Source organism: Deinococcus ficus (assembly GCF_003444775.1).
Classification (GTDB): domain Bacteria; phylum Deinococcota; class Deinococci; order Deinococcales; family Deinococcaceae; genus Deinococcus; species Deinococcus ficus.
Map to the genome: position 1 here is coordinate 800789 of NZ_CP021081.1, position 111130 is coordinate 911918.

The 111130-nt window shown below is 70.8% G+C and carries 113 protein-coding genes, 5 tRNA genes and 1 other RNA gene (2 of these 119 cut by a window edge); 82 read left to right on the forward strand and 37 right to left on the reverse strand.

Going from position 1 to position 111130, the window contains the following annotated elements:
* The 3 genes in view from DFI_RS04005 to DFI_RS04015 are tightly spaced (at most 57 nt apart) and all read left to right on the forward strand, a layout consistent with a single transcriptional unit that may run on beyond the window.
* Window positions 1–101, forward strand: partial view of a DUF1999 domain-containing protein gene (locus DFI_RS04005; RefSeq protein ID WP_051307460.1) — the end only. The gene continues 433 nt to the left of window position 1, outside the view; the window shows 101 of its 534 coding nt (coding positions 434–534); its start codon lies beyond the left edge, outside the window; it ends in the stop codon at window positions 99–101.
* A gap of 57 nt (window positions 102–158) precedes the next feature.
* On the forward strand, window positions 159–371 hold the full coding sequence (locus tag DFI_RS04010; RefSeq protein WP_022799962.1) for a heavy-metal-associated domain-containing protein: 213 nt from the start codon (window positions 159–161) through the stop codon (window positions 369–371).
* 8 nt (window positions 372–379) lie between these two features.
* Window positions 380–706 (forward strand): DUF503 domain-containing protein, encoded by a 327-nt coding sequence (locus tag DFI_RS04015; RefSeq protein WP_027462038.1) that lies wholly within the window; start codon window positions 380–382, stop codon window positions 704–706.
* 66 nt (window positions 707–772) lie between these two features.
* On the opposite strand, the gene lepB is transcribed toward DFI_RS04015, so the two are convergent.
* Together lepB and DFI_RS04025 are read right to left on the reverse strand one after the other, a co-directional pair.
* The gene (lepB, locus tag DFI_RS04020) at window positions 773–1567 is read right to left on the reverse strand and encodes a signal peptidase I (protein WP_043776947.1); all 795 of its coding nucleotides are present in this window, start codon (window positions 1565–1567) and stop codon (window positions 773–775) included.
* A 63-nt stretch (window positions 1568–1630) separates the two neighbouring features.
* A complete protein-coding gene (locus DFI_RS04025) occupies window positions 1631–2425 on the reverse strand; it encodes a patatin-like phospholipase family protein (RefSeq protein ID WP_043776949.1) in 795 nt (264 codons plus the stop codon).
* A gap of 106 nt (window positions 2426–2531) precedes the next feature.
* Here DFI_RS04025 and DFI_RS04030 point away from each other — a divergent pair, with 106 nt between their 5' ends.
* Both DFI_RS04030 and dnaJ read left to right on the forward strand, forming a co-directional pair.
* Window positions 2532–3284 carry a serine/threonine-protein kinase gene (locus DFI_RS04030; protein ID WP_022799958.1) on the forward strand — a complete coding sequence of 251 codons (753 nt, stop codon included), beginning with the start codon at window positions 2532–2534 and terminating at the stop codon, window positions 3282–3284.
* A 100-nt stretch (window positions 3285–3384) separates the two neighbouring features.
* Window positions 3385–4500 (forward strand): molecular chaperone DnaJ, encoded by a 1116-nt coding sequence (gene dnaJ, locus DFI_RS04035; RefSeq protein WP_027462040.1) that lies wholly within the window; start codon window positions 3385–3387, stop codon window positions 4498–4500.
* Between the two features lie 78 nt (window positions 4501–4578).
* Here dnaJ and DFI_RS04040 read toward each other — a convergent pair whose 3' ends face one another.
* Window positions 4579–6036 carry a phytoene desaturase family protein gene (locus tag DFI_RS04040; protein WP_027462041.1) on the reverse strand — a complete coding sequence of 486 codons (1458 nt, stop codon included), beginning with the start codon at window positions 6034–6036 and terminating at the stop codon, window positions 4579–4581.
* Between the two features lie 213 nt (window positions 6037–6249).
* On the opposite strand from DFI_RS04040, the gene DFI_RS04045 reads away from it, so the two are divergent.
* Complete coding sequence (locus DFI_RS04045) at window positions 6250–7248, forward strand: ribose-phosphate diphosphokinase (protein WP_022799955.1); 999 nt, start codon at window positions 6250–6252, stop codon at window positions 7246–7248.
* Between the two features lie 57 nt (window positions 7249–7305).
* Here the strand turns inward: DFI_RS04045 and DFI_RS04050 are convergent, their stop codons facing one another.
* The 6 genes from DFI_RS04050 to lon form a co-directional block, all read right to left on the reverse strand.
* Window positions 7306–8391, reverse strand: a complete 1086-nt coding sequence (locus DFI_RS04050) for a bifunctional 3-deoxy-7-phosphoheptulonate synthase/chorismate mutase (protein ID WP_027462043.1) — start codon at window positions 8389–8391, stop codon at window positions 7306–7308.
* An 84-nt stretch (window positions 8392–8475) separates the two neighbouring features.
* The gene (locus tag DFI_RS04055; RefSeq protein WP_420810876.1) at window positions 8476–8895 is read right to left on the reverse strand and encodes a globin domain-containing protein; all 420 of its coding nucleotides are present in this window, start codon (window positions 8893–8895) and stop codon (window positions 8476–8478) included.
* 43 nt (window positions 8896–8938) lie between these two features.
* Entirely contained in the window at window positions 8939–9439 is a 501-nt protein-coding gene (locus DFI_RS04060) for a hypothetical protein (RefSeq protein ID WP_043776951.1), read from the reverse strand.
* Between the two features lie 288 nt (window positions 9440–9727).
* Window positions 9728–9802, reverse strand: a tRNA-Asn gene (locus DFI_RS04065).
* A gap of 106 nt (window positions 9803–9908) precedes the next feature.
* Complete coding sequence (locus DFI_RS04070) at window positions 9909–10436, reverse strand: YqgE/AlgH family protein (RefSeq protein ID WP_027462045.1); 528 nt, start codon at window positions 10434–10436, stop codon at window positions 9909–9911.
* 148 nt (window positions 10437–10584) lie between these two features.
* Window positions 10585–13050 (reverse strand): endopeptidase La, encoded by a 2466-nt coding sequence (gene lon / locus DFI_RS04075; protein ID WP_027462046.1) that lies wholly within the window; start codon window positions 13048–13050, stop codon window positions 10585–10587.
* Between the two features lie 469 nt (window positions 13051–13519).
* On the opposite strand from lon, the gene DFI_RS04080 reads away from it, so the two are divergent.
* The 8 genes from DFI_RS04080 (at window position 13520) to DFI_RS04110 (ending at window position 18238) form a co-directional block, all read left to right on the forward strand.
* Window positions 13520–14320, forward strand: coding sequence for an AfsR/SARP family transcriptional regulator (locus DFI_RS04080; RefSeq protein WP_027462047.1), 801 nt, complete (start codon window positions 13520–13522; stop codon window positions 14318–14320).
* A 146-nt stretch (window positions 14321–14466) separates the two neighbouring features.
* The gene (locus DFI_RS04085; protein ID WP_118375825.1) at window positions 14467–14883 is read left to right on the forward strand and encodes a CBS domain-containing protein; all 417 of its coding nucleotides are present in this window, start codon (window positions 14467–14469) and stop codon (window positions 14881–14883) included.
* A gap of 78 nt (window positions 14884–14961) precedes the next feature.
* Window positions 14962–15132: a hypothetical protein gene (locus DFI_RS20100; protein WP_022799947.1), complete on the forward strand. Its 171-nt coding sequence runs from the start codon at window positions 14962–14964 to the stop codon at window positions 15130–15132.
* Window positions 15132–15710 (forward strand): cytochrome c oxidase subunit II, encoded by a 579-nt coding sequence (locus tag DFI_RS04090; protein ID WP_051307461.1) that lies wholly within the window; start codon window positions 15132–15134, stop codon window positions 15708–15710. Before DFI_RS20100 ends, DFI_RS04090 begins: the two co-directional genes overlap by 1 nt.
* A 3-nt stretch (window positions 15711–15713) precedes the next feature.
* Window positions 15714–17513, forward strand: a complete 1800-nt coding sequence (locus DFI_RS04095) for a b(o/a)3-type cytochrome-c oxidase subunit 1 (protein ID WP_022799945.1) — start codon at window positions 15714–15716, stop codon at window positions 17511–17513.
* A gap of 4 nt (window positions 17514–17517) precedes the next feature.
* Window positions 17518–17937: a c-type cytochrome gene (locus DFI_RS04100; protein WP_022799944.1), complete on the forward strand. Its 420-nt coding sequence runs from the start codon at window positions 17518–17520 to the stop codon at window positions 17935–17937.
* A 98-nt stretch (window positions 17938–18035) separates the two neighbouring features.
* A tRNA-His gene (locus DFI_RS04105) sits at window positions 18036–18112 on the forward strand.
* Window positions 18113–18152: 40 nt separating this feature from the next.
* A tRNA-Leu gene (locus DFI_RS04110) sits at window positions 18153–18238 on the forward strand.
* Window positions 18239–18411: 173 nt separating this feature from the next.
* On the opposite strand, the gene DFI_RS04115 is transcribed toward DFI_RS04110, so the two are convergent.
* Window positions 18412–19332 (reverse strand): ferritin-like domain-containing protein, encoded by a 921-nt coding sequence (locus DFI_RS04115; RefSeq protein ID WP_027462050.1) that lies wholly within the window; start codon window positions 19330–19332, stop codon window positions 18412–18414.
* Window positions 19333–19904: 572 nt separating this feature from the next.
* On the opposite strand from DFI_RS04115, the gene tig reads away from it, so the two are divergent.
* The 10 genes from tig to ppk1 all read left to right on the forward strand — a co-directional run bounded on the left by tig (window position 19905) and on the right by ppk1 (window position 30521).
* A complete protein-coding gene (gene tig / locus DFI_RS04120; RefSeq protein WP_027462051.1) occupies window positions 19905–21272 on the forward strand; it encodes a trigger factor in 1368 nt (455 codons plus the stop codon).
* 146 nt (window positions 21273–21418) lie between these two features.
* Complete coding sequence (locus DFI_RS04125; RefSeq protein WP_027462052.1) at window positions 21419–22435, forward strand: beta-ketoacyl-ACP synthase III; 1017 nt, start codon at window positions 21419–21421, stop codon at window positions 22433–22435.
* A 53-nt stretch (window positions 22436–22488) separates the two neighbouring features.
* Window positions 22489–23502 (forward strand): ketoacyl-ACP synthase III, encoded by a 1014-nt coding sequence (locus tag DFI_RS04130; RefSeq protein WP_027462053.1) that lies wholly within the window; start codon window positions 22489–22491, stop codon window positions 23500–23502.
* On the forward strand, window positions 23499–24407 hold the full coding sequence (gene fabD / locus DFI_RS04135; protein ID WP_027462054.1) for an ACP S-malonyltransferase: 909 nt from the start codon (window positions 23499–23501) through the stop codon (window positions 24405–24407). Before DFI_RS04130 ends, fabD begins: the two co-directional genes overlap by 4 nt.
* A complete protein-coding gene (locus DFI_RS04140; RefSeq protein ID WP_027462055.1) occupies window positions 24404–24958 on the forward strand; it encodes a DinB family protein in 555 nt (184 codons plus the stop codon). The genes fabD and DFI_RS04140 overlap by 4 nt, the downstream gene beginning before the upstream one ends.
* A complete protein-coding gene (gene fabG, locus DFI_RS04145) occupies window positions 24955–25713 on the forward strand; it encodes a 3-oxoacyl-[acyl-carrier-protein] reductase (protein ID WP_027462056.1) in 759 nt (252 codons plus the stop codon). The genes DFI_RS04140 and fabG overlap by 4 nt, the downstream gene beginning before the upstream one ends.
* 115 nt (window positions 25714–25828) lie before the next feature.
* A complete protein-coding gene (gene acpP / locus DFI_RS04150) occupies window positions 25829–26059 on the forward strand; it encodes an acyl carrier protein (RefSeq protein WP_022799936.1) in 231 nt (76 codons plus the stop codon).
* A 101-nt stretch (window positions 26060–26160) separates the two neighbouring features.
* Window positions 26161–27405, forward strand: a complete 1245-nt coding sequence (gene fabF, locus DFI_RS04155; RefSeq protein WP_027462057.1) for a beta-ketoacyl-ACP synthase II — start codon at window positions 26161–26163, stop codon at window positions 27403–27405.
* 87 nt (window positions 27406–27492) lie between these two features.
* Window positions 27493–28191 carry a YqjF family protein gene (locus DFI_RS04160; protein WP_043776953.1) on the forward strand — a complete coding sequence of 233 codons (699 nt, stop codon included), beginning with the start codon at window positions 27493–27495 and terminating at the stop codon, window positions 28189–28191.
* 116 nt (window positions 28192–28307) lie between these two features.
* A complete protein-coding gene (gene ppk1 / locus DFI_RS04165) occupies window positions 28308–30521 on the forward strand; it encodes a polyphosphate kinase 1 (protein ID WP_244940310.1) in 2214 nt (737 codons plus the stop codon).
* A gap of 10 nt (window positions 30522–30531) precedes the next feature.
* Here ppk1 and DFI_RS04170 read toward each other — a convergent pair whose 3' ends face one another.
* On the reverse strand, window positions 30532–31005 hold the full coding sequence (locus tag DFI_RS04170) for a DinB family protein (protein ID WP_027462058.1): 474 nt from the start codon (window positions 31003–31005) through the stop codon (window positions 30532–30534).
* A gap of 76 nt (window positions 31006–31081) precedes the next feature.
* Window positions 31082–32824, reverse strand: coding sequence for a 30S ribosomal protein S1 (locus DFI_RS04175; protein ID WP_027462059.1), 1743 nt, complete (start codon window positions 32822–32824; stop codon window positions 31082–31084).
* Between the two features lie 295 nt (window positions 32825–33119).
* Between DFI_RS04175 and DFI_RS04180 the strand changes: the two genes are divergently transcribed.
* Window positions 33120–33193: transfer RNA gene (locus DFI_RS04180), tRNA-Gln, on the forward strand.
* 113 nt (window positions 33194–33306) lie between these two features.
* On the opposite strand, the gene DFI_RS04185 is transcribed toward DFI_RS04180, so the two are convergent.
* Complete coding sequence (locus tag DFI_RS04185; protein WP_027462060.1) at window positions 33307–34308, reverse strand: ABC transporter substrate-binding protein; 1002 nt, start codon at window positions 34306–34308, stop codon at window positions 33307–33309.
* A 174-nt stretch (window positions 34309–34482) separates the two neighbouring features.
* Between DFI_RS04185 and DFI_RS04190 the strand changes: the two genes are divergently transcribed.
* The 5 genes from DFI_RS04190 to DFI_RS04210 all read left to right on the forward strand — a co-directional run bounded on the left by DFI_RS04190 (window position 34483) and on the right by DFI_RS04210 (window position 38745).
* A complete protein-coding gene (locus DFI_RS04190) occupies window positions 34483–35460 on the forward strand; it encodes an ABC transporter substrate-binding protein (RefSeq protein WP_027462061.1) in 978 nt (325 codons plus the stop codon).
* Window positions 35457–36284, forward strand: coding sequence for an ABC transporter permease (locus DFI_RS04195; RefSeq protein ID WP_022799928.1), 828 nt, complete (start codon window positions 35457–35459; stop codon window positions 36282–36284). The genes DFI_RS04190 and DFI_RS04195 overlap by 4 nt, the downstream gene beginning before the upstream one ends.
* Window positions 36281–37081 carry an ABC transporter ATP-binding protein gene (locus DFI_RS04200; protein WP_081425706.1) on the forward strand — a complete coding sequence of 267 codons (801 nt, stop codon included), beginning with the start codon at window positions 36281–36283 and terminating at the stop codon, window positions 37079–37081. The genes DFI_RS04195 and DFI_RS04200 overlap by 4 nt, the downstream gene beginning before the upstream one ends.
* Before the next feature lie 38 nt (window positions 37082–37119).
* Window positions 37120–38085 (forward strand): thioredoxin-disulfide reductase, encoded by a 966-nt coding sequence (gene trxB / locus DFI_RS04205; protein ID WP_027462062.1) that lies wholly within the window; start codon window positions 37120–37122, stop codon window positions 38083–38085.
* Between the two features lie 147 nt (window positions 38086–38232).
* Complete coding sequence (locus tag DFI_RS04210) at window positions 38233–38745, forward strand: HD domain-containing protein (RefSeq protein ID WP_051307462.1); 513 nt, start codon at window positions 38233–38235, stop codon at window positions 38743–38745.
* Between the two features lie 59 nt (window positions 38746–38804).
* Here DFI_RS04210 and DFI_RS04215 read toward each other — a convergent pair whose 3' ends face one another.
* Both DFI_RS04215 and DFI_RS04220 read right to left on the reverse strand, forming a co-directional pair.
* Complete coding sequence (locus DFI_RS04215) at window positions 38805–39281, reverse strand: FKBP-type peptidyl-prolyl cis-trans isomerase (RefSeq protein ID WP_022799924.1); 477 nt, start codon at window positions 39279–39281, stop codon at window positions 38805–38807.
* A 125-nt stretch (window positions 39282–39406) separates the two neighbouring features.
* Complete coding sequence (locus tag DFI_RS04220; RefSeq protein WP_027462064.1) at window positions 39407–40261, reverse strand: CAP domain-containing protein; 855 nt, start codon at window positions 40259–40261, stop codon at window positions 39407–39409.
* Between the two features lie 133 nt (window positions 40262–40394).
* Between DFI_RS04220 and DFI_RS04225 the strand changes: the two genes are divergently transcribed.
* Window positions 40395–41588, forward strand: coding sequence for a molybdopterin molybdotransferase MoeA (locus DFI_RS04225; RefSeq protein ID WP_027462065.1), 1194 nt, complete (start codon window positions 40395–40397; stop codon window positions 41586–41588).
* On the opposite strand, the gene DFI_RS04230 is transcribed toward DFI_RS04225, so the two are convergent.
* Entirely contained in the window at window positions 41506–42381 is an 876-nt protein-coding gene (locus DFI_RS04230; RefSeq protein ID WP_081425707.1) for a DUF817 domain-containing protein, read from the reverse strand. The two genes, DFI_RS04225 and DFI_RS04230, sit on opposite strands and share 83 nt — an antisense overlap.
* 94 nt (window positions 42382–42475) lie before the next feature.
* Here DFI_RS04230 and DFI_RS04235 point away from each other — a divergent pair, with 94 nt between their 5' ends.
* Window positions 42476–42670, forward strand: a complete 195-nt coding sequence (locus DFI_RS04235; RefSeq protein ID WP_027462066.1) for a DUF2256 domain-containing protein — start codon at window positions 42476–42478, stop codon at window positions 42668–42670.
* Window positions 42667–43560 carry a UV DNA damage repair endonuclease UvsE gene (uvsE, locus tag DFI_RS04240; protein WP_027462067.1) on the forward strand — a complete coding sequence of 298 codons (894 nt, stop codon included), beginning with the start codon at window positions 42667–42669 and terminating at the stop codon, window positions 43558–43560. Before DFI_RS04235 ends, uvsE begins: the two co-directional genes overlap by 4 nt.
* Before the next feature lie 3 nt (window positions 43561–43563).
* On the opposite strand, the gene DFI_RS04245 is transcribed toward uvsE, so the two are convergent.
* Complete coding sequence (locus tag DFI_RS04245; protein WP_027462068.1) at window positions 43564–44517, reverse strand: aldo/keto reductase; 954 nt, start codon at window positions 44515–44517, stop codon at window positions 43564–43566.
* 59 nt (window positions 44518–44576) lie between these two features.
* On the opposite strand from DFI_RS04245, the gene lysA reads away from it, so the two are divergent.
* Complete coding sequence (gene lysA / locus DFI_RS04250) at window positions 44577–45719, forward strand: diaminopimelate decarboxylase (RefSeq protein ID WP_027462069.1); 1143 nt, start codon at window positions 44577–44579, stop codon at window positions 45717–45719.
* Window positions 45720–45776: 57 nt separating this feature from the next.
* Window positions 45777–46571 (forward strand): hypothetical protein, encoded by a 795-nt coding sequence (locus DFI_RS04255; protein ID WP_027462070.1) that lies wholly within the window; start codon window positions 45777–45779, stop codon window positions 46569–46571.
* A gap of 63 nt (window positions 46572–46634) precedes the next feature.
* Here DFI_RS04255 and DFI_RS04260 read toward each other — a convergent pair whose 3' ends face one another.
* Window positions 46635–48326: a ribonuclease J gene (locus tag DFI_RS04260; RefSeq protein WP_051307463.1), complete on the reverse strand. Its 1692-nt coding sequence runs from the start codon at window positions 48324–48326 to the stop codon at window positions 46635–46637.
* 391 nt (window positions 48327–48717) lie between these two features.
* Between DFI_RS04260 and DFI_RS04265 the strand changes: the two genes are divergently transcribed.
* The 3 genes from DFI_RS04265 to DFI_RS04275 all read left to right on the forward strand — a co-directional run bounded on the left by DFI_RS04265 (window position 48718) and on the right by DFI_RS04275 (window position 52202).
* Window positions 48718–49383 (forward strand): response regulator transcription factor, encoded by a 666-nt coding sequence (locus DFI_RS04265; RefSeq protein ID WP_022799914.1) that lies wholly within the window; start codon window positions 48718–48720, stop codon window positions 49381–49383.
* A gap of 75 nt (window positions 49384–49458) precedes the next feature.
* The gene (locus DFI_RS04270) at window positions 49459–51756 is read left to right on the forward strand and encodes a PAS domain S-box protein (protein WP_051307464.1); all 2298 of its coding nucleotides are present in this window, start codon (window positions 49459–49461) and stop codon (window positions 51754–51756) included.
* A complete protein-coding gene (locus DFI_RS04275; protein ID WP_027462072.1) occupies window positions 51753–52202 on the forward strand; it encodes a response regulator in 450 nt (149 codons plus the stop codon). The genes DFI_RS04270 and DFI_RS04275 overlap by 4 nt, the downstream gene beginning before the upstream one ends.
* 60 nt (window positions 52203–52262) lie before the next feature.
* On the opposite strand, the gene DFI_RS04280 is transcribed toward DFI_RS04275, so the two are convergent.
* The 6 genes from DFI_RS04280 to DFI_RS04305 all read right to left on the reverse strand — a co-directional run bounded on the left by DFI_RS04280 (window position 52263) and on the right by DFI_RS04305 (window position 56111).
* Window positions 52263–52718: a WGxxGxxG-CTERM domain-containing protein gene (locus DFI_RS04280; RefSeq protein WP_027462073.1), complete on the reverse strand. Its 456-nt coding sequence runs from the start codon at window positions 52716–52718 to the stop codon at window positions 52263–52265.
* Between the two features lie 186 nt (window positions 52719–52904).
* Complete coding sequence (locus tag DFI_RS04285; protein WP_027462074.1) at window positions 52905–53456, reverse strand: HD domain-containing protein; 552 nt, start codon at window positions 53454–53456, stop codon at window positions 52905–52907.
* Window positions 53457–53567: 111 nt separating this feature from the next.
* Window positions 53568–54134 (reverse strand): HNH endonuclease, encoded by a 567-nt coding sequence (locus tag DFI_RS04290; RefSeq protein ID WP_022799910.1) that lies wholly within the window; start codon window positions 54132–54134, stop codon window positions 53568–53570.
* 100 nt (window positions 54135–54234) lie between these two features.
* Window positions 54235–54861 carry a MarC family protein gene (locus DFI_RS04295; protein ID WP_043777076.1) on the reverse strand — a complete coding sequence of 209 codons (627 nt, stop codon included), beginning with the start codon at window positions 54859–54861 and terminating at the stop codon, window positions 54235–54237.
* Window positions 54862–54949: 88 nt separating this feature from the next.
* Complete coding sequence (locus DFI_RS04300) at window positions 54950–55663, reverse strand: hypothetical protein (RefSeq protein WP_244940311.1); 714 nt, start codon at window positions 55661–55663, stop codon at window positions 54950–54952.
* A 49-nt stretch (window positions 55664–55712) separates the two neighbouring features.
* Window positions 55713–56111 carry a Fur family transcriptional regulator gene (locus DFI_RS04305; RefSeq protein WP_027462076.1) on the reverse strand — a complete coding sequence of 133 codons (399 nt, stop codon included), beginning with the start codon at window positions 56109–56111 and terminating at the stop codon, window positions 55713–55715.
* Between the two features lie 91 nt (window positions 56112–56202).
* On the opposite strand from DFI_RS04305, the gene DFI_RS04310 reads away from it, so the two are divergent.
* The 9 genes from DFI_RS04310 to DFI_RS04350 all read left to right on the forward strand — a co-directional run bounded on the left by DFI_RS04310 (window position 56203) and on the right by DFI_RS04350 (window position 64496).
* Window positions 56203–57138: a biotin--[acetyl-CoA-carboxylase] ligase gene (locus tag DFI_RS04310; RefSeq protein ID WP_027462077.1), complete on the forward strand. Its 936-nt coding sequence runs from the start codon at window positions 56203–56205 to the stop codon at window positions 57136–57138.
* A 230-nt stretch (window positions 57139–57368) separates the two neighbouring features.
* Window positions 57369–58709, forward strand: a complete 1341-nt coding sequence (locus DFI_RS04315) for a LysM peptidoglycan-binding domain-containing protein (protein WP_027462078.1) — start codon at window positions 57369–57371, stop codon at window positions 58707–58709.
* A gap of 67 nt (window positions 58710–58776) precedes the next feature.
* On the forward strand, window positions 58777–59064 hold the full coding sequence (locus DFI_RS04320; RefSeq protein ID WP_022799904.1) for a ribosome-binding factor A: 288 nt from the start codon (window positions 58777–58779) through the stop codon (window positions 59062–59064).
* Window positions 59061–59495, forward strand: a complete 435-nt coding sequence (locus tag DFI_RS04325) for an acyl-CoA thioesterase (protein ID WP_043776955.1) — start codon at window positions 59061–59063, stop codon at window positions 59493–59495. The genes DFI_RS04320 and DFI_RS04325 overlap by 4 nt, the downstream gene beginning before the upstream one ends.
* A complete protein-coding gene (locus tag DFI_RS04330) occupies window positions 59492–59968 on the forward strand; it encodes an NUDIX hydrolase (RefSeq protein WP_022799902.1) in 477 nt (158 codons plus the stop codon). The genes DFI_RS04325 and DFI_RS04330 overlap by 4 nt, the downstream gene beginning before the upstream one ends.
* A gap of 145 nt (window positions 59969–60113) precedes the next feature.
* Window positions 60114–60869, forward strand: a complete 756-nt coding sequence (locus DFI_RS04335) for a BON domain-containing protein (protein WP_027462079.1) — start codon at window positions 60114–60116, stop codon at window positions 60867–60869.
* A gap of 122 nt (window positions 60870–60991) precedes the next feature.
* Complete coding sequence (locus DFI_RS04340; protein ID WP_043776957.1) at window positions 60992–62749, forward strand: sensor histidine kinase; 1758 nt, start codon at window positions 60992–60994, stop codon at window positions 62747–62749.
* On the forward strand, window positions 62746–63807 hold the full coding sequence (locus DFI_RS04345) for a DUF4097 family beta strand repeat-containing protein (RefSeq protein ID WP_244940312.1): 1062 nt from the start codon (window positions 62746–62748) through the stop codon (window positions 63805–63807). Before DFI_RS04340 ends, DFI_RS04345 begins: the two co-directional genes overlap by 4 nt.
* Window positions 63804–64496: a response regulator gene (locus DFI_RS04350; RefSeq protein ID WP_027462080.1), complete on the forward strand. Its 693-nt coding sequence runs from the start codon at window positions 63804–63806 to the stop codon at window positions 64494–64496. The genes DFI_RS04345 and DFI_RS04350 overlap by 4 nt, the downstream gene beginning before the upstream one ends.
* Window positions 64497–64578: 82 nt before the next feature.
* On the opposite strand, the gene DFI_RS04355 is transcribed toward DFI_RS04350, so the two are convergent.
* The 3 genes from DFI_RS04355 to DFI_RS04365 all read right to left on the reverse strand — a co-directional run bounded on the left by DFI_RS04355 (window position 64579) and on the right by DFI_RS04365 (window position 67691).
* Window positions 64579–66078, reverse strand: coding sequence for a tripartite tricarboxylate transporter permease (locus DFI_RS04355; RefSeq protein ID WP_027462081.1), 1500 nt, complete (start codon window positions 66076–66078; stop codon window positions 64579–64581).
* Window positions 66078–66602, reverse strand: coding sequence for a tripartite tricarboxylate transporter TctB family protein (locus DFI_RS04360; RefSeq protein WP_027462082.1), 525 nt, complete (start codon window positions 66600–66602; stop codon window positions 66078–66080). Before DFI_RS04360 ends, DFI_RS04355 begins: the two co-directional genes overlap by 1 nt.
* 135 nt (window positions 66603–66737) lie before the next feature.
* Window positions 66738–67691 carry a Bug family tripartite tricarboxylate transporter substrate binding protein gene (locus tag DFI_RS04365; protein ID WP_022799895.1) on the reverse strand — a complete coding sequence of 318 codons (954 nt, stop codon included), beginning with the start codon at window positions 67689–67691 and terminating at the stop codon, window positions 66738–66740.
* A gap of 277 nt (window positions 67692–67968) precedes the next feature.
* Between DFI_RS04365 and DFI_RS04370 the strand changes: the two genes are divergently transcribed.
* Together DFI_RS04370 and DFI_RS04375 are read left to right on the forward strand one after the other, a co-directional pair.
* Entirely contained in the window at window positions 67969–69621 is a 1653-nt protein-coding gene (locus DFI_RS04370; protein ID WP_027462083.1) for an ATP-binding protein, read from the forward strand.
* Window positions 69618–70325: a response regulator gene (locus tag DFI_RS04375; protein WP_244940313.1), complete on the forward strand. Its 708-nt coding sequence runs from the start codon at window positions 69618–69620 to the stop codon at window positions 70323–70325. Before DFI_RS04370 ends, DFI_RS04375 begins: the two co-directional genes overlap by 4 nt.
* A 56-nt stretch (window positions 70326–70381) precedes the next feature.
* Here the strand turns inward: DFI_RS04375 and DFI_RS04380 are convergent, their stop codons facing one another.
* Together DFI_RS04380 and DFI_RS04385 are read right to left on the reverse strand one after the other, a co-directional pair.
* Window positions 70382–71926: a glycoside hydrolase family 13 protein gene (locus tag DFI_RS04380; protein ID WP_051307466.1), complete on the reverse strand. Its 1545-nt coding sequence runs from the start codon at window positions 71924–71926 to the stop codon at window positions 70382–70384.
* A gap of 57 nt (window positions 71927–71983) precedes the next feature.
* Complete coding sequence (locus DFI_RS04385) at window positions 71984–73297, reverse strand: HD domain-containing protein (RefSeq protein ID WP_027462085.1); 1314 nt, start codon at window positions 73295–73297, stop codon at window positions 71984–71986.
* 110 nt (window positions 73298–73407) lie between these two features.
* On the opposite strand from DFI_RS04385, the gene DFI_RS04390 reads away from it, so the two are divergent.
* Window positions 73408–73482, forward strand: a tRNA-Ala gene (locus DFI_RS04390).
* Between the two features lie 13 nt (window positions 73483–73495).
* Here DFI_RS04390 and DFI_RS04395 read toward each other — a convergent pair.
* The gene (locus DFI_RS04395) at window positions 73496–73924 is read right to left on the reverse strand and encodes a GNAT family N-acetyltransferase (RefSeq protein ID WP_051307467.1); all 429 of its coding nucleotides are present in this window, start codon (window positions 73922–73924) and stop codon (window positions 73496–73498) included.
* Between the two features lie 217 nt (window positions 73925–74141).
* On the opposite strand from DFI_RS04395, the gene DFI_RS04400 reads away from it, so the two are divergent.
* The 5 genes from DFI_RS04400 (at window position 74142) to DFI_RS20105 (ending at window position 78139) form a co-directional block, all read left to right on the forward strand.
* Window positions 74142–74570 (forward strand): response regulator transcription factor, encoded by a 429-nt coding sequence (locus DFI_RS04400; protein ID WP_051307468.1) that lies wholly within the window; start codon window positions 74142–74144, stop codon window positions 74568–74570.
* Between the two features lie 10 nt (window positions 74571–74580).
* The gene (locus tag DFI_RS04405; RefSeq protein WP_027462086.1) at window positions 74581–75840 is read left to right on the forward strand and encodes a HEAT repeat domain-containing protein; all 1260 of its coding nucleotides are present in this window, start codon (window positions 74581–74583) and stop codon (window positions 75838–75840) included.
* On the forward strand, window positions 75837–77279 hold the full coding sequence (locus tag DFI_RS04410; RefSeq protein WP_051307469.1) for a glycosyltransferase family 2 protein: 1443 nt from the start codon (window positions 75837–75839) through the stop codon (window positions 77277–77279). Before DFI_RS04405 ends, DFI_RS04410 begins: the two co-directional genes overlap by 4 nt.
* Window positions 77280–77542: 263 nt before the next feature.
* Window positions 77543–77851, forward strand: coding sequence for a hypothetical protein (locus DFI_RS04415; protein WP_118375830.1), 309 nt, complete (start codon window positions 77543–77545; stop codon window positions 77849–77851).
* A 99-nt stretch (window positions 77852–77950) separates the two neighbouring features.
* Window positions 77951–78139 (forward strand): hypothetical protein, encoded by a 189-nt coding sequence (locus tag DFI_RS20105; protein WP_155864500.1) that lies wholly within the window; start codon window positions 77951–77953, stop codon window positions 78137–78139.
* Window positions 78140–78394: 255 nt separating this feature from the next.
* Here the strand turns inward: DFI_RS20105 and DFI_RS04420 are convergent, their stop codons facing one another.
* Both DFI_RS04420 and DFI_RS04425 read right to left on the reverse strand, forming a co-directional pair.
* Window positions 78395–79111, reverse strand: coding sequence for a DUF4142 domain-containing protein (locus tag DFI_RS04420; RefSeq protein WP_051307470.1), 717 nt, complete (start codon window positions 79109–79111; stop codon window positions 78395–78397).
* Window positions 79112–79155: 44 nt separating this feature from the next.
* The gene (locus DFI_RS04425; RefSeq protein ID WP_027462088.1) at window positions 79156–80046 is read right to left on the reverse strand and encodes a manganese catalase family protein; all 891 of its coding nucleotides are present in this window, start codon (window positions 80044–80046) and stop codon (window positions 79156–79158) included.
* Window positions 80047–80316: 270 nt separating this feature from the next.
* On the opposite strand from DFI_RS04425, the gene DFI_RS04430 reads away from it, so the two are divergent.
* The 7 genes from DFI_RS04430 to DFI_RS04460 all read left to right on the forward strand — a co-directional run bounded on the left by DFI_RS04430 (window position 80317) and on the right by DFI_RS04460 (window position 89647).
* A complete protein-coding gene (locus DFI_RS04430; protein WP_027462089.1) occupies window positions 80317–82869 on the forward strand; it encodes a U32 family peptidase in 2553 nt (850 codons plus the stop codon).
* A gap of 174 nt (window positions 82870–83043) precedes the next feature.
* Window positions 83044–83616 carry a DUF402 domain-containing protein gene (locus DFI_RS04435; protein WP_027462090.1) on the forward strand — a complete coding sequence of 191 codons (573 nt, stop codon included), beginning with the start codon at window positions 83044–83046 and terminating at the stop codon, window positions 83614–83616.
* Window positions 83617–83674: 58 nt separating this feature from the next.
* Window positions 83675–84457 carry a hypothetical protein gene (locus DFI_RS20555; RefSeq protein WP_081425708.1) on the forward strand — a complete coding sequence of 261 codons (783 nt, stop codon included), beginning with the start codon at window positions 83675–83677 and terminating at the stop codon, window positions 84455–84457.
* Between the two features lie 10 nt (window positions 84458–84467).
* Window positions 84468–85244 carry an ABC transporter ATP-binding protein gene (locus DFI_RS04445; protein ID WP_027462091.1) on the forward strand — a complete coding sequence of 259 codons (777 nt, stop codon included), beginning with the start codon at window positions 84468–84470 and terminating at the stop codon, window positions 85242–85244.
* A complete protein-coding gene (locus tag DFI_RS04450; protein WP_027462092.1) occupies window positions 85241–86911 on the forward strand; it encodes a putative ABC transporter permease subunit in 1671 nt (556 codons plus the stop codon). Before DFI_RS04445 ends, DFI_RS04450 begins: the two co-directional genes overlap by 4 nt.
* A 117-nt stretch (window positions 86912–87028) precedes the next feature.
* A complete protein-coding gene (locus tag DFI_RS04455) occupies window positions 87029–88669 on the forward strand; it encodes a C1 family peptidase (RefSeq protein WP_027462093.1) in 1641 nt (546 codons plus the stop codon).
* A 129-nt stretch (window positions 88670–88798) separates the two neighbouring features.
* Entirely contained in the window at window positions 88799–89647 is an 849-nt protein-coding gene (locus tag DFI_RS04460) for a hypothetical protein (RefSeq protein WP_027462094.1), read from the forward strand.
* Between the two features lie 64 nt (window positions 89648–89711).
* Here DFI_RS04460 and DFI_RS04465 read toward each other — a convergent pair whose 3' ends face one another.
* Entirely contained in the window at window positions 89712–90929 is a 1218-nt protein-coding gene (locus DFI_RS04465; RefSeq protein WP_027462095.1) for a saccharopine dehydrogenase family protein, read from the reverse strand.
* Between the two features lie 67 nt (window positions 90930–90996).
* On the opposite strand from DFI_RS04465, the gene DFI_RS04470 reads away from it, so the two are divergent.
* The 8 genes from DFI_RS04470 (at window position 90997) to DFI_RS04505 (ending at window position 99884) form a co-directional block, all read left to right on the forward strand.
* Window positions 90997–91335 (forward strand): hypothetical protein, encoded by a 339-nt coding sequence (locus DFI_RS04470; protein WP_027462096.1) that lies wholly within the window; start codon window positions 90997–90999, stop codon window positions 91333–91335.
* Window positions 91336–91475: 140 nt separating this feature from the next.
* Complete coding sequence (locus DFI_RS04475) at window positions 91476–93632, forward strand: catalase (RefSeq protein WP_027462097.1); 2157 nt, start codon at window positions 91476–91478, stop codon at window positions 93630–93632.
* A 91-nt stretch (window positions 93633–93723) separates the two neighbouring features.
* Window positions 93724–94608: a glycerophosphodiester phosphodiesterase family protein gene (locus DFI_RS04480; protein ID WP_043776963.1), complete on the forward strand. Its 885-nt coding sequence runs from the start codon at window positions 93724–93726 to the stop codon at window positions 94606–94608.
* Window positions 94605–95219, forward strand: coding sequence for a DUF1572 family protein (locus DFI_RS04485; protein ID WP_051307471.1), 615 nt, complete (start codon window positions 94605–94607; stop codon window positions 95217–95219). The genes DFI_RS04480 and DFI_RS04485 overlap by 4 nt, the downstream gene beginning before the upstream one ends.
* A 9-nt stretch (window positions 95220–95228) precedes the next feature.
* Complete coding sequence (locus DFI_RS04490; RefSeq protein WP_027462099.1) at window positions 95229–95960, forward strand: SDR family oxidoreductase; 732 nt, start codon at window positions 95229–95231, stop codon at window positions 95958–95960.
* Between the two features lie 200 nt (window positions 95961–96160).
* On the forward strand, window positions 96161–97483 hold the full coding sequence (gene aroA / locus DFI_RS04495; RefSeq protein WP_027462100.1) for a 3-phosphoshikimate 1-carboxyvinyltransferase: 1323 nt from the start codon (window positions 96161–96163) through the stop codon (window positions 97481–97483).
* Window positions 97484–97551: 68 nt separating this feature from the next.
* Complete coding sequence (locus tag DFI_RS04500; protein WP_027462101.1) at window positions 97552–98634, forward strand: PQQ-dependent sugar dehydrogenase; 1083 nt, start codon at window positions 97552–97554, stop codon at window positions 98632–98634.
* Between the two features lie 89 nt (window positions 98635–98723).
* Window positions 98724–99884 (forward strand): acyl-CoA dehydrogenase family protein, encoded by a 1161-nt coding sequence (locus DFI_RS04505; protein WP_027462102.1) that lies wholly within the window; start codon window positions 98724–98726, stop codon window positions 99882–99884.
* Window positions 99885–99896: 12 nt separating this feature from the next.
* On the opposite strand, the gene DFI_RS04510 is transcribed toward DFI_RS04505, so the two are convergent.
* Complete coding sequence (locus DFI_RS04510) at window positions 99897–100424, reverse strand: LEA type 2 family protein (RefSeq protein WP_022799868.1); 528 nt, start codon at window positions 100422–100424, stop codon at window positions 99897–99899.
* 72 nt (window positions 100425–100496) lie between these two features.
* Between DFI_RS04510 and DFI_RS04515 the strand changes: the two genes are divergently transcribed.
* Window positions 100497–101528: a hypothetical protein gene (locus DFI_RS04515; RefSeq protein WP_051307472.1), complete on the forward strand. Its 1032-nt coding sequence runs from the start codon at window positions 100497–100499 to the stop codon at window positions 101526–101528.
* A 98-nt stretch (window positions 101529–101626) separates the two neighbouring features.
* On the forward strand, window positions 101627–102280 hold the full coding sequence (locus DFI_RS04520) for an outer membrane lipoprotein carrier protein LolA (protein WP_027462104.1): 654 nt from the start codon (window positions 101627–101629) through the stop codon (window positions 102278–102280).
* Window positions 102281–102335: 55 nt separating this feature from the next.
* On the opposite strand, the gene DFI_RS04525 is transcribed toward DFI_RS04520, so the two are convergent.
* Complete coding sequence (locus tag DFI_RS04525; protein ID WP_027462105.1) at window positions 102336–102533, reverse strand: hypothetical protein; 198 nt, start codon at window positions 102531–102533, stop codon at window positions 102336–102338.
* Window positions 102534–102609: 76 nt separating this feature from the next.
* Complete coding sequence (truB, locus tag DFI_RS04530) at window positions 102610–103557, reverse strand: tRNA pseudouridine(55) synthase TruB (RefSeq protein WP_027462106.1); 948 nt, start codon at window positions 103555–103557, stop codon at window positions 102610–102612.
* Between the two features lie 127 nt (window positions 103558–103684).
* On the opposite strand from truB, the gene DFI_RS04535 reads away from it, so the two are divergent.
* From DFI_RS04535 to rnpB, 4 genes are all read left to right on the forward strand, one after another.
* Window positions 103685–104281, forward strand: a complete 597-nt coding sequence (locus tag DFI_RS04535) for a TetR/AcrR family transcriptional regulator (RefSeq protein ID WP_027462107.1) — start codon at window positions 103685–103687, stop codon at window positions 104279–104281.
* Window positions 104282–104337: 56 nt separating this feature from the next.
* A complete protein-coding gene (locus DFI_RS04540; RefSeq protein WP_027462108.1) occupies window positions 104338–104709 on the forward strand; it encodes a hypothetical protein in 372 nt (123 codons plus the stop codon).
* Entirely contained in the window at window positions 104706–105461 is a 756-nt protein-coding gene (locus tag DFI_RS04545; protein WP_027462109.1) for a pseudouridine synthase, read from the forward strand. Before DFI_RS04540 ends, DFI_RS04545 begins: the two co-directional genes overlap by 4 nt.
* A 29-nt stretch (window positions 105462–105490) precedes the next feature.
* An RNA gene (gene rnpB / locus DFI_RS04550) (RNase P RNA component class A) lies at window positions 105491–105915 on the forward strand.
* A 60-nt stretch (window positions 105916–105975) separates the two neighbouring features.
* On the opposite strand, the gene DFI_RS04555 is transcribed toward rnpB, so the two are convergent.
* The gene (locus DFI_RS04555) at window positions 105976–106335 is read right to left on the reverse strand and encodes a DUF423 domain-containing protein (protein WP_022799860.1); all 360 of its coding nucleotides are present in this window, start codon (window positions 106333–106335) and stop codon (window positions 105976–105978) included.
* A gap of 371 nt (window positions 106336–106706) precedes the next feature.
* Here DFI_RS04555 and mraZ point away from each other — a divergent pair, with 371 nt between their 5' ends.
* The 6 genes from mraZ to DFI_RS04585 form a co-directional block, all read left to right on the forward strand.
* On the forward strand, window positions 106707–107138 hold the full coding sequence (gene mraZ / locus DFI_RS04560) for a division/cell wall cluster transcriptional repressor MraZ (protein ID WP_022799859.1): 432 nt from the start codon (window positions 106707–106709) through the stop codon (window positions 107136–107138).
* Between the two features lie 5 nt (window positions 107139–107143).
* The gene (rsmH, locus tag DFI_RS04565; RefSeq protein ID WP_027462110.1) at window positions 107144–108043 is read left to right on the forward strand and encodes a 16S rRNA (cytosine(1402)-N(4))-methyltransferase RsmH; all 900 of its coding nucleotides are present in this window, start codon (window positions 107144–107146) and stop codon (window positions 108041–108043) included.
* Window positions 108040–108441 (forward strand): hypothetical protein, encoded by a 402-nt coding sequence (locus DFI_RS04570; RefSeq protein ID WP_244940314.1) that lies wholly within the window; start codon window positions 108040–108042, stop codon window positions 108439–108441. The genes rsmH and DFI_RS04570 overlap by 4 nt, the downstream gene beginning before the upstream one ends.
* 70 nt (window positions 108442–108511) lie before the next feature.
* Entirely contained in the window at window positions 108512–109861 is a 1350-nt protein-coding gene (locus tag DFI_RS04575) for a peptidoglycan D,D-transpeptidase FtsI family protein (RefSeq protein WP_022799856.1), read from the forward strand.
* Between the two features lie 477 nt (window positions 109862–110338).
* The gene (locus DFI_RS04580) at window positions 110339–110884 is read left to right on the forward strand and encodes an RlpA-like double-psi beta-barrel domain-containing protein (protein ID WP_022799855.1); all 546 of its coding nucleotides are present in this window, start codon (window positions 110339–110341) and stop codon (window positions 110882–110884) included.
* A 79-nt stretch (window positions 110885–110963) separates the two neighbouring features.
* Window positions 110964–111130 carry the 5' end (the start) of an ABC transporter permease gene (locus tag DFI_RS04585; protein ID WP_027462112.1) on the forward strand. Its footprint extends 1033 nt past the window's final position, so 167 of the gene's 1200 nt are visible here — the first part of the coding sequence; the start codon lies at window positions 110964–110966; the stop codon falls past the right edge of the window.

Consider the following 111130-nt stretch of genomic DNA (forward strand, 5'->3'; position numbering starts at 1 on the left):
TGCAGCACCTCGGCACCCGCAATGAGACGGCGCCCGGCGAGCAGCTCGGGCAGCGCCAGGTGCCCCGCCCCCCCGCCGACCCGGCGCCGGACCCGCAGTAAGGCCGGCCCGCCGGGGGTGTCAGGCTGCTGCAAGGGCGCGTCGCGCATAATGCACGCATGAGTACCCCCACCCGCGTCCTGCTGGGCGTCCGAGGCATGAACAAAGAAGCCGGCGAGAAGGTCGCCGCCGCCCTGATGGCCCTTCCCGGCGTCGCCCGGGCCACGCCCGATGTCGGCCAGATCGAAGTGCACTACGACCCCAGCGCCCAGACGGTCATGGACCTCGTGCGCGCCGTGCGCCGCCAGGGCTTCCTGGCCGGCATGCTCTAAGCCCGGCCGTGGCGCTGGGCTACGTGGGCGTCCTGACCATCCGGGTGGAGATGCCCTGGGTGGAGAACCTCAAGGAGAAACGCGCCCTGGTCCGCCCGGTCGTGGAACGCCTCAAGGTGCGCTTTCCCCTGACGGTCGCCCGGCTGGACGGCCTGGACGCACACGACTGGGAAGTGATCGGCGTGGCGACCATCAGCAACGATTACGGCTGGGTGCAGGACACGCTGCGCATGGCCGCGGACTACATCGCCAAGGAAGGGCCGTACCGCGTCACCGAGGAACACACCGAGATCCGCGTGCTCGGCGATGAGGACGACCCCGAAGACGAGCTGTAACACGTTTCACTGAACAGGAAACAGCGGCAGGCCCGGAATGGGGCCTGCCGCCGTTCTTGCCTCCGCTCAGGGCTTCGTGCTGTTCAGGGCGTCGAACTCGGCCGGGCGGGTCAGGAGCCGCCAGTTGAGTTTCGCCTCGCCCTCGGGCTTGGCGGCCTGCGCGAGGTTGCAGTTGTAGTTCATGGTGGTCTTGCGCATGATCGGCCACACCACGGCCGCCGCGCGCCCCGCCACGTCCCGCTGCGCGATGGGTCCCACGATGCGGGAGTCCTCGCTGCCGCCGGGGCTGCGGTTGTCACCCATCACGTAGTAGGACTTCGCGGGCACGGTGATCTCCTCCTGGTCGGGGACCACGTTCACCACCTGGCCCTCGATGCTGCTGCTGCTGGCGCGGTTGGCGACCTCGCTCTGCGTGTCCCAGCAGCCCTGCTGCCGCCAGTAGTCGGTGGTCCAGCGCGAGTCGAGCTTCACGCCGTTCACGGTGACCTCCCCGCCGGAGATGCTGACCCGGTCGCCGGGCAGCGCGATGATGCGTTTGATCAGGAACGGGCGGTACTCCCACAGCCCGAACGCGCTCTTGTTCAGGTTGCCGATCTTCTCGGCCGCCTCGCGGGGCGGTTTGAAGATCACGATGTCCCCGCGTTTGAAGTCGCCGATGCCGGCCTTGTGCAGCCACGTCTCGTACTTGGGCACCAGCACGCGCTCCCCGTGACGGAGGTTGGGCATCATGCTCACGCCGTCCACGCCCACCAGGGTCGCCAGGAACTGGGTGATCACCACGGCGAACACCACGGGCTCCAGGAACTCCTTCCAGATTTTCTGCCAGGGGGTGAGGGGAGGCTTCACTTGGGTCACGGTCATGCGGAGATGAGCATAGCCCATGCGCCGCGCCCGCTTCTCATCCGTTGGATGCAGGAGGCCCGCTCAGCCCAGCGCGGCCAGCAGAGCCGGCAGTTCCGCCAGCGCCGCTTCCCGCCCCGCCTGGATGGCCTCCTGCGCCCGCGCGAAGGACTGCAGGTCGATGCTGCCGAGTTGCGGGCGCAGCAGCACGTCCGGCCGGTACAGGCTCAGCCGCGCGTCGGTGAGCTGCGCCTGCATGATCTCCACCGCGCGGCGAAGGGCCTGCACGCTGCCCAGGTGCGCCTCGCGTTTCCACAGCAGCAGCCGGCGCTCCTGCAGTTCCAGCGGGCTGGCGGCGGTCACGTCCACGGCCAGCATGCGCCGCACGCCCAGGAACAGCGCGGCGTCCACCGGCACCTGGTTCAGCACGCCGCCGTCGGTGAGCAGCATGTCGCCCAGCGGCACGGGCTCCAGCGCGCCCGGGTAGGCGATGGTGGCGCGCACGGCCGCATGCAGGTCCCCGCGCGTGAGGTACACGCCGCGCCCGGAGAGCATGTCGGTCGCGGTGACCGCCAGGGGCAGGCTCAGGTCCTCGAAGGTGCGGGGCAGGTGGGCCTCCAGCCAGGAGTCCATCAGGGTCAGTCGCAGGCCGGTGCTGGGCCGCCAGTCGAACACCTTGCGCCAGGACACCCCGGTCGCCAGGCGTTCGAGTTCCTGCCCGCCGACGCCCGCGGCGATCAGTGCGCCGATCATGCCGCCCATGCTGGTGCCGGCCACGACCTGCGGCACCAGCCCGGCGTCTTCCAGCACCTGCCATACCCCGATGTGCGCCAGGCCGCGTGCGCCGCCGCCGCCCAGCACCAGTCCAAAACCCGTCATGCCCGAATTGTAGGGAGGCCCCCCCCTTCCTGCACCGGGTCCAGGAAAGGGGCGGGGAGGCCGCCGCACTAGCCGCCGCGGGCGCACCTGGGGTAGGGTGACCGGGATGCCAATCGCGGGACAGGTCGTAGGCGACGGACTCCGGCTGGTCCGGCCCATCGGACGCGGCTCGCGGAGCATGGTGTACTTCGCCGTGGACCGCACCGGGCAGCCCCGCGCCGTGAAGATCTTCCCCGCGCACCTCGCCGAGTTCGCCGTGCGCGAACTCCAGAATGCCAGCGACCTCGACCACCCCCGCCTGGCGCGCATCGTGGGCCGCACCGAGGTGGACGGCCACCCGGCCCTAATCGGCACCCTGGCCCGCGGCGAGGTGCTGTTCACCCGCTACGCCAGCCGCCCCGCCGCGCAGACCGAACGCCGCGCCTTCCTGCTCACCCTGGCGCACGTGCTGGACGGCCTGGGGTACCTGCACGAGCGCGGGCTGGTGCACCGCGACATCAAACCCGAGAACATCATCGTGGAGGCCGACGGCAGCGCGAAACTGGTGGATTTCGACCTGAGCGGCCCGGCCTTCGAGCGCTTCGACACCCCCACCCGCTTCGGCACCGCCGCCTTCCAGAGTCCGGAAGCGGCCCGCGGCGAACCCCTCGGGCCGGAAAGCGACCTGTACGGTATCGGCGTGCTGCTCGGCTGGGGGGTGCACGGGCAACTGCTGGACCTCCCCGAGGACTACCCCCGACAGGACGACCCCCTGGAACTGCTGCACATCCAGCTGACCCGCCGGGACCGCACCCGGCGGCCCAACGACGCGCACTGGGCGAAAGAGGAACTGCTGCGCCTCGCCGCGCTGCCCCACTGACCCCCACCCCACCTGTCAGCACACCATCTTTCTTGAGTGTGGTCGTGTTAACCTGTGAGGCGGAGGTCGGGCCCCCCGCGCCCGGCAGAACAAAGCACCCATGGACTACTACGAACTGCTGGGCGTCCCGCGCACCGCGAGCGCCGACGACATCAAGAGCGCCTACCGCAAACTCGCCCTGAAGTACCACCCGGACCGCAACAAGGAAGACGGCGCCGCGCAGAAGTTCGCGCAGATCAACGAGGCGTACGCCGTCCTCAGCGACGCCGAGAAACGCGCCCACTACGACCGCTTCGGCTCCGCGCCCGGCACCGGCATGCCCGGCGGCGACCCCTTCGGCGGCATGGGCGGCGCGGGCTTCGACCCCATGGACCTCTTCGAGCAGCTGTTCGGCGGCGCGGTCGCCGGACGCGGCCGGCGCGGCCCTGCCCGCGGCGACGACCTGGAAACCGAAGCGCACGTCACGCTGCTCCAGGCCCGCGCCGGCGAGGAGATCGAGGTCACCGTGGACCGCCTGCGCGAGTGCGACCACTGCCACGGCACCCGCAGCGAACCCGGCGGCAAACCCCCCAAGTCCTGCCCCACCTGCCACGGCGCCGGCGCGGTCCGCGGCCAGACCCGCACCATCTTCGGCGTGATGGAAACCCAGCAGCCCTGCCCCACCTGCCGCGGCGAGGGCCAGATCATCGAGGACCCCTGCACCGTCTGCCGCGGCCGCGGCCGCACCCTGAAATCCGAACCCGTGAAGGTCAAGCTGCCCAAGGGCATCGACGAGGGCTACCGCATCCGCGTGGCCGGCATGGGCAACGAGGGCCCCGGCGGGAACGGCGACCTGTACGTGCACATCGAGATGGAACGCCACCCGCAGCTGCGCCGCGAGCAGGAGCACCTGATCCACACCGCCAGGATCGGCTTCGCGAAGGCCGCGCTGGGCGGGCAGGTCACCGTGCCCACCCTGGACGGCCCGCAACAGGTGGAGGTCAAACCCGGCACGCAGCACGGCGAACTGCACCGCCTGGGCGGGCAGGGCATGCCGCGCCTGCAGGGCCGCGGCAGCGGCGACCTGATCGTGGAGTTCGAGGTGACCGTTCCCAAACCCAGCCAGCTTTCTCCGGAAGCGCGCGAGGCCCTGCACGCCTACGCCCGCGCGGTGGGCGACGAGGTGAGCGAGAAGCACGAGGGCCTGTTCGACAAGGTCGGCAAGCTCTTCCGCTGATCCCTTCACCTACTTGAACACGCCGCCCGGGGTTCCGGGGCGGCGCCATTCAATTGGCGCAGGGGAGAGGAGATTGGGTCACGGCACCTCGTGCACGTCGAACACGTCGCGCAGCGCCGCCCGCGCCGCGTGGTACCCGGCCATGCCGTGCACCCCCCCGCCCGGCGGGGTGCTGCTGCTGCACAGGTACACGCCCCGCACCGGCGTCCGGTAGGGCACGGCACTCAGGACCGGGCGCACCAGCAGGCCCCGCAGGTCGCCCCGCCCGCCGTTCACGTCCCCGCCGCGGAACACCGGGCTGAAGGCCTCCAGCGCAGGGGCGGTTGTCACGTGCCGCGCCCGCACCCGTTCCCCGAACCCCGGGGCGAAGCGCTCGATCTGCGCCTCCACCGCCGCCTGCACGCTGCCGGCATACCCGTTCGGGACGTGCGCGTACGCCCAGAAGGTGTGCCCGCCCGCCGGTGCGCGGGAAGGGTCGAACAGGCTGTGCTGCGCCGCCAGCACGTACGGCCGCGCGTGCGGGGCGCGACTCAGGTCAGCCTCGGCCGCGCGGATCTCGTCGGCCGTGCCGCCTAGGTGAAGCGTTCCGGCCTGCGCCACCCGTGCGTCCCGCCAGGGCACCGGCCCGGACAGCGCGTAATCGAATTTCTGGATGCCGGGCCCGTAGCGGTAGCGCTCCAGCGCCGCGCGGTACCCGGCTGGCGCCCGTTCTCCCAGCAGGCGCAGCAGCACGGCCGGGCTGCTGTCCACCAGCACCACCCGCGCGTCCGGCAGGTCCCGGGCGTCCCGGACCGTCACGCCGGTCAGGACCTCACCCCCCAGGTGCCGCAGGTACCCGGCCAGCGCGTCCGACAGGGCCTGCGCGCCCCCGCGCGGAAAGGGCCAGCCGACCGCGTGGGCCAGCAGGGCCAGCACCAGCGTCGGCGCGGCGGTGGCCGGGGCGGTCAGCGGCAGGGTGGTGTGCGCCGCCAGGCCCGCCCACAGTGCCCGGCCGGCCGGCGTGCGGAACAGCGTCTGCCCGGCCGCCCACGCGGACGGCAGGCCCCGCAGCCCGAACCGGGTCAGCGTCAGGGGCCGGGCCGGCACGCGCCCCAACGTCTGCGGCAGGGGCTGCAGCAGGTCGTCCAGCAGGCCCTCCCAGTCACTCAGCAGCGGAGCCATCAGCCGGCGGTAGGTGCGGCCGTCCCGGCCCAGGCCCTCCGCGGTGGCGTCCAGGCTGCGGTGCAGGGCCACGCTCCCGGCGCCCAGCGGATGCGCGGCCGGCACGGGGGGCTGCACCCACGACAGCCCGAAAGCGTGCAGCGGCCACTGCCGGAACGCGGGGCTGGCCGCCGCCAGCGGGTGAATCGCCGAGCCGACATCGTGAATGAAGCCCGGGAGGGTGAGTTCGGCGCTGCTGGCCCCGCCGCCCACCCGGTCGTGGGCTTCGAGGACCTGCACGCGCAGCCCGGCGCGGGCGAGCAGCACCGCGGCACTCAGGCCATTAGGTCCGGCGCCGATCACCACGGCGTCCAGCGCGGGCTTGGCGGCGGGCATGTCCGGCAGCATACCCGCGCCCGGACGCCCGGGGTGTCCGGTGTTCCTGACTCCGTTCCGGCCCTGTGCGTCCCGGCCGGGTGACAGCCTGCGGACAGGCCGGGTATGCTGCCCCCAGCCGAGGGCCACGGGGCACGACGTTTCACGTGCCGCCTGCCCTTGTTCCTGCCCGCCTGCCGCACCTCCGTCCGTTCCGTGCTTGAAGGAGCTTCCGTGACCGTTGCCCCCCACCGCCCCCCGCAGAACCTGCTGACCAGCAAACGCTCCCCTCTCCTGGTGTTCGCCGGTCAGAGCAACCGCCCGCTCGCGCAGGCGATCTGCGACAACCTCGGCATTCCGCTCGGCAAGAGCAAGACCGAGAAGTTCACGAACGACAACATCATCGTGCACTACGAGGAGTCCCTCCGTGAGGGCGACATTTTCATCGTGCAGTCCTTCAGCACGCCGGTCAGCGACGCGATCATGGAACTCATGCTGATGATCGACGCCGCCAAGTCCGCCAGCGCCGGGCGCGTCACCGCCGTGATTCCGTACTACAGCTACGCCCGCAGCGACAAGAAGGACAGCCCCCGCATCAGCATCGCCGGGCGCCTCGTCGCGGACCTGCTGCAGGAAGCCGGCGCGGACCGCATCCTGACCATGACCCTGCACGCCCCGCAGGTGCACGGCTTCTTCAAGGTCCCGGTGGACCACCTCTCGGCCGACATGGTGCTCTCACAGCACTTCAAGAAGTGCGTGCCGGACGCGCACGACGGCGTGGTCCTGGCCCCGGACGCGGGCAGCATCAAGCGCGCCAGCCAGATCGCCCGGCGCCTGGACTCCGGCCTCGCCATGATCGACAAGGAGCGCCTCTCGGACACCGAGGTCCGCCCCCGCGCCCTGATCGGGGACGTGGACGGCAAGACCGTGTTCATCGTGGACGACGAGATCAGCACCGCCGGCTCCCTGGTGGAGACCGTGAACATCGCCCGCAGCATGGGCGCCAAGGACGTGTACGTGGCCGTCACGCACGGCGTGTACACCGGGCCCGCCATCCAGCGCATCGCCGGCCTGGACGTCACGCAGGTCGCCAGCACCAACACCGTGCTCGTGCCCGACCAGAAGGTGGACGCGGCCAACGGCAAGCTGGCCGTGCTGGACGTCGCCCCGCTGTTCGCGGCCGCCATCAGCAACATCCACACCGGGGACAGCGTCAGCACCCTGTTCAGCTGAACACCAAGAAGCGGGCCGCCTGAGGAGTTCCCAGGCGGCCCGCTTCATGGCGTGATGTCAGGCGGGGGTGGGAACCTTCAGGCCCACGCCCTGCAAGAAGGCGTCGTACCCGGCGAAGTCCAGCTGCTGCTCGTTGTCGGACAGCGCCGTGGCGGGGCTGGGGTGCACCTCCACGTGAATCCCGTCGGCGCCCACCGCCAGGGCCGCCTTCGCCAGCGGGATCAGCAGGTCGCGGCGCCCGGCGGCGTGCGTGACGTCCACGATCACCGGCAGGTGGGTGAGCTGCTTGGCGAGCGCCACCGCGGAGAGGTCCAGGGTGTTGCGGGTCCACTTCTCGTACGTCCGGATGCCGCGCTCGCACAGGATGACCTCGCCGTTGCCCTCGGAGAGCACGTACTCGGCGGCGTACAGCCATTCCTCGATGGTGGCGCTCAGGCCGCGCTTGAGCAGCACGGGCAGCTGCGTGCGGCCCACCTCGCGCAGCAGCGCGAAGTTGTGCATGTTCCGCGCGCCGATCTGCAGGATGTCGGCGTACTCGGACACGACCTCCACGTCGCGGGTGTCCATGACCTCCGTGACGAACAGCATGCCGTTGTCCTTGGCGACCTGCTGCCCGATGATCAGGCCGTCCACGCCCATGCCCTGGAACCCGTACGGGCTGGTGCGGGGCTTGTACGCGCCGCCACGCAGGATCTTCACGCCCCGCTCCGCGAGGAAGCGCGCGGTCTGCTCCATCTGCTCGGGGCTCTCGATGCTGCACGGCCCGGCGATCACCACGGGCGGCTCGGTCCCGCCGATCCGCACGCCGTCGATGTCCAGCACCGTGTCGTCCTTCTTCACGTCGCGGGAGATCAGCAGGCTCTTCTTGTCGTTGCTTTCCTCCAGCGCCAGGCTGGCGCGGAAGATCTCCTTGAAGATGCTCTTCACGGTGGCGGCCGGGAACGGCCCGGGGTTCAGGGCCTCCAGGTCCTTGAGCTGCTGCTCCTCACGGGCGGGGTCGTAGTGGTTGGGGCGGCCCTCGGCGGTCTTGGCACGGCCAATCTGGGCCACCACGGACGCGCGTTTGGAAATCAGCGTCAGCAGGTCGCGGTTGATCTGATCGATTTCCGCGCGGAGGTCGTCAATGCTGCGGGGAGCGGTCATAGGGGGCAGTGTAGGAGTCGCCCGGCAACCCGGGCCGCCGCGAGGCTAGTCAATTGACAGGAGTTGTCTTGGTTGTGGGCCCGGTCAGGCGGGCGGCCCGCCGGCGGGCGTGTTCACCATGTGTACTGCCACGCGCGACAGCGCCGCCAGCAGCTCCTGCGCGTCCGCTTCCGTGATTTCCGGCGTGGCCTCCAGGGCGCCGCGCATGCACGCCAGCCACGCCCCGGCCCGGTCCGGCGTGATCGGGAACGGCAGGTGCCGCGCCCGCAGGCGCGGATGCCCGAACCGCTGCAGGTACAGCGGCGGCCCGCCCAGGAACCCGGTCAGGAACGCCAGCTGCTTCTCCGCAGTCAGGGTCAGGTCCGCGGGGAACAGCGGCGCGAGGCGCGGATCCTCGGCCACCCGCGCATAGAACCTCCCGACGAGTCGGGCCAGGGCGTCCTCCCCGATCCGGTCGTACAGGCTGGTGCCCGGCTCGCCGGGCGCGGAGGTCGGCAACGTCACGCGGGCAGTGTAGCGGCCAGCCCGGTGCGCGGGGCCCCCGGGGTTACAGGGGGCGCTGGGTCAGGCGGACGCAGTCGTCATCACTGGGGAACTCCAGTTTCACGCCCTTGATGACCTCCTGGTACTCGTTGTAGTTCGCGCGGCGCTCCTTGGTGTTCAGCACGAGGTCCTTGAGGTTTTTCACCAGGGCGTCCTTCGCGGCGTCCGTGCCGCGCAGTTCCTTGCGCAGGCAGTAGGTGGTGGTCATATGCAGGAACATGTGCTTCTGCGCCTCTTCCTTGCTGACCTTCTCGTTGGTGCTCATGATCTGCATGATGGCCGCGGCGCGGCGGGCGGCCTGGAGCTGCTCGGGGGTCTGCTTGAAGTTGTCCTGAATATGCACTTCGAGATCGCTGCGCAGGTTGGTGATCAGCACCAGCGAGCCGCCTCCCTCGGCATCCAGCGTCACGGTGCCTCCGGAGGAGTCCTCGGCCGCAGCGGTGGGCACCAGCGGGAGAACGCAGAGGGACGTGAGGAGGAGGGTCTTCAGGAAAGCCTTAGGCATAGCGGCCAGATCATAATCCTGAACTCATTCCAGTGTTCATACGACGCACACAGAGTATGTGAGGTTTTTCATACATCTGGCGCAGCTGTAGGCTTACTTCAGGAAAATGCGCTGCTGGAAAGGACAGTGCATTTTGCTTCAAACAAATGCGTGGGCACATGTGCCTCAAATGCTGTTCATGAAGACCGGACGGTGAGATTTGGATTCTCATTGAACAGCTTTTCTCTCCCATAGATTCACAAGAAGGAACAACGAAAAAGCCCCGCTCACAAGGAGGGGGCTTTCATTTGGCTGCGCAGGTTGGGGTCGAACCAACGACCGTCCGATTAACAGTCGGATGCTCTGCCACTGAGCTACTGCGCATCACCTGGGTGATGCTCCGCCGCAGGTCCGGGACGCTGTGGTGGCGGGCCGTTTCCGGCGCGAGAGGGATAGTAGCATGCCCCTCCCAGGCGCGCAAGCCCCGCAGTCAGGCCTGCGCGCCGCCCGGCATGATCGTGCCCGGCGTGACGCCCAGGCGCCGCAGCGCGTCGTCCCAGCGCTGCTCGTGCGGCACGTTCCACAGCAGTTCCGGCGTGTCCTGCTCCACCCACACCCACGTCCCGGTACGGGCTTCCTCTTCCAGCTGCCCGGCCGCCCAGCCGGAGTACCCGAGGACCAGCATGTATTCCTGACCGCCGGCCATCACGGCGGTCAGGACGTCCATGCTGCTGGACATGTACAGCCCGGGGACGAGCAGCACCTCGCCGGGCAGGCTGACCGGCTGCTGGTACAGGCACCAGCCGAGCGCCGGGTCCACCGGACCGCCCAGCCACGCAGGGCGGCTCTGCCCGGCGGCACCCTCGAGGAGGTCCTGCACGGTCTGGCGCATAGGGGCGTTCACGACCAAGCCCAGGGCGCCTTTGCGGTCGTGTTCCAGCAGGAGGATCACCGCACCGGCGAACACCTCGCCCTGGAGGTGCGGACTGGCTACGAGGAAGGTCAGTGGCCCGCTCATCACGTACAGCATAAAGCGGCCGTCTGAACCGCAGGTGGGGAGGCCGCGTTGGTCCGGGTGCAGTGTTGGCGCCACGCGCACGCTTGGGGGGAGGGCACAGGAAAATCCCCCACCGCGCGGTGGGAGACTGAGGAGTGAGTGGCGGGGCTCAGGCGCGCGCGTCTGCGCCGGTGCGGCGCGCACTCTTGCGTTTGGGTGCGCCGGAGGGGCCGGGCTCCGCCGCGCTGCCGTCCCGGGGCGTTTCCAGGGCCTTCAGGCCGCCCACCAGGGCGACGTCCAGCACCTGATCCACGGTCTCGCAGGGGTGGAAGCGCATGCTGCTGCGCAGGTGCAGCGGGATGTCCCGCAGGTCGGGTTCGTTGGCCTTGGGCATGATGATGTGCTTGATGCCGGCGCGGCGTGCGCCCAGGACCTTTTCCTTCAGCCCGCCGATGGGCAGGTAGCGGCCGGTGAGGGTCATCTCGCCGGTCATGGCGACGTCGTGCCGGGCGGGGATGCCGGCCAGGGCGCTGATCAGGCTGGTGGCCATGGCGCCGCCCGCGCTGGGGCCTTCCTTGGGGATCGCGCCGGCGGGCACGTGAATGTGGATCTCGCTGTTGTCGATGCGGTCCTTGTCGATGTGGAAGCGTTCGGCGTTGCTCTTGGCGTAGGTGAGGGCCGCGCGGGCCGATTCCTTCATCACGTCCCCGAGCTGCCCAGTGAGGACCAGGCCCTTGCCGGGCATGATGCTGGTTTCCACGAACAGGATGTCCCCGCCGACGGGCGTGTAGAACATGCCGGTCGAGACGCCGACCATGTCGTCCTTGTTCTCCGTTTCCGGGTTGTGGCGGGCCTGCCCGAGGTAACGGTCGAGTTCCTTGTCGGTGACCTTGACGCGCTTGACCTCGCCCACGGCGATGCGGCGGGCGACCTTGCGGGCCACGGTGCCGATCTCGCGTTCCAGGTTGCGCACGCCCGCCTCGCGGGTGTAGTGGCTGATCAGTTTCTCCAGCGCGGCGTCCGTGAAGCTGATCTGGTTGCTTTTCAGGCCGTTGGCGGTGAGCTGGCGGGGCAGCAGGTAGCGCTTGGCGATCTCGAGTTTCTCCTGCTCGATGTAGCTCGAGAAGTCGATGACTTCCATGCGGTCCATCAGGGCCGGGGGGATCTGCTCGGGGTAGTTGGCGGTGGCGATGAACATGACCTCGCTGAGGTCGAAGGGCACGCCGAGGTAGTGGTCGGTGAAGTGCATGTTCTGCGCGGGGTCCAGCACTTCCAGCAGCGCCGAGCTGGGGTCGCCCTGGTAACTGGTGCCGAGCTTGTCCACCTCGTCGAGGAGGATCACGGGGTTTTTCGTGCCGGCGCTGCGGATGCCCTGGATCAGGCGGCCCGGCATCGCGCCGATGTAGGTGCGGCGGTGGCCGCGGATGTCGCTCTCGTCACGGGCGCCGCCCAGGGCGATGCGCACGTACTTGCGGCCCAGCGACTTGGCGATGCTCTGCGCGATACTGGTCTTGCCGACGCCGGGAGGGCCGGTGAACACCAGGATGGGGCCCTTGTTGACGTCCTCGGCGCTGATCTCGCCGCGCGTGGCGCGTTCCTTGCGCAGGCGGCGCACGGCCAGGAATTCCAGCACGCGGTCCTTGACCTTCTCCAGGCCGTAGTGGTCGTCGTCCAGGACGGTCGCGGCGGCGTCCACGCTGAGCTGGTCCTCGCTGCGTTCGTTCCAGGGCAGCTCGGTGATCCAGGTAAGGTACGTGCGGATCACACTGGCTTCGGCCGAGTCGGGGTGCATGCGGGCGAGGCGGTTGACCTCGCGCTCGATGTCCTTTTTCACCTCGGGTTTCAGGTCCAGCGCCTCGATCTTGGCGCGGAAGGCCTCGGCCTCGTCGGCGTCCTCGTCGTCGCCGCCGCCGTGGAGTTCTTTCTGGATGACCTTCATCTGCTCGCGCAGGTAGTACTCGCGCTGGTTCTTGTCGATCTCTTCCTTGACCTGCGCGCGGATGCGGGCCTGCACGGCCTGCACTTCCTGTTCGGCGTCGAGCAGGGTCAGGAGTTTCTTGATGCGGTCGGTGACCTTCGGCAGTTCCAGCAGCGCCTGCTTGTCCTCGAGTTTGAAGTCGAGGTTGAAGGCGATGTGGTCGGCCATCTCGCCGGGTTCGTCCTTGCCCTGGATGGTCTGGACGGCCTCAGCGTTCACCTTGCCGTTGCCGGCGATCTGCTCGAACTTCTCTTTCAGTTCGCGGGCCAGGGCGCGCAGCTCCACGGCCTTGCCGTCCTCGCTGGGCAGCACCTCGATGTCGGCGGTGAGGTGGTTGCCGCGCACGTAGTTGCTGGCCTTGGCGCGGGCCACGGCCGACACGAGCATCTGCACGGTGCCGTCCGGGTTCTTGCGCACGCGTAGGACGTTACAGGCGGTGCCAACGGTGTAGAGGTCATCGCCTTTGGGGTCGTCCACATCCTTGTCCTTCTGGGACACGATCAGGATGACCTTCTCGCCGGCCATGGCGGCCTCGATGGCGTTGATGGAGATGGCGCGGCTGGCGTCGATGTGCTGCACCATCGTGGGGTAGATCACGCTGCCGCGGACCGGGCAGACGGGGACATTGCTGGGAAGGGTGGGGATTTCGGTGGGCATGCGGACTCCTTTCGCCCGGGTTCCGGAGCGGGTGGTGCTCGGAGGGTACGGCTCGGTGGTGAGGTGATGCCGTCTGTCACTCAGCTTTAAAAATCAAATCGCTTTGAGCGGAGACTTGAGCGTGACTATATCAAGTTTCTGGAGGTCCGGCAAGGGCCGCGCCTCCATGACCTGTCCAGCCTGCGCCCTGTGCATCACGCCGAAAGTCTACGCCCGGCGCCCTGACCGAACGCTTGCAGAACCTGACCTGACATTCACCGACTCACCCCGCCTTCACTGACCTTCCGCTCATGCACGCCCCCCAGCCCCCCTCGGCCGCCCCAGACCCTAAAGTCAACGTGAGCCCCACCACGAGCCCACCGGGGCCGGGTACATCTGACCACCCGGTCAGGATGCACACTGAAAGCCGACCACGCCCGGGCGCCCCACCCCAGACCCGCCCGCGGCCCGCGACAGGGGGAGACACGCCATGACCAGCCCACCCGACCCGCCCCACATCCTCCTGCGCTCCATGGGCCACGCCACCGTCGTCATCGACGGCGCCGCCGTCACCTGGCCCGCCCGCAGCGCCGAGGAACTCCTGTGGTTCCTGCACGCCCACCCCGCCGGCGTGTACCGCTACGACATCCTGAACCTCCTGTGGGGCCTGGAGGACACGCCCGCCGCCGCCAACCGCTTCCGCGTCGCCCTGCACCGCCTGCGCCACTGCCTGCGCCGCCCGGACGCCGTCCTGGAGCGCGGCGGCCGCTACCAGCTGCACCCAGACCTGCTCGCCGCCAGCGACACGCACTCCCTGCACCAGGCGCTGAGTTCCTCCCGGCTGGCCAGCACCGCCCGGGAACGCGAGGACCTCCTGCGCCGCGCCCTGGCCGCCGCTGACGGCGAGTACCTGCCGCAACTGCAGGGCGACTGGGTGGACCAGGCCCGCAGCCACCACCGCGCCGCCATCGTGGAGGCCGAACTGACCCTTGCGGCGCTGCACTGCGGCGCGCAGGAATGCACCCTGGCCGCGCAGGCCCTCGTCCGCGCCGCGCAGGAAGACCCCCTGATCGGCGAGCTGCACCACCAGCGCCTGATGGCCTGCCTCGCCACCACCCGCGACCGCTTCGCCGCGATCGAGCATTACCGCCGCTACCGCCACTTCCTGAGCCACGAGGTGGGGGACACGCCCATGCCCGACACCGTCACCCTGGCCGAGCGCATCAAGGCCGGCGAGCAGCCCTGCGCCGACGGTTTCCCCGACTTCATGGACCGCCAGGGCCGCCCCTGACCATGGGTCCCGGAGCCGTCCCGGCCGGACCTCCGGGCGCCTGAGCGCACCGCCGTAATGGCTTCGTAATACCCTTCTCGCACCCTCATCCAGTGCTTCCCACCCGGCCCCATCCAGACCCTGCCCCCACGACCAAGGAGGACGCCATGCTCGTTCAGGACCTGATGACCTCGCCCGCGCTGACCATTCCGCCCACCACCAGCCTGCCGGACGCCGCGCACCTGATGAAAAGCAAAGGCATCCGGCGCCTGCCCGTCGTGGACGGCGCGCACCTGGTGGGCATCGTCACCGACCGGGACGTGCGCGAGGCCATGCCCAGCAAGGCCAGCACCCTCAGCCCCTGGGAGGCCACCACCCACCTCGCGGCCATCAAAGTCGCGGACGTCATGCGCCGCAGCGTCCTGACCACCACCGCCGACGCCGACGCCAGAGACGCCGCCTACACCATGGTCAAGCACCGCGTCGGCGCGCTGCCCGTCGTGGACGCCGCCGGCACCGTGCAGGGCATCCTGTCCGTCACCGACGTCCTGCGCGACTACGCCCGCGTGCCCCAGACCACCTGACCCCCTGCCCCCTACCCGCCGGACACCCCGACGTGCCCGGCCGTCCCACCGCCTACCCCTCCCCATCCAAGGAGCCGCATGCAAGAACACACCCCGCCCCAGGCCCCCCCGGCCGCTCACCCCGCCCCGGACCACGCGCATGAGGGCGGCCCCACCCCGGTCGGCACGTTCGGCGTCATCGCCGTGCTGCTCCTGAGCATCAGCACCCTGTGGCTGCTCGTCCTGGGCATCCTGGAGGGCCGCGCCTGATGACCCGCCCCGACCCCCGCGCCGCCCGGCCCCTGCCGCCCCTGACGCACCACACCCTGCACAAGTACGAGAACATCTGGCTGGCCCTGGCCGTGGTCATGACCCTGCTGCTCTTCGTGGGCGTGCTCGCCAGCATGATCACCGGCACCTTCCCCAAGATCGCCGACCGGGGCGGCGTCAGCACCGAAGCCAGCACGCACAGCATGGGCATCAGCAGCACCGGCCGCGTGGACCCCACCAACCTGAACAACACCCCCTTCGCCACCCCCGGCCTCGTCAAGAACGCCGACGGCAGCCTCGACGCCTGGATCGTCGCCGGGAACTTCGTGTTCCAGCCCAACGTCCTGCGCGTCCCGGCCGGCGTGCCCGTCACCCTGCACGTCACCAGCAGCGACGTCGTGCACGGCTTCCAGGTCACCGGCACCAACCTCAACACGGAAATCCTCCCCGGGCATGTCGCCACCATGAAAGTCACGTTCCGCCACCCCGGCGAGCAGCACATCATCTGCAACGAGTACTGCGGACGCGGCCACCAGGACATGATCACCCGCTTCATCGTCGAGACGCCCAAGGAGTAAGCAGTGACGACCATCCCCACCCGCCCCGCCCCCACCCGCTATCCGCCCGAACTCGCCGGGCAGATCGAGGCGCACCCGCTGAGCCTCACCACGCCCGCCGGCGGCACCACCCTGGACACCGCGACCCTCGCCAGCCTGAAAAAGGTCACGCAGTACTACGTGGTCGTGGCGTTCCTGGCGCTGTTTATCGGTGTGATGATCGGGCCGCTGCAGGCCCTGAACTACGGCGGGGTGGACCTGTACACCACCATCGCCAAGATTCCGGTGCTCAACGCGATCCTCAGCACCTACTACCAGGGCCTGACCCTGCACGGCGTCCTGAACGCCCTGGTGTTCACGCAGTTCTTCATCAGCGGCTGGATGCTGTACCTGCCCCTGCGTGAACTGGGCGGCAAACCCAACATGAAATTCGCGTGGTTCACGTTCTGGATGATGACCGCCGGCCTGCTGATGGCCGCCGTGCCCCTCCTGTTCAACCGCGCCACCGTGCTGTACACCCTGTACCCCCCGATGCAGGGCGACGCGCTGTTCTACATCGGCGCGGCCATCATGGTCGCCGCCAGCCTGCTCGTCTTCGGTCAGGTCGTCGCCGTGTGGCTGGGCTGGAAGCGCGCCAACCCGGGCCGGGTCACGCCCATCGTGTCCTACATGAGCGTCGCCACCTGGATCATGTGGTTCGTCGCGTCCTTGGGCCTCGTCGTGGAAGTCGTCGCCCTGGTCATTCCCTGGAGCCTTGGCTGGCGCAGCGGCATCGATCCGCTGCTCTCCCGCACGCTGTTCTGGTGGACCGGGCACCCCATCGTGTACTTCTGGCTGCTGCCCGCCTACATCAGCTGGTACGCCTTCCTGCCCCGCCAGATGGGCGGCCGCATGGTCAGCGAACCCCTCACCCGTCTCGCCTTCGCCATGTTCGTCATCTTCAGCGTGCCCGTCGGCCTGCACCATCAGTACGCCGACCCGAACATCAACAACACCTGGAAGACCATCCACATGTTTCTGACCTTCCTGGTCGCCGTGCCCAGCCTCCTCACCGCATTCTCCGTCGGCGCCGCGCTGGAGGACTCCGCCCGCATGCGCGGCGGCAGCGGCCTGTTCGGCTGGATCCGCCGCCTCAACTGGGGCAACGCCAGCGCCACCGCGCAGGTCCTCGCCATGATCAGCTTCATCCCCGGCGGCGCCGGCGGCATCGTGAACGCCAGCCTGGCCTTCGCGCCCGTCGTGCACAACACCGCCTGGATTCCCGGGCACTTCCACATCACCGTCGGCACCGCCACCACCCTCAGCTTCATGGGCATCGCCTTCTGGCTCGTCCCGCACCTCACCGGCAAACGCCTCGTCGCGCCGAAACTGGCACTCACCAGCGTCTGGCTGTGGTTCTGGGGCATGATCCTCATGGCCGTCGGCATGCACTGGCAGGGCCTCGCCGGCGTGCCGCGCCGCGCCCTGGTCAGCGCCACCACCCAACCCCAGGTGTACGACGCCATGAACATCGCCCTGCCCAAATTCCTCACCGCCGCCAGCGGCATCGTGCTCCTCGCCGCCGGCCTGGCCTTCTTCTACGTGCTGTTCCGCACCCTGCTCTCCCCCCGCACCGAGGACGGCGAAGCCACCCCCATCCCCTACAGCGACGCGATCAGTACCGCCGGCACCGAACTCTCCCGCGCCAGCGGCCTCGTGCGCGGCACGGAAAGCCTGCTCGCCCTGGGCCTGCTCTCCCTGATCCTCACGCTGCTCGTCTACCTGCCCGTCATCGGCCCCATGATCTCCAACTACCAGATGGTCCCCGGCCAGAGGATCTGGTGAACGCATGAGCGACGACAAAGGATTCACCGCCAAGGAAGCCCTGGGCTTCGCCACCTTCGCCGCCGTCGGCCTCGTGCTCGGCATCGCCGCCTACCAGGCCGGAGGCCGCCTCAGCGGCGCGGGCAGCGGCGCCGTGGTCGCCTCCGCCGGCGCCGCCACCACCCCCGACGGGCAGGCCCTGTACGTCGGCAACTGCGCCGGCTGCCACGGCGGACAGGGCCAGGGCGCGGTCGGGCCGGCCATGAAACCCAGCGCCGCCTGGAGCGACGCCGAATTCAAGGAGGCCGTCCTGCACGGCCATGCGCCCGGCGGCCGGGAACTGAAAAACGTCATGCCGCGCTTCGGTACCATCGGCCTGGACGGCGCGCCCGCCACCGACGCGCAACTGCAGGCACTGCACAAGTACCTGGGCACCCTGCCCTGAGCACGCACCGCGGGGCAGGGTGCATTGACACCCCGCCCCGCACCCCCTAGGATATGTGGGCCTGCAAAGCGCCCCCAGGGGCAAGCGGCACGCGCGCGGTGGGTTTAGCTCAGTCGGTTAGAGCGCCGCTCTGTGGAAGCGGAGGTCGTGGGTTCAAATCCCATAATCCACCCCAACACCCCCCGGACCCCCGGGGGACTTTTCATTACCAGCGTGCGGGGATGGCGGAACTGGTAGACGCACCAGACTTAGGATCTGGTTCCCGTAGGGAGTGAGGGTTCAAGTCCCTTTCCTCGCACCAAAACGGTAAACGGCCCGCTGAGAAGCAGGCCGTTCTCGTTTTGCGCTCCGGCTGAGTTCTGGTGATCGCAGGCCGGACCCCTGTACTCAGCACTCCTGACACTCAGGCCTTGACCCGCACTTCGCACCGCCCATGACGTTCACCCCTCGAGCAGTGCGAAGCGGCAGAACGACTTACTTGATGGTGCCGTTCAGGCCGTTGGGGTAGAAGCCGCCCTTGCGGGCGTTCGGGGCGAGGTACACGATGTTCAGCACCTCGCGGGTGCTGCGGGGGTAGGCCACGCCGTTGGCGTCGGCGGGCGCTATGACCGCCATGCCCCTGGCGTCGGTGAGGCCCTGGTCTTTCATACCGCCCACTTTGCCGCGGAGGCTGCTGATGGCCTGCACGACCTGCCCCACGTACAGCCCGGCCGCTGCACTGACCTGCCGCTGCTGGAACAGCATGGAGCGGATGGCGCCGCCGTGGTACGCCTCCACGGCGAGGATGCCGGCGGCGGCCTGCAGGTAGGCGGGGTTGGTGATCAGGGTGGCCGCGCCGGCGTACGCGGTGACGCCCACGTCCTCGAAGATGAACGCGCCGTGCAGGAAGAAGAGGTCGTTGGCGTACGGGTTGAAGCCGCTGATCTTCCCGCCGGAGGCGGCCTGCCCGGCTGCGCGGAACGCGCCGTTCAGGTCGATCACGGGGCGCGGGGCGGCGGCCTTGCCGAGTGCGGCGTGCAGGAACTTCACGTGGCTGAGTTCATCCTCGGCGATGTCCTGGGCGAGGGCCTGGACGTTGCTGTCCTTGAACTGCATGCCGCGGCTCTGGTCCAGGCTGGCGGGCAGCAGGATGTCCGCGCCGCCACCGATCTTCCGCAGCTCGCCCACGCGGCCCACGGCCGCGAGATAGAAGGCCGCTTCCAGGTATTCGAGGTTCAGCGCGAAGTTCAGCACGTCGCCGTCGATGTTCCGGGCCGGCGCGGCGCTGGCCGTGCTGGACGTGGCCGAGAGGCCCAGGGCGGCGCCGAGGCCGAGTTTGCCGAGGAAGCCCATCGCCGCGCGGCGGTTGACGGCGTTGCTGATGTGGTCGGGGGTCGGCTGTGGGTCGTGGGTCATGGGCGGTCTCCAGGAATGAGGGCTCCCGTGCACGCCGGCGTGGCGTGCAGATCAGGGCGGGGACGGATGGGCTGGCCTCCGCTGTGTTCGGCGGGGGTCTTGGTCGACACCCGGATGTATGCGGACGGGTGCCGGATTGGATCACGCGAGCCAGGGAGATGAAGAGCACATGAACGCCGGACGTCGTGTGAGCCGCGCAAACCTGAGTGGGCTTGCCCGCTCCTATCGGAAAGACCGGGGTGACCTGACTCCCTGGCCGAAAGCCGCACGAAGGCCGTTGCCCACCCTTGTCATGACACGCGCCACCATAAAGCGAGGCCCACTGCTGGGGTGCGTTGCTGGCGGCCTTGCCGTCCCGCGCCTGTCCCTGACGTCATGCCAGGCGGTCCTGGCGGGGCACAACCGGGATACGGCGGGAAAAAGGCTGGTATGATGCCGGATGGCATGCCGCCCGCCCGCGCCCGACCCCTTCACCAGGGTCATCCGGGCGGACCCGGCAAGGCAACACACACACGCGGCCTGCTGCGACCCCAGGGCAACACTGGCGTGGCGGCAGGGACGGGAGAAGTCACATGGCAGAGCTGATCAGCAGAGAAGGCAACAAAGTCGAATTTAAAGTCGCGGTGCCCGCCGCCGAAGTGAACCGCGCCTACGATCAGGTATGGGCCGGTCTGAGCCGCGACGTGCGCGTCCCCGGCTTCCGCCCCGGCAAGGCCCCCAAGAAGGTCATCGAGGGCCGCGTCGGCAAGGGCTACGTGGAGCGCGAGGTCCGCGACCGCCTGCTGCAGGTGCACTACCCCCAGGCCGCCCGCGAGCTGAACCTCAGCCTCGTGGACGCCACCATCGACCCGGCCGAGGTCGTGAGCGGCCAGGACTTCACCTTCAACGTGACGGGCGAGACGTACCCCGAAGTGACCCTGGCGGACTGGAGCGGCCTGAAGCTGGAAGCCGCCGCGCCCGAGATCACCGACGACGTCCTGAACCGCACCCTGAGCGACCTGCAGGAGCGCAACGCCAGCTTCGAGAGCGCCGAACGCGCCATCGAGGCCGGCGACCAGGTGACCGTGGAGGAGCAGGGCGAGGACGGCGGCACGTACCCCATCTACCTGGACGTCGCCGAAGCGCACGTGCGTGACGCGCTGCTCGGCAAGAACGCCGGCGACACCGTGGAGATCAACGTTCCTGCCCACCAGCACGGCGACCACGAGCACCCCGCCCACACCGTCAGCGTGAAGATCCTGGACGTGAAGACCAAGAAGCTGCAGGACCTGGACGACGAGTTCGCCAAGAGCCTGAACTTCGACAGCCTGGACCGCCTGAAGGCCGACCTGAAGACCGAACTGGAGCGCCGCGCCGCGCAGGAGGGCGACAACGCCCGCCGCGAGGAGTTCGTCACGCACCTGACGGAGAACATGCAGGCCGACATCCCCGAGGCGCTGCTGGCCCGCCGCCGCGAACTGATGATGAACGAGATCCAGGACGACCTGGGCCGTCAGGGCGTGAAGTGGGCCGAGTACGAGTCCTTCATGCAGGAGCAGGGCAAGCTGGAGGAATTCATGGCGGACCTCGGCAAGAACGCCGAGACCCGCGTGAAGCGCGACCTGGCCCTGGAGCGTCTGGCGCAGGACCTGAAGGTCCAGCTGAGCGAGGCCGAGTTCAACCAGACCATGAACATGCTGGCGCAGTCCAACGGCATGACCCCGCAGCAGCTGAGCAAGCAGCTCGGGCCGGACGGCATCCAGTCCTACTACGCCAGCATGGTGCGTGAACGCGCCCTGCAGCTGGCGCTGGGTCAGCTGAGCGGCGAGAAGGCCGAGGGCGCCGAGGCTGGCGAAGCCGCCGAGGCCAAGCCTGCGAAGAAGTCCCGTGCCAAGAAGGCGCAGGACGCCGACGCCGAGACGGCCGAAACCGAAACCGCTGCTGCGGACGCCGAGGAGTAAAGTCTTTCCGTCTTCGGACGGTGAGCAGGGGAGGGGGTGGCCCGCACGGGCTGCCCCTTCTCCTTTTTTATTGGCCTCTTCCCGAAGTCTGAACTCAATTCATTGAACGACCGTTCAATGAATGCTAGGGTCGCCGCGTGACCGCCCTGCCCACCCCCACCGGCCCCCAGCCCGCCATCGGCATCACCGCCGTCGGCGCGTACGCCCCGGCCCAGGTGATCCCCAACGCGCACTACGCCGCCTACCTGGACACCACCGACGAGTGGATCGTGTCGCGCAGCGGCATCTGCGAGCGCCGGCACGCCACGGAAGGCGAGACCACCAGCCACCTGGGCGTGCAGGCCGTGCGCGACCTGATGGACCGGTATCCCGGCGCCTTGGACGGCGTGGACCTGGTGCTGTGCGCCACCAGCAGCCCGGACGCCATGTTCCCCAGCACCGCCGCCCTGATCGCCGGCCAGGTGGGCCTGAAGGGCGCGGCCGCCATGGACCTCAGCGTGGCGTGCAGCGGCTTCCTGTACGCCCTGAGCGTCGCGCAGGCCATGGTCGCGGCCGGCACCGCCCGCCGGGCCCTGGTGATCGGCGCGGAGGTGATGAGCCGCGTGGTGGACCAGCAGGACCGCAACACCGCCATCCTGTTCGGGGACGGCGCGGGCGCCGTGGTGGTCGGGCCGGTGCCGGCCGGGACCGGGTTCCAGTCCTTCGTGCTGGGCGCCGACAGTGCCGGCGGCCCCAGCCTGTTCCTGCGCGGGGTGTGCGGCGCCCTGCCGGACGGCACGCCGATGGGCCCCTACCTGGAACAGAACGGCCGGGAGGTGTTCAAGTTCGCCGTGCGCATCCTGGGCGACAGCGCCGAGGAGGCCATGCGCCGCGCCGGGGGCCGCGTACAGGACATCGACTGGCTTATCCCGCATCAGGCGAACGTACGGATCATCCAGGCGGCCTGTGAACGCTTCGGGCTGCCGCTGGAGCGCGCGGTGACGAACCTGGACCGGTACGGCAACACAAGTGCCGCGAGCATTCCGCTGGCGCTGGCCGAGGCGGTGCGGGACGGGCGGATCCAGCCGGGGCAGCAGCTGCTGCTGGCGGGCTTCGGCGGGGGGCTCAGCTGGGGGGCGGCGGCGTTGCGCTGGAGCGGCCCGGCGGCCGGCGCGGGCGCTTGAACCGCGTCCAGTATTGACTGAACGGCTGTTCAGGGAATGCTAGTTTGGACGCCGTGAAGAACATCGGTATCACCGCCCTGGGCATGTACGTGCCGGAGCGAGTCGTTCGCAACGAGGACTTCGAGGGCCGCATGGGCATCGAACCCGGCTGGATCGAGGCCCGCACCGGCATGCGCGAACGCCGCTTCTCCGCCCCGCAGGAATTCGCCAGCGACCTGGGCGTGAAGGCCGTGCAGGACATGCTGGCCCGCGACCCCCAGGCGCTCGACGGCGTGGACCAGGTCATCTACGCCACCTGCACCCCCGACGCGATCTTCCCCTCCACCGCCGCGCTCGTCGCCGGACAGGTGGGCCTCACCGGCGCCGGCGCCTTCGACCTGTCCACCGCGTGCAGCGGCTTCGTGTACGGCCTGAGCATGGCCCGCGGGCAGGTGCTGGGCGGCGTGGCCCGCAAGGTGCTCGTGATCGGCGGGGAGGTGCTCAGCAAGGCAATCGACCAGGACGCCCGCGACACCGCCATCCTGTTCGGTGACGGCGCCGGCTGCGCGGTCGTGGGCGAGGTGCCGGACGGCTACGGCATGCAGGACTTCGTGCTCGGCGCCGACAGCGCCGGCGGCCCCGCGCTGTCCATCGGGCACGTCGCCACGCAGTTCCCGAACGGCCTGCCGCTGCCCGCCGGCGCCAGCATGAACGGCCGCGAGGTCTTCAAGTTCGCCGTACGCGTCCTCGGTGACAGCGGCACCGAGGTGCTGGAAAAGACCGGCCTGAGCAACAACGACGTGGACTGGCTGATTCCCCACCAGGCGAACGTGCGCATCATCCAGGCGGCCGCCGAACGCTTCGGGATTCCCATGGAGAAGACGGTCGTGAACCTCGCGAAGTACGGCAACACCAGCGCCGCCACCGTGCCCCTCGCGCTGCACGAGGCCGTGAACGACGGCCGCGTGAAAGACGGCCAGCAGTTGCTGTTCGTCGCGTTCGGCGGCGGGCTCAGCTGGGCGGCCTGCACCATGAAATGGTGGGCGGGCGCGCCCAGCCTGAAACCCGCTGCGGAGGCCCAGGCATGAAGATCGCCGCGCTCTTTCCCGGACAGGGGTCGCACGCCGTCGGCATGGGCGTGGACATCGCGGGCCGCTTCACGGCGGCCGAGCAGGTGTACGCCATCAAGGAAGACACCCTGCCCGGCCTGCGGGAACTCGTGGAGGCCGGTCCCTTCGACGAACTCACCCTGACCGCCAACCAGCAGCCGGCCCTGGTCGCCGCGAGCGTCGCCGCGTACCGTGCCTGGGTGCAGCACCGCGGCCTCACGCCGGCCTTCGCGGCCGGGCACAGCCTCGGGGAGTACAGCGCCCTGGTCGCCTCCGGCGCACTGGACCTCGCCGACGCGCTGCGCCTCACCCGCCGCCGCGGGCAGCTGATGCAGGAAGCCGTGCCGGTGGGCGTCGGCGCCATGAGCGCCATCATGGGTGATCCTCAGGTCGTGCAGGACGTCTGCGCCGCCACGCCCGGCGTGGTGCAGCCCGCCAACTTCAACGCCCCCACCCAGACCGTGATCAGCGGCGAGGCCGCCGCCGTGGCCGCCGCCGGCGCCGAACTGAAGGCCCGGGGCCTCAAGGCCATTCCGCTGAAGGTCAGCGCGCCCTTCCACTGCGCGCTGATGCAGCCCGCGCAGGACGGCCTGAGCCCCGACCTGAACGCCACCGCCTTCCACGCGCCGCAGTTCCCGGTGTACGCCAACGTCACCGCGCAGCCCGCCACCGACCCCGCTGCGCTCCCGGACCTGCTCGCCCGGCAGATCACCGGCAGCGTGCGCTGGGTGGAGACCATTCAGGCGCTGCACGCCGCGGGCGCCACCGTGTTCATCGAGTTCGGGCCCGGCACGGTCCTCACCGGGCTCGTCAAGCGCATCCTCCCGGACGCCCGGACCCTGAACGTCGGCACCGCCGAGCACATCGAGGACTTCAGCCTGTGACCCCCCACGGCCGCGACGACGTGCTGCGCGGCCTTGCCGGCGCCCAGGCCGACTGGACGGCGTACGCCGCCGCTCTGCCGCTGGACGCGTTCTTCCGCGCGCCCGCCCCGGGCCGCTGGGCACCGGCCGGCCACCTGCGCCACCTCACCCTCACGCACCGCCGCGTCACGCAGGGCCTCGGGATGCCCCGCCCCGCGCTGCGCGTGATGTTCGGCGCGCCCTCCACCCACCGCCCCTACCCGGAGGTGGTGACCGCCTACCGGGCGGCCCTCGCGGCGGGCGGCACCGCCCCCGACCGGTACGTGCCCGCCCCCGACACCGACCCCACCGAGGCCACCGAGGCCACCCGCACCGCCGTGCTGGATGGGTACGCGCGCGGTGCCGAAGCCCTGCGCGCCGCCCTGGCCCGCTGGCCGGACGCCGCGCTGGACACCCACGCCCTTCCACATGACCTGCTGGGCCGCCTGAGCGTGCGGGAACTGGCCTACTTCACCCTCTACCACGACCTTCACCATCTGCGCGGCGTGCAGGCCGCCCTGGAGCCCTCATGACTGACCCTGTTTCCTCCCCGAAGAAAGTCGCCCTGGTGACCGGCAGCAGCCGCGGCCTGGGCCGCGCCATGGCCCTGAAACTCGCGCAGGACGGCTTTGCCGTGGCCGTGCATTACGGCCGCAACGAGGCCGAGGCGCAGAAGGTCGCGCAGGAGATCGCGCAGGCCGGCGGCGCTGCCGAGGTGTTCGGCGCCGACCTCACCGTGCCTGCCAACGCCACGAAACTTGTGGAGGACGTGATCGCGCAGATGGGCCGCCTGGACGTGCTCGTGAACAACGCCGGCATCACCCGCGACACTCTCGCCATTCGCATGAAGGACGAGGACTGGGACGCCGTCCTCCAGACGAACCTCAGCAGCGCCTTCACCGCCAGCCGCGCGGCCATCAAACACATGATGCGCGCCCGCACCGGCCGGATCATCAACATTGCGTCCGTGGTGGGCCTCACCGGGAACCCCGGGCAGGCGAACTACGTGGCCAGCAAGGCCGGCCTGATCGGCCTGACCAAGGCCCTGGCCAAGGAGTACGGCGGGCGCGGCATCACCGTGAACGCCCTGGCGCCCGGCTTCATCGCCAGCGACATGACGGCCGAACTGAACGGCGAGACGCAGAAGACCTACCTCGCGAACATTCCGCTCGGCCGGTTCGGGCAGCCGGAGGAGGTGGCGGCCGTGGTGAGCTTCCTCGCATCGGACGCCGCAGCGTATGTGACCGGGCAGACCATCGGCGTGGACGGCGGGATGAACCCCGCCTGACCCTCGCGCAGCCCGGGCCGCCGGCCGCGCTTTGCACCCTGTTCAGGATTGCTCCCCGCGTGCCCCGCGGCGTGTAGACTGGCGCAGACTTCAGGAAGTAAGGAGGTATTCAAACATGGCTACTTTTGATGACGTGAAAGATGTGATCGTCGAGAAGCTCGGCGTTGATGCGGACAAGGTGGTGCCCGAGGCCCGTTTCGTGGAGGACCTGGGCGCCGACAGCCTGGAGACCGTGGAACTGATCATGGGTCTGGAAGACAAGTTCGGCGTGACCATCAGCGACGAGGACGCCGAAGGCATCCGCACCGTGCAGGCCGCCATCGATTACATCGAAAGCCGGCAGTAAACGCTGTTTCGCGCCTGACGCCCCCAGCGGGCAAGGGTGAACGAGGTGGGCGCGGTTCACGCCGGGCCCATTTCCCATTGACTCACGGGAGGGGAAAGCGCATGACGATGACAGGTTTGAAACGGGTGGTGATCACCGGCCTCGGCCCGGTCACGCCCATCGGCACCGGCGCCCAGGCGTACGCCGACGCCCAGCGCGCCGGGAAAAGCGGCATCACCCGCACCACGCGCTACGACCCGGTGAATGTCGCCAGCAAGATCGCCGGGGAAGTCAAGGAGGACCTCGCGCAGTGGGTGGACGCCCGCGAGGCCCGCAAACTCGACCGCTACGTGCAGCTGGCCCTGGCCGCCGCGCAGCTGGCCGTGGAGGACAGCGGCCTGAGCGAGGAGGAACTGCGCGGCGAGCGCACCGGCACGGTGATCGGCAGCGGCATCGGCGGGATCAAGACCTTCGAGGACCAGTCCCGCGTGATGTTCGAACGCGACGCCAGCCGCGTGAGCCCCATGTTCGTACCCATGATGATCGCGAACATGGCGACCGGGCACGTCGCCATGAAGTTCGGCGCGACCGGCCCGAGCAGCACCGTCGTGACCGCCTGCGCCACCGGCACCGGCGCCGTGGGCGACGCCGCCCGCTACATCCAGCTGGGCCTCGCGGACGTCATGATCGCCGGCGGCACCGAGGCGGCCGTGACCGAACTCGCCATGGGCGGCTTCGCGAACATGAAGGCCCTGTCCACCCGCAACGACGAGCCCGAAACGGCCAGCCGGCCCTTCTCCGCCAGCCGGGACGGCTTCGTGCTCGGCGAGGGCGCGGGCGTGCTGGTCCTGGAAGAGTACGAGCACGCAGTCAGGCGCGGCGCGAAGATCTACGCCGAGATCGTCGGGTACGGCACCAGCGCCGACGCGCACCACATCACCATGCCCGCCCCGCAGGGCGCCGGCGCGCAGGTCGCCATGCGTATGGCCCTGAGTACCGCCGGGATCAATCCCGATCAGGTGGGGTACATCAACGCGCACGGCACCAGCACGCACTTCAACGACCTGCACGAAACGCAGGGCATCAAGCACGTGTTCGGCGACCACGCGAAGAACCTGGCGGTGAGCAGCACCAAGAGCATGACCGGGCACCTGCTCGGCGCGGCCGGCGCCATCGAGGCGATCGCCGTGGCGCAGGCCCTCAAGGACGGCGTGCTGCCCCCCACCATCAACCTCACCGACCCGGACCCGGACCTGGACCTGGACTACATCCCCGAAGGTGCGCGCGAGCAGCAGGTGGAGTACGCCCTGAGCAACTCCTTCGCGTTCGGCGGGCAGAACGCCGCCCTGGTGTTCAAGAAAGTCTGACCCGCCCGACGTACGCCCCGAGAAGCCGCCGGCCGCCCCCTGGGCCCGGCGGTTTTGCTTGGGCCGGCGCTGACCTATGCTGCGGGCATGGCGCGGCCGTGGGTGCTCAGCATGAACTGGACCGACCTGGCGTTCCTGAACTGGCCCGCCGACGCCCGGGCCCTCCAGGCGACCCTGCCGCCCGGCGTGCAGCTGGACACCTTCGGCGGGCAGGCGTGGCTGAGCGTCGTGCCGTTCCGGATGGAGCACGTCGTGCCCCGCGGCCTGGGCCATGTCTCGCGGGGCGTGAGCTTCACCGAGCTGAACCTGCGGACCTATGTCACGGTGAACGGCGTGCCCGGCGTGTGGTTCTACAGCCTGGACGCCGACCATGCCCTGACCGTCCGCGCGGCCCGCCGCCTGCTCTTCCTGCCGTACCGGCACGCCCGCATGTGGCACGACCGGGATGGGGACGTGCACCGCTTCGCGAGCACCCGCACCCACCCCGGCGAGCCCGGCGCCACTTTTGCCGCCGCGTACCGCCCGGCGGGCGAGGTGTTCCACGCGGCGCCCGGTACGCTGGACCACTGGCTGACCGACCGGCTGTGCTTCTACAGCGCCGACGCCCGCGGCCGCCTGTACCGGGGGCGGGTGGAGCACGGCCCGTGGCCGCTCCAGCCGGCCCGCTGCGAACTCCCGCTGAACACCCTCACGGCCGCCCTGGGCCTTCCCCAGACCGGGGCGCCGCACGCGCTGTACGCCGACCGCCTGCCCGTGCGCGCCCGGATTCCGGAGCGCGTCCGCTGACGCCGGGGGGCGGAGTCTCAGGGGACCGTCAAGACGTCCGTGTCCGGCTGAGGCGGCCCTCTGCTTGAATGACCTGACCTTCCGTTGACGTTTCTCGCCTTTCCTCGTCAGGAGTCATGACCGTGAAGCCCGAGCCCACCCCGTCCGACCCGCCGGCCCCCGACCCCAGTGCGGGCCAGGACGGCGCCGCCCGCCCGCGGAGGAAGGGTGGGTCCGGTCAGACCGCCGACACCCCGAAGAACCGGGCCCGCCGCGCGCCCCGCAAGCCCAGGGTGCCACCGGAACTCCCGGAGGAGCTGCCGGTGCGGTCGCACAGCACCGTGGCCCGGCCGGAAAGCCGCTTCCTGAACCGCGAACTGTCGTGGCTGGCGTTCAACGAGCGGGTGCTGGCCGAGGCCCGCGACCCGCGCAACCCGCCGCTGGAACGCCTGAAGTTCTCCGCGATCTGCGGCAGCAACCTGGACGAGTTCTTCATGGTGCGCGTGGCGGGCGTGCACCGCCAGATCGCCGCCCGCGTCGGCATTCCCAGCCCGGACGGCCTGCTGCCGCGCGAGACGCTGGCCCTGGTGCGCGCCCGCACGCACGAGATGCTGCAGGAGATCGAGCACGCCGCCCGCACGGCGCTGGGCGTGCTCGCGGAGCACGGCGTGGCCCTGACCAGCGTCGCGGACCTGGGCAAGAAGGCCCGCGCGCACCTGCGCGAGCACTACCTGTCGGAAATCCAGCCGGTGCTCACGCCGCTGATCGTGGACCCCAGCCACCCCTTCCCGTACCTCAGCAACCTCAGCCTGAACCTCGCGGTACTGCTGCACGCCGGGAAGGACGAAACGCCGGACTTCGCGCGGGTCAAGGTGCCGGTGGGCGTGCTGCCGCGCATCGTGAACCTGGACGGCACGCTGCTGCTGCTCGAAGACGTGATCGCCGCGCACATCGCGGAGCTGTTCAAGGGCCGGCGGGTGCTGTCCACGCACGTGTTCCGCGTGACCCGCAACACCGACTACGAGTTCGAGGAAGAGGAGGCTGAGGACCTGCTCGCCACCATCGAGGACGGCCTGCGCCGCCGGCGGTTCGGCGCGGCCGTACGCCTGGAGATCAACCACGACATGCCCCGACCGGTCACGCGTTTCCTGCAGGAGAAGCTGCACCTCGCGCCGGAGGACATCTTCACGCTGCAGGGCCCGCTGGGCACCGCCGACCTGATGGGTTTCCCGGTGGACCGCCCGGATCTGGCCTTCCCGCCTTTCACGCCGGCCCTGAGCGACCTGGAAGGCGACGACGAGTGCGTGTTCGACGTGCTGAAACGCGGGGACGTGGTGCTGCACCACCCGTACGACTCGTTCGTGAACGTCCTGGATTTCCTGGAGCAGGCCGCGCACGACCCGGACGTCCTGGCGATCAAGCAGACGCTGTACCGCACCGGCGACGACCCGCGCCTCCTCACCTCCCTGCGCACCGCCGCGGAGGAGGGCAAGCAGGTGGTCGCCCTGATCGAACTCAAGGCCCGCTTCGACGAGCAGCGCAACATCAGCGTGGCCCGCAAACTGGAGCGCGCGGGGGCGCACGTGGTGTACGGCGTGCCGGGCCTCAAGACGCACGCGAAGGTGACCCTGGTGGTGCGCCGCGAACCCGGCGGTCTCCGGCGGTACGTGCATGTCGGCACCGGGAACTACAACCCGAAAACCGCGCGGCTGTACACCGACCTGAGCCTGCTGAGCGCCGACCCGGACCTGGGCGCGGACGTGGCGGAACTGTTCAACCACCTGACCGGGTACGCCGAGGCCGAGTACGCCCGGCTGCTCGTCGCGCCGGACTCGGCCCGCTCGGGATTCGAGGCGCTGCTGGAACGCGAGGCCGAGCACGCCGCCGCGGGCCTGGACGCCTGGGCACGCATCAAGGTGAACTCCCTGACCGACCCGGGCCTGATCGAGGCGCTGTACCGCGCGTCACAGGCGGGCGTGCGGGTGGACCTGGTGATCCGGGGCGTGTGCTGCCTGCGTCCCGGCGTGCCGGGCCTGTCGGAGACCATCCGGGTGCACAGCCTGCTGGGCCGCTACCTGGAGCACGCCCGCGTGTATGCCTTCGGGAACGCGGGGACGCCGGAGGTGTACTTCGGCAGCGCGGACTGGATGAGCCGCAACCTCGACCGCCGGGTGGAGGTCGTGGCCCCCATGCTGGACGACGCGCACCGCGACGCCCTGCTGGGCCTGATGGACACCGAGTGGACCGACCAGCGCGGCTCGTGGGAACTCGGGCCGGACGGCGTGTACGTGAAGTGCGCCGGGGAACTCAGCGCCCAGCAGACCTTCGCCCAGGCCCGCCACAGCGGCTAGGGCCGCCGCGTCACGCCAGCAGGCGCCGCAGCAGCAGAAGCTGCCCGGCGTGGTACGCGGTGTGGTCGGCCACCAGCAGGAACTCCCGCAGCCACGTCTGCCCGCTGCCGTTCGGCACGGGGGCGAGCAGGTCGGTGGCGGGGTCGTCCAGCAGGTTCAGCAGCGCCGCAAGGTCGTCCCGGTACGCCTGGACCTGCGCGGCCCAGTCGGCGGCGGTGCCCGGCGCAGGCCAGTACGCGTCCGGCCAGGGCACCTCCTGGTACGTGTCATCACGCACGAAGTTCAGGATGTCGCGCTGCGTGAAGCGCAGGTGCCACAGCACCTCCCACGCGGAGTAGGGGAGACCATGTACGCGCTCCGTCACCCGGGCCAGCGGAAAGTCCCGCAGGACGTCCTCCAGCGTCTGGTGGGCCTGGGCGGTGGTCAGCAGGGCGCGCAGGTGCTCACGCACGGCGCGGTCGGCGGGCGGGGGCAGGGCCGTCATGCCCCACTGTACGCGTGAAAAAGAAAAGAGCCCCGGCCCGGGGCAGGTGCCGCCGGGCCGGGGTCAGAAGCGGGGGTTACTCGCTCTGGGTGCTCTCGCCGCCGTCTTCGGTCTTGGCATCGTCCTTCTTGTCGTTGCCGAGGCCGAACTGGGCGAACAGGTCGGCGTACACGTCGCCGAGCTTGGTGCTGATCTTGCCGCCCTGCTGGGCGTCCTTGGCGTTGTACGCGTAGTCCGCGCCGCCACGGCCGCCACGGCCACCGCCACGCCCGCCACCGGCGCTGTACCGGTCGCTGCGGCTGCCGCCGCCCTGGCTGACGAAGTCACGGCTGCCGCCGCCCTGCGTGGGGGCCGCGCCGCCGCCCAGGAAGCGGCGACGGCTGAGGCTGGCGCGCTGCTCCACGGGGTCGATGTTCAGGATCATGGCTTCGATCTCGTCGCCCTTCTTGAACAGGTCGGCAGGGTTGTTCACGCGGTTCAGGTCGAGTTCGCTGATGTGGATCAGGCCCTCGATGCCTTCCTCGATCTCCATGAACACGCCGAAGTCGGTCATGCCGGTGATCTTGCCCTTCACGGGGGTGCCGGGCGGGTAGCGGTCAGGCAGCGCGCTCCAGGGATCGTCCGTGGTCTGACGAATCCCGAGGCTGATGCGGCGGTCCTTCGGATCGATGCGCAGGATGACGGCTTCGACCTCGTCGCCTTCCTTGAGCACTTCGTTGGGGTGACGCACGCGCTTGGTCCAGCTCATCTCGCTGACGTGCACCAGGCCTTCCAGGCCGGGTTCCAGTTCGACGAACGCACCGAAGTTGGTGAGGTTCGTGACCTTGCCCTTGACGTGCTGGCCGATGCTGTAGCGCTCGGTGGCACCTTCCCAGGGGTCCTGGGTCAGGGCCTTCATGCTCAGGTTGATGCGCTCGCGGCCCTCGTCCACGTCGATAACCTGGACCTGGACCTTGTCGCCCACCTTGACCACGTCGCGGGGGTGGTTGAAGCGGCCGTAGGTGAGTTCGCTGCGGTGAACGAGGCCGTCGATGCCGCCCAGGTTCACGAACACGCCGAAGTCGGTGATCTCGACGACTTCACCTTCGAACTGCGCGCCGGAGGTCAGCTGGCCGACGGTGGCCTCGCGGGCCTTGGCCTTCTGCGCTTCCATGATGGCGCGGTGGCTGATGATCACGCGGTTGCGCTTGCGGTTGAGCTCGATGAGCTTGACCATCAGGGGCTTGCCCACGTAGGGGTCAAGGTCGTTCACGCGGCGGGTGTCCACCTGGCTGGCAGGCAGGAACGCGCGGATGCCTTCGACCTGGGCGACCAGACCGCCGCGCACCTTCTCCAGCACTTCGACTTCGAAGGCCTCGTCGGCTTCCTGCATCTTCTCCAGGACGCGCCAGCCCTTGTCCTGATCGGCGCGCTTCTTGCTGAGCACGATCTGGCTGTTGGGCAGGTCGACGCGCACGACGTACGCTTCGATGGTCTCGCCGGCCTTGTACATCTCCTGGGCCTGCTCCAGCGTGACGGCTTCCTCGCCGAGCTGGTTCAGGGGGATGATGCCCTCGACCTTGGCGCCGATGTCGACCGCGATGCCTTCTTGGCCGATGAACACGATGGTGCCGTCCACGATGTCGCCGCGGGAGACGGCGGTGGCATCCTGCGCCTCAGTGGCGAGGATGTCCTCCATGGTCATCTCGGGGTATTCGCGCTCGGTGCTCGTGCTGGCGGCGGGGGCGGGGGTCACGACCGGCTGGCTGCTGGTGGTGTCGGTGCCCGTCGTGGGCTGAGTCCCGCCCTGCTCGGCGGGGGTCTGGGTGTTGTCTTCCATGAACTCCTGTTCCTCCTGGCGCGCGGTCCTGGATGCACCAGGGGTGCTCCTGCTGGCCCGCGTTCACCTGTCCTGATACCTGCCAGCGCCCTGCATGGCGCAAGAACGTGGCGGCAACACCTCAGTGTAGCACCTGCCGGCAAGCACGGGCAAGCACGATGTGAACGCAGTCCACTGAATATCTCTTGCTCCTGCCCCACACGGGCCAGGGGGTGGGGGTGGTTGACGCCCGCGCAACAGCCCCCTATACTCCCTGTCGCTCACCCCTCCGGGTGCGCACGTCAGGCTTCACCGTTGGGGCATCGTCTAATGGCAGGACAACAGTCTCTGACACTGTCGATCTAGGTTCGAGTCCTAGTGCCCCAGCCAACCTCCTCCCGCAGCAACGCGGGAGGTTTTTTTGTGCCTGGATTCATGGCCTGACAGACGGCGACCGGGCGCCCCGCGGTCAACGGTGGGGCGCCCGGTTCTTGATTCGGGATTTACTTCGCGAGGCCGCGGATCACGCTGAGGTCCACGAAGCGGCCCAGGTCCGGGACGTCCCGCGCGAAGCCCGCTTCCTTGTTCAGCTGGGCGTATTCGCCGAGGGTGCTCAGGTTGATGTCCCAGGTGACCTTGGTGCGCGCCAGGGCCCGGAACAGTTCGTTGGTGTTGGGGCGCTTGCCGGTGAAGCTGTAGATCTGTTCGGCCACGGCCTTCTGGGCGCCGGCGTTGCTGCGCTTGATGAAGTCGATGGCCGTCAGGTGCCCGCGCAGCAGCCCGCGCAGCGCGGTGGGGTACTTGCTGGCGTAGGTGGTGTTCACGACGAGTACGGTGGTGGTGTAGTTCCCGTTCGCCCAGATGCCTTTCTCGTTCACGATCAGCTTGGCACCCTGGCTTTCCATCACGGCGCCCCAGGGTTCCTGCACGAGTGCGGCGTCCACCTGCCTGGCAGCGAAGGCGGCGGGCATGTTGGCGGGGTCGATCGGCACGATGCTCACGGTGCCGCCCTCGTCGGTGGCCTTCAGGCCGTTCTCGTGCAGCAGGTGGCGCAGGCTGATGTCCTGGGTGCTGCCGCGGGTGGGCACGGCCACCTTCTTCCCGGAAAGCGCCTTGACGTTGCGCACCCCGCTGTCCTTGCGGGCGACCAGTACCGCGCCGGCGTTGGCGGCCCCGGCGTACACCTTGATGGGCACGCCGCGCATGAAGGCGTTCATGGCAGGGCCCGGGCCGACGTAGGCGGCGTCGATGGCGCCGGCGGCGAACGCCTCGTTGATCTGGGAGCCGTTGGCGAATTCCTTGACGACCAGTTTCACGCCGCCGAGTTCTTTCTGGAAGATGCCGCGCTGCACCCCGACCAGTCCGGCGGCGTGGGTGACGTTGGGAAACACGCCCAGGCGCAGTTCGGTGGGTTGCGTGCCGCTCTGGGCCTGAGCGGCGCCGAGGGTGAGGGCGCCAAGTGTGAGGGGAAGGATAAGGGCGGGCGCGAGCCGGTGTCGGAGCATAGGGTCAAGCTACCCCAATCAGTTGACCGACTTTGTAAACTTATAGACAGCCGTCATCCCTGCCGGCCCGTCCCACTCAAGAATCTCCACCCGAGCCCCCACCCGTCCAGGCCGACCCCGGCGCCCACCCACCCCACCATCCTGGCACCCCATGCCCCCACAGGAGGATCTGACATGCGCGCACCCTTCCCCCGCCGGCTCCACCCCGGGCTCACTGCCCTCACCCTGACCGCCGCCCTGATCGGCTCCGCTGCCCACGCGCAGAGCACCGTGCGCCTCGGATACTTCCCGAACCTCACGCACGCCCCGGCCCTGATCGGCCTGGAACGCGGCACCTTCCAGAAAGCGCTCGGCAACGCCAAACGGGACGCGCGCAGCTTCGTGTCCGGCACCACCCTGATGGAAGCCTTCGCCGCCGGGCAGATCGACATCGCCTACGTCGGCCCCGGCCCCGCCATCAGCGCCGCCACCCGCGGCCTGCCCATCACCTTCCTGGCCGGCGCCAGCGAGGCGGGCGCGGTGCTGGTCGCCCGCAAGGACAGCGGCATCAAGTCCGAACGCGACCTGGCCGGCAAGATTGTCGCTGTGCCCAGCCTCGGGAACACCCAGGACATCAGCCTGCGCCACCTCCTGAAAACCGCGGGCCTGAAACCCCGCGCGGACGGTGGGACCGTCACCATCGCCAGTATCCCCCCGGCCGACATCGTCACGGCCTTCGCCGGGAAGCGCGCCGACGCCGCCCTGGTCCCCGAACCCTGGGGCGCCGCCCTGGAAGCGCAGGGGCACAAGGTGATCGGCAGTGAGAAGACCATCTGGCGGGACGGCAAGTACCCCACCACCCTGCTGGTCGCCAGCACCCGCTTCGTGCAGCAGAACCCCAAACTGATCACCGCGTTCCTCGCCGCGCACAACGACGCCGTGACCTACCTGAACCGCTCCCCGGCCGCCGCGCAGACCCTGATCAATCGCCAGCTCGACAAGCTGACCGGCGCGCCCCTGAACCTGCGTGTGCTGCAGCGCGCCCTGAACCGCACCGCCTTCACCACCACCCTGAACCTCGCCGCGCTGAACGAGTACGCCGACCTGAACGTGGAAGCCGGCTACGCCCGCAGCGTGCCGAACCTCGCCAGCTTCATCTACCGCGCCCCATGACGACCGCCGAACTCACCCCCGCCCCGCGCACGCGGCCCGGACGCCTGCGCAGCCTGAGCTGGCAGCTCGCCGGCCTGCTGCTGCTCGTGGCCCTGTGGTGGCTGGTCACCGACGTGCTGCGGCTGTACCCGCCCTACGTGTTCCCGAGCCCGGGCGCCGTGTGGACCGAGATCCGCTACGGCCTGTGGGGTACCGGCCCGCAGGACGGGAAGCTGCTCGCCGCGATCGCCGGGAGCCTGCGCCGCGTGCTGACCGGGTACCTGATCGCGGTGGCGCTGGGCAGCGCGGTCGGGCTGCTGATGGGCGCGTGGCGGCCGCTGCGCACCACCCTGGGCGCCTACCTGACCGGCATCCAGAGCGTGCCCAGCATCGCGTTCGTGCCGTTCGCGATCCTGTTCCTGGGCCTGAACGAACGCGCCGTGCTGTTCGTGGTGATCCTGGAAGGCTTCATTCCGGTGGCGCTGGCCGTGTCCGGGGCCCTGCTGAACGTGCCCCCGGCCCTGCGCGTCGCGGGCCGCACCCTGGGCGCCCAGGGCGCCGGGCTGATGCTGCGCGTGCTGCTGCCCGCCTCGGTCCCCAGCGTCCTGACCGGCCTGCGCACCGCCTGGAGCTTCGCGTGGCGCGCCCTGGTGGGCGGGGAACTGCTGATCAGCGGCGCGAGCAGCCTGGGTGAGCAGCTGGAGGTCGGCCGCAACACCGCGAACGTGGCGCTGGTGCTCTCCACCATCCTGATCATCGGCGTGATCGGCGGCCTGTTCGACGCGCTGCTGCGCGCCCTGGAAGGCCGGGTGCGCCGCGACTACGGCCTGGAGGTGCTCGAATGACCCGCCCCATCCCTGACCCCACGCCCGCGTCGGGCGCCGCCGCCAGCCTGGACCTGGACGGCGTGACCTTCCGCTTTCATGGCCGCGCCGCCCCGGCCGGCGCCCTGCCCGCCGCCGGCGTCGGCCCGCTGGACCTGCACGTGACGCCCGGGGAGTTCCTGTGCATCGTGGGCCCCAGCGGCAGCGGCAAGAGCACCCTGCTGAACCTGCTCTCGGGGTTCCTCACCCCGCAGCGCGGCGAGATCCGCGTGGGCGGCGTGCCGCTCAGGGGTCCGCACCGGCAGCTGACCCTGGTGCAGCAGGAACCCGCCCTGTTCCCGTGGCTGACGGTGGCCGGCAACGTGGCCTTCGGGCTGCGCGGCCTGCGCCGGCCCGAACGGGACGCCCGCGTGCAGGAGGCGCTGGGCCTGGTGGGCCTGGACGGGTACGGCGCGCGGCGCGTGCACGAGCTGTCCGGCGGTCAGCGTCAGCGCGTCAGCCTGGCCCGGGCGCTGGCGGTGCGGCCGGGGCTGCTGCTGCTGGACGAGCCCTTCAGCGCCCTGGACGTGCAGACCCGCGCCGCGCTGGGCCGGGAGCTGCGCGGCATCTGGGAGCGGCAGCGGATCACGGTGGTGTTCGTGACGCACCACCTGGACGAGGCCCTGAGCCTGGGTGAGCGGGTGGTGGCCCTGCGGGACGGGCAGGTGAGCCTGGACGAGGCCAGTGCGGGACTGTCGCGGGCCGCGCTGGACGCGGTGTTCGGGGTGGGGCCGGCCGGAGCGCCCGGGCCGGCGAGGACCGCCGCCCACGCCCACTGATGCTTTAAAAAGTAAAGCAAATGTGGTAGGCTGAACCCATGTCCGAAGCGCCCACCTACGACGTCGTGATCATCGGGGGCGGCCCCGCCGGCCTCACCGCCGCGATCTACACCGGCCGCGCCAGCCTCAGCACCCTGATCCTCGAAAAAGGCCTTCCCGGCGGCCAGATCGCCCAGACCGAGGAAGTCGAGAACTACCCCGGCTTCCCCGACCCCATCCCCGGCATGGAACTCGCCCAGCGCATGCAGCAGCAGGCCGAGAAGTTCGGCGCGAAAATCGAGATGGAAGAAGTCCAGGCCATCACCCGCACCGACACCGACCTCCACCACCCCTTCACCGTGCAGGGCTACGGCGGAGAGTACCGCGCCAAGGCCGTGATTCTCGCCACCGGCGCCAACCCCAAGACCCTGGGCGTGCCCGGTGAGGAGCACTTCTGGGGCAAGGGCGTGAGCACCTGCGCCACCTGCGACGGTTTCTTCTACCGCGGCAAGAAGGTCGTTGTGGTCGGCGGCGGGGACGCCGCCGTGGAAGAGGGCCTGTTCCTCACCAAGTTCGCCGACGAGGTCACCCTGATTCACCGCCGCGACACCCTGCGCGCCAACAAGGTCGCCCAGGCCCGGGCGTTCGCGAACCCCAAGATGAAGTTCATCTGGGACACCGCCGTGGAGGAAATCCAGGGCCAGGACAGCGTCACCGGCGTGAAACTCCGGAACCTCAAGACCGGCGAGGAGAGCGTCATGCCCACCGACGGCGTGTTCATCTTCATCGGGCACGTGCCCAACACCGGCTTCGTGAAGGACCTCGTCACCCTGCGCGACGACGGGTACGTGGACGTGCGCGACGAGATCTACACCAACGTGCCCATGCTGTTCGCCGCCGGGGACGTCAGCGACTACGTGTACCGCCAGCTGGCCACCAGCGTCGGCGCCGGCACCCGCGCCGCCATGTCCGTCGAACGCCAGCTCGCGGCCCTGGAAGTCGAGGCCGAACCCCAGCCCGCCTGACCCCGGGCACTCCCGGGCCGGCGCCGCAGAGCCTCACCGCTCCGGCGTCGGCCTCCTTTTCCGCCGTCCCGGCGGGACCCTGAGCGTTCCTTCAGACTCCGTCCCGCGTCATGCCGCCGTCAGCGCCGCTCTTCTATCCTGAAGCGTATGAACACGCCCGCGACCACGCTGGTCCCCACCCCGGGCAGTGGTCTGGTAGGCAAAGTGCGGCGCTTCCTGCGCTCCTTCCGCGAAAGCGACGCCCACCCCGACGACACCTGGGCCCGACAGTTCCTCACCCCCGCCGAGACCCTCATCTACAACGGCATGGACGCCCGCGACCGCGAGCACGCCTGCCGCGTCACCCAGCACCTCCTGCGCGACCACCCCGACGTGGACCAGGAAGTGCTCGCCGCCACCCTCCTCCACGACTGCGGCAAGAGCGTGCGCACCTACTACGTGTTCGAACGCGTGTTCGTGGGCCTGCTCCCGTACCGCCTCACCCGGCTGCTCCCCCCGCGCGGCGCGCTGGGCATCCGCGCCAACCACCCGGAACTCGGCGCGAAACTCCTCGCGCACGCCGGCGCCCGCCCCCGCGTGGCCCGGCTGGTCGCCCGGCACCACGCCCCCATCGGCGACCCGGACGCCATGCTGATCCACCGCTACGACGACCTCGAATAAAGACAGAAGCAGCGCGCCGTCCGATTACCGGACGGCGCGCTGCTCCCTGAGTACTGAATTCAGTGGTCGTGCATTTCGGGCGTGTGCGCGTGCCCGTGCTCGAGTTCTTCCTCGGTCGCGTCACGCACGGTGACGACCTTCACGTCGAAGTGCAGCACCTCGCCCGCCAGCGGGGGGTTGAAGTCCACCATGACCTTCTCGCCGTTCATGGCGGTCACGGTGAAGGGAATCACGCTGCCGTCCTCGGACTGCGCGTAGTACGTGGCGCCCACCTCGATCTCGTCGTCGAAGTCCGCGCGGTCCAGTTCGTCGGTGTTCGACTCGTCACGCTCGCCGTAGCCGTCCTCGGGCTGCACGGTCACCTGCAGCGCGTCACCCACGGTCTTGCCTTCCAGCGCGCGTTCCAGGCCGGGAATGATGTTGCTGTGCCCGTGCAGATACGTGAGGGGCTCGCCGGGTTCGTTCTGGTCGATGACCTCGCCGTTCACGGTGAGCTTGTACTCGATCTCGGCAACCTTGTCCTGGGTGATGTTCATGCGTTCTCCGTCTCGCGCTCCCGACCCGGGGCCGGGGTGAAAACTTGGGCGCGGGCTTGTCTGCCCAAGGAGTGTACCCCGCACGCCGCCCGGCGCACGTCATCCCGCACCTGCCCGGCCCCTGCTCAGTCGCGGCCGCCGCCCGCGACCCGGAAGGCCCACGACACCCGGCCCTGTTTCGTGCCGAAACTCACCCGCACCGCCGCGCCCGCCGGCAGCGGAACGCGCGGCAGCAGCACCGCGCCGCCCTGCGCCGCGAGCACGTTCCGGCCCACCCGCGAGTCCGCGTCACTGACCCCCCGGTAGCGCCCGGCCGTGAGCAGGCACGCCGCGACCGCCCGGCCGTTCACCTTGATGGCCGCCCAGCGCGCCTCCCGGCCCGGGCCCAGCAGCAGCGCCACCGGCGCCCCCACCGGCGCGGCGTACCCGGGGCAGCCGGCCACCGGGTCCGGCCACTCGAACTGCGCGGCCTGCACGAACGGCGAGGTCAGGTTCGGTGCCGGGAAGCGCACCGGGTACCGGCCCGCGCCGCTCAGGCCGCGCCGGACATCCAGCACCACCGCCGACTGCACGCCGCCCGCCGCGTCGTGCGCCACGCCCAGCGCCACCGCCTTCAGGCGCGGGTCGATCAGCTGCGGGAGGTGAAAGGCGCCGGTCGCCCAGTACGCCATCGCCCGTGCCGACCCGGCGTCCGGGCGGGACGTCACGTAGTAATGCCCGGGCGCGCAGCGTTCCCCCAGCGCCGACCGGTGCGGGCTCTGCGGGTCCTGGCGGTGCTCGGCGCGGTCCGCGCGCACCAGGTAGGTGGCGTGCGCCGTGCACTCCGCCACCCAGTCCGTGCGCAGCCGGACCGTGGGCACCCCGGCGAGGCGCCGCACGGCGTTCACGCCCAGCGACTCCAGGGCCGGCCCGGCCGGGACCGGGCGTCCGGTCTGCGCCAGTCCCCCCAGCCCGGCCGCGCCCAGGGCGGTGCCCAGCACGGCCGCCGCAAGCCGCCGGCCCCTGCGGGGAGGGGCGGGAACCGCAGGGGGGCGGTGGGGTCCGGGCATGGTGCCGGTCATGCTAGGGCGCCCGGCCCGGCCGGCACATGACCCGGCCCTCTATGCTGCCTTCATGACCGCCGCGCCCGCTTTTCCGATGTTCGTGAGCGTTCCCGAGGCCACCGCGCACCTGCGCGCCCTGCTGCCCGACCCGGGCGTGGACCGCGTGCCGCTCTCCGGCGCGCTGGGCCGCACGCTGGCCGAGGCGCTGGCCGCGCGGGTCAGCCACCCCAGCGCCACCGAGAGCGCCCTGGACGGCATCGCCTGCCGGGAGGCCGACACGCTGACCGCCACCGCCGACCAGCCCGTGCCGCTCCGGGTGGTGGGCGAGAGCCGCGCCGGGCAGCCCTTCGCGGGCACGGTGGGGGAGGGCGAGTGCGTGCGCATCTACACCGGCGCGCCCCTGCCCCCCGGCACGGACGCCATCTGCCCGGTGGAACAGCTCACCGATCAGGGCCCGGACCACGTCCTGCTGCGCCGCCCGGCCCGGCCCGGCGACGTGCGCCCCGAAGGGCAGGACTTCCGCGCCGGGGACGTGGTGCTGCCCGAGGGCGTGCCGCTCACGCCCGCCCGGCTGGCACTGGCCGCCGCGCTGGGCCACGCGGAGGTCACCGTCCGCCGCCCGTACCGGGTGGCGCTGCTCTCCACCGGGGACGAGGTCGTGGCCCCTGGGCAGCCGCTGCGGCCCGGGCAGGTGTACGACAGCAACCGCGTGGGCCTGGGTGCCCTGCTGCGCGAGTGCGGCTGCGAGGTGCTGGACCTGGGGCACGCGCCGGACAGCGTGGACGCCCTGCACGCGGCGCTGGACGCGGCGGGCGGCGCGGACCTGCTGCTCACCAGTGGCGGCGTCAGCATGGGCCGCTACGACTTCATGCGCGATCTGCTGATCGAACGCGGCACCGTGACCTTCTGGAAGGTCCGCATGCGGCCCGGCGGCCCCGCCCTGCTGGGTCGCTGGGCGGGCCTGCCGGTGTTCGGGCTGCCGGGCAACCCGGTGAGCAGCCTGGTGGTGTTCGGGCTGATCGTGCGCCCCGCCCTGACCGGGCAGCCGCTGCGTCCCGTGCGCCTGCGGGCCGGCACGGAGTTCCGGGGCGTGCCGGACAAGACCGTGTACGCCCGCGGCGTGCTGCGCGGCGCGGAGGTGCACGCGTACCGGCAGCAGAGCAGCGGGGTGCTGCGGTCCCTCAGCGACTCGGACGTTCTGGTGATCGTGCCGGAAGGCGCGGAGGTGCCGGCCGGAGCGGACGTGGACGTGCTGCTGCTCTGACCGCCGGCGCTCTGGTGCCGGCCGCGAGCCGCGCCTCCCAGCCTTTCAGGACGCTCACGATCAGGAACGCCACGACCACCATCAGCGTCCAGGCCAGCCACTTGGACGCGCTCACCACCCGCCAGCCCGCGTGCTGGTCCGGGTACACCCAGGCGCCCAGGAACGTGGCGACGTTCTCCGCCAGGAACACGAACAGCCCGATCAAGGCGAACGCCAGCAGCAGCGGCAGCCGGACCGTGCGGTCCGCGACGCGGAACACCACCCAGGTCCGGCGGAAGGCCAGGATCAGGCCCGCCGTGACCGCCCAGCGCAGGTCCGGCCCGAAATGATGCCCGAAGAAATTCAGGTACGCGGCCGCCGCGAGCCCCACCTGCACCGGGACGGGCGGCGCCCCGGCCAGCCGCAGCCCGTGGCGTCTCCAGGCCTGCGCCATGTAGCTGCCCACGCCGGCGTACATGAACCCGGCGTACAGCGGCACGCCCAGCACCTTGCTGAGCGCCGCGTCCGGGTACGCCCAGCTGCCGTGCGCGACCTTGAACGCCTCCAGCGCGAACCCCAGCGCGTGAAAGGCCAGGATCACGCCCGCCTCCCGCCACGACTCGAACCGCACCGCGATCAGCACCAGCTGCGCCGCCACGCAGCCCACCAGCAGGAAGTCGTAGCGGGCCACGCCCCACTCGCCCAGCGGCAGCACCCGGGCCACGGCCAGCAGGCCCACCACCGTGAACGCGAACAGGCAGCTCAGCGCCTGCGTGCGGGCAAAGGAAAGCAGCAGGGAGAGCGGCCGGGGCATGCCCGCAGCATGCGGGGCGTCCCCTGGGGGCGGCGTCCCTCCAAAGTTGCGCCGCGTACGGTCCGGCGCCCCGGCGCGCGGCAGACTGCCCGGCATGCCCCGCCGCTCCCCCGCCCGGCCCGCCATGGGCGGAGGCCGCCCCCCGGCCGACCGTCCCACCAAGACCTGCCCGGTGTGCGGCCTGCCCTTCACGTGGCGGCGCAAGTGGGCGCGCGACTGGGCGCAGGTGCGCTACTGCTCGGACCGCTGCCGCGCCCGGCGCGCCCTGGCCCCCGGAGCGGACGCATGACCGCGCCCGCGTTCGGTCTGGTGTGCCTCACCGCCGGCCCGGAAATCCGCTTCCGGACCGTCACCCTCAGCCGCTACCGAGCACTCACGCCCGCCGAGCGGGAGGCGAAGCTGCGGGACCTGTACACCGACAACATCGCCCGGCTGCACGCCGCCGCCGGGTACTGCGCCGCGCGCGGCATCCGGCTGTACCGCATGAGTTCCAGCCTGTTCCCCATGCTGGACCTGAAGGGCGACGACACCGGCGAGGCCGTGCTCGGCTCCCTGGCGGCCGAGCTGCGCGCCGCCGGGGACGCCTTCCGCGCCGCCGGCATCCGCGTGCTGATGCACCCGGAGCAGTTCATCGTGCTGAACAGCGACCGCCCCGAGGTCCGCGAGAGCAGCCGGCACGCCCTGGCCTCGCACGCCCGGGTGATGGACGGCCTGGGCCTGGACCGCAGCGCCTGGAACCTGCTGCTGCTGCACGGCGGCAAGGGCGGCCGGGCGGCGGAACTGCAGGCCGTCATCCCGGACCTGCCGGACGCGGTGAGGTCGCGCCTGGGCCTGGAGAACGACGAGCGCGCCTACGGCCCCGCCGACCTGCTCCCGGTGTGCGAGGCGACCGGCACGCCCTTCGTGTTCGACGCGCACCACCACGTCGTCCGGGAGAAACTGCCCGACCAGGAACACCCCAGCGTCCGGGAGATCGTGCTGGCGGCCCGGCGCACCTGGACCCCGCCGGAGTGGCAGGTCGTGCACCTCAGCAACGGCATCGAGGGCCCCCAGGACCGCCGGCACAGCCGGCTGATCACACACCTGCCCAGCGCCTACGCGGACGTGCCCTGGATCGAGGTGGAGGCCAAGGGCAAGGAGGAGGCCGTCGCCGCCCTGATGACGGCCTCCCCCCGGTGAACCTCAGCCGCCCTTGCCGCTGAGCCGGTTCACCTCCGCGCGCTCCTCCGCGCTGAGCACCCACCCGGCCGCGGCCACGTTCGCGTCCACCTGCTCCGGTTTCGTCGCCCCAGCGATCACGCTGCTCGTGACCGGTTCGGCCAGCAGCCACGCGAACGCCAGGTCCAGCAGCGTCCGGTTTCTCGCTCCCGCGAACGCGCGCAGGGCCTCCACGACCCCCCAGTTCTCCTCGGTCAGGTACCGGTCCTGCGCGCCGGCGGAGCCCGTGATCCGGGCGCCTTCCGGCAGCGCCTCCCCGGCGCGGTACTTCCCGGTCAGCAGGCCGCTCGCCAGCGGAAAGTACGGCAGCAGGCCCAGCCCCAGGTCCCGCATGGCGGGAATCAGGTCCGTTTCTGCGCCGCGGACCAGCAGGCTGTACTCGTCCTGGCAGGACACGAAATGCGCCCAGCCCTTCTCGCGGGCCAGCGCGTCGGCGGCGCGCACGTCCGCGGCCGGCATGTTCGACACGCCGATATACCTCACCAGCCCCGCCTGGACGGCCTCGTTCAGCGCCTCCAGCGTCTCGGCGATGGGCGTCTCCGGGTCCGGCTGGTGCAGCTGGTACAGGTCCAGGTAATCGGTGCCCAGGCGGCTCAGGCTGGCTTCCAGCGCCGAGCGGACGTACTCGGGCCGCGCGCCCTTCAGCTCACCGGACTCGTCCATGCCCATGCTGTGCCCGAACTTGCTGGCCAGCACGATCCCGGCCCGCTCGGCGCCCAGCGCGCGGCCCAGCATGACCTCCGACCCGCCCCGGCCGCCGTAGATGTCGGCCGTGTCGAACAGCGTGATGCCGGCGTCCAGCGCGCGGCGCACCACCGCCGTCGTCTGCGCCTGATCCAGCCGCTGCCCGAAGTTGTTGCACCCCAGCCCCACCACCGACACCAGCGGGCCGCCCTGCCCCAGCGTTCGCATTTGCATGTCAGGCATCCTAGATCACGCGCAACCGCGTGGCGCGCCGCGCGGCTTACTCTGTCGGGATGCTGCCCGCCTCCCTGCTTCAGGCCGCCGCCGACACGTACGGCACGCCGCTGTACACCTACGACCTCGCCGAACTGGATGCCGCGCTGGGCCGCGTGCGCGCCGCATTCGGGGACGCCCGCGTGTACTACGCCATGAAAGCCAACCCGAACCTGACCCTGCTGCGCCACCTTCACGCCCGCGGCGTGGGCTTCGACTGCGTGAGTCTCGGCGAGGTCAGCCGCGCCGAGCACGTCGGGGCGCGCGGCGAGCACATCGTCATCAACGGTCCCGCCAAGAGCGCCGGCGAGTACGAGGCCGGCGCCCGCCTCGGCGCCACCTTCATCGTGGACCGCGAGGAGGAAGTCGCGCTGCTGCCCGCCGGCGCCCGCGCCCTGGTGCGCGTGAACCCCGCGCTGGACATCAGCACCCACGACCACCTCGCCACCGGCAGCACCGCCAGCAAGTTCGGCGTGACGCTGGAACAGGCCCCCCGCGTCCTCCAGGCCCTGCGGGACGCCGGGCACGTGGCCCTGGGCCTGCACGTGCACATCGGCAGCGCCATACGTGACGCGCAGGACTTCACCGCCGCGTACGCCCGCCTGGAAGCCCTGCGGCCCCACACCGGCCCACTGGCCGTGCTGGACGCCGGCGGCGGCTGGGGCCTCGGCGCGGACCTGCCCGGCATCGCCCGCGAGGCCCGCAAGGCCGCGGACGTGTTCGGCGCCGAACTGTGGGTGGAACCGGGCCGTTATCTGGTGGCGCTCTCCGGCACGCTGCTCACCCGCGTCATCGGCACGAAACGCACCGGCCGCAATTTCTGCCTGGTGGACGCCGGCATGACCGAACTGATCCGCCCCATGATGTACGGCGCCGAACACCCCGTCACGGCCCTCTGGGACCGCCCTGCCGGGGAAGGGGAGACCTGGGACGTCGCCGGGCCCGCCTGCGAGAGCGGCGACATCCTCGCCCGCAACCAGCCCCTCGCGGACCCGCAGCGCGGCGACCTGATCGCGGTGGGGGAGGCCGGCGCGTACGGTGCCTCCATGAGCAGCCCCTACCTGACCCGCTCCCGACCCGCTGAGGCGCTGTGGGACGGCCAGGCGTGGCAGCTGATCCGCCGCCGCGAGACCCCGCAGGACCTCTGGGCCGCGGAGGAGTGACCCCACCCGCCGGATTCCGGGCAGTGCCCGCCGCCCGCGTCCCGTACAGTGGCAGGCATGATGGCCGGCTCGAACGCTGAACTCTTGCAGCTGCTGTACTGGGGTGTGCGCATCCTGGCGGGCATCTGCTTCCTGCATGCCCTGATCACCCGCAAGGACCTGTACTGGATCCTGATCCTGGCGCTGGGTACCTTTTTCGGCGGGATTTTCAGCACGCTGGCCGCGCTGGTCTACACCTTCCAGGTGCTGATTCCCAGCCTGCGCGGCGGCGGCAAGGCGGCGGGCGCGGCCGTGGCGCGCGGCGTGGAGGCGATGAAGCCCCTGGACGTGCGCATCCGGGAAGCGCGGGAGCGGCTGGCGGAAAGTGACACATTGCAGAACCGCGCGGACGTGGCGGCCCTGCAGGCCCGCGCCGGCCGGCCGGAGGAGGCGCAGGAGACCCTGACGCCGCTGCTGAGCGGCATCTACCGCGACGACCCGGTGGTGCTGCTCACGGCCGCGGAACTGGACCTCGCCCGGAACGACTACGCGGCGGCCGAGGCGAAACTCAGCGGCGACACCCTGCGGGGCAGTGCGACCCGCACGCGGGCGCTGACGCTGCTGGCGCAGACGCAGGAGGCGCAGGGCAAACCCGAGGCGGACGCCACGTACCGCGAGGCGATGCAGGGCGCGAACACCGAGGAGCCCCGCACCCGTTACGCCGCGTACCTGATCAAATCGGGCCGCACGGACGAGGCCCGCGCGCTGCTGGACACCATCCTGAAAAGCGAGTCCCGCGCGTCCGCGCTGTACCGCCGGCAGGAGCGCGAGTGGTTCCAGATGGCCGCCACGCTGCTGCGCGACCTGAAGTGACGCCCCTTAAACGCAAAGAAGAAACGCGCCTCCACTCGGGGCGCGTTCCTCGTTTACCTCACCTCAGTCCACGATCATGGGGATCAGGACGGGGTTGCGGCCCGTCACCTTGCGCACGAAGCGCCGGACGCTGCCGTACATGTCGTCCCGGACGTCCTCCAGGCGCTTTTTCTCGCGCATGCCCTGCTCGACGGCTTCCAGGGCGACCTTGCGGATCTGGGCGTCCAGTTCGCGGTTGCTGCGCACGAAGCCGCGCGACACGATCTCCACGTGCGGGGTGGGGTGCAGGATCGCGGTCATGATCATCACGCCCTCCTGGCTCATGTTCACGCGATCGAGCAGCACGTCGTCTCCGACGTCCCCGACGCCCAGGCCGTCCACGTACACCGCGCCGGCCGGCACGGTGCCGGTCACCTTGAAGTCGTCCTCGCTGACGCGGACGATGTCGCCGTTCTTGGCGATCAGGGTGCGTTTGGGCGGGCGGGGCAGCGTCTGCGCGAGGCGGGCGTGGTTGATCTGGTGGCGGGGCTCGCCGTGCCACGGCAGGAAGTACTTGGGCCGCGCGAGGTTCAGTACGGTCGCCAGCTCCTCCTGGGAGCCGTGCCCGGAGGCGTGCACGCGGTAGGCGGGCGGGTACACGACGTCCACGCCGATCTCGTACAGGCGGTTGATGACGAGGTTCACGGCTTCCTCGTTGCCGGGGATGGGGTTGCTGCTCAGGATGACCGTGTCGCCGCGCCGCAGGGCGATCTTGGCGTGGTTGCCGAACGCGAGGCGGGAGAGCACGCTCATGGGCTGGCCCTGCGAGCCGGTGCAGACGTACAGCACCTGCTGGTCCTGGAGGCTGCCGACCTCGTCGTTGGCGAGGAAGGGTTCGGGCAGTTCCATGTACCCGAGGCTCTGGGCGACCTGGGCGTACTTGATCATGCTGCGCCCTTCCATCACCACCCGGCGGCTGAGGCGGTGGGCGATGTTGATGACGTTCTGCACGCGGTGCACGTTGCTGGCGAAGGTGGTCATGAACACCCGGCCGCGGCAGTTCCTGATGACTTCTTCCAGGTTGCGGGCGACTTCGGCCTCGCTGACGGTCCGGCCGGGGCGTTCGGCGTTGGTGCTGTCGCTGATCAGCAGCAGCACGCCTTCCTTGCCGGCGGCCTCGATGCGGTGCAGGTCGCTGAGTTTTCCGTCGCTGGGTTCCTCGTCCAGTTTGAAGTCGCCGGTGTGCACGATCTTGCCGGCCGGGGTGCTCAGGATGTACCCGGCGTTGTCCGGGATGCTGTGCGTCATCCGGATGAATTCCACGTGGAAGTGCGTGCCGATGCGGACTTTCTCGTTCGTGTCGATGTCCACGTCGCGCAGGTCGATCTCGCCCTCGCGCAGGCCGAACTCGGCGAGTTTCTCGCGCACCAGGCCCAGGGTCAGCGGCGCGCCGTACACGGGCACGCGCGGCAGGCGGGGCAGGATGTAGGGCAGGCCGCCGATGTGGTCCTCGTGCCCGTGGGTGAGGATCCAGCCCTTGATCAGCCCCGCGTGCTGCTGCAGGTAGTCGATGCGGGGGATGATCAGGTCGATGCCCATCTGGTGGCTGTCGGGGAAGGCCAGCCCACCGTCCACGACCATGATCTCGTCGCCGTAGCGGTAGGCGGTGATGTTCTTCCCGATCTCGCCCATCCCGCCCAGCGGAATGACTTCCAGGTGGGGGGCGGCCGGCTGGTCCGTCTGGTCCGGGGCGCCTTGCGGCTGTTTCTTGCTCATGGATGCTCCTGCGTTTCGCGCCTGTGGGCGTCGGGCGGGGCTGTTCTGGGGCCACCTGACGGCCGTGCTGGACTCTGGGGAACGCAGCCCCGCGGGGCCAGGCGCAATGACGTGATGAATGAGGCGTGCGGCCGGGAGGCCAGTGTCGCGGTTGTGTCGTCCGGAGGTTCGCCCGGGTGCCCGGAAAACCGGTCACGGTGAAGCGGGCGGGCGTCCCTGAACGCGTTGAGAGGCAGCGTACCACATGACCCCGGCCGTCCGGGACCACCCGAGCGGCCCTGTCCGGACCGGGAAACCTGAAGGATTTCTGAGCTTCCAGGACGCGGTTTTCGGGTGTGCACCCGCCCGGAACGTGTTGTGGCGGGCTTCATGAAGGCGGTATCATCGTCCGGTGACTGCCCAACGCATCCTGGTCATCGAGGACGACCTCGACATTGCCAACGTCCTGAAAATGGACCTCGGAGACGCCGGTTTTACCGTGGAACACGCGGACTCCGCCATGAACGGGCTGATCAAGGCCCGCGAGGACCACCCCGACCTGATCCTGCTGGACCTGGGCCTCCCGGACTTCGACGGCGGCGACGTCGTGCAGCGCCTGCGCAAGAACAGCGCCGTGCCGATCATCGTGCTCACCGCCCGGGACACCGTGGACGAGAAGGTCCGCCTGCTGGGTCTGGGCGCCGACGACTACCTGATCAAGCCCTTCCACCCGGACGAACTGCTCGCCCGCATCAAGGTGCAGCTGCGCCAGCGCATCACCGAGAGCCTCACCATGGGCGACCTCACCCTGGATCCCCAGAAGCGCCTGGTGATGTACAAGGACGAGGAACTGCGCCTGTCCCCGAAGGAGTTCGACATCCTGGCCCTGCTGATCCGCCAGCCGGGCCGTGTGTACTCCCGTCAGGAGATCGGGCAGGAGATCTGGCAGGGCCGCCTGCCGGAAGGCAGCAACGTCGTGGATGTGCACATGGCCAACCTGCGCGCGAAACTCCGCGACCTGGATGGTTACGGCCTGCTGCGCACGGTGCGCGGCGTCGGCTACGCCCTGCGCGGCTGAGCTGTCCTCCCCGGCTGTCCCGCTTGGATGACCGCCGGAAGCCCGCCTGGAGCGATGCCCTAGACTGAGCAGCCGATGACCCGCACACGCCAGGCGTTCGCGCAGGCCGACGCCGCCGACTTTCTGCAGGCGCTGCCGGACCCGGTGCTGCTGATCGGCCCGGACGGCCACGCCGAGCTGAACGCCGCCGCGCAGGCCCTGCTGGGCCCCCCTGGTCACGCCTCCACCTGGACGGCCCTGTTCCCCCCGGCCGCCGCGCCCCAGCTGCACGCCGCAGTGGACGCGGCCGGCCGGGGGGAACCGTCACAGCTGCGCCTGTCCCTGCCCTCCCGCACGCTCCCGGCGCTGGTGACCGTCACTCCGGCCGGGGCGGGCGGGGCGCTGCTGCATCTGCGCCTCCCCGAGGAGACACCGGAGGTCGCCCAGACCCTGCTGGACGACCTGGGCCTGGGCGTGGTCGTGCAGGACCGCGAGACCCGCATCCTGGACGCCAACGCCGCCGCGCTGGAGATCCTGGGCCTGAGCCTGGACGAACTCACCGGCCGCACGTCGGTGGACCCCCGCTGGCAGACGCTGACGGCCGAAGGCGAGCCGTTCCGCCCGGAGGAGCGCCCGGTCATGCGCGCCCTGCAGACTGGCGAGGCGCAGCGCGACGTGCTGTACCGCGTGTTCAACCCCCGCCGGGGCGACTGGCGGTGGCTGAACGTGACCGCCCTGCCGCGCTGGACCGCCGGGCAGGCGCAGCCGGACCAGGTGCTCAGCGTGCTGCGCGACGTGACCGAGCGCCACCGGCTGCTCCAGAGATTGCAGGACAGCGAGGCCCGATTCCGGACGCTGGTGCAGGCCACCTCGCAGATGGTCTGGACCGCCGCACCTGACGGGGAATTCCGCGCCCCGCAGCCGAACTGGCAGGCCTTCACCGGCCAGACCGAGCAGGAGTACCTGCGCCAGGGCTGGCTGGACGCCATTCACCCGGAGGACCGCGCCGGCACCCTGGCCGCCTGGACGGCCGCGGTGGCGCAGGCGGGCATGTACACCACCCTGCACCGCATCCGCCGTGCCGACGGGGCGTACGTGCCCATGCAGGCCCGCGCGGTGCCGGTGTGTCACGCCGACGGCAGCGTGCGCGAGTGGATCGGCACGCACACCGATGTGAGCGCCGTGCAGGCCGCCGAGGCGCAGCTGCGGGCCAGCAACGCCAGCCTGGAACAGCGCGTCGCGGAGCGCACCCGTGAGATGGCCGAGGCCACCCGCTTTTCCAGCCTGCTGCTCAACGCGGCTGGCGAGGGCATCTTCGGCCTGACCCTGCAGGGCCGTGCGGCGTTCGCCAACCCGGCTGCCGCGCGCAGCCTGGGCTACGGCGTGGAACGCCTGATCGGTGCGGACCTTCACGACCTGATTCACCACCACCACGAGAGCGGCGAACCCCACCCGAAACACGAGTGCCCGATCTACCTCACCCTCCGGGACGGCGAGACCCGCCGCGTGGAGGCCGACACGTTCTGGCACGCGGACGGCCGGGCGATTCCCGTGTCGTACGTGGTCACGCCCACCCGCGACCACGCCGGGCAGATCACCGGGGCCGTCACCATGTTCCGGGACGTCACCGAACGCCGCCGCGCCGAGGAGCAGCTGGAGCACACCCTGCGCGAGCTGCGGCGCAGCAATGAGGACCTCAGCCGCTTCGCGTCCATCGCCAGTCACGACCTGCAGGAGCCCCTGCGGACCATCGGCAATTACGCCGACCTGCTCAGCCGCCGCTACCAGGGCCAGCTCGACGACCGCGCCGACCGCTACCTTGCCTTCCTGCGCGAGGCCGTGACGCGCATGCAGAGCCTCATCCAGGACCTGCTGCACTTTTCGCGGCTGGGTCGCGACGACCAGCCGCACGAAACCGTCACCCTGGACGCCCTGATGGAACAGGTGCAGTCGAACGTGCGCGCCTCGCTGGAGGGCACCGGCGGGCGGCTCACCTGGGAGACGCCGCACGCCGTGCTGGGCCGGCCATCCCTGCTGCTGCAGCTGCTCACGAACCTGGTCGGCAACGCCCTGAAATTCTACCAGGAGGGTCAGCCGCCGGTCGTGACCGTGCGGTCCGAGGGCAACAGGCGGACGGTGCATGTCACCGTGCGGGATAACGGGATAGGAATTTCTTCCGAGTATCATGAACGGATCTTTGATATCTTCCAGCGGCTTCACGGCCGCGCCGAGTACGAAGGCAACGGCATCGGGCTGGCCATCGGACGCAAGATCGCCGAGTACCACGGCGGCACGCTCCGGGTCGAGTCCAGTTCCGGCCAGGGCAGCACCTTTCACCTCACCCTGCCTGCCGCCCCGGAATCCCCCGCCCCCACCCCCCGAGAGACCGCATGAGCGAACAAGACCCCACACCCATTCACATTCTGCTCGTCGAGGACAACGAGCCGGACGTGCTGCTGACCCTGGAAGCCTTCGAGGAAGCCAGCGTCCCCAACCACCTGCACGTCGCCCGTGACGGGGTCGAGGCCCTGCGCTTCCTGCGCCGCGAAGCCGAGCACGCCGACGCGCCCCGCCCCGACGTGATCCTGATGGACATCAACATGCCCCGCAAGAACGGCCTGGAAGTCCTGGACGAGATCAAGGCCGACCCGGCCCTGAGCACCATTCCGGTCGTGATGCTGACCACCAGCCAGGCCGAGGACGACATCCGCAGCTCCTACATGCGGCACGCCAGCGGGTACGTGGTCAAGCCCGTGGGCTTCGAGAACTTCCTCAGCGCCATGAAGGCCTTCGAGGGCTTCTGGATGACCTTCGTGAAATTCCCGCCCCGCACCTCCTGACCCCCTGACGGCCAAAGAGGAGCGCCCCCCGAAGTCTGGGGGGCGCTTTCCTGGTTGGGTTTAGCGGCGGTCGGTGTAGGTGCCGGTGGTGCTGGTGACCACGGGCGCGGGGCGGCTGCGGCCCATCAGACCGGCCAGACCCAGCAGGCCGAGCAGGCCCCAGGGGAACTGACGGGTGTCGGCCACGCCGTCGTTGTTGCTGTCCACCACGCCGTCACCGTTGGGGTCCACGGCGTTGTCCACGGCCTCGCCGGCCTGGGCGGTTTCCTCGGCGACTTCATCCCCGGCGGCTTCCACGGCGTCACCGGTCTCGGAGACGGCCTCGTCCACGTTCTCGCCGATGCTCTCGACGGCGCCGTCGGTGCTGTCGGTGTTGGTGTCGCCGCTGGTGGCGTCGGTGGTGGCGGTGTCGTCACCGTTGGTGTCCTGGACCTGCATGTACACCGGGCTGGGCGCGGTGGCGAGGGCGGCGGGGGCAGCAAGCATCAGGGACAGCGCGAGCAGGGTCTTGTTCATGTCAGGTCTCCTTTGAGCAGGCCGCACCACGAACGCGGCGGTGCGGATTCAACTGACGTGATTGTGGCGCCTCCCCCGCTTCGGTCTCTGAGAACGCGCCCACCAGGCCTTTATGAGATGCCTATGGAAACTTGACTCCCTGCGCCGCGTTTCTGCCGGCCCGCACGGCATTCCCGCCGCGCCCGCTCAGGCGACTGTGCCCTGCAGGGCCGTCAGCACCCGCTGGAAGTGCTCGTCCAGGTCCACGCCCAGTTCCTCGGCACCCTGCACCACCTCGTCGCGGTTCACGCCCGCCGCGAAGGCGCGGTTCTTGAAGCGCTTTTTCAGGCTGCTCAGCTCCACGCCCCGCACGTCCCGGTCGGGGCGCACAAGGGCGGCGGCCTGCACCAGCCCGGTCAGTTCGTCCACAGCGAACAGCGTCTTCGAGAGCAGGGTGGTGCGCGGCGTGCCCGTGAACGCCGCGTGCCCCAGGATCGCGTCCAGCACTTCAGGTGGGGTGTCGGTGTGCTCGCGCAGGTAGGCCACGCCCCAGGCCGGGTGCTCGTCCGGATGCTGTTCGTAATCGAAGTCGTGCAGCAGACCGGCCAAGGCGTAGGTTTCCTCGTCGGCCGCCTCGCCCTGCGCGGCCCAGTGGCGGGCGTAGGCGCGCATGGCGGTCTCCACGTTCAGCATGTGCCGCCGCAGCGACTCCGAGGGGGTGTGCTCCAGCATCAGCGCGTGCGCCTGTTCACGGTCCATGCCCGGGTATACCGCCCGGTCCGCCGCGCCCGCAAACCGCTGGTCTGCACCGGCCCAGGCACATGAAAAGGGGAGAGCCTTGAGCCCTCCCCGAGTGTGACGCCGCCGTGCTCAGCGCAGGTACTGGGCCCACTCCGGCTGCCAGTGCGCGAACTGCCCGTGCGCGTACACCCCGAACGTCGGGGCGCGGGGCCGTGACCGCAGCGGCATCCCCGCCTCGTCCGGCGTCTGGTTGCCCTTGCGCTGATTGCAGGGGCGGCAGGCCGTCACCACGTTCTCCCAGTGATGCCGCCCGCCGCGGGAACGCGGCATCACGTGGTCCATGGTGAGCTCGGTGCTCGCGCCGCAGTACTGGCATTCGAAGGTGTCGCGCCGCAGCACGTTCCGGCGGTTGAACGGCACCGGATGCACCCGCGGGCGGCGCACGTACCGGCGCAGGCGGATCACGCTGGGCACGCTGAGGACCGTGCTGGGCGACCGGACGATCTCCTGGCTGTCGGCCAGCACCTCGGCCACGCCGTACTGCAGCAGGGTGATGGCCCGCTTGACGCTGGTGACCTGCAGCGGCTCGTACGAGGCGTTCAGCACCAGGACGCGCGGGGCGTTCAGGTCCGCCGCGACACGCCGCGCGTGCAGGGGTATTCGGTTCTCTTCGCCTCCGTTCGTCCTGACAGTCATGGCGGCATTCTAGTGCCCGGCCGTCAGGCGAATGTTCCGCAGACGCGCTTAGCAGCGCTCAATGAACGCTGCGTCAGATGGCGTACAGGCCCCTCTGGCCTCAGGTGATCTTCAGGCCGCCGCGCAGCAGTTCCAGTGCGCCGTCGGCGACGTACTGAACGGCCAGCGCGCCCAGCAGCACTCCCAGCACGCGCGTGACCACGTGCACGCCGGTCACGCCGATCACCTTCCCGATCTGCCCGGCCAGCCGCAGCGCCGCGTAACACAGCAGCAGCACCCCGAACGTCACCAGGAACACCGCCGTGAGGGTGATGGGCTCCCCGTGCGCGTCGCTGGCGAGAATCATGATGCTCGCCAGCGTGCCCGGCCCCGCGATCAGCGGAATCGCCAGCGGGAACACGCTGATGTCCTGCCGCTCGTGCGCCTCCTGTTCCTCTTCCGGCGTTTCCTTGCTGCCGCTGGTGCGCGCGAACACCATGTCCAGCGCGATCATGAACAGCAGCAGCCCTCCCGCGATGCGGAAGGCACTCAGGCTGATGCCCAGGTGCTCCAGCAGCGCCCGCCCGAACAGCCCGAACGCCAGGATGATCAGCCCGGCCACCACCGTCGCCTTGCGCGCCACGCGCCGCCGCTCGAAACTGGGCCGCCCGCCCGCCAGGCCCAGGAAGATGGGCGCCAGGCCGACCGGGTCCATGACCACCAGCATGGTCAGGAAGGTCTTGTTCATGATCGTGAGCAGTCCCGTCCAGTCCGGCACCCGCTCACCGTAGCACCCCGCACCCACCCGGCGGCACCCTCGTCCAGCTCCGAGCGGCTCAGCGGGGCAGCTGCACGTTCACGGTCAGGGTGCTCGTCACACCTACGGGGCGGCCGTCCTTCACTTGCTTGGCCTCCAGGCCCAGCGTGTATGCGTTCACGCCCACGTTCTTCCCGGCGATCACCTCGACAGGGAAGACCTCCCCGGCGTACACCTGCGTTTTCGGCAGCACCACCTGCACGCCCGGCGCGGACGATTCCGCCCGCAGCGTGAACGGCGCCCGGTACTCCTCACGGCGGTACCCGCCCAGCCGGCCCGTGAAGGTGACCCGCCCGCCTGCCGGCACGTTCACAGCCGTCAGCGACTTGCCGCCCTGCGGGGCGAACACCACGTACCCGCCCGCGCAGCCGCTGCCGCGCAGCTTCCCGATGTCCTGCACGCCCAGCAGCAGACCCGGCAGCAGCGACGCCACCATGAAGCCCAGCCCCAGCGTCGCCCGGCGCGGCCGGCGGGCATTCACCGCCGCGAAGGCCAGGCCCCCCGGACCCAGCAGCAGCGGCACCACCAGGGCCAGCAACGTGCGGCCCTCGCAGGGCTCGGTCAGCAGCGCCCCGCCCACGGTGCGGACCAGCAGCAGCGCCAGCACGCCCAACCCCCAGCCCAGCAGCAGGGTCGGCAGGAACACCTGCGGGCGCACCGGCCCCCCACCGGACTCCGGCAGGCCGCCGGGGGCGGTGGGCGTGGTCAGGGAAGCACTCGGGCGTTCAGTCACGCCCGCCAGGGTACCCCAGCCGCCCCGGGACAGCCCGCCCCGCAGCCCTTCAGGCCTGACTTTCGGGCCGGCAGGCCGGGCACACGCCCAGGAATTCCAGCCGCACGTCGGTCACCGTGAATCCGGGCGGCAGCGCGCCGGCCGGCAGTTCCGGCACCGGCGTGGCCGGCACGTCGAAGATCGCGCCGCACGCGCGGCACACGGCGTGGTGGTGGTCCTGCCCCTGGTGCCGGAAGTCGTAGCGGGTGGCCTGCCCGGCCCGCTCGATGGTGAGCACCACGCCGTCGCGCACCAGGGCGTCCAGGGTGCGGTACACGGTTCCCAAGCTCACGCTGGGCAGCAGTTCGCGGACCTGCGCGTGAATCCACGCGGCGTCCGGGTGCGTGCGCGCGTCCCGCAGGACGTCCAGCACCGCCGCACGTTGTTTCGTCTGCCGGACCATCGTCATGCCCCGATACTAGCAAGCCTTCCTGATAAGCCCCTGACACCCTCCCCCGCGCCCCTTGCCCCGCCCGCCCGGACCGGCGTACAACATCCCCGTGCCCGACCGCCTCCTGAACGTCCTGACCGACCAGCCGCAGACCGGCGACCAGCTCGGCGCCCGGCTGGGCGTGAACCGCGTCACCGTGAACACCCTGGCCCGCAAACTGCTCGACGACGGCGTTCCCGTCACCACCACCCGCCAGGGCTACGCGCTGGCCCCCGGCACGCCCGCCGCCACGCTGGTCCACCCGGGCGGCGTGATCGGCCAGGCCCTGCGCTACCAGGGCACCGTGCAGAGCACCCAGGACGCCCTGCGCGCCTGGGCCGACGACCCCGCCGCCCCCGCCCCGCACGGCGCCACTCTGGTCGCCGAACGGCAACTCAGCGGCCGCGGCCGCCGGGGCCGGGTCTGGAGCAGCAGCGGCGGCACGCTGGTGTTCAGCGTGCTGCTGCAAAGCGCCCCGGACGGCCACCCCCTGACCCTGCCCGAGCTGGGCCTGATGCCGCTGACCGCCGGCGTCGCCCTGCACGAGGCCGCCAGCGCCGGGCAGGGCGGCGCGTGCGGCCTGAAATGGCCGAACGACCTGCTCACCCCGGACGGCCGTAAACTCGCCGGCATCCTGCTGGAAGCCGACCTGCGCGGCGAGGAGGCCCGCCGGGCCGTGCTGGGCATCGGCGTGAACGTCAGCGAGGCCCCGGAGGGTGCGGCGCACCTGAACGAATTCCGCCCCGGGCTGACCCGCGCCGCGTTCCTGAAAGCGGCGCTGGACGCGCTGGACCGCTGGCTGGCGCAGCCCCGGGAAGCGGTGCTGGACGCCTGGAAGGCCGCCAGCCTGACCCTGGGCCGCGACGTGCAGGTCCAGACCGCCCGCGGGCTGCTCAGCGGCCGCGCCGAGGACCTGGACGCCCAGGGCAACCTGCTGCTGCGCGCCCGGGACGGCGACCTGCACACCATCAGCGCCGGGGACGTGCAGCTCGTCGGCCGACTGTAAACCTCCAGCACCACGAAAAACCCCGCCACGGTGCGGGCGGGGGAGCTTCAGGCGGGTTGTCGATGCTTCCCGTGCGGAGGCCCCTCCCGAAGTGCCCCCAGTCTGCCCGGCCGGCCGGGGCACGGGCATCCGTCGAAAGGCGTACGCCACCCGCGCGCCCCGCCCGGTTCCCTAAGACCGGGTCAGCCCCCGCTCACTCACCGGCGGCGCGTAGCTGCTGTCCTGGGGCCATGTTCCGCCGTCTCACCCTGATCCTGCTCCTGATGGCGAACGTGGCCGGCCCCGCCCGGGCCGCCCTGGGCCCACCGGCGGCCGCCACCCTCACCGTGAAACCCGGCGACACCCTCAGCGGTGTCGCCAAACGCACTGGCCTCAGCGTGGCCCGGCTCAAGACCCTGAACAACCTGAAGAGCGACGTGATCCGCGTGGGTCAGGTCCTGCGCCTCGGCGGCGCTCCCGCAAAAGCCCCCGCCTCCGCCGGAGCGGGCATGCAGGGCTGGTACACCGTGAAACGCGGCGACACCCTCGGCGCCATCGCCGGGCGCGCCGGCGTGACCGTGGGCGCCCTGCAACTCGCCAACCGCCTCACCGGCACGGTGATTCGCCCCGGGCAGAAACTGCGCGTCCCGGCCCGCGGCACCCGCGGCGCCGCGCCCCTCCCGCCCGGCACCGAGGTCCGCACCGTGTACCGCTACGTGCGCATGGCCCTCAAGGACACCCCCGAAGCGCTCGCCGCCCGCCACCGCCTCAGCGTGGACGCCCTGCGGCGCCTGAACGCCCTGGGCAGCCGGTCGCACATCGTGCCCGGCAAGAAACTGCTCGTGCCCTCGCGCGTGCCCGTGCCGGTCCCGCCGGCCCCCCGCCGCGAGGCGGTCACGTACCGCAAGGCCCGCGCCCTGAACATCCCCGTCGACATCGTGCAGGTGGACCTCAGGCACCGCGACGTGCTGGTCGCCCCGGTCCTGCCCGGCCGGGGCTTCCAGTACGGCGCCGCGGCGACCGTCTCCGAACTCGCCCGGCGCAGCGGCGCCATGGCCGTCATCAACGGCAGTTACTTCCACCCGCAGAGCTACGCCCCGGCCGGCGACATCGTCATGCAGGGCCGGCTGCTCACCTGGGGCCGCATCCCCATGGCCCTGGCCATCACCCCCGACAACCGCGCCACCATCCGCGCCACCACCACCCCCGTCCTCGCCCGGCCGCTGGACGCCACCTGGGCCGGCATGGAAACCGTGATCGCCACCGGCCCCCGCATCCTGGCCGGCGGGCAGGTGACCACCCGCTACAGCACCGCCTTCCGTGACCCCGCGCTGTTCGGCCGGGCGGCCCGCAGCGCCATCGGCCTGAGCAGCAACCGCGACCTGATCCTGGTCAGCACCCGGTCGCGCCTCACCACCACCGAGATGGGCAAGGTCATGCGCCGCCTCGGCGTGAAAGACGCCCTGCTGCTCGACGGCGGCAGCAGCACCGGCCTCGCCTGGAAGGGCCGCGCCGTGCAGGACAGCGTTCGGCGCGTCAGTTACGGCATCGGCGTGTTCGCCTCCTACACCGGGCGCCGCTACCAGCGTTAAGGCCCGTGCACTAGGATGCCGGGATGACCCACCGCCCCACCCCCCACACCACCCCGGGAGGCCAGCCGTGAAACCCGAACAGGTGCAGGCCCAGCTCACCCGCGTGCTCAGCGAGGCCATCAGCGAACTCCGCGACCCCCGCGTGCCCATGATCGTCACCGTGGACCGCATCCAGGTCACCCCCGACTACACCCTGGCCCGCGTGTACGTCAGCGCCATCACCGGCGACATGGACGGCCTCCTCGAAGCCCTCAGCCACGCCCGCGGCCACCTGCAGCGCGTGGTGGCCGCCCAGGTCAAGATGCGCCGCACCCCCACCCTCGAATTCCGGGACGCGGCCGACAACCGCCTGTGACCCCCGTGCAGCACGCCTCCACCCTCACGGTCCGCTACGCCGAGACCGACATGATGGGCGTCGTGCACCACGCCACGTACCCCGTGTGGTTCGAGGTGGGCCGCACCGAACTGATGGAGCAGCTCGGCCTGCCCTACACCGAGGTCGAGGCCCGCGGGTACTACCTGATGCTCTCCGGCCTGAACGTCGAGTACCGCCGCGCCGCCCGCTACGGCGACACCCTGACCCTCACCACCCGCCTCGCGCAGCTGCGCAGCCGCACCATGACCTTCCAGTACGAGCTGCACCGCGGCACGGAACTCCTCGCCACCGGCGAAACCCGGCACATCGCCACCGACCGCCAGTACCGCCCCGCCCGGCTGCCCCAGGACGTCCTGCACCTGTTCAGCGCCGCGGCGGGCGGGCCGGACGCTACACTGCCGGACGCATGACCCGCCAGACCCGCACCCTGCCCCTGAAACGCGCCGCGCACGTGTACCTCGTCCGGGACGGGAAGCTCCTGCTGGTCGAGGAACGCATGGACGACGGCAGCATCTTCTACGGCCTGCCCGGCGGCAAGGCCCAGCCCGGCGAGACCCTCGCCGACGCCGCCGCCCGGCAGGTGCAGGAGGAAACCGGCTTGCAGGTGTCCGACCTGACCTTCGTGAGCCTGCTCGAAGGCGAACTGCTGACCGGCACGAAAAACGAGTGCTACGCCATGTTCGCCCGCTTCACCGCCACCGCACAGGGCGAGATCGCCCCCACCGACCCCGAGGTCGTGGGCGTGAAATGGGTGCCGTTCGACCAGGTGGAAGGCCTGGTCCGCTACGGCCCCCCGCCCGAATGCGAGGAACGCAACCCCCTGATCTGGCTGCCCACCCGCGATTACCTTGCCGGCGAGGCCCGCACCTACTACCCGATCTGAGCCGGGCGGAACCTGAGCGTTCTCACATCCCCCTTTCACCGCCCGCAGCGGTAGTCCCGCCACGACGGCTGGGCCCATGAGAACCCACCGAGAGCGACCCTTCACTCACCCCACCGTTCAGGCCGCTGCCGTGTACCTTCCAGGCATGTGGCCATTTGGAAAGAGCACCGCTGACCGAGTCAAGGAAGCCCTCGACGCCCAGCCCCGCCTGCAAGGCCTCGGCCTGCAGGTGCAGGAACGCGGCGGCAACGTCACCGTGACCGGCATGGTTCCCAACAGCCGGTACAACAACCTCGTGCGCGTGGTCGCTGAGGGCATCAACGGCGTCAAGAGCGTGGACGTGAGCGGCCTCGTCGCCCAGGAGGCGGCTGCGCCCACCCCGGCCAGCCCCACCGCCCAGTCCGTGCCCGCCACCCCGCAGACCATGGAAACCCCGCAGGTCAGCATGGCCGACCCGCAGGCGCAGAACGACGAGATCCTCCAGGAAATCGAGGACTCCAGCCGCGTCGCCAAGGCCGTGCACCAGGCCATCCGCAACAACGGTGAACTGGCCGACGACCCCATCGACGTGCTGCAGAGCGGCAAGAGCGTGATCCTGCGCGGCGTCGTGGACAACGACCACGAACTCCGCCTTGCCGAGAAGATCGCCCGCGGCGTGGAGGGTGTGGCCGGCGTGGACGTCAGCGGCCTGAAGGTCGCCGCCGGCGCCAAGGAACTCGCGAAGGAGAAAGACCAGGACAGTGGCGACACCGTGTACACCGTCAAGGCCGGCGACAGCCTGAGCGCCATCGCGCAGAAGTACTACGGCGACGCCATGGAATACAAGAAAATCGCCCACTACAACAACATCAGCAACCCCGACCTGATCCAGCCCGGCCAGAAGATCAAGATCCCCGGCTGAACCCCGGAACGTGAAGGAAAGAGCCGCCCCGCGCGGCTCTCTTTCGTTACCACCCTGGCTGGCTCCGCCTGTCGTCCTTTCGGCGGACGTGGGGTGGGCGCGTGCGGTGTACGCTGCGGGGCATGAGGGCGGAGTTCGGCGGGCAGGACGGTGTGGGCGCCGCCCGGCCGGAGCGGGGCGGGGTGATGGCGGACCTGCTGGACGCCCGCACGTACCGCGCCGCGCTGTACGTGCTGCTGGCCTTCCCGGTGGGCGTGGTGTGTTTCGGGGTGCTGCTGTGCGGGGTGCTGCTGGGCGTGGTGACGCTGCCGCTGGTGGTCGGGGCAGGGTTCTTGCTGGCGTCGCTGTGGCTGGTGCGGGGGCTGGCGGACCTGCAGCGCTGGATGGCGGCGCTGGTGGGCGTGCGCTTCGAGCCGCGGCTGCCGCGGGCGTACAGTGGGGTGCTGCCGTGGTTGCGCGCCGTGCTGGCCGACGGGGAGACGTACCGGGCGCTGCTGTTTCATGTGATTCAGCTGCCGCTGTCGCTGGCGTGCTGGGTGGCGCTGCTGAACCTGCTGGCTCTGGCGGCCGCGGGGCTGGGGGCGCCGCTGTGGGTGAACGCGCCGGGCCTGGCGTTCGTGTGGCAGGAGTACACCGTGCAGCTGCACGAGTGGAGCGTGCTGGGGATGATGCTGCTGGGCCTGGGCAGCCTGCTGCTCACGGGCGGGCTGCTGAACCTGCTGGGGCGGGTGTGGGCGCGCCTGGTGGTGGCGCTGCTGGCGCCGGACCTGGGCGCGGAGGCCGCGCAGCGGGAGGTCGTGGCGCTGCGCCGCGCGGCGGGCCGGGTGGCGCTGGGGGACGACCTGCCCGGCACGCTGGCGGACCTGACGGCGCAGGCGCTGGCGGCCAGCACCGCGCACGGCATCGCCCTGGTGGGTGGGGACGGCGGGGCGCTGGCGCAGGCGGGCCTCCTCGATCCGGCACTGACCGGCCCGGTGGAGCGCCCGCCGGTGTCCGGGGAGGCGGATGTCCGGCTGGCCGCCAGCGGCCGCACGCTGGTGACGCTGCCGGTCACGCTGCCGCCCACGGCCGCGCGGGAGGACGGCGGCACCCTGCGCGCGGTGTACGCGGCCGGCACGCGGCCGGCTGAGCAGGAACTCGCCTTCCTGCTCAGCATCGCCGACCATGCGGGGACGGCGCTGCACGCCTCGCAGCTGATCCAGCGGGCCGGGGAGCGCGCCGGGGAGCAGGAACGCGCCCGGCTGGCCCGTGAGCTGCACGACAGCGTGGCGCAGGCGCTGTACGGCATCACCCTGGGCGCCAAGACGGCGCGCGCCACCCTGGACCGCGATCCGGCCAAGGCGCGGGCCAGTCTGGAGTACACCATCAGCCTCGCGGAGGGCGGCGTGTCCGAGATGAAGGCCCTGCTGTTCAGCCTGCGGCCGGACGCGCTGGAGGAAGGCGGGCTGATCGCGGCGCTGAGCCAGCACGCGCACGCCATGGAGGCCCGGCATGGCCTGAAGGTGCACGCGGACATGCCGGCCGAACCGCACCTCACACCGGACGGGCAGGCGGCGGCGTACCGCGTGACGCAGGAGGCGCTTCACAACGTGGTGAAGCACGCCCGCGCCACGCAGGTGTGGCTGGGGGTACGCCAGGACGCCGGGCGGGTCACGGTGACCGTGCGGGACGACGGGCGCGGTTTCGACCCGCACGCGCAGGGGCGGGGCACGCTGGGCCAGCGCAGCATGCGGGAACGGGCCGAGGGCGCGGGCGGCACCCTGGACGTGCAGAGCGCGCCGGGCGAGGGCACCATCGTGACCCTGCGGCTGCCCACCGCCCCGGGCGGGGTGCCGGACCGCGCGGCCGAGCCCGTGGCCGGGCACCGGGAGTCCGCGTGACGCGCCGGCTGACGCGCCGCCCGGCGTCCCGCCCGGTGGGTCCGGCGCTGCGCCGGATGCTGCTGGGTCTGGGACTGGCAGGCGCGGGCCTGCTGCTGATCTGGGAGGACCGCACGCTGGTGCCCCGCCCGGGCCTGGGCAGCGTGACCACACCCGTGCGCGTGCCGCTGGACGGGCCGCTGCCGCTGGACATGGCCCGTACGGCCGCCGTGCGGGTGTCCGGGGACCGCGCGAACCTGACGCTGGGCCCGCTGGCGCAGACGGACGGCGACGTCCTGCGCGGGCAGGGCACGCACCGGGAACGCAACCCGCTGCACGTGCAGACCGGCCGCACCGGCGGGGACGTGCGCGCCACCCTCACCATGAACGTGCAGGCCCTGGACCGTGACCAGGGCATCGGCGTGGGCCCCGAGCCCTTCCAGCACGACATCGCCTTGAAGGTCACGCCGCGCATTCCCCTGACGCTCTCGACCATCACGAGCGGCGGCACGCAGGCGCTGGACCTGAGCACCCTGCGGCTGCGGTCCCTGAACGTCCGCTCGAACACCGGGCCGCTGGACGTGACGCTGCCCGCCCGGCCGTCCGGGCCGCTCACGCTGAGCAGCCTCACCGGGGACATCCGCGTCACGGCCGCCCGGGCGTCCGCGCCGGAGGTCCTGACGGTCACGAACCGCACCGGGGACCTCACCCTGAACCTCCGCAGCGCCGCGATGGGCGGACTCAGCGTAAACACCACCAGCGGCGAGGTGCGCCTCACGCTGCCGGCCCGCACCGGCCGCGGCAGCGTGCAGACCGCCATGAGCGACATGACCGTGACCGCCACGCCCGGCACCACGGGCCGGCTGGACCTGCGCACCGTGACCGGCGACGTGACCGTGCGCGTCCCAGCTCGCCTGCGGGTGCGGGTGCGCTTCCCGGAACGCGAGACGATCACCCTGCCCGCCGGCGCGGACGAGGGCCAGGAACCGCAACTGGACCTGTTCGTGGACTGCCCCGCCCGCAACTTCACCCTGGAGACCCTCCCGGACTCCAGCCCCCCGACAGGAGCTTCCCCATGACCTCAACTGACCCTACCCCTGATGCCCACACCCCCGATCCGGCCCGCACCGTACGCGTGCTGCTGGTGGACGACCACGCCGTCGTCCGCCAGGGCCTGAAACTCTTCCTGGGCCTGGACCCGGACATCGAGGTGATCGGCGAGGCCGCCAACGGCGAGGAGGCCGTCACGCAGGCGCAGGCGCTGCACCCGGACGTGGTCGTGATGGACCTGATGATGCCCGTGATGGACGGCATCACCGCCACCCGCACGCTGCGCCGCCTGCTGCCCGACACCGAGGTGATCGCCCTGACCAGCACCCTGGAAGAACACAAGGTGAACGGCGCGATCGAGGCCGGCGCCATCAGCTACATGCTGAAAGACGCCTCGTCGGACACGCTGGCCGACGCGATTCATGCCGCGGCGCGCGGCGAGGTGCGGCTGCACCCGGAAGCGGCGCGGCGGCTGGTGCGGGACTTCCGCGGGCCGGACATGCGCGAGACCCTGACGCCCAAGGAGACGATCGTGCTGCAACTGATCGCCCGGGGGCACAGCAACCGCGACATCGCCGCGGAGCAGGGCGTGAGCGAGGCGACCGTGAAGACGCACGTGAGCCGCCTGCTGGGCAAACTGGGCCTGGACAGCCGCACGCAGGCCGCCCTGTATGCCCTGCGGCACGGCCTGGCGAGCCTGGACGACACGGCCCGCTGAACGGCGGAATCGGCCTGGAGCGGACCGCGCCGGCATAGCAAAATCCCCGGGCCTCACGGACCCGGGGACGCTTTTTTTCACCTCACGCCACGTCGTAGGGTTCGGGCGGCGGGCGGCGCTTGAGCACCATCGGCACGATCAGCGCGAGCAGCACCACGAACAGGATGAACGCCGTCAGCGGCTGGCGCACGAAGATGCTGAAGTCCCCGTTGCTCTGCTGCAGGGCGGTGCGGAAGAACGACTCGGCGGTCGGCCCCAGCACCACGCCGATGATCGCGGGCGTGACCGGGAAGTCGAAGCGGCGCATGCCGTAGCCGATCACACCGAACAGGGCGAGCAGCACCAGGTCGAACACGCTGTTGTTCAGGCTGTACACGCCGACCGTGCTGAACACCAGGATCGCGGCGTACAGGTACGGGCGGGGAATCAGCAGCAGGCGCGCCCACACAGGAGCCAGCGGCAGGTTCAGCAGCAGCAGCATGACGTTGCCGATGTACAGCGAAGCGATCAGGCCCCACACGAGGTCGCTGCTGGTCACGAACAGCAGCGGCCCGGGCTGCAGGCCGTACTGCTGGAAGGCGGCCAGCAGGATCGCGGCGGTGGCGCTGGTGGGCAGGCCCAGCGTGAGCAGCGGCACCAGCACCCCGGCGGCCGAGGCGTTGTTCGCCGCTTCCGGCCCGGCCACGCCCTCGATGGCGCCCTTGCCGAACTCCTCAGGATGCTTGCTGAGCTTCTTCTCCAGGGTGTAGCTCAGGAAGGTGGGAATCTCGGCGCCACCGGCGGGCAGCGCGCCGAACGGGAAGCCCAGCACGGTGCCGCGCAGCCAGGGCTTCCAGCTGCGGCGCCAGTCCTCGGGTTTCATGCTGGCACCCCCCTGCAGCTTGATGACGTCCTGCGTCTTGCGGTACCGGGACGCGACGTACAGCGTCTCCCCGATGGCGAACAGGCCGATCACGACCGTGATGAACTCGATGCCGTCCAGCAGTTCCGGGCGGCCCAGCGTGAAGCGCGCCTGTCCGCTCTGCAGGTCCGTGCCGACCAGCCCGATCGCCAGGCCGAAGAACAGGCTGATCAGGCCGCGCAGGGGGCTGTTGCCGAAGGTGGCGCTGATGGTCACGAAGGCCAGCAGGATCATCGCGAACTTCGCGCTGGGCGGAATCTGCACGGCGACGTCCGCGATGGCCGGCGCGAAGAAGGTCAGCAGCACCGTGCCGATGGTCCCCGCGATGAATGACCCGATGGCCGCGGTCGCCAGGGCCGCGGCGGCGCGCCCGCGCCGGGCCATCTTGTTGCCTTCCAGCGCCGTGATGATGCTGGCGGACTCGCCCGGAGTGTTCAGCAGGATGCTGGTGGTGCTGCCGCCGAACATTCCACCGTAGTAGATCCCGGCGAACATGATGAACGCACTCACCGGTTCCAGCTGCGCGGTGACCGGCAGCAGCAGCGCCACCGTGAGCGCCGGCCCGATGCCGGGCAGCACGCCCACCAGGGTGCCCAGCGTCACGCCGATCAGGGAGTACAGCAGGTTCATGGGCGTCATGGCCGTCCCGAAGCCCGCCATCAGGGAGTTCAGGGCGTCCATCACAGCACCCCCTTGAGCAGGCCCGCCGGGAGGGTCAGGCCCAGGCCGCGGGTGAACAGCAGGTAGGTGAGCAGCGACAGCAGCAGCGCCACCCCCACCATGCGCGGGTAGTGGCGCTCCCCGAACGCGAAGGTCACGCTCAGGTACATGATGGCCGTGCCGATCACGAAGCCCAGGGGTTGCAGCGCCGCGGCGCCCAGCAGGAACCCGCCCAGGATCACCGCCGGGTTCAGGTGGCTGATCGGGGCGTCCGGGTCGGTGTCCTCCTCGGCGGCCGGTTCGGCCCGGTCACCGCGCAGCGCGCCGAAGGTCATCACCGCGCCCAGCACGGTCAGGCCCACGCTCACGATCAGCGGAAACACCCGCGGCCCGACCACCGCATTGATCCCGAAGGGAATCTTCAGGGTGCCCAGCAGCAGGACCACGCCCGCCAGGGTCACGCCCAGGGCCAGCAGCAGGTCCGGCAGGCTCACCGGGCGGCGGCCCGCCAGGGAAGGCGGTGGGGGAGAGGAACGGTCGGTCATGCGGAACTCCTTGCAGGAAACCGGGGCTGGCCCGGAAAGACGGTGCTGGTCAGGGAAAACGGTTGGGGGCGGAGGCCCGGGCCTGGAAGGTGCCCTCTGCGCTCCGCCCCTCACCCCGGTGTGCGCCGGGAGGCCTTACTTCACCAGGCCGATGTCTTTCAGGACGCCCTTGATGCGGGCGGACTCGGTCTTCAGGAAGACGTCGTACTTGCTGCCGCTCATGTACAGGTCGATCCAGCCGCGGGTCTTGAGCAGGTCCTTCCATTCCTTGCTGGCGTGCAGCTTGTCCATCGCGGCGACCAGGTTGGCCTTCTCGGTCGAGCTGATGCCGGGAGGGGCCACGATGCCGCGCCAGTTGGAGAGCTCCACGTTGAAGCCCTGCTCCTTGAAGGTGGGCGCGTCGATGCCCGCCTGACGCTTGGCGGAGCTGATCCCAATGGCGCGGAGTTTGCCGGCCTTGATCTGCGCCTCGAACTCGCCGTACCCGGCGACGGCCGCCGCCACCTGGTTGCCCAGCACCGCCGCGAGCGTCTCACCGCCGCCGCTGAAGGGCACGTAGTTCATCTTGCGGGAGTCCACGCCGGCGCTCTTGGCGAGCAGGCCCACCAGGATGTGGTCGGTGCCGCCCGCGCTGCCGCCGGCGATGGCCAGGCCGTTGTTGGTCTTCCAGGCGGCGGCGAGGTCCTTGAAGGTCTTGTAGGGGCTGCTGGCGGGCACGACCATCACCTCGTACTCGCCGGTGAGGCGGGCGATGGGCGTGACGCGGCTGAGGTCCACCTTGCTGCCGTTCGTGAGGATCGCGCCGACCATCACGAGGCCCATGGTCATCATCTGGCTGCCGTCGCCCTTGGCGTTGTACAGCTGCGCCAGGCCGATGGTGCCGCCCGCGCCGGGCACGTTGAAGACCTGCACGGGCTTGGCGATGCCCTGGTTCTGCAGCACGGTCTGGATGGCGCGGCTGGTCTGGTCCCAGCCGCCGCCGGGGCTGGCGGGCGCCATGATGCGCAGGTTGTTCAGGGTCTGGGCCTGCGCGGCGGGCAGGGAGAGGGCCAGGGCGGCGAGCAGGGCAGTCTTCACGGGGTGCTTCATGGGGTTCCTCCGGGTGGGGTGGCCGGGCGCGGCGGGGGCGCCGGACGGCGGGCCAGGGTGGGTCAGGGGGCGGGGCCGGAGCCGGGCAGCCAGTTAAGGGGAAGGCGGGGGCCGGCGCGGGTGAATTGAGGTCTTGTGTTGCGGCCCAGCGTATCCCCCTGTTCCCCATGAAGCAACGTCCAGGACGCATTTTTCGTTTGCTTTATGCACAACCGTGAACGCAATGCACGCAACCACTGAAGCCGCCCGGGGTCCGTGCCTACAATGCCCGTACCCCATGACCGCCCTGGCCCCCGCCCCCCCCCGCCGCTCGCGTCTGGGCCGCCTGCTGCTCGGCGCGCCCGGCCGGGGCCTGCAGGGCCGGCTGGTGCGGCTGCACCTGCTGGTGCTGTGCACCATGACGGCCCTGCTGGTGCTGGTGCAGACCGTGCAGTTCTACGGCGCGGCGCGGGAACGCATCGGCGAGCGCGCCCTGACCACCAGCCGCATCGTGGCGCAGCTGCCCGTGGTGTACCGCGGCGCGGAGGCCGGCACGCAGAGCCCGGCCCTGAACGCCCAGGTGAACGACCTGCTGGACGAGACCGGCGCGGACTTCATCGTGGTGGGGAACCGCCAGGGCATCCGGCTGGCCCACCCGGTCGCCGCGCGGCTGGGGCGGCCCATGGAGGGCGGCGACAACGTCCTGCCGTTCGCGGGGCGCGAGGTGGTCAGCGTGGCGCGCGGCAGCCTGGGCCTGAGCGTGCGCGGCAAGGTGCCGGTCTGGGCGGGCGGCGTGAAGGGCTCGCGGGTGGTGGGCGTGGTCAGCACCGGGTACCTGATGCCGCAGGCCTGGCACCTCGTGCGCCAGAGTCTCCTGAGCCTCGCGCCGTGGTTCCTGCTGGCCCTCGGCCTGGGCACGCTGGGCGCCACCTGGGCCGCGCGGAGGTTGCGGGCCGAGATCCTGAACCTGGAACCCGAACAGATCGCCGCGCTGGTCCGGCAGCAGCGGGCCGTGCTGGCCGCCCTGCGCGAGGGCGTGCTGGCCGTCGGGAACAGCGGCGACCCGGACATGGTGACGCTCGCCTCCGAACGCGCCGCGGAGGCCCTGGGCGCCCGGCCCACCCCGTACCCCCTGGCGGACGCCTGGCCGGAACTCGCCGCACTCACCGCCGGGCGCCGCCCCACCCGGCAGCAGAACCTGGAACTTACCCTGCGCGGCGAACCGTACCTCGTGAACCTGGAGCCCTTGGAGGGCGGCGGGTTCATCGCGGGCTTCCGGGACCGGGCGCAGGCGGTGGCGCTGGCGGAGGAACTCACGCACGCCCGCGGCTTCGTGGACGTGCTGCGCGCCCAGACGCACGAGTACCAGAACCGCCTGCACGTCCTGTCCGGCCTGCTGCAGCTGGGCCGCAGCGACGAGGCGCTGCGCGTCCTGAACGCCGAGATCCGCGCCGACAGCGACTTCCGGCAGCTGCTGCGCGACGTGCAGGTGCCGCGGCTGGTGGCGCTCCTCGCCGGGAAACGCGAGCGGGCGCAGGAACTCGGCATCGAATTTCAGGTCGCGGAGGGCAGCAACCTCTCCCCGGTGTGGGAGCGGCACGCCGACACCCTGGTGACCGCGGTCGGGAACCTGACCGAGAACGCCTTCGAGGCCCTGCGCGGCCAGCCGGGGCAGGTCACCGTCCTGATCGGCGAGGACCCCGAGGGCATGCAGGTCGAGGTGGAGGACAGCGGCCCCGGCGTGCCGCCCGAGGTCGTGACGCGGCTCTACACCCGCGGGGCGAGCAGCAAGGGCGACGGCCGCGGGTACGGTCTGGCCGGCGTGCACGCCCGCGTGCAGGCGCTGGGCGGCACCCTGCACCACGCCCGCCGCGGGGAGCGCACCGTGTTCCAGGTGAGCCTGCCTGCCCCGCACGGTGCCGCGCCCCTGCCCGCCGGGAGCAGCGCGTGAACGCCCCGCCGGCCGCGCTGCCCGTGCGGGTCCTGCTGGTCGAGGACGACCTGCGGGTCGCGCGCATCAACCGCGACCTTCTCGAACGCGACCCGGACGTGCACGTGGTCGGCAGCGCCGGAAGCTGCCAGCAGGGCGACGCGCTGGCGCAGGCGCTCGACCCGGACCTGATCCTGCTGGACGTGCACCTCCCGGACGGCAGCGGCCTGGGCCTGCTGCGGCACTGGCGCGCGCAGGGCCGGACCACCGACGTCGCCCTGATCACCGCCGCGGACGACGAACCCAGCATCCGTATCGCACTGGCGCACGGCGCCTTCGACTACCTGATCAAGCCGTTTACCGGCGCCCGCCTCGCGGACCTGCTCGCCCGGCACCGCGCCCGGCGCCTTCCCAGCGGCCCGCGCCGCGACCAGGGCAGCGTGGACCGGCTGCTGGGCGTGCAGGGCAGCGCCGCCGAGCCACTCCCGCGCGGCGTGGACCCCCACACACTGGAACGCGTGCACACCGTCCTGAACGGCGCAGGCCGTGCCCTGACCGCCGAGGAGACCGGCGAGGCCGTCGGCCTGAGCCGCGTGACCGCCTGGCGGTACCTGGAGCACCTCACCCGGACCGGCCGGGCCGCGCTGGAACACCAGTACGGGCAGGCGGGCCGCCCCACCAAACGCTACCGGGCCACCGGCACCCCGGATCAGCCCGAACACTGAGCGGGGCCGCCGGCCCCGGCATGGTCCGGAACAGGCGGCCCGCGGGGAAGCTCGGGTCAGCCGGCGCTGGTCGCCAGGGCCGCGGCGGTGCCGGGCCCGCTGGCCACGCCGTCCGGCACGAGCAGCACCGCGCCGCGCGCTGGGACGGACACCTGCGCGTCCGCGCCCAGCTGGTGGCGCCGCCCGGTCAGGACGTCGACGAAGGCCGCCGTCTGCCCTGGCGTGGCCGCACGCAGGCCCAGCGGCAGGTCGCACGGCTCCCGCCCGGCGTTCATGGCGATCACGGCCCGCTCGTCGCCGTGCGTGCGGCTGAACACCAGCCCGTCACCGTGCGCGTGCACGATCTGGAAATCGCCCCGTTGCAGCGCCCGGCTCTGCTGCCGGGCGGCCGCGAGGCGCCGCACCAGGGTCAGCGTGCCCTGGTTCCACGCGGCCTCGTCCCAGGGGAACGCGCGGCGGCAGTCCGGGTCCGGGCCGCCCGGCAGGCCGATCTCGTCGCCGTAGTACAGGCACGGCACGCCCACGTACGTGAACTGGAACACCAGCGCCAGGTGGTGCGCCGTGACGTCCCCACCCACCGCCGAGAGGTACCGGGCGGTGTCGTGCGAGTCCAGCAGGTTCAGCTGCGCCTTCACGATTTCCGGGTGGTACATGCGGGTCACGGCGTCCATGCGTGCCGCGAACGCCCCGGCGTCCAGCGGCAGCACCTGCCCCGTGCCGCTCGCCTCGTTCATCTCGTTCGCCAGGGTGCGCGCGCCGAAGAAGCCCAGGCAGGGCCGCGTGAAGTGGTAGTTCATCACGGCGTCGAACTGGTCGCCGGCCAGCCAGCGGTGCGCGTCCCCCCAGATCTCCCCGACGATGTACGCGTCCGGGTTGATGGCCTTCACCCGCCGCCGGAACTCCTGCCAGAAGCTGTCGTCGTCGATCTCGTTCGGCACGTCCAGACGCCAGCCGTCAATGCCGAAGCGGATCCAGTACTCCGCCACGCTCCACAGGAACTCCCGCACCTGCTCGTTGTCCGTGTTGAACTTCGGCAGCGCCCGGTTGCCCCACCACGCCGCGTAGTTCGCAGGGCGGGTGTCGTCGTACGGCTGCAGCGGCCAGCCCTCCACGTGGAACCAGTCGCGGTACGCGCTGCTCTCGCCCTGCTCCAGCAGGTCGTTGAACTGGAAAAAGCCCCGGCTGGCGTGGTTGAACACGCCGTCCAGCACCACGCGGATGCCGCGCGCGTGCGCCTCGTCCACCAGCGCGCGCAGCGCCTCGTTGCCGCCCAGCATGGGATCCACGCGGTAGTAGTCGTGCGTGTGGTAACGGTGGTTGCTTGCCGACTGGAACACCGGGCAGAAGTACAGCGCCGTGACGCCCAGGTCCCGCAGGTAATCCAGTTTCTCGATCACGCCCCACAGGTCCCCGCCCATGTACCGGTGAAAGTGCGGCGCGTCCCCCCACGGCTGCAGGTTCAGGCCCTGAATGCGCCCGCTGCGCGCGAAGCGGTCCGGGAAGATCTGGTAGAAGACCGCGTCCTTCACCCACTCCGGCGTGACCGGATGCGGCTGAAACGAGGACAGGGGCTCGGAGGGGTAAGGCTGAACGTCGGACATCTCGCGCGGAAGCATAGCGGATGGACCCTGACGGCAGACTTTCGCCGCCTCACCTGCCTACCCCGGCCCCCCGGCCCGCTCCGCCGCCCACGCCCTCAGGAACGCCCGCGCGCCCGGCGCGTCCCGGACCTCACCCAGCGCCGCCGCCTCCGCCAGCACCCGCAGCGCCGCCCCGACCCCCGGCCCCGGCGGCAGGTTCAGCAGGGCCATCACCTCCCGCCCATCCAGCAGCGGAGGCGGTTCGGCCGGCTGCACCTCCAGGGCAGAGAGCACCCGCTCCATGCCCAGCGCGTACGCGTGCCGGCTGCCCGGCGTACTCATCGGCCCGCGCGCCGCCTCCCGGTCCGCGAGCATCACGCTCAGCAGGTCCGGCAGCAGCGCCCGGCGGCGGTGCACGAACCGCCGCGCCTCCCGCTCCCCGGCCGGCAGGGGCAGCATGTGCGCCCCCACCAGCGCCGCCGCGTGCCGCACGTCCGCCGCCGGCACCCTCAGCCGCGACAGGATGTCCGCCGTCAACTCCCGGCCCACCCGGTCATGCCCGTGAAAACTCACCCGGCCCGTCACCCCGTCCATCGCCCGCGCCCGCGGCTTGCCGACATCGTGCAGCAGCGCCGCCCAGCGCAGCGCTAGCCCCGCGTCCGGCACCCGCGCCAGCAGCTGGTGCAGCGCCTCCACCCCATGCCCGAACACGTCCAGATGATGAAAACCGCCCTGCTCCACCCCCAGGCCCTCCCGCAACTCTGGCACCGTCAGCGCCAGCAGCCCCAGCTCCTCCAGCCGCAACACCCCCCGCGCCGCCTCCGGGTGGTTCAACAGCGCATGCACCTCGTCCCGCACCCGCTCCCACGCCGGAAACGGCAGCCGGCCCGCCCCCAGGTCCGCCACCACCGCCCGCACCGCCTCCTCCGTCGCGCGGTCCAGCCGGAACCCCAGCGTCACCTCGAACCGCGCCGCCCGCCACACCCGCAGCGGATCCGCCCGCAGGTTCCCGGCCGACACCATCCGCACCCGCCGCGCCCGCAGGTCCGCGCGGCCCCCCACCACGTCCAGCACCCGCCCGCCCTCCAGGACCGCCAGCGCGTTCACCGTGAAATCCCGCCGCCACAGGTCCGCTTCGACGTCCGCCGGCAACGGCACGAAATCATGCTGCACCCCGCCCGCCGCCGACACCCGCCAGTACCCCCGCTCCTCGTCCAGTGGGAACGCCGCGCCGCCCAGCACCTCCGCCATCACCCGGGCCGCACCCGCCGGGTCCGGCACCGCCCAGTCGTAATCCTTCGGCGTGACCCCCCGCAGCCAGTCGCGCGCCGCGCCGCCCACTAGCAGCCCCCCGGGCGGGAACGGCGGTAGGGCTAGGCGGCGGCGAAACATGCCGCCATGCTACCCAGCCTGCCCGCCCACCACATGCGCCGCATGGCGCACGCCTTGCCAGGGTGCGCCCCACCTGCTACAGTGCGCGGGCTGAGAGTCACAGAGCACCAGGGGGCTTAGCTCAGCGGGAGAGCATCCGCTTTGCAAGCGGAGGGTCTGGGGTTCGAATCCCCAAGCCTCCACCAGAAAAGACCGCGCTTAAGGCGCGGTTTTTTGTCTTTCCAGCGAGGGACTTCCGGGGCGCAGGCGGTAGGCGGTCGCGTCGGCCTGAAAACCTGGCCCTCTGTACCGGCGGTGCACTTCCGGGGCCGTGCGGCCCGTGATCAGCATGACCTTGTACACGCCCTGCGCCTGAGCGTGGGTGACGGCCGCCCGCATCAGGGCGGTGCCAACCCACTGTCCGCGTATGTTTGCGCGCGTGACCACGTTCTCGATCCGGGCGCAGGGCCGGGCGCCCTGCGTGAGGTTGGGCACGATAGCCAGCGTGACGGTGCCCAGCAACCCGCTGCACTCCGCGACCAGCACCTGCATTCTGGGGTCGTCCGGCATGGTCTGAAAGGTCGCGCAGGCCACGCCGTCCTCCAGCTCGGGGGAGTGCGGACTGAGCTGGCGGTGCAGCGTCTGCATGCCCGGCAGATCAACGGAAACGGCCGGGTGGAGCCAGAGCGGGAATATGACCCGTCAGGAAGGGGCGTGCCCGGTCATCGCACAGCCACGTGATCGTCGGCAGGCCCGGCATGCCGGCCAGCCCTCCCGGCGAGGCGGGCACAAGCGGCCTGAAGCGTTCACCCTCTGTTAAGAACGCTGCGGGCGTGGCCTCAGGGTCGCCGGCCTAGAGTGACCCATGGCTTCCTCCGCGCCTGCCGACCCGCTCGCGACGGCCCCTCATGTGCTGCTGGTGGAGGACAACCACGCCGTGCGGGTCATGCAACGCTTCCTGCTGGCGCGCGCGGGCCTGCGTGTCACCGAGTGCGGGGATTTCGCTTCGGCGTGGGCGGCGCTTCGGGCGGAACCGCCGGCAGTGCTGGTGCTGGACCTGAACCTGCCGGGCGGCAGTGGTCTGGACCTGCTGCCGGAGGTGGACCGGGCCCGGACGCGGGTGCTGATCATGAGCGCCATGACCCAGCAGCACAAGGCTGCGCAGATGGAAGTGCAGGCCGACGCGTTCCTGGCCAAGCCTTTCGACCCGGAGGTGTTCACGCGCCTCGTGTTGCAACTGGTGCAGGCCGCCGGAGGCGGCCCCACGGGCCCCGGTGCGCCGGATCCGGTGTGAGGGGCCGGGCATGACGTCCACGCGGTCGCTGCTGCGGTTCGGGGTGCTGTCCCTGACCGTGAGCGTTACGCTGTCCCTCCTGATCGTGGTGACGGGCGTGGTGCTGATGGTGGACCACTGGACACCGCTGGGGGACCGGGCGTGGGCGGCCGTGACCTTCGCGGCGCTGGCGGCCGGGCTGGCCTGCGTGGTCCTGGCGGGGTTGCAGTTCGTGCAGCTGGCCGCCAGCCTGAGGGCGGCGCGGCGCATCGCGGCGGCCGAGGCCCGCTGGACGGAGGACCTGCTCGCCTGGGCGTACGCGGACGTGCCGCTGCCCTGCCCGCTCAACCGCGTGGGCGCGGAGGTGCTGCTGAAGCTGCGGGACAGCCTGCGCGGCAGCGTGTCCGACCGGCTGCGGGACCTGTACGCCGAGACCGGCTGGCTCACGGAGGACCTGCGGCGCCTGGCGCTGCCGCGCCTGCCGATCGTGGCGCGCGCCCAGGCCATCGAGCGCCTGGCCCTGCTGCGTCACCCGCTGGCCCTGAAGGCCCTGGACCGCGAACTGGGGCATCCGCACCCGGAGGTCCGGGCCCTGGCGCTGCTGGCGCTGTCGCGCAGCGTGGGGCGGCTGTCCCTGTCGCGGCGGGAGGGGCTGGTGCAGTCCCTGGCGCTGCACGAGGCGATCACGCGCGGCTCCTTCAGTTTCGGGCAGGTGCAGGAGGCGCTGAGCCTGCTGGACGACGCCGGGCTGTTGCTGTGCCGGGACCTGCTGGCCGGTGAGAACGACCGCCTGAAGGTGTGCACGCTGGAGGTCCTGGCCCGCCGGCACGCCGCGGACCTGCACGGCGAGGTCGTGCCGCTCCTGTCCAGCCCCAACGCGGAGGTCCGCTCTGCGGCACTGAAGGTGCTGCACCTCAGCGGGCTCGTGCCGCTGGCCGCCGGGGAGGCCATCCGGGCGCTGCTGCGCGATCCGGCGCCGTTCGTGCAGCTCAATGCCGTGCTCGCCAGCGCCCACCTGAACCCCCCGCCGCTGGAGGACCTGTGGACGCTGCTGGGCGCGCCGGACTGGTGGGTGCGCCGCGCCGCCGCGCGGGTGCTGCTGGCCCAGCCGGACGGCCGCACCCGCCTGATGCAGGCGCAGAGCGGACACCCCGACCGTTACGCCCGTGACATGGCGCGGGACACCCTGGCGGGCAGCGTGCCCGGTCCGCTGCTGCCCGCGCCCGCCACCCCCGCCGCCCTGCTGCGTCCCCCTGAACAGGCCCTCGTCGGTCTTCCGGAGCGGCCGTGATCCGCACGCTCGAACTTCTGATTCTGGTGTACTTCACGCTGCTGAACCTGCTGTACGCCGTGGCGGTGTACGTCTCCGCGCGGGAACTGGGCCGCCACATGAGCCGCCGGCAGAGCGTGGGCCTGTCCGAACTCCTCAGCCGCGAGTTCTACAAACCGGTCAGCATCCTGGTCCCGGCGTACGGTGAGGAGGAAACCATCCGCGCGTCGGTGGATTCCTTCCTGGCGCTGCACTACCCGGAGTTCGAGGTGGTCGTCGTGAATGACGGCAGCAAGGACGCCACCCTGGAGCGCCTGATCGAGGCGTACGACCTGATGCCCACCGAACGCAACGCGCCCCGCGCCCTGCACACCCAGCCGGTGCGGCAGGTGTACCGCAGCGCGCTGCACCCCAACCTGACGGTGGTGGACAAGGAGAACGGGGGGAAGGCCGACGCCCTGAACGTGGGCCTGACCTACGCCACCTTCCCGCTGTTCTGCGCCGTGGACGCCGACAGTCTGCTGGAGGCCGAGGCGCTGCTGCGTCTGGCGCGGCGTTTCGTGGAAAACGAGCAGCTGGTTGCGGCCGGCGGCAGCGTGCGCGTCATGAATGGAGCGCGGCTGGACAGCGGGCGCGTGGTGGAGCTCCGGCTTCCGGACCGCTGGGTGGAGCGCTTTCAGGTCGTGGAGTACGCCCGGGCGTTCCTGGCGGGCCGCACCACCTTCAGCGCGGCGGGCGTGCTGCTGATCATCTCCGGCGCGTTCGGGCTGTTCCGCCGCAGCGAGGTCATCGAGATCGGGGGCTTCCTGGAAGGCACGGTGGGGGAGGACATGGAACTCGTGCTGCGCCTGCACCGCCGCATGCGCGAGGCCGGCCGGCCTTATGACGTGGAATTTGACCTGGACCCGGTGTGCTGGACGCAGGCGCCCGACACCTGGGCGGTGCTGGGCCGGCAGCGGGACCGCTGGCAGCGCGGCCTGTGGGAGGGCCTGCTGCGGCACCGGCGCCTGTGGTTCAACCCCCGCTACGGCCGGATCGGGCTGGTGGCCTTCCCGTATTACCTGCTGTTCGAGGCGCTGAGCCCGGTCGTCGAGGTGTTCGGGTATGCGTTCATGCTGTTCCTGGCGGTGACCGGGCAGCTGGAGTGGACGTTCGTGGTGCTGTTCCTGCTGCTGGCGCTGATGTACGGCACGGTGGTGAGCGTGGCGGCGCTGTCCATCGAACTGTTCATGCGCGTGCGGTTCGAGCGGCCCCGGGACCGGCTGATGCTGCTGCTCACGGCGCTGCTGGAGAACTTCGGGTACCGGCAGTGGCACGCCTGGGTGCGCTTCCGGGCCACCCTGAAACTCGGGCAGAAGCGCGGGCAGTGGGGCGCCATGACCCGCCAGAGCATCCAGGCGCGTGACCCGGCGCCGGCCAAAGCTCCGGGCGGCGCACGGGAGGGCCCGGACGGTCCCTGACATCCGGTTGCGTGGGCGCGCGGCAATGAAAATGCCCCACGTCTGAGGTGGGGCGTCCCGGCCGCCTTCACCCGGGCGGCATGTGTTGTTGGGTGCCATCAAGCTAGAGCCTGCCCGTCAGCTAAACGTCCCTCTTTCGGTGGAGGGGCCTGAATACGTCATTTCGCAGGGGTCTTCTGGTAGTCGACACTCATGACGCCGGGGTAGGGTGCAGGCAATCACGGCATGTTCTGCGGTGCCCCTCTCTGCTTCCGGAGGTCGGTATGCCTGCCCCACTTTCCTTTCCCTTCTCCGTCTCGCTCGGCTGGGTGCCGGGTTCGATGCACCTCGTGCAGTTCCGCGCCTGGGACCGCACGTTCGTGGTCGCGCTGGTGCAGGTGCGGTTCGTGTCCCCACAGGCGCAGGCGCCGCTGTTCCTGAGCGGAACGGTGCTCGTTAGTCTGGCGGACGTTCAGCTCTCCACCGCCGAGCAGCAGGTGTTCGACCGGCTGCGGGCTGCAGCCAGCCGCGACGAGGTGCTGAACGAGGCCTGGCCGCAGGGCGGACCCGTTGCCCCGGCCCTTCTCGCGTGAGTAGAAGAAGGGGCAACCCCTGGTAGGCCAGCCATCCGGGACGTTGTCTGTTGGGGCCGGCCAAATCGATGTACCCGGCGGCGTAAACTGTGGTATCCCATGAAACTTAATCGATTAAAGAAGGTGAGATACATCGCCATTGATGTGCCCGGTCAGGGCTGGCGCATCTGGAGCACCCCCGTGCAGGAATGGTGGGGGGAAACCTTTCCCACGTACCCCACAGCCCTGCTCGACGAACTGAACGGACAGAAACGCACCGACCAGATCATGAAACTCCTGCACTCCTGAGATGGAATCGCATCGGAGCACACGGCGCGGCCCCAGACGAGCCGACTGATCTGCCTACACCTGCAACGGCAGAAAAGCGCAGCACAGTTCACGGACCCATGTCGGAATCTGAATGCCATTTCGTTGGCTCTGGCTGCTCCCCGGTTCGCCCTTCACACCATGACGAAGGAAGAGCGGAACTTAGGGCGGTCTGCGCCCCCAACGCCCCGCTGAATACAATTGACAGGACGTGAATACGGGTGTACATTAAAGAAATCAAGGCGTCCCCCGGGACGCCTGCTTCCTTTTCGCCTGTCGGCCCTCAGCTGTCCGATTCACGAGTGAAGGGCGCCCGATTCTCGCCTGGAGGCCGGGCGCCGTGCTTGCCCTACTTACTGCGTGACTATCCCCTGCAGGGTGCGGGCGCGCTCCAGGTGCATTCTCAGGTGGGGCAGGGTCTGCACGGCGTGCGCGCGCAGCTGCGGCTGGTGCCCGGCCCGACTGTAGGCCGTGAAGGTTGACGGCCTGCTCGTGCGCGGTGAGCTGCGCGGCCATGTACGCCTGATCGAAGGCAGCGCCCTGCAACGTCCCCAGCTGGGTCAGGAGGGCGGCGTGCGGTCTCTGCGGCGCGGTGGGTAGCGGTACCTGCAGCCCGGAGGCCAGGGCCTTCAGACGCTGGCTGGCGGCGGTGTGGTCCGCGATCAGTTGCTGGGCGTAGGCACGGACGTCGGGGCTGGCGGCGCGGGTCAGGGCGAGCTGCGAGGACTGGATTTCGAACAGGTCTCCGGAGGCCGCCTGCTGCGCGAAGCACAGGTCACTGGGCGTGGGGCGGGCGCCAGCCGCGCCGGCGGGCGTGCTCTGGGCCGGCAGGCCGCACGGGGAAGCGGCGTGGGCGGGCGGGGGAGCGCTAGCGCCGCCGAGGGCGTGAGCGGCGGTGCCGAGCGTGAGGCCGAGCAGCAGGGAGGGCCAGGTCAGGCGGGTCAGGTTCTTCATGGGGGCTCCTGAGGGTGAAGGGAGGATGGTGTGTGGCGGGCAGGTCAGGACTGGTCGCTGTCGGGGGCAGTGCGGATGGTCTGGTCCTGCCGCGTGCCGTCTGCGCCGGCCATCTGCTGCACCTGCGCGTAGCCCTGCGGCATGGGCGGCGCGAGCTGGGGTTTGTCGCCCAGGGGGCTGGCCTTGCGCACGCGGAACTCGCCGAGGCCGTCCAGGGATGGGCCGGAACTCCAGCGGCCCTCGGGGATGGGCACGCCGTCCAGGCCGGTGCTGACGAAGTCGTAGCTGACCTCGCGGATCTCCTCGCTGACGTCGAAGGAGTTTGGGATGGGCAGGTTGGCCTGTGCACCGCCGAGTTCCTCGATCACCGCCAGCCACTGCTGCTGGTGCATGGTGTCGCGGGCGATCAGGAAGCGCAGCATGTCCTTCATGCCGGGGTCGTCGGTGAGTTCCAGCAGCCGGCAGGCCAGGACGCGCCCGGTGGCCTCGGCGGTCACGTTGGCGTACATGTCGGCCACGAGGTTCCCGCTAGCGTACACGTGCGACGCGTCGAAGGGCACGCCGTTGGCGTCGCTGGGCAGGGCCGCCATGCCCGCCGACAGGTACTGCCGGGGGTCCATGCCGCCCATGACGGCCGCGACGACCGGGTTGTGTGCAGCGGCCGCTTCCTGCTCGGAGGCGGGCGCGCCTTCCAGATTCAGGGCGACGGCGGTCGCGAGCATCTGAATGTGGCTGATCTCCTCCGTGCCCGTCTCCATGAGCAGGTCGCGGTACTTCACGGGGCCGCGCGCACCGAACGCCTGGAAGAGGTACTGGAGACACACGCGGATCTCGCCCTCGACGCCGCCGATGGCCTGTTGCAGCAGGCGGGCGAAGCGGGGGGCGGGCGTCTGCACGGTCACGGGGTACTGGAGTTTGCTGTCGTGGTAGAACATTCGGTCTCCGGGCGGGGGGTATGAGGGGGCGGCGGGCCGGACCGGGCCCGCGGAACTGGGGCTGGGCGGGTGGCCTGCTCACTGTGGCCCTTGCGGTGCGGGCCGGGATGACAGGCCTCCTCAGGGGGGCAGGGGGCAAGTTGCGGCCCGTCCTTCAGTCCCGTGAATGGCCCTTGAGGTTGGTGCTGGCCGCCGGGCGGCCTGGGGGCCGCGCGTGAATCGTTGCGCGCGGCCCGATTGGGGCGCGGGGGCGCGGTACACTGGCGCGTTATGGTCCGCGCGCGTGTGAAACCTGAAGTGATGAGTCCGGTGGGGGGGCACGCCCAGCTGCGTGCGGCCGTGGAGGCCGGCGCCGACGCCGTGTTCTTCGGCGTGAACGCTCCCGCCGGGGAGTCGCGCGGCTTTCACGCGCGTGCGAAGGTGGGGTTCAGCGCCGAGGAACTGCCGGACCTGATGAAGGGCCTGCACGAGCGGGGCGTGATGGGCTTCGTGACCTTCAACATCCTGGTGTTCGACCGGGAGCTCCGGCAGGCCGAGCGGCAGCTGATTCACCTCGCCGAGTCGGGCGTGGACGCATTGATCGTGCAGGACCACGGCATGGTGCGCCTGGCGCGGGAGATCTGCCCGGATCTGCCCATTCACGGCAGCACGCAGATGAGCATCACGTCCGCCGAGGGCGCCGAACTCGCCCGCCGCTTCGGGGCGAGCCGGGTGGTGCTGGGCCGCGAACTGAGTCTCAAGGACATCGAGCGCATCGCGAATACCACTGACGTGGAGCTGGAGACCTTCGTGCACGGCGCGCTGTGCGTGAGTTACAGCGGGCAGTGCTTCTCCAGCGAGGCGTGGGGGGGCCGCAGCGCGAACCGCGGGCAGTGCGCGCAGGCCTGCCGCCTGCCGTACGAGATGATCGTGGACGGCCTGGAACGCGACCTCGGCGACGCGCGGTACCTGCTCTCGCCCGGCGACCTGTACGCCCTGCATCAGGTGCCGGACCTCGTGCGGATCGGCGTGGACTGCCTGAAGATCGAGGGCCGGTACAAGGACGCCGAGTTCGTCGCCCTGACCACCGCCGCGTACCGCCGGGCGGTAGACGAGGCCTGGGCCGGCCGGCCGCTGTCCGTGACCGCGCAGGAGGAACGCGACCTGGAGCAGGTGTACTCGCGTGGGCTGGGGCCGCACTTCATGGCCGGCACGAACCACCAGACGGTCGTGCGGGGCCGCGCGCCCCGGCACCGCGGCGTGCGCGTGGGCACCGTGCGCGGCGCCACCGAGCGCGGCGTGCTGGTGGAACTGAGCGAGGTCGTGCACGCCGGCGACGGGCTGGTGTTCGACCCGGCGAACTGGCGCTCCCCGCAGGGCCGCGAGGAAGGCGGGTTCCTGTACGGCCTGTGGCAGGGCGGCCGGCAGCTGGAGGGCGCGCCGAGCGTGGGGCAGGTGTACGAACTGCGTTTCGGGCGGGGCGCGGTGGACGCCCGCATGATCCGCGAGGGTGACCCGGTGTGGCGCACCCAGGACCCCGGCCTGAACGCGCGGGTCAAGCCCCTGCTGGACGCGGCCGACCCGGTGCACACCCGCCCGGTGACGGCGCAGTTCGTGGGCCGGGTCGGGGAGGTGCCGGCCCTGACCCTGACCGACGAGGGGGGCCGCAGCGTGACCGTGCACGGTGAGGCGCCCCTGCAGGAGGCCCGCAACCGCGCGCTGGACGAGGCCGGTCTGCGCGAGCAGCTGGGGAAGCTGGGCGGCACGCCGTACCACCTCAGCGCCCTGAACGTGGACCTGCACGGTGCGGGCTTCCTGCCGGTGAGCGCCCTGAACGCCCTGCGTCGCGACGCCGTGGCCGCCCTGACCGCCCTGCGCGGGCAGGCCCCCGACCGCCGGACCACCCCCAAACTCGCGGAGTCGCTGGCCGCGCTGGGGCCCGCGGCGCTCACCGAGCCGGGCAGGCCGCGCCTGCATGTGCTGGTGCGCACCCCGGAACAGCTGGACGCCGCGCTGGAGGTGGGCGCGGACTCGGTCACGCTGGACTACCTGGAGCTGTACGGCCTGAAACCCAGCGTGGAGCGCGTGAAGGCTGCCGGCATTCCCGTGCGGGTCGCCAGCCCCCGCATCCTGAAACCCACCGAGCAGAACCTGGAGAAGTTCCTGCTGTCGCTGGACGCCGAACTGCTGGTGCGTTCGGGGGGGCTGCTGGAGGGCCTGCAGGACGCCCCGAACCACCCAGTGCTGATTGGGGACTTCAGCCTGAACGCCGCGAACGTCCTGACCACCCGCGCCCTGCTGGACCTGGGCCTCACGCGGATCACGCCCACGCACGACCTGAACGCCCGGCAGATCACGGAACTCGCCGGACTGGTCGGCCCCGAGCGGCTGGAAGTGATCGCGTACCAGCACCTGCCGGTGTTCCACACCGAGCACTGCGTGTTCTGCCGCTTCCTGTCGGAGGGCACGGACTACACGAACTGCGGCCACCCGTGCGAGTCGCACCGCGTGGCCCTGCGCGACGAGCGCGGCGTGCAGCACCCGGTGATGGCGGACGTCGGCTGCCGGAACACGGTGTTCGAGGGCCGCCCCCAGGTGGCTGGCCTGCACCTGGAAGACTGGCTGACGGCGGGCCTGCGGGATTTCCGCCTGGAGTTCGTGCACGAGACGCCGGAGCAGGTCCGGGGGGTGATCCGCCTGCACCGCGCCGCCCTGGCGGGCGAGCTGGACCTGGCGGAGCTGCAGGAGGGCCTGGACACCCTGGCCGACCAGGGCACCACCGAGGGCAGCCTGTTCGTGCCGAACGACTTTGGGCTGCTGGACGCCCTGCCTCTGCTGGGTTGATTTCAGGCCGGCCGCGAATGGTGAAGGAACGCTCAATTTGGGCGGCCACAGAAGCCCCGTCCTGCACACGACCCTTCAACGTCGAAATGCCTTCCGGGGCCCACTGGCAGGCCGGTTCCTGTCGCCGGAAAGCCGGCTCATCTGGATGCGGAAGAGCCGCCCGTACGCTGGGTCATGACGCCCACCCGAGCCCCTGCCCAGGCCCACCCGGTGAAGGTGGAGCGCCACGACACCGCCGGAATGCAGCACCACACCAACACCGGCGTACGCGAGGTGCACACCTACCGCCAGACGCCGCACGGCCTGTTCGTCGCGCGGGACTTCGTGGACCACCCCCGCGTCCGGCACTGGCAGGCCCACCTGCTGCCCGCCCTGCACCTCGTGGTGTGCCTGTACGACTTCCACGTGCAGCGCGAACACGACTACTACCTGGACATCGCCCACGTCCACCGGGACGGGGCCGTCTGGATCGTGCAGGACCACTACCTGGACATCGTGATCCACGACGGCCGCACGGCCGAACTGCTCGACGAGGACGAACTGCACGCCGCCTGCGCGGCCGGCTTCATCAGCGACGAGGACGTGTACCAGGCGCAGCTTCGGGCACTGGTGACGCTGGACGGCCTGCACCACGCCCGCTACCGCCTGCCGGTCTGGCTGGCCGGGCAGGGCGTGCAGCTCGACTGGCTGCCCGCGCCCCGGCAGGTGGCGCCCGCCCAGGCGGCCCCGCAGCGCCTGACCGCCTGACATCCGGTCCGCGCTCACCTGCGGCCTCCAGACCCGGCGGGCCGCGGTAGGGTCCGGCATGTCCACGGTTCCCCCCGTCACCCCACAGGCCCGGCTGGAGGCCGCCCTGCCCGCCGCACTCGACCGCATCCGGCAGACGCCCGCCGTGTACGCCGCGCTGTGGTGCGGGTCTGCGGCGCGCGGGGAAGGCAACGACCTCAGCGACCTGGACCTTCACGTGCTGGTCACCGGGGATGAACGCTGGCGCAGCAGCTTCACGATGCACGGCCCGGACGGGCGTGGCGTGCAGGTGGAGGTCTTTCACAACCCGCTGCGCAAGGTCCGGGCCATGTTCGCCGCGGGCGACGCGGCCACGCTCGCCATGTACGCCGGGGGCCGCCCGGTGCTGCCGCACCCGGACCTGGAAGCTGTGCAGGCCGAGGCCCGCGCCCTTCTGGACGCCGGGCGTGTCCCGCAGCCCGTGAACGCCTGGGACCGTTTCGCGCTGCTGGAAACCGTGATGGACGCCCGCGCGGAACAGCATGCGCCCGCCCACGCCGCGTACGTGATGCTCGGCGTGACCCGCCACGCGGTGCCCCTGCTGTACCGCCTGCGCGGCTGGTGGGATGTCTCGCCCCGCCACTGGCTGGCGGACATGGAGGCCCGCGATCCGGCGGTGGCCGCCGAGCTGCACGCGTGCCTGACCGTCCCCGACCCCGCGCGGCGGCAGGCGGCCTTTGAGGCGCTGGCCCGGCGGGTCACCGGGGACTTCACGTATCACGACCTGGACGGCGAGCGCCAGCGCGTGCCCCAGGGCCGGACCGGCGGGCCAGAAGGGTCCCTGTCAGAGCGGCGCGCGTAGGCTGGCGGGAATGATCGAGGTCCAGCATTACACCAAGCGCTTCGGGCGGGTCGCGGCCGTGGACGACCTGAGCTTCACCGTGCACCCGGGAGAGATCTTCGGGCTGCTGGGCAGCAACGGCGCCGGCAAGACCACGACCATCCGCGCGCTGGTGGGCCTCACCCGCCCCACGGCCGGCACGGTGCGCGTGCAGGGCTTCGACGTCTGGAAGGATCCCGTGCGCGCCAAGGCAGCCTTCGGGTACATCCCGGACCGCCCGTACCTGTACGGGAAACTCACCGCGCGGGAACTGCTGCGCTTCGTGGGGCAGCTGTACCGGGTGCCCGGCACGGACGATCAGATCAGCCGCTGGCTGGACCTGTTCCGCCTCACGGACTTCGGGAACGAGCTGCTGGAGACGTACTCGCACGGCATGCGTCAGAAGGTCGCCATCATCGCCGCGATGCTGCCCGACCCGCCGGTGCTGATCGTGGACGAACCGATGGTCGGCCTGGACCCGCACGCCGCCCGGCAGGTGCGCGAACTGTTCCGCGGGCACGCTGACCGGGGCCGCACGGTGCTGCTCACCACGCACAGCCTGCCGCTGGCCGAAGCGGTGTGCGACCGGCTGGTCGTGCTGGACCGCGGGCGCGTGCTGGGCGAGGGCACCATGGACGACCTGCGCGCCCGGACCGGCACGGCCGCCGGCGGGGTGCACGGCGACAGCCTGGAGCGCATCTTCTTCCGCCTGCTGGAGGAGGAGCAGGCCGAGGCCGACCGGCGCCGGGAAGCGCTGGACCCCGCATGACCGCCCCGCCCGCGCCGCCCAGCCTGCTGCGCCTGAAATGGACCGCGCTGTGTCACGCCGCGCAGCGCGCACCGAAGTGGGGTTTCGTGCTGGTGGGCGCCCTGGCCGCGCTGCTGGTGTGGGCCGAGGTGTACGGCACGTGGCGTGCCCTGACGTTCCTGGGCACCTTCGGGGACATCGGCACCAACGTCTTTGCGCGGGTGCTGGAGGTGGGCCTGATCACCCTGACCAGCGGCGTGACGTTCAGCGCCACCACCGCCGCCATCCAGACCCTGTACCTGAGTGACGACCTGAACTTCCTGCTGGCGCAGCCGCTCGCCACCCGCCGCGTGTTCGGGCTGAAGGTCTTCGAGACGTTCCTGAACACCGCTCTGGTCCCCACCTTCCTGACGCTGCCGCTGATCCTGACCGTCGCTGCGTACTTCCACGCGCCCGCCTGGGCGTACCCGCTGATGCTGGGCACCGTGCTGCTCAGCTTTTCCGCGCCGGTCGGGCTGGGCGCCCTGCTGGCCGTGCTGCTCATGCGGATCGCGCCGGTCGGCCGGGTGCGGGAGGTGAGCACCGCGCTGGGCGTGCTGATCAGCGCCGGGCTGGTGTACGCCATCCGCGCCCTGCGGCCCGAGGTGCTCGTGCAGCGCATGCAGGACCCGGAGAGGTTCGAGGAACTCCTGCGGAATTTCGCCGCCCCCACCAGCCCGCTCCTGCCGCCCGCCTGGGCCGCGCAGGCGCTGTGGCAGGCCGCGCACGGCGCACTCTCCGCCAGCCTGCTCCCGCTGGCGGGCCTCACGGCGGCGCTGCTGGTGGGCGCCACGCTGCTCGCCACCCGCGCCTACCAGGAAGGCTGGGCGCGGGCGCTGGACAGCAGCCGGCCCAACCTGGACCCCACCCCGAAACGGGCCGGCTGGACCGAACGCCGCCTCGGCCGCCTGGGACCGGGCGGGATGCTCGCCAGCAAGGACAGCCGCGTCACCTTCCGCGACCCCACCCAGTGGAGCCAGCTGCTGGTCGTCGCCGCCCTGGCCGGCGTGTACCTGATCAGCGTGAAGGCCGTGCCCGTCCCCGTGCCGCAGTTCCGGGGCATCCTGGGCTACATCCAGCTGGCCTTCCAGGGATTCATCATCGCGGGCGTAGCCGTGCGCCTGGCGTTCCCGGCCGTGTCCACCGAGGGCCGCGCGTACTGGCTGCTGCGCACCGCGCCAGTCAGCCCGCGCCAGATCGTGCTCAGCAAGTTCTGGGGGGCGCTGCCGGTCACGCTGGTGCTGGGGCTGGTGATGGGCCTCGCCAGCGCCCGCGCCCTGGACCTCGGGCCGGTCCTGCTGCTCCTGAGCGCCCTGGTCAGCGTGAGCAACGCCCTGGTGATCACCGCGCTGGGCGTGGGCCTGGGCGCCGCCGCCCCCCGCTTCGACGCGGACAACCCCGCCGAGATCGGCGTGAGTGCCGGCGGACTGGCCTTCATGGGCCTGAGCCTGGCGTACTCGGTGCTGTGCCTGATGCTCCTCGCCCGGCCCGCCGCCGGCAGCGTCCTGCGCCCCGACCTGTTCCCCGGCCTGAGCGCCCTGACCACCCCGGAGGGCCTGCTGGGCCTGCTGGGCCTGGGACTGGCCACGGCCCTGGGCACCTGGCTCAGCCTGCGCCTCGGCTGGCAGCGGCTGGACGCCCTGGACTGACCCCCGGGCCCGACCCCCCTTTAACGCCCCTGAAACGCCCCGGGTGGCACCCTGGACGCAGGCCGCCGGACAGCGCCGCGCCCCTGCGCGCCGCCGGCCGCCCCGGGAGGTTTTTGCATGTTGCACACGATCCGCCAGCGTCCTCTTTTCTCCCTCTCCGCCGCCCTCCTGGGAGCGGCCCTGGCTGCCCAGGCCGGCGCGCAGGGCACCACCGTGCCCCTCACCACGCCCCTGCGCCTGAACCCGGCCGTGCAGCTGCGCCTGCAGGCCGTGCCCAACTTCGGGGCCGCGCCGATCTTCCGCACGCTGGACGCCACGGCCAGCACCCGCTTCCTGAACGGCAACACCATCTGGCTGACCGCCCAGGGCCTCCAGGCCAACCAAGCCGCCCGCGCCCAGACCCTCAATGCCAACCTGGCCCGGCTGCAACCCCAGGCGGCCCGGCCGCAGGTGCAGGCCGTGCTGCGGGCCGTGCAGGCCCAGGGCCTGCGCGAGCCGCAGCTGACCGTGCCCACCCGCTCCGGGCCCCTCACCGTGACACTGCTCGGCGCGGACGTCGGCGCCAGCCTCGCCGCCAGCCGCCTCGGCCAGGACTTCGAACAGGTCGGCCGCAGCGTGGGGGCCCAGGTGGCCCGCGACCTGAACCTCCCCGCCGACCTGATCGGCCGCGTGGCCCAGGCCGCCCCGCAGCAGCGGCTGAACGTCGTCACGCAGATCCAGCCGGACCTGCTGCGCGCCCTGACCCGCCTCGACGTGCGCGCCCTCCAGCCCGAGGGCACCGCCGACGGCCTGGACGCCGCGCCCAGCGGCTGCGCGGCCAGCGCCAGCGGGCTGTTCACCCGCTACGACTTCCCCATCAAGAAGCACCTGCCCGCCGCGAAAAACCAGGGTGGTCGCGGCACCTGCTGGGCGTTCGCGTCCGTCGGCCTGACCGAGACGCTGGTCAGCCGCACCTTCGGACGCAAGGTGGACCTCAGCGAGGAGGACTTCGTCGCCAACTACAAACTCCGCTACGGCAGCCCCACCGACGGCGACGGCGCCTGGACCGAGGACGCCCTGACCAAGGGCGCCCAGACGGGCTACCGCTTCGCCTACGAGAACGCCTGGCAGTACAACCAGAGCCTGAAACGCACCGCCACCGAAACCCCCGCCAAATCCGGGAAGTTCCTGTACGCCAAGTCCTGCACCGACTACCCCTTCCAGAACCAGTGCGAGGACTCCGTGTCGCAGGCGGAAACCGGCTGCATCCTCGCCGACGGCAAGACCGTGTGCGGCGCCCAGCTGCCCGCCACCCGCTCCCCGTACGGCCTGAACACGGGCGCCATGCGCAACTTCCTGGACCCCGAACAGCCCGAGGGCGGCATGGGCTGGGCCGTGCTGGCCGTGGTGACCGGCACGCCCGTCCTGATGACGCACGACGCCCGCTACCTGACGAACAGCGGCGGCTACGTGGGCGACCTGCCGTACAGCGCCGTGTCGCACGAGGAGGACACCCCCACCGGCAAGAAGTGGGTGCCGAACACCGACAAGGACGTGCAGAACTGGAACCACGTGGCCCTGCTCGTCGGCTGGATCGGCAACGAACAGCTCGCCAAGGTCAGCCCCGGCGCGCCGGCCGGCGCGGGCGGCGGGTACTTCATCATGAAGAACTCCTGGAGCTCCTGCTTCGGGGACGGCGGGTACGTGTACCTGCCCTGGAACTGGGTGAAGAAGTACGCCGGCGCCCTGACCTTCGGCGCGCAGGTCACCCGCAACTGACCCACGGCTCGCGGCTTCGCGCCGCCCACCCCGGATGCCCCGGGGGGCGGCGCCTTCTTTTTTGCCTCCTTTCTGGCCTGCCCCGGCGAATCTCGGGAACGCCAGCGCGCCACGGCTCATACTGGGGGCATGGAAGTCGAAGAACGCGAGGCGCACCGCGCAGCCCGTCGCGCCCGCCGCGCTGCACGCCGCCGCAAGGACGTCCCGGGACTGCTGTTCGGCCTGATGATCCCGGTGCTGGTCGCCGCCCTGATCTTTGACCGGGGCGAACCCGTCCCCGGGATGATGACCCTGGCGCTGGCCGGGTTCACGGCGTTCCTGCTGTGGAACCCTCGCACCGGAACGAACCTGCGCAACGTGCTGGGCAACAACGAGGCGCAGGGCGTGGCGTCCATGATCGTGCCGGCCATGTTCCTGAGCGGCATTTTCGGCGGGCCCATCATGATGGTGATGGTGCTGATGCTGGCCGCGGTGGGGCTGTTCCTGGCCGGCACGCAGGGCAGCCGCCTGCTCACGCCGGACGCCTTCCCCCCGGCGCCCGCCCCTTCCCCGCAGCCCGAGGACATTCAGGTCCCGGCGGCCACGCCGGCCCTGCCGGCCACGGCGTCCGGCGAGGTGGTCACGCCCATCGACATCCGCGAACTGTGCCGGGGCCTGCCGCCCGCGCTGGCCGGCGAGGTCCTGGCGACCGTGGAGCACCTGGAGGCCGTGGAAGTGCAGGCCACGCGCAGCGGTGACGCGCGCCTGGGCTTCGATGCCCGCCAGGGCCTGCGGGATTACCTGCCGAACACCGTGAACGCCTGGAAGCAGCAGACCCCGGAGCAGCGGGACCCGCAGGAACTCGCCCGGGCGCTGGACCAGGTGCGGCGGATTGCCGGAGCGGACCGCCAGAGCAGCGAGCACGCAAGGCAGGCCTGGGAGACGCAGAAGCGGTTCCTGGAGGACCGCACCGGGAAGAACCCCCTGGAACTGGAGTAGGGAAGAGACCTAAACGAAGAGCGGGCCGTCCCCTTTCCGGACGGCCCGCTCTTCATTATTCGTCTCAGTCCTTGACGAGTTCGATGCCGGCCAGTTCATCCACCGGCAGGCCCCAGGTGTTCATGGCGTCGATGAAGGGGTCCGGGTCGAGCTGCTCGACGTTCCACACGCCGGGCTGCATCCACTTGCCCTGGAGCATCAGCATGGCGCCGATCATGGCGGGCACGCCGGTGGTGTAGCTCACGCCCTGGGCCTGCACCTCACGGAAGCACTCGGCGTGGTCCTTGACGTTGTAGATGAAGTGCACCTTCTCCTGCCCGTCCTTGCCGGTGCCCTTGGCCTGCACGCCGATGCAGGTCTGCCCGGTGTACCCGGCGGCCAGGGATTCGGGGGCGGGCAGCACGGCCTTCAGGAACTCGATCGGGGCGATCTTCTGCCCGCGGAAGTCGATGGGTTCGATGCTGGTCATGCCGATGCCCTCAAGGACGTTCAGGTGCTTGATGTACGCCTCCCCGAAGGTCATCCAGAAGCGGGCGCGTTTGATGGTCGGGAAGTGCTTGACCAGGGATTCGAGTTCCTCGTGGTACAGCACGTAGCTCTTGCGGGTGGCGACTTTCGGGTAGTAGATGTCCTGCGCGATCTCCAGCGGCTGGGTTTCGACCCACTGGCCGTTTTCCCAGTAGCGGCCGTTGGCGGTGATCTCGCGGATGTTGATTTCCGGGTTGAAGTTCGTGGCGAAGGCCTTGCCGTGGTTGCCGTTGTTGCAGTCCACGATGTCCAGGTAGTGAATTTCCTGGAAGTGGTGCTTGGCGTGGTACGCGGTGAAGGCCTGCGTGGCGCCAGGGTCGAACCCGCAGCCGAGCAGCGCCATCAGGCCTTTTTCCCTGAAGCGGTCCTGGTACGCCCACTGCCAGGAGTACTCGAACTTCGCCACGTCCTTGGGTTCGTAGTTGGCGGTGTCCAGGTAGTGCACGCCGGTTTCCAGGCAGGCGTCCATGATCGTGAGGTCCTGGTAGGGCAGGGCCACGTTGATGACCATGACCGGCCCGAACCCGCGGATCAGTTCGACCAGTTCAGGTACGTTGTCGGCGTCCACGGTGGCCGTGCTGAAGGTGGTCTTGCTGTCCGGCATGTACTGCTTGATTTCGGCGACGATCTTGTCGGCCTTGCTGACGGTGCGGGTGGCGATCAGCACGTCCGTGAAGACGCTGTCGTTCTGCGCGCATTTCTTCGCGACGACGTTCGCCACGCCGCCCGCCCCGATGATGATGACCTTGCTCATGACCGGCAGTGTACCGCCCCCCGCCCCGGGCGCCCTGCCCGGGCCGCTCACGCTAGGCTGCGCCGGTATGAGCCTCAAGCCCGACCCGAACACGCCGCTGCGCGAGGTCACGCCCGAGATGCGCCGCCGCACCACCCGCACGTTCATCGGCGTGCTGGTGGCGTTCCTGGCGGGGATCGGGGTGCTGCTGGCCGCCATGTCCTGGCAGGGCCGGGTGGTGCGGGAGTACGGGCAGACCGTGTTGAAGGCCGCGCAGGCCGCCCCTCTGGCCGGCGACCGGCCCTGCGCGGAGATCGTGGACGACCCGCTGCCCCCGAATGTCCTGACGTGCACCGTGGAAACGGCCGGCGGCCAGCCGACCGTGGTGCTGAACCTGCGCGGCGACCGGCAGTACCGGCTGAAGTAGGGAAGCGCCGAGCGGACTGAACCGGGAAAACCTTGAGCTGGCGCTCATGCTCACGCCGGTCACGAACGGCCGGTCTAGGGTGGGAGGGCCCGTTCCTGTCCCGCCCGCTACTCACTCCCGTTCCCAGGAGGTCCCCCCTCATGACCGACCCCAAGACCCCGGCCCTGACCGACCCCCAGCCGAACGCCAAACGCCAGGACCTGCAGGCCGACACCGTGAACCCCGGCGGCACCCTGACCGACAACATGGGCCACGCCATCAGCGACGACCAGAACAGCCTGAAGGCCGGCGCGCTCGGGCCCACGCTGCTGGAAGACCACTTCCTGCGCGAGAAGCTGCATCACTTCGACCACGAGCGCATCCCGGAGCGCGTCGTGCACGCGCGCGGCAGCGGCGCGCACGGGTATTTCGAGCTCACGCGCTCGCTGGCCGAGTACACCACCGCGCAGGTGCTCACCGAGGTCGGCGCGCAGACGCCCACCTTCGTGCGCTTCTCCACCGTCGCCGGCTTCCGCGGCAGCCCGGACACCCCGCGCGACATCCGCGGCTTCGCGGTGAAGTTCTACACCCCGCAGGGCATCTGGGATCTGGTGGGCAACAACGCGCCCGTCTTCTTCATTCAGGACGCCATCAAGTTCCCGGACCTGGTGCACTCGGTCAAACCCGAGCCGCACAACGAGATCCCGCAGGCCAGCGCCGCGCACGATACCTTCTGGGACTTCATCTCGCTGACGCCGGAATCGCTGCACACCATCATGTGGGCGATGTCCGACCGGGCCATCCCGCGCTCCTTCGACACCATGGAGGGCTTCGGCGTGCACACCTTCCGCCTGATCAACGCCGAGGGCAAGGTCACGCTGGTGAAGTACCACTGGAAGCCCGTGCTGGGCCTGCACTCGCTGGTGTGGGACGAGGCGCAGAAGATCGCCGGGAAGGACCCGGACTACAACCGCCGCCTGATGTGGGACACCATCGACGCGGGCGGCACCCTGGAATGGCAGTTCGGGGTGCAGCTGTTCACCGAGGAACAGGCGGCCGGATGGGATTTCGACTTCCGCGACCCCACCAAGATCGTGCCCGAGGCGCTGGTGCCCGTGGAGATCGTGGGCCGGCTGGTGCTGAACCGCAACCCGGACAACTTCTTCAGCGAGACCGAACAGGTTGCGTTCATGCCCAGCAACATCGTGCCTGGCATGGACTTCACCGAAGATCCCCTGCTGCAGGGCCGGAACTTCTCGTACCTGGACACCCAGTTCTCCCGTCTGGGTGGCCCCAACTGGCAGGAACTGCCCATCAACCGCCCCCTCACGCCCCCGCAGAACAACCAGCGCGACGGGCACATGCGCCGCACCATCAACCCCGGCCGCGTGTCGTACTACCCGAACTCGCTGGACACCGGCAGCCCCACCCCCGACCCGCAGGAGGGCTTCCGGAGCCACCCGGTCATGATGTCCGGCGTGAAGGTCCGCGAACGGCCCGAGAGCTTCAGTGACCACGTGGGGCAGGCGCGGCTGTTCTGGAACAGCCTCACGCCCATCGAACGCGAGCACCTGTGCCGCGCCTTCCAGTTTGAACTCGCCAACGTCGAGACCCGTCACGTGCGCCTCGCCATGCTGGACCAGATCGAGCGCGTGCACCCGGTCCTGGCCTCGCAGGTCGCCATCGCGCTCGGCGAGCCGCCCCGCGCCGGGCAGACCGCGAAACCCGGCGGCACCCAGGACTCCGCCGAGGAGATGGCCCTGCTCGCCACCGCGAACGCCGACGTGACCGCCGCCGGAGGCGTGCAGCACGACCCCGCCCTGAGCCAGCGCGCGCCGAGCGAACACAAGGCCGAACCCACCCCCAGGGGGCGGCTGGTGGCCCTCCTCGCCGGGGACGGGGTGGACGCGGCTGCCGTGGAGGCCGTGCAGGCCGCGCTGAAATCGCAGGAGGCCAAGTTCCACGTGGTCGGCCCGCACCTGGGCGACCTGGGCGGCGCGCAGGCCACCAAGACCTTCTCCACCGCCTCGCCCGTGGTGTACGACGGCGTGTACGCCCTGGGCGGCACGGCGGGCGGGCTGCCGCTGGCCGAGCATCCGGACGCGCAGATGTTCGTGGCGGAAGCCTACCGGCACTACAAACCGGTCGGCGCGCACGGTCAGGACGGCGGGGCGCTGCTGGATGCCGTGGCCGGCCGCACCGCGCCCCTGACCTTCGCGAAAGACGAGGCACTGGGCGTGGTGACCGGAAACCCGGACGCCTTCACGCAGGCCCTCGCCCGGCACCGTTACTGGAACCGCCTGAGCCCCCAGGCGTAATCCGCCGCCCGCCCCCGTCCCTGTCTTTGGGGCGGGGGTGTCGTCTGCCGGGGGCTTGTGCCGCTGACACGGCGCGCGGCACAGTAGGCGCATGTCACAACCCGTTCGTGCGGCCCGTCCCGCCCTGGCCCTGGCCTCCGCGCTGCTGCTCGCGGGCTGCTCGTCCGGCCCGGCCAGCCCCAATCCGTTCATCACGGGCCGCACGCTGAACATCGCGCATCAGGGCGGCGAGCAGCTGTGGCCCAGCAACACCATGCTCGCGTACGGCAACGCCGTGAAGCTGGGCGTGGACATGCTGGAAATGGACATGCACGCCACGCAGGACGGCGCGCTGGTCCTGTCGCACGACGCCACGCTGGACCGCCTGACCGACACGAAAGGCGCCATCGCCACCCTCACCCTGGAGGACGTCCTGAAGGCCGACGCCGGGTACACCCTGACCCCGCCGGACACCACGGGCTTCCCCTTCCGCGGGCAGGGCGTGCGGGTCGCGCAGCTGCGCGAGGTGCTCACGGCCTTCCCGAACACGCCCATGATCATCGAGATCAAGCAGGTCAGCCCCAGCATCGCCGCGCCCTTCTGCAAGCTGCTGCGCGACACGAACATGACCGCCCGCGTGATCGCCGCGAGCTTCAGCGACGCTGCCCTGAACGACTTCCGCCGCACCTGCCCGGAAGTCATGACGAGCATGACCGAGTCTGAACTGCGGCCCCTGGTGCTGCTCAGCCAGGTGGGTCTCGCGGGCCTCGCCCCGACGCCCGGGCGGGTCGCGCAGGTGCCCGTGCGGTCCGGGGGGATCGAGGTGGTCACCCCGGCGTTCCTGCGCGCCATGCACGCGCGCGGCGTGGCCGTGCAGGTCTGGACCATCAACGACGAGGCCGAGATGCGCCGCCTGATCCGCCTGGGCGTGGACGGCATCATCACCGACCGCCCGGACCTGCTGAGGAAGGTGCTGGCCGAGGAAGGCCCGCGGTGACCCCGGCGGACCTCGCCGCGCACTACCTGACGGACGTGCGCGAGCGGATGCGCGGCGTGAAACGCCTCGGGGACGGCGCGCTGGCGCAGCTGCCGGAGGGCGGCTGGCACACGCCCCTCGGCCCGGACGGGAATTCGGCGGCCGTGCTCGTGCAGCACCTGAGCGGCAACATGCACTCCCGCTGGGGCGCCCTGCGCCACGGGTACCGCACCGGCGCCGAGGGAGAACACCCCGGCCGGAACCGCGACGCAGAATTCGAGGACGCCGGCCGCACCGAAGCTGAGCTGCGCGTCCACTGGGAGGCCGGCTGGGCAGTTTTCCTGGCCGCGCTGGACCACCTGGAACCAGATGACCTGACCCGGAACCTCACGATCCGCGGGGAGACGCACACCGTGGTGCAGGCCGTGCAGCGGCAGATGGCGCACTACAGCGGCCACGTGTATCAACTGGTGCTGCTCGCCAAGACGCTGCGCGGCACCGACTGGCAGACCCTGAGCATCCCGCGGGGTGGCTCGGCCGCCTTCAACGCGGAGCGCATGGGCGCGGGCGGGCGCGGACCGCAAGGAGTCCCTGAAGCCGAACATGACCCGGGACTCACCCGCTCCCGTTAGGCTCGGCGCATGACCACAGGCAAGACCACACCGGCCGGCAGGAGCGCATTCATCACGGGGGGCAGCAAGGGCATCGGGTACGCGGTCGCGCAGACCCTGATCGGCGCAGGCTACGGCGTGACCATCACCGCCCGGAACGAGAGCGAGGTGCAGGACGCCGCCCGACGGCTGGGCGAACAGGCGCTGGGCGTCGCCTGCGACGTACGGGACGCGCAGGCCGTGCAGGCCGCCGTGCAGGCACACGTGGACCGCTTCGGCGGGCTGGACGTGCTGCTCGCCAACGCCGGCGTGGGCCGCTTCGCGCCCGTGCAGGACCTCAGCCTGGACGACTGGAACGCCGTGATCGACACCAACCTCACCGGCGTCTTCCACTGCGTGAAGGCCGCCTTCCCCCACCTGAAGGCCGAGGGGGAGAAGCCCGGCGGGTACGTGATCACGCTTTCCAGCCTGGCCGGCAAGAACCCGTTCGCGGGCGGCGCGGCGTACAACGCCAGCAAGTTCGGCCTGAACGGCTTTACTGAGGCCATGATGCTGGACCTGCGCCCGCATGGCATCAAGGTCAGCCAGATCATGCCCGGGTCGGTCGCCACGTACTTCAACGACCACACGCCCACCGACGCCGACGCCTGGAAGATCCAGCCTGAGGATCTCGCGCAGATCGTGCTGGACCTGCTGGAAATGCACCCCCGCACCCTGCCCAGCCGCGTGGAGGTCCGGCCCGCGCAGCCCCCGAAGAAGTAATACCGGCTTCAGATGATGTCAGCGCAGTGCTGAAATCATCCGAGCGGATGCGAGTGGAAGTAGATACGGGGTTCAGGAGATGGAATAGCAGGGCGGCGCTGTTCTGCCCTGCCGTGGAACCAGATGAATCCCGTATAGGTGCCCGCACTGCGTAGACCATCCGCCCCCGCCCGCCCGGTGGGGGCGGTAGCCTGCCGCGCATGAGTGCGGCCCTGCCCGAGAAGTTCGACGTCCTGGTTCACCCGGTCCGGGAGCTGCGCGGCGAGGTGCGGGCGCAGCCCAGCAAGAACTACACCACCCGCTACCTGCTCGCCGCCGCGCTCGCCGAGGGCGAAACCCGCATCACCGGCGTGGCGACCAGCGACGACGCCCAGGCCCTGCTGCGCTGCCTGCGGGACTGGGGGGCCGGCGTGGAGCTCATGGAGGGCGACGCCGTGATCCGCGGCTTCGGCGCCCACCCCCGTCCCGGCGTGACCCTGAACCCCGGGAACGCCGGCGCCGTCGCCCGGTTCCTGATGGGCGTGGCCGCCCTCACGGAAGGCACCATCCTGGTCACCGACCACCCGGACTCGTTGGGCCGCCGCCCGCAGGGCGACCTGCTGGACGCCCTAGAACGCCTGGGCGCCCGCGTGCACAGTCAGGACGGCCGCCTGCCGGTCACGATCTCCGGCCCGGTGCGCGGCGGGCTGGTGGAGGTCAGCGCGGAGCGCAGCAGCCAGTACGCCAGCGCCCTGATGTTCCTCGCGCCGCTGCTGCCCGGCGGGCTGGACCTGCGCCTGACCGGCGAGATCAAGAGCCACGCGCCCCTGAGGCAGACGCTGGACACCCTGGCTGCCTTCGGGGTGCAGGCGCAGGCCAGTGACGACCTGAGCCGCATTCGCATTCCGGGCGGGCAGGCGTACCGCGCCGGTCGGGTCACCGTGCCCGGCGACTACCCCGGTTCGGCCGCGCTGCTGGCGGCCGCGGCGCTGCTGCCCGGCGAGGTGCGCGTCACGAACCTGCGCGAGCACGACCTCCAGGGCGAGCGGGAGGCCGTGAGCGTCCTGCAGGACATGGGCGCGGACATCCGCCGCGAGGGTCACACCCTGACCGTGCGCGGCGGCCGGCCCCTGCACGCCGTCACCCGCGACGGCGACGGCTTCACGGACGCCGTGCAGGCCCTGACCGCCGCCGCGGCCCTGGCCGTGGGGGAGACCAGCTGGGAGAACGTCGCCACGCTGCGGCTCAAGGAATGCGACCGGATCAGCGACACCCGCCGCGAACTGGAGCGCCTGGGCCTGCACGCCACCGAAACCGCGGACAGTCTGACCGTGCGCGGCGCCCCGCGCATCGACGGGGGCGTCACCGCCGACGGGCACGGCGACCACCGCATGATCATGCTCCTGACCCTGCTGGGCCTGCGCGCCGACGCGCCCCTGCGGATCACCGGCGCGCACCACATCCGCAAGAGCTACCCGGACTTCTTCCGTCACCTGGAAAGCCTGGGCGCGCACTTCGAGTACCGGCCCACCGAGCACCCCTGAACGCGGGCGTGAGGCCCGGTTCACGCCGTCAGGCGGGGGTTCTCACCCGCGGCTGCTCGACTGGACGCATGAAACAGCTCCTGTTCCCCGGCCTGCTGGCCCTGGCGGCCGGCGCGTGCGCCCAGACGCCCGCCCTGACCGTCCCGGCCGGCTTCCGCATGACCGAGTACGCCAGCGGCTTCGAGAAACCCCGCTTCATGGTCGTGGCCGCTGGCGGCGACGTGCTGCTCTCCGACACCGGCGCCGGGCGCATCTACGTCCTGCCGGACCGCAACGCGGACGGCAAAATGGACGGCAGGCAGGTGTATGCCCAGGGCCTCAACGAACCGCACGGGCTCGCCCTTCACGGCGGCTTCCTGTACGTCGCGAACACCGACGGCGTGGTCCGCTTCCCCTACAAGGCCGGGGACCTCAAGGCCACCGCCGCCCCGCAGAACCTCCTGAGCACCCCCACCGGCGGGCACTCCACCCGCACCGTGGAGTTCGGCCCGGACGGGAAGATGTACGTGTCGGTGGGCAGCACCTGCAACGTCTGCGAGGAGGACAACCCGCAGCGCGCCGCGATCTGGCAGTACGACGCCAACGGGAAGAACGGCCGCGCGTACGCCACCGGCCTGCGCAACGCCGTGGGCCTCGAATGGTACGGCGGGCAGCTGTACGCCACGAACAACGGCCGCGACCAGCTCGGCGACGACCTGCCCCCGGAAGGCTTCTACAAGGTCAAGGCCGGCGGCTTCTACGGCTGGCCGTACTGCTACACCGTCAAACCCGGCCAGCCGCAGGTGTGGGACCGCGACTACGGCCGCCGGACTGCCGAAACCTGCAAGGCTGCCACGCCCGCCTTCGCCCTGACCACCGCGCACTCCGCGCCGCTGGGCCTGGCCTTCTACACCGGCAAGACGTTCCCCGCCGCGTACCAGGGCAAAATGTTCGTGGCCCTGCACGGCAGCTGGAACCGCACCCGGAAAAGCGGGTACAAGGTGATTACCGTGGACCCCAGAACCGGGCAGGTCCGGGACTTCCTGACCGGCTTCCTGAAAGGCCAGACCGTGACCGGCCGCCCGGTGGACCTGGTCGTCACCCGCGACGGGCAGATGTTGCTGACCGACGACGGTGAGGGCCGCGTCTGGCGCATCACCTACCGCCGCTGACCCTGTTGCCCCGGCCCCGGTCCGGCCGGGGCCGTTTATCGTGGGGGCAGGCGGCCCGGCCGTGACACCCACCCCCCAGCGGAGTTTCCATGTTCGACGAATTCAGAGTGAATGACCTGCTTCAGCCCGACGAGCGCCTGATCCGCGAGACGATCCGGTCCTACTGCGATGCGGAACTCCTGCCGCAGGTGGCGGGCTGGTGGGACGCCGGTGACCTGCCCGTGCGGGACGTGATGAGGGAGTTCGGCCGGATGGGCCTGCTCGGCCCCACGCTGCCCGAGGCGTACGGCGGGGCCGGCGCGAGCTACAGCGCGTACGGCGCGATGATGTACGAACTGGAGCGGGTGGACAGCGGCCTGCGCAGCGCCGCGAGCGTACAGGGCAGCCTCGTAATGTTCCCCATCCACGAGTTCGGCAGCGAGGCGCAGAAGGCCCGCTGGCTGCCGGGCCTCGCGTCGGGCGAACTGATCGGCTGTTTCGGCCTGACCGAACCGGACGGCGGCTCGGACCCCGGCGCGATGCGCGCCCGGGCCCGCCGGGACGGAAACGAGTACGTCCTGAACGGCAGCAAGATGTGGATCACGAACAGCCCCGTGGCGGACGTCGCGGTGGTCTGGGCGAAGGACGACGGCGGCGTGGTCCGCGGCTTCCTCGTGCCCACGGACACGCCCGGCTTCAGCGCGCCCGCCATTCACCGCAAGATGAGCCTGCGCGCCAGCGTCACCGGCGAAATCGTGCTGGAAGACTGCCGCGTTCCCGCGGAGAACCTGCTTCCGGGCAGCGGCGGCCTGAAAAGCCCGCTGTCGTGCCTGACCTCCGCCCGGTTCGGCATCGCCTGGGGCGCCCTGGGCGCGCTGGAAGCCGTCTTGCAGGCCAGCCTGGACTACACCACCGGGCGCAGCACCTTCGGCAAGCCCATCGCGGCGCGGCAGCTCGTGCAGGACAAACTCGTGCGCATGGCGACCGACCATACCACCGGCCTGCTGCTCGCGTGGCGCCTCGGGCAGCTCAAGGACGCCGGGCAGATGAACTTCGCGCAGGTCAGCTACGCCAAACGCAACAACGTCCGCGTCGCCTTGCAGGGCGCCCGGCTGGCCCGGGAACTGCACGGCGGGAACGGCATCACCACCGAGTACCCGGTGATCCGGCACATGCTGAACCTGGAAACCGTGGACACCTACGAGGGCACCTTCGATATCCACACCCTGATCGTCGGGCGCCACCTCACCGGGTTGGGCGCCCTGGAGTGACCACCCCGGCCGTCAGAAGTTGATGACGGCCTTCTGCTTCCACTGGCCCTGCGACAGGGTGTACGGCCCGAAGGTCTGCACGCCCAGCAGGCCCATGTTCACGCTGAAGGTGCCGTCCAGGCGGTAGGTGACGAGCTGTCCCCGGGCCACTTTCAGGATGTTCTGCGCAGTCTGTGTGCTGACGGGCAGGGCGATCTCGGCAAGCTGCTGCGTGGCGCCCCTGGCGGGCAGGTCCACGTTCGGCAGGTCCACGCGGCCCATGTTCTGCCCGTCGATGATCAGGTCGGCGGCGATGTTCGTCATGCGCAGCGGCAGCGGGTTGGGGTTCGTGACCTGCAGGTCCATCAGGATGTGCGCCACCGGCGCGCCCGGCAGGCCGTTGAAGACCGCGGCCAGCGATGCGAGGCCGCCCGGGAGGTCCAGCCGGGTGAGCTGCACGTCCTGCACCTGGATTTTCGGGATCTGCACGATGGGCTGGGTGGGCGTGCAGGCGCTCAGGAGCAGGGCGGTGGCGGCGGTCACGGCAGGCAGCGGGCGCATGCGCTTCAGGGTACGCGCCTTCCCTGACGGAAGTTTGAGGACAGCTCATGGCCGCAGGGACTACGCTGGGGTATGTCTGTTTCCTTCCGGCCTTCCCTGCGCCGCGCGGCCCTGGTGGTCCTGACCGGCGCGTGCCTGTCCGCGCACGCCGCGGCGACCAGCCTGGACTTCGGCGTGACCTACGTCTCCCCGCTGGGATCGCCGCAGGCGGGCCTGCTGGTGGGCCGCGTGGGCGTCGCGGACGTGCCGCTGTTCGGCGGTCAGTTCGGGGTGGACGCGTCGAACCTCGCGCTGGACGCCTCCTACGCCCGCACGCTGGCGATTCCGCCGGCCGGGGCGGTCACCAGCCGCACCGATCTGGCCGTCACCTGGCAGGGCGGGCTGCGCCTGTTATCCCGCGTGACCGGCGGCCTGGGCCCGGTCGCGCTGAACGTGGGCGGCGCGTACTTCACAGCGCCCGTCACGGCCTTCGACCCGCTGGCCGCCTGGACGCTCGCCCCGGCCGACACCCGCCCGAGTGGCTGGAACGTGGACCTGACCGTACGCTACCGCGTAAGCCGCACGCTGATCGCGGTGGGCGGCGGGGAGTTCGGCGCGCAGGCCAGCGGGTTCCTGGGCGTGGAAGGCCGCCAGGACCTCACGCAGGTCGTCGCCCCCGCCGACCCGGAGGTCCCCGATTCGGAACCCGAGACGGAAACGGTGGGCACGGTCACGTGGCGCTTGGGCGCGCGGGCCGGGCAGGGTGTGCTGGGCGCCACGGCCGGCGTGTCCTACAGCACGCCCGCAGGGTTCGGCGTGAACGTGGACGCCCTGCTCGGACCGGACAGCCTGGGCCTCACGGCGTCCCTGGGCGCGGCCGACCTGTTCGGCGAGGGCAGCACCCTGAACCTGTACGGCGCGTACGAACCTTGGCGCTGGGCGGCCGTGCCGGTGCGGTTCGGGCTGGAGTCGGCCCTTCCGGCCGGGCCGGGCACCCTGACGCTGGACCTGCGCGGCGGCCTGGATGCCCAGGGCGCTGCCGGGTACGGCGCCCGCGTCGGGTACCGCCTGCCGCTGGACGCCCTGCTGAACCCGGCCGGGGAAGAGGGCGACGGCACACCCTGAACCCGGTTCATCTGACACGATTCTGACCGTCCTGCACGGTGAACACGGCGTCAGTTCCGCCCTGGTCTTCTCATCCCGGAAACGGGATACTGCAGGTCATGAAGAAGCTCTTTGCCCTGACCCTGGCCGCCCTGCTCTCCGCCGCCGGAGCGCAGACCGCGCAGGACATCGTGAACCGCGTGGACGCCGCGCAGAAGGCCGCGAAGGACCTGTCTTTCCGCGTGACCGGCACCGCCACCTTCGAATCCGCCTCGCAGAAGATCGACATGACCGTGAAGGCCATTCCCGCCCAGAGCCTCGCCCGGGTGGCGTTCGCCGCGCCGGACGCGCTGGCGGACAACGTCATCGTGGCCGACAAGAACGAGGTCCGGCAGTTCATCTTCCTGACCAACCAGATCACCGTGACGCCCACCAAGAAAGCCGCCGCGAACGCCGGCTTCACCGGCCTGGACTTCACGCAGATCTCCAACACGGCCAGCATGCTCGCCGACTACACCGTGAAACTCGTCGGCACGACCGGGCAGGCCGGCAGCCGCCTGTACCAGCTGGAAGCCACGCCGAAGAAGGGCGCGGACATGAAGGCCCGCGTCTGGATCACCGAGGCCGGCTGGCGCCCCACCAAGCTGCAGATGCTGAACGAGGCCGGCAAGGTCGTCGCGGACCTGAGCATCAGCAATTACAAGGTGAACAGCGGCCTGACCGCCACTGCCCTGAAGGCCCTGCCGAAAGACGCCCAGATCATCAAGCAGTAACGCCCGACAGACGAGAGCCCACGCCCTGCACCAGAGGGGCGTGGGCCTTCTCCGTTTACGAGTGGCCCGGGTCGGAATCGTCGGTGGGGCGGCCGTGCTCTCCGGGCCCGGCGGTCCGGTCAGGGCTGTCCTGCCGGGGGGTGCCGTCCGGCTTCAGGGGCGCCGGGTCACTGAGCCTGGCAGGCCCGTCCTGGCGGGCGGGCTCGGGGCGGCTGGCCGGGTCCTTCGGGGTGGACTTCTCGTGCTCGCTCATGGGGCCCAGCCTGCCGGGCATGGCGCGGTTCCGGGTGCCGGTCCCATGAAGGCGCACTGAGGTTCTGTCAGTCAATTCAGGTGGGATCGTTCCAGACGCGCACGACCTTCAGCTGCGCGCCGTCGCCGTCCACCACGGCCACCAGCGCACCTGCCAGCGTCACCACGTGACGGCCCTGGGCGGGGTGCGCCGGGCGTTTGCCCTGCCGCAGTTCCCGGGCCAGCCGCTCGTCCGCCTCGATCACCGGGAAATCCAGGGCCGCGAGGTCCGGAATCCCAGCGGCGCCGGGCAGGTCCTCCACGCTCACGGCGTCCCGCAGGCTGTAGCGGCCCACCCGCGTGCGGACCAGGCCGCCCAGGTGCGCGGGCACGCCCAGCGCCGCGCCCACGTCCCGCGCGAGCGAGCGCAGGTACGTGCCGCTGCCCACGCTCGCCCGCACCAGCAGGGTGGGGAAGGCGCCCAGCGGGTCCGGCAGCGTGAACGTCCGGCCCGCAGCGGCCCCGGCGTCCACCGGCGTCCAGGTGTGCGGGTCGAAGGTGCGGGGAGCGTCCTGCACGCTGGCGTACACGCCCAGCAGGTCCAGGGCGTGAATCACGATGCTCCGCGCCGGCAACTCCAGCGCCCCACCCGAGCGGGCCACCGCGTACGCCCGCTGCCCCCCCACCTGGATCGCGCTGTACTGCGGCGGCACCTGCTGCTGCGGGCCCACGAAGGGCGCCAGCACCTCCCGCACCCGCTCCGGGTCCAGCGGGGGCACGGGCGCGGTGGCGTCCACCGGGCCCTCGGCGTCCAGGGTGGGCGTCCCGGCGCCCAGGCTGATCCACGCGAGGTAGTCCTTGCTGTCGTGCTCCATGAACTGCACGACCTTCGTGCTGTCGTCCACGCACAGCACCAGCACCCCGGTCGCCAGGGGGTCCAGGGTGCCGGTGTGCCCCACCCGCCGGGTGCCCCGGGCCCGCCGCGCCCGGTTCACGACGTCGTGCGAGGTGAGGTGCAGGGGCTTGTCCACGGCGATCACGGGCATGCCGGGAGGCTAGCAGAGTCGGCCGCGGGCCTCTGGCTTGGGGGGCGCAGGCGTTCCGCAGCCCCCGCCGCCCTCAGCTCTGAACACGTTCATTTTCTTGCCTGCCGGGCGCTATGCTCCGGCCACCGTGACGCGCCGTGACCGCCACAAGCAGGAGCGCCTGGACCGCATCCGCGCGGCCGCCTGGGACCTCTTCCGCACGCAGGGGTACGAACACACCACCATCCGCCAGATCTCCGAGCGGGCGGACGTGGCCGTCGGCACGGTGAACGTCCTGGGCGGCAGCAAGGCCAGCCTGCTGATCTCCCTGTTCCAGGCGGCCATCGAGGACCGCCTCCGGGAGTTTCGGGTGGACGCCGCGGCCCCACTGGAGGACCGCCTCTACGACTGCCTGAACTTCTTCCTGTGCTTTTACGAGGCCCAGCCGGACCTAGCGCGGCACTTCATGCGCGAAACCCTGTACGGGGACCGCACGCCCGAGGAACGCGGGGAGGAACTGGCCCGCATCGACGCCCTGATGGGCCTGATCTCCGGCTGGCTGACCCAGGAACAGCAGGCCGGCCGCGCCCGGGCCGACGTGGAGCCCCTGCTGTTCAGCCAGACGGTGTTCGCCCTGTACCTGCTGACGCTGCAGAGCTGGCTGGCCGGGTTGTACCCGCTGAATGACCTGCGCGCGACCCTGCGGCGGGGCCTGCAGGCGACCGTCCTGGCGCTGCGTCCCTGAGCGGCGGTCAGCCTGACCCGGCGCCTCCCCCGGGCCGGCGGCTTACACTGTCGGGCGTGTTGCGTGCCGCGTTCTGGCTGACCGCCCTGATCTTCCTGCCTGTGGGCCTGTTCCTGTACTTCCTGCCGGTGGACGTCCAGCTGGCCCTGGGGGTGTCGCCCATGTGGCTGGCGCGCGTCGCGGGCGGCATCCTGACCGTCTGGGGCGTGTTCCTGTTCGCGGCGAGTGCCGCGCCCGACCTGGTGAAGACCGGCGCCCTGGTGGGCGCGAACCTGCTCACGGTCGCCACGCTGCTGCCGGCGCTGCTGCGCACCGGGGAGCAGATGCCGGATGGGCTGCGTCTGGCGCTGCTGGGCCTGACCGGCCTGCTGGGCCTGCTGGCGGTGGTGGCGATCTTCGCGTTCCCCAGCCGCCGGTACCGCCTGTGAGCGGGGAGCGCCTGCAGAAGCGGCTGGCGCGGGCGGGCGTGGCGTCCCGCCGCGCGGCGGAGGCGATGATCGAGGCCGGGCGCGTCACCGTGAACGGCGTGACCGCCCGGCTGGGCCAGACGGTCACGGACGCCGACGACATCCGCCTGGACGGCCAGCTGATCGAGACGGACGCCGCGCCGAAACGCACCTTCGCGCTGTACAAACCGCGCGGGTACGTCACCACCGCCGCTGACGAGTACGGCCGCAGGAACGTGCTGGACGCCATGCCCGCCATTCCCGGCCTGCACCCGGTGGGCCGGCTGGACCGGGACTCGGAGGGGCTGCTGCTGCTCACCACCGACGGTGACCTCACCCTGACCCTCACCCACCCGCGCTACGGGCACGAGAAGGCCTACCGCGCCTGGACCGAGGGCGAACCGGACGACGCGACCCTGCAGGCCCTGCTGGACGGCGTGGACCTGGAGGACGGCCCCGCGAAGGCCCTGAGCGTCAGCCCCGCGCGGGACGGGCTGTTCATCGTGCTGGCCGAGGGCCGCAAGCGGCAGGTGCGACGCATGCTGGACGCCGTGGGCCACCCGGTGACGCGCCTGATGCGCTACCGCGTGGGCGGCCTGTGGCTGGCGGACATGGACGTCGGCGAGTACCGCGAACTGGACGACCGGGACCTGCGGGACCTGCTGCACCCGGAGCAGACGCCGCCGCAGGTGTGGCAGCGGCAGTGGGAGCGCATTCAGCGCCGCTGGGGCTGAGCGGGCCTGGGCTGGTATACTGGTTCTTTGCGGGGGAATGCTCGGTCGCGCCCTGGTGTGAATCAGGGTGAGGAAAGTCCGGGCACCGCAGGGCAGGATGCCAGCTAACGGCTGGTCGGCGAGTCCAGCGCCCACGCGCGCACCACGCGCGCGGGAAGGCGGCGAAGCCGAAGGACAGTGCCACAGAAACCAGACCGCCTGCCGCGTGACGCCCGTGGTGCCGGGCGCGGCAGGTCAGGGTGAAACGGTGCGGTAAGAGCGCACCAGATTCCCGGGAGACCGGGAGTGCTGGTAAACCCCATCCGGTGCAAGACCCGACAGTACGGCAGGGTGGCCCGCCCGTCATGACCGTCAGGATGGTCGCTTGAGGCGCGTGGTGACACGCGTCCCAGAGAGATGACCGCGCAGCTGCGAAAGCGGCGGACAGAACCCGGCTTACAGTTCCCCCGCACCACCTGACACCGCCCTGGCTGATTGGCCAGGGCGGCGTTCTTGCTGTCTGGATGAACCTGCCTCAGCGGCGCCGGGCGTCCAGGGCCGCGAGCACGAACCCTGCGATCATCAGGGCCCCGCCGACCGGCGTGACGGCCCCCAGCCAGCGCGCGCCGGTCAGCGCCATCAGGTACAAGCTGCCGCTGAAGATCACGCTGCCCAGCAGCAGCGGCCAGCCCGCGCGGCGCTGCCCGGTCTGCGTGCCCAAGGCCAGCAGCGCCAGCGCGGCGTACATCTGGTAGCGCACGGCGGTCTCGAAATTGGTGAGCAGGGCCGGGTCCAGGCGGGTTTTGAGGGCGTGGGCTCCGAAGGCGCCCAGCGCGACCCCCAGGGCGGCGAGCAGAGCGCCGGCGGCGGTGAGGTTCAGGGAGGGGCGAGTCATGCCGGTCAGGGTACGGGTGCGGTGGGGGAGAAGGGTCCCGGTGGGGGAGAGGTGGGAGAACAGCGTGGCGCATCGGGACCAGCCCCACCTGGGCATCCAAAAGTGGTAATTTGCTGTCAGGAACGGCATGAACGGCCGTTCCCACCCCCTGAGAACCTGCCGGTCTGGACCCTGCCCCGGGGGACACGAGTGGGGAAAGTGGGAAGCCGGTGGGGGGAATTGGGGGGAAAAGTGGGAATCGGTGGTAAATCGTGGTAGGGCTTGTTACACTCGTTGTGCAGCCTGAAAGCCCACGTCATCGTTCATTTCGGGCTGCCTGACCCGGGCCGGACCATCCAGCGTGGTGGGACCCCGTGGGAAAAGGAGCACCATTGCCGTTCGGCGAGTATCCCTACACCATCGACGACAAGGGCCGTGTGGTCATCCCACCGCCGTTCCGGGAATTCGTCGAGGACGGGATGATTCTCACGCGCGGCATGGAAGGCTGCCTGTACGTCTTCCCGCTCGCCAGCTGGAAGCGCGTGGAAGAGCAGCTCGAAGGCCTGCCCCTCACGGACGCCGAATCCCGCGCGTTCGTGCGTTTCTTCTACTCCGGGGCGAACAAGGCGCGGCTGGACAACCAGAGCCGCGTGTCCATCCCCCAGACGCTGCGCGCCTTCGCCGGCCTGGACGGCGGGGACGTGATCGTGGCCGGCGCCCCGGGCCGCCTGGAGCTATGGAACCCGCAGCGCTGGGACGACGCGATCAGCGCCGTGCAGGCCACCCCACCCAAACCTGACCTCCTCGCCAACTTCGTGGCGTAACCAACATGACCCACCCTGACCCCACCCCCCCCACCCTCACCCACACCTCCGTCCTGGCCCAGGAAGTCCTGGACGCCCTGCAACCCGCGCCCGGCAAGGTCATCGTGGACGGCACCCTCGGCGGCGCCGGCCACACCCGCCTGCTGCTGGACCGCGGCGCCCGCGTGATCGGCATCGACCAGGACCCCTACGCCCTGACCCGCGCCCGCGAGGCCGACCTGCCCGGCCTGACCACCCTGGAAGGCAACTACCGCGACATGGTGAGCCTGCTCGCCGGAATCGGCGTGACGCAGGTGGACGGCATCCTGCTGGACATCGGCGTGAGCAGCTTCCAGCTCGACGACGCCGAGCGCGGCTTCTCGTACCACACCGAAGCGCCCCTGGACATGCGCATGAGCCAGCAGGGCGAATCCGCGGCCGACGTGGTGAACACCTACGACGCCGAGGACCTCGCCGCGATCATCTACGAGTACGGCGAGGACCGCCTCTCGCGCCGCATCGCCCGCGCCATCGTGACCGAACGCGAGAAGGCCCCCATCGAGACGACCGTCCGCCTCGCCGAGATCATCAAGCGCGCCTACCCGGGCTTCTCCAAGGGCATCCACCCCGCACGGCGGACCTTCCAGGCGCTGCGCATTCACGTGAACGACGAACTCGGCGCGCTGCGGGACGGCCTGAGCGCCGCCGAGACGCTCCTTACGCCCGGCGGGCGGCTCGCGGTGATCAGCTTCCACTCGCTGGAGGACCGCATCGTGAAGCGCTTCCTGCTGAGCAGCGCCGCTCTGACGCCCCTCACCAAGCGGCCCCTGATCGCCAGCGACGAGGAGCAGGCCGCCAACCCCCGCGCCCGCAGCGCGAAACTCCGCACCGCCGAACGCGCCCCCCACCCCGGCGGTGATGCGTGACCCGCCGCTTCACCCCCGCCCTGCCCCGGCTGGAGCAACTGGACCTGACCTTCAACACCTGGCGGGGCCGCTCGGTGCGGTACGTGCTGATCTACCTGGCGCTGAGCGTCGTGCTGGTCGGCACGCGCTACGCCACTCAGCAGATTCGCCCGGACCTGCGCGCCATGCAGGATCGGGAAGCGGCCCTGATCAGCGAACGCGACCAGCTGCAGCTGAGCGTGCAGGCCCTGCACACCCCCCAGGCGGTCCGCGAGTGGGCGTTCGCCAACGGCATGCGCCGCTTCGCCGAGGCGCGCAAGACGACCGCCAACATCGCCCCCATTCCCCCGCCCGCCCAGGCGGGCCCGCCGCCCACGCCGCCGGAACGCCGCGTGCAGGTGAGGACCGAATGGAAGTGACGCCCCGCCCTGCCCCCCACCAGCCTGCCCTGAACACCGCCCGACTCCCCGCGACCGAAGTGAGGCCCCCATGGAAGTGAAAATCCACCGACGCTCCCGGCTGATGCAGGCGCTGTCCCTGATCCTGTTCCTGCTGCTGGTCGGCGCGTACGCCCAGCTGGAATGGCGCGTGCCGCAGACGGTGCGCCAGAGTGTCGTGCAGGGCCGCGGCGCGATCCTGGCCTCGGACGGCACCGTGCTCGCCCGCAGCGTGGACGGCAAGCGGGTGTACCCGCAGGGCGTGCTGGCCGGGCAGGTCGTGGGCATGATGGGCGCCAGCGCCGGCCTCGAGGGCCTGGAGTACTCCTACAACAGCCAGCTCGAGGGCGGCGAGGACCTGAAACTCACCCTGGAACCCCGCACGCAGGCGGCCGCCGAGTCGGCCCTCGGGAAGGCGGTCGTGAAACACCGCGCCGAGTACGGGTCGGTCGTGGTGATGGAAACCCGCACCGGGCGCCTGCTGGCCGCCGCGAGCTACCCGCCCTTCGACCCCAACAACTGGCGCAGCTACAGCCGCGAGGCGATCCGCAACCGCCCCTTCCTGGACGTGTACGAGCCCGGCTCCGTCATCAAGGGTCTGGTGGTGGCCGCCGCGATCAATGAGGGCCTCACCACGCCCACCACGCAGTACGACACGCCCATGCGCCGCTACGTGGGTGGGCGCTGGGGCAGCACCATCAACGACGCCGTGGCCCACCCGCCCGTCCTGACCACCAAGCAGGTACTGCGCTACAGCAGCAACGTGGGCATGACGCACATCGTCGAGCAGTTCCCGAACGAGGGCCTGCGCAACTACCTGCTGGAGTACGGCTTCGGGCGGGACGTGAGCATCCCCACTGTGATGACCGCCACCGGACGCCTGCAGCCGCTGCGCAACTGGGGGGACCTGGTGCGCGCCACGAACGCGTTCGGGCAGGGCATGGACACCACCACCCTGCAACTCGCGGCTGCCTACAACGCCCTGGCGAACGACGGGCGCTACGTTTCCCCGCGGCTGGTGGAGGACGCCGGGCGGCTGGAGCAGCGCGAGGTGATCCGGCCCGACTCGGCCCGCACGACCCGCGCGATGCTGCAGGCCGTGATCGATGAGGGCATTCCCGGGCAGGCGGGGCTGGCCGGGTACGCCCTGGCCGGGAAGACCGGCACGGCGCAGGTCGTGGTGGGCAAGCGCTACTCCGGCGAGATCTACAACAGCGTGTTTGCCGGGTTCTTCCCGGCCGATGCGCCGCGGGTGACGGTGGCAGTCATGGTGCACGGTGCGAAGGTGGACCACCACGGATCGCAGACGGCCGCCCCGATCTACCGGGACATCGCCGCGGAGATCCTGTCCGGCTGGGGCACGATTCCGGCCGCCAAGGCCCCGGAAACCAATAATGAGTGATCTGTGAGCTGATCGGCTGACATTCCCATGGACTTTGGCCCGCCTTGCTTCCCTCTCAGGGGAACAGGCGGGTCAAACGTGTTCTGGCTTACCGGATGTAGGCCATGTGGCCCGTCATGCGGACGAATGAGGCGCTGGTGAGGTCGTGAGGTTTTCCTCATCGTGAGAAACTAAATGAGGCCATTAGAACTTGTCTCATTTAAAGATATCCGATAAAAACGAATTTTTTACACATAGAAGGTAAATCAATGCTCAAAATGAGAGCATTAAAATGAGTTTAGAAAAGCCATTTTATCATAAACTTGCCATTTTGACCCCCTAGCCTCATTCAGGAAATCAATGGTTCGTTGAGCCACCCCCAACCGAGGCCCAAGTGCGATTCCCGCCCGCCTCCCGGTGGCCCCAGCGAACCGCCCCTCTGTTTCACCTCATTCCCACCCATCACGGGAGTGCCCCGGCACTTCCGCAGGAGACCCCATGACCTTTACCCTCCGACGCCTGGCCGCCACCCTGCTGGCCACCGTACTGACCCTCGCCTCCGCCACCCCCGCCCTGCCCAGCAGCACCCTGGCGACCGACGCCGTGCGCGACGCCATCACCGCCATCGCCAACGCTCCCACCCCCGCCCAGGACGCCCGCGCCGCCGCCATCGCCCAGGCCGCCACGCAGGTCAGCGCGCCCATCGCCGCGACCCGCAGCACCGGCCGCAGCGCCGTGGTGCGCGCCACCGCCTACAACAGCCTGGCCGCCCAGACCGACAGCACCCCCTTCATCACCGCCACCGGCACCCGCGTCCGCAACGGCGTGGTGGCGCTGAGCCGCGACCTGCTGCGCCTGTTCCCCTACGGCACCCGCATCACCATCCAGGACCTGAGCGGCCGCTACAACTTCGGCAACCAGGTGTTCATCGTGGAAGACACCATGGCCGCCCGCAAGGTCAACAGCCTGGACATCTGGATGCCCAGCCGCAACCAGGCCCTGCAGTTCGGCGCCCGCAGCGTGCGCATCACCGCCGTCCGCTGAACCCCCCGCCTTCCCTGAGCGCCGCCCCGGACCCCGAGGCGGCGCTTTGCTGTGGCCCCCTGCTATGCTCCGCAGGCGCATGGCCCGCCCCACCCCCGCTCCCACTCCCGCCGTCCGGACCTGGCCGCTCGCCTGGACCCTGGCGAGCGCGCACCTGCGGCGGCGGCGCACGCAGAACGTCCTGACCATTCTGGGCATCGCGGTGGGTGTCATGGCCCTGATCGCGGCGCTGAGCCTCACGAACGG

Bases quoted from the DNA above. Each gene is read 5' to 3' on its own strand.
- DFI_RS04010 (WP_022799962.1), top strand. From the start codon at position 159: ATGAGTACCCCCACCCGCGTCCTGCTGGGCGTCCGAGGCATGAACAAA.
- lepB (WP_043776947.1), bottom strand. From the start codon at position 1,567: ATGACCGTGACCCAAGTGAAGCCTCCCCTCACCCCCTGGCAGAAAATC.
- DFI_RS04025 (WP_043776949.1), bottom strand. From the start codon at position 2,425: ATGACGGGTTTTGGACTGGTGCTGGGCGGCGGCGGCGCACGCGGCCTG.
- DFI_RS04030 (WP_022799958.1), top strand. From the start codon at position 2,532: ATGCCAATCGCGGGACAGGTCGTAGGCGACGGACTCCGGCTGGTCCGG.
- dnaJ (WP_027462040.1), top strand. From the start codon at position 3,385: ATGGACTACTACGAACTGCTGGGCGTCCCGCGCACCGCGAGCGCCGAC.
- DFI_RS04040 (WP_027462041.1), bottom strand. From the start codon at position 6,036: ATGCCCGCCGCCAAGCCCGCGCTGGACGCCGTGGTGATCGGCGCCGGA.
- DFI_RS04050 (WP_027462043.1), bottom strand. From the start codon at position 8,391: ATGACCGCTCCCCGCAGCATTGACGACCTCCGCGCGGAAATCGATCAG.
- DFI_RS04060 (WP_043776951.1), bottom strand. From the start codon at position 9,439: ATGCCTAAGGCTTTCCTGAAGACCCTCCTCCTCACGTCCCTCTGCGTT.
- DFI_RS04070 (WP_027462045.1), bottom strand. From the start codon at position 10,436: ATGAGCGGGCCACTGACCTTCCTCGTAGCCAGTCCGCACCTCCAGGGC.
- lon (WP_027462046.1), bottom strand. From the start codon at position 13,050: ATGCCCACCGAAATCCCCACCCTTCCCAGCAATGTCCCCGTCTGCCCG.
- DFI_RS04080 (WP_027462047.1), top strand. From the start codon at position 13,520: ATGACCAGCCCACCCGACCCGCCCCACATCCTCCTGCGCTCCATGGGC.
- DFI_RS04085 (WP_118375825.1), top strand. From the start codon at position 14,467: ATGCTCGTTCAGGACCTGATGACCTCGCCCGCGCTGACCATTCCGCCC.
- DFI_RS20100 (WP_022799947.1), top strand. From the start codon at position 14,962: ATGCAAGAACACACCCCGCCCCAGGCCCCCCCGGCCGCTCACCCCGCC.
- DFI_RS04090 (WP_051307461.1), top strand. From the start codon at position 15,132: ATGACCCGCCCCGACCCCCGCGCCGCCCGGCCCCTGCCGCCCCTGACG.
- DFI_RS04100 (WP_022799944.1), top strand. From the start codon at position 17,518: ATGAGCGACGACAAAGGATTCACCGCCAAGGAAGCCCTGGGCTTCGCC.
- DFI_RS04115 (WP_027462050.1), bottom strand. From the start codon at position 19,332: ATGACCCACGACCCACAGCCGACCCCCGACCACATCAGCAACGCCGTC.
- tig (WP_027462051.1), top strand. From the start codon at position 19,905: ATGGCAGAGCTGATCAGCAGAGAAGGCAACAAAGTCGAATTTAAAGTC.
- fabD (WP_027462054.1), top strand. From the start codon at position 23,499: ATGAAGATCGCCGCGCTCTTTCCCGGACAGGGGTCGCACGCCGTCGGC.
- fabG (WP_027462056.1), top strand. From the start codon at position 24,955: ATGACTGACCCTGTTTCCTCCCCGAAGAAAGTCGCCCTGGTGACCGGC.
- acpP (WP_022799936.1), top strand. From the start codon at position 25,829: ATGGCTACTTTTGATGACGTGAAAGATGTGATCGTCGAGAAGCTCGGC.
- fabF (WP_027462057.1), top strand. From the start codon at position 26,161: ATGACGATGACAGGTTTGAAACGGGTGGTGATCACCGGCCTCGGCCCG.
- DFI_RS04160 (WP_043776953.1), top strand. From the start codon at position 27,493: ATGGCGCGGCCGTGGGTGCTCAGCATGAACTGGACCGACCTGGCGTTC.
- ppk1 (WP_244940310.1), top strand. From the start codon at position 28,308: ATGACCGTGAAGCCCGAGCCCACCCCGTCCGACCCGCCGGCCCCCGAC.
- DFI_RS04170 (WP_027462058.1), bottom strand. From the start codon at position 31,005: ATGACGGCCCTGCCCCCGCCCGCCGACCGCGCCGTGCGTGAGCACCTG.
- DFI_RS04175 (WP_027462059.1), bottom strand. From the start codon at position 32,824: ATGGAAGACAACACCCAGACCCCCGCCGAGCAGGGCGGGACTCAGCCC.
- DFI_RS04185 (WP_027462060.1), bottom strand. From the start codon at position 34,308: ATGCTCCGACACCGGCTCGCGCCCGCCCTTATCCTTCCCCTCACACTT.
- DFI_RS04190 (WP_027462061.1), top strand. From the start codon at position 34,483: ATGCGCGCACCCTTCCCCCGCCGGCTCCACCCCGGGCTCACTGCCCTC.
- DFI_RS04195 (WP_022799928.1), top strand. From the start codon at position 35,457: ATGACGACCGCCGAACTCACCCCCGCCCCGCGCACGCGGCCCGGACGC.
- DFI_RS04200 (WP_081425706.1), top strand. From the start codon at position 36,281: ATGACCCGCCCCATCCCTGACCCCACGCCCGCGTCGGGCGCCGCCGCC.
- trxB (WP_027462062.1), top strand. From the start codon at position 37,120: ATGTCCGAAGCGCCCACCTACGACGTCGTGATCATCGGGGGCGGCCCC.
- DFI_RS04210 (WP_051307462.1), top strand. From the start codon at position 38,233: ATGAACACGCCCGCGACCACGCTGGTCCCCACCCCGGGCAGTGGTCTG.
- DFI_RS04215 (WP_022799924.1), bottom strand. From the start codon at position 39,281: ATGAACATCACCCAGGACAAGGTTGCCGAGATCGAGTACAAGCTCACC.
- DFI_RS04225 (WP_027462065.1), top strand. From the start codon at position 40,395: ATGACCGCCGCGCCCGCTTTTCCGATGTTCGTGAGCGTTCCCGAGGCC.
- DFI_RS04230 (WP_081425707.1), bottom strand. From the start codon at position 42,381: ATGCCCCGGCCGCTCTCCCTGCTGCTTTCCTTTGCCCGCACGCAGGCG.
- DFI_RS04235 (WP_027462066.1), top strand. From the start codon at position 42,476: ATGCCCCGCCGCTCCCCCGCCCGGCCCGCCATGGGCGGAGGCCGCCCC.
- uvsE (WP_027462067.1), top strand. From the start codon at position 42,667: ATGACCGCGCCCGCGTTCGGTCTGGTGTGCCTCACCGCCGGCCCGGAA.
- DFI_RS04245 (WP_027462068.1), bottom strand. From the start codon at position 44,517: ATGCAAATGCGAACGCTGGGGCAGGGCGGCCCGCTGGTGTCGGTGGTG.
- lysA (WP_027462069.1), top strand. From the start codon at position 44,577: ATGCTGCCCGCCTCCCTGCTTCAGGCCGCCGCCGACACGTACGGCACG.
- DFI_RS04255 (WP_027462070.1), top strand. From the start codon at position 45,777: ATGATGGCCGGCTCGAACGCTGAACTCTTGCAGCTGCTGTACTGGGGT.
- DFI_RS04260 (WP_051307463.1), bottom strand. From the start codon at position 48,326: ATGAGCAAGAAACAGCCGCAAGGCGCCCCGGACCAGACGGACCAGCCG.
- DFI_RS04270 (WP_051307464.1), top strand. From the start codon at position 49,459: ATGACCCGCACACGCCAGGCGTTCGCGCAGGCCGACGCCGCCGACTTT.
- DFI_RS04275 (WP_027462072.1), top strand. From the start codon at position 51,753: ATGAGCGAACAAGACCCCACACCCATTCACATTCTGCTCGTCGAGGAC.
- DFI_RS04280 (WP_027462073.1), bottom strand. From the start codon at position 52,718: ATGAACAAGACCCTGCTCGCGCTGTCCCTGATGCTTGCTGCCCCCGCC.
- DFI_RS04285 (WP_027462074.1), bottom strand. From the start codon at position 53,456: ATGGACCGTGAACAGGCGCACGCGCTGATGCTGGAGCACACCCCCTCG.
- DFI_RS04290 (WP_022799910.1), bottom strand. From the start codon at position 54,134: ATGACTGTCAGGACGAACGGAGGCGAAGAGAACCGAATACCCCTGCAC.
- DFI_RS04295 (WP_043777076.1), bottom strand. From the start codon at position 54,861: ATGAACAAGACCTTCCTGACCATGCTGGTGGTCATGGACCCGGTCGGC.
- DFI_RS04305 (WP_027462076.1), bottom strand. From the start codon at position 56,111: ATGACGATGGTCCGGCAGACGAAACAACGTGCGGCGGTGCTGGACGTC.
- DFI_RS04315 (WP_027462078.1), top strand. From the start codon at position 57,369: ATGTTCCGCCGTCTCACCCTGATCCTGCTCCTGATGGCGAACGTGGCC.
- DFI_RS04330 (WP_022799902.1), top strand. From the start codon at position 59,492: ATGACCCGCCAGACCCGCACCCTGCCCCTGAAACGCGCCGCGCACGTG.
- DFI_RS04335 (WP_027462079.1), top strand. From the start codon at position 60,114: ATGTGGCCATTTGGAAAGAGCACCGCTGACCGAGTCAAGGAAGCCCTC.
- DFI_RS04340 (WP_043776957.1), top strand. From the start codon at position 60,992: ATGAGGGCGGAGTTCGGCGGGCAGGACGGTGTGGGCGCCGCCCGGCCG.
- DFI_RS04350 (WP_027462080.1), top strand. From the start codon at position 63,804: ATGACCTCAACTGACCCTACCCCTGATGCCCACACCCCCGATCCGGCC.
- DFI_RS04355 (WP_027462081.1), bottom strand. From the start codon at position 66,078: ATGGACGCCCTGAACTCCCTGATGGCGGGCTTCGGGACGGCCATGACG.
- DFI_RS04360 (WP_027462082.1), bottom strand. From the start codon at position 66,602: ATGACCGACCGTTCCTCTCCCCCACCGCCTTCCCTGGCGGGCCGCCGC.
- DFI_RS04365 (WP_022799895.1), bottom strand. From the start codon at position 67,691: ATGAAGCACCCCGTGAAGACTGCCCTGCTCGCCGCCCTGGCCCTCTCC.
- DFI_RS04370 (WP_027462083.1), top strand. From the start codon at position 67,969: ATGACCGCCCTGGCCCCCGCCCCCCCCCGCCGCTCGCGTCTGGGCCGC.
- DFI_RS04380 (WP_051307466.1), bottom strand. From the start codon at position 71,926: ATGTCCGACGTTCAGCCTTACCCCTCCGAGCCCCTGTCCTCGTTTCAG.
- DFI_RS04385 (WP_027462085.1), bottom strand. From the start codon at position 73,297: ATGTTTCGCCGCCGCCTAGCCCTACCGCCGTTCCCGCCCGGGGGGCTG.
- DFI_RS04395 (WP_051307467.1), bottom strand. From the start codon at position 73,924: ATGCAGACGCTGCACCGCCAGCTCAGTCCGCACTCCCCCGAGCTGGAG.
- DFI_RS04400 (WP_051307468.1), top strand. From the start codon at position 74,142: ATGGCTTCCTCCGCGCCTGCCGACCCGCTCGCGACGGCCCCTCATGTG.
- DFI_RS04405 (WP_027462086.1), top strand. From the start codon at position 74,581: ATGACGTCCACGCGGTCGCTGCTGCGGTTCGGGGTGCTGTCCCTGACC.
- DFI_RS04415 (WP_118375830.1), top strand. From the start codon at position 77,543: ATGCCTGCCCCACTTTCCTTTCCCTTCTCCGTCTCGCTCGGCTGGGTG.
- DFI_RS20105 (WP_155864500.1), top strand. From the start codon at position 77,951: ATGAAACTTAATCGATTAAAGAAGGTGAGATACATCGCCATTGATGTG.
- DFI_RS04420 (WP_051307470.1), bottom strand. From the start codon at position 79,111: ATGAAGAACCTGACCCGCCTGACCTGGCCCTCCCTGCTGCTCGGCCTC.
- DFI_RS04425 (WP_027462088.1), bottom strand. From the start codon at position 80,046: ATGTTCTACCACGACAGCAAACTCCAGTACCCCGTGACCGTGCAGACG.
- DFI_RS04430 (WP_027462089.1), top strand. From the start codon at position 80,317: ATGGTCCGCGCGCGTGTGAAACCTGAAGTGATGAGTCCGGTGGGGGGG.
- DFI_RS04435 (WP_027462090.1), top strand. From the start codon at position 83,044: ATGACGCCCACCCGAGCCCCTGCCCAGGCCCACCCGGTGAAGGTGGAG.
- DFI_RS20555 (WP_081425708.1), top strand. From the start codon at position 83,675: ATGTCCACGGTTCCCCCCGTCACCCCACAGGCCCGGCTGGAGGCCGCC.
- DFI_RS04445 (WP_027462091.1), top strand. From the start codon at position 84,468: ATGATCGAGGTCCAGCATTACACCAAGCGCTTCGGGCGGGTCGCGGCC.
- DFI_RS04450 (WP_027462092.1), top strand. From the start codon at position 85,241: ATGACCGCCCCGCCCGCGCCGCCCAGCCTGCTGCGCCTGAAATGGACC.
- DFI_RS04455 (WP_027462093.1), top strand. From the start codon at position 87,029: ATGTTGCACACGATCCGCCAGCGTCCTCTTTTCTCCCTCTCCGCCGCC.
- DFI_RS04460 (WP_027462094.1), top strand. From the start codon at position 88,799: ATGGAAGTCGAAGAACGCGAGGCGCACCGCGCAGCCCGTCGCGCCCGC.
- DFI_RS04465 (WP_027462095.1), bottom strand. From the start codon at position 90,929: ATGAGCAAGGTCATCATCATCGGGGCGGGCGGCGTGGCGAACGTCGTC.
- DFI_RS04470 (WP_027462096.1), top strand. From the start codon at position 90,997: ATGAGCCTCAAGCCCGACCCGAACACGCCGCTGCGCGAGGTCACGCCC.
- DFI_RS04475 (WP_027462097.1), top strand. From the start codon at position 91,476: ATGACCGACCCCAAGACCCCGGCCCTGACCGACCCCCAGCCGAACGCC.
- DFI_RS04480 (WP_043776963.1), top strand. From the start codon at position 93,724: ATGTCACAACCCGTTCGTGCGGCCCGTCCCGCCCTGGCCCTGGCCTCC.
- DFI_RS04490 (WP_027462099.1), top strand. From the start codon at position 95,229: ATGACCACAGGCAAGACCACACCGGCCGGCAGGAGCGCATTCATCACG.
- aroA (WP_027462100.1), top strand. From the start codon at position 96,161: ATGAGTGCGGCCCTGCCCGAGAAGTTCGACGTCCTGGTTCACCCGGTC.
- DFI_RS04500 (WP_027462101.1), top strand. From the start codon at position 97,552: ATGAAACAGCTCCTGTTCCCCGGCCTGCTGGCCCTGGCGGCCGGCGCG.
- DFI_RS04505 (WP_027462102.1), top strand. From the start codon at position 98,724: ATGTTCGACGAATTCAGAGTGAATGACCTGCTTCAGCCCGACGAGCGC.
- DFI_RS04510 (WP_022799868.1), bottom strand. From the start codon at position 100,424: ATGCGCCCGCTGCCTGCCGTGACCGCCGCCACCGCCCTGCTCCTGAGC.
- DFI_RS04515 (WP_051307472.1), top strand. From the start codon at position 100,497: ATGTCTGTTTCCTTCCGGCCTTCCCTGCGCCGCGCGGCCCTGGTGGTC.
- DFI_RS04520 (WP_027462104.1), top strand. From the start codon at position 101,627: ATGAAGAAGCTCTTTGCCCTGACCCTGGCCGCCCTGCTCTCCGCCGCC.
- DFI_RS04525 (WP_027462105.1), bottom strand. From the start codon at position 102,533: ATGAGCGAGCACGAGAAGTCCACCCCGAAGGACCCGGCCAGCCGCCCC.
- truB (WP_027462106.1), bottom strand. From the start codon at position 103,557: ATGCCCGTGATCGCCGTGGACAAGCCCCTGCACCTCACCTCGCACGAC.
- DFI_RS04555 (WP_022799860.1), bottom strand. From the start codon at position 106,335: ATGACTCGCCCCTCCCTGAACCTCACCGCCGCCGGCGCTCTGCTCGCC.
- rsmH (WP_027462110.1), top strand. From the start codon at position 107,144: ATGACCCACCCTGACCCCACCCCCCCCACCCTCACCCACACCTCCGTC.
- DFI_RS04575 (WP_022799856.1), top strand. From the start codon at position 108,512: ATGGAAGTGAAAATCCACCGACGCTCCCGGCTGATGCAGGCGCTGTCC.
- DFI_RS04580 (WP_022799855.1), top strand. From the start codon at position 110,339: ATGACCTTTACCCTCCGACGCCTGGCCGCCACCCTGCTGGCCACCGTA.